At 64.2% G+C, this 115,343-nt stretch carries 96 protein-coding genes, 4 pseudogenes and 3 riboswitches (2 of these 103 only partly in view); of the genes and pseudogenes, 62 read left to right on the forward strand and 38 right to left on the reverse strand.

All coding sequences use genetic code 11. The features are described from left to right. From CJ177_RS12140 to CJ177_RS49375, 5 genes and pseudogenes are all read left to right on the forward strand, one after another. On the forward strand, positions 1 to 75 hold the end of the coding sequence (locus tag CJ177_RS12140) for a Zn-ribbon domain-containing OB-fold protein (protein WP_061045540.1). The gene continues 369 nt to the left of window position 1, outside the view; only the last 75 of its 444 coding nucleotides appear in the window; its start codon lies beyond the left edge, outside the window; it ends in the stop codon at positions 73 to 75. A gap of 3 nt (positions 76 to 78) precedes the next feature. Further along, entirely contained in the window at positions 79 to 294 is a 216-nt protein-coding gene (locus tag CJ177_RS12145; protein WP_061045539.1) for a hypothetical protein, read from the forward strand. Between the two features lie 179 nt (positions 295 to 473). Then, positions 474 to 1,142 (forward strand): PaaI family thioesterase, encoded by a 669-nt coding sequence (locus tag CJ177_RS12150; RefSeq protein ID WP_257014492.1) that lies wholly within the window; start codon positions 474 to 476, stop codon positions 1,140 to 1,142. 149 nt (positions 1,143 to 1,291) lie between these two features. Then, positions 1,292 to 2,527 carry an NAD(P)/FAD-dependent oxidoreductase gene (locus CJ177_RS12155; protein WP_231913753.1) on the forward strand — a complete coding sequence of 412 codons (1,236 nt, stop codon included), beginning with the start codon at positions 1,292 to 1,294 and terminating at the stop codon, positions 2,525 to 2,527. A 112-nt stretch (positions 2,528 to 2,639) separates the two neighbouring features. Then, positions 2,640 to 3,223, forward strand: a pseudogene (locus tag CJ177_RS49375) (hypothetical protein); the annotation flags it as partial. Between the two features lie 176 nt (positions 3,224 to 3,399). Here the strand turns inward: CJ177_RS49375 and CJ177_RS12170 are convergent. From CJ177_RS12170 to CJ177_RS12215, 9 genes and pseudogenes are all read right to left on the reverse strand, one after another. Beyond that, a pseudogene (locus tag CJ177_RS12170) lies at positions 3,400 to 3,730 on the reverse strand (transposase); the annotation flags it as partial. 584 nt (positions 3,731 to 4,314) lie between these two features. Further along, positions 4,315 to 4,992 carry an MspA family porin gene (locus CJ177_RS12180; protein WP_061045536.1) on the reverse strand — a complete coding sequence of 226 codons (678 nt, stop codon included), beginning with the start codon at positions 4,990 to 4,992 and terminating at the stop codon, positions 4,315 to 4,317. A 70-nt stretch (positions 4,993 to 5,062) separates the two neighbouring features. Next, positions 5,063 to 5,746 carry an MspA family porin gene (locus tag CJ177_RS12185; protein ID WP_095867836.1) on the reverse strand — a complete coding sequence of 228 codons (684 nt, stop codon included), beginning with the start codon at positions 5,744 to 5,746 and terminating at the stop codon, positions 5,063 to 5,065. A gap of 281 nt (positions 5,747 to 6,027) precedes the next feature. Beyond that, positions 6,028 to 7,008 carry an ABC transporter ATP-binding protein gene (locus CJ177_RS12190; RefSeq protein WP_095867837.1) on the reverse strand — a complete coding sequence of 327 codons (981 nt, stop codon included), beginning with the start codon at positions 7,006 to 7,008 and terminating at the stop codon, positions 6,028 to 6,030. Continuing rightward, entirely contained in the window at positions 6,998 to 8,053 is a 1,056-nt protein-coding gene (locus tag CJ177_RS12195; RefSeq protein ID WP_257014493.1) for an ABC transporter ATP-binding protein, read from the reverse strand. Before CJ177_RS12195 ends, CJ177_RS12190 begins: the two co-directional genes overlap by 11 nt. A gap of 13 nt (positions 8,054 to 8,066) precedes the next feature. Continuing rightward, complete coding sequence (locus CJ177_RS12200; protein WP_257014494.1) at positions 8,067 to 9,629, reverse strand: ABC transporter substrate-binding protein; 1,563 nt, start codon at positions 9,627 to 9,629, stop codon at positions 8,067 to 8,069. 106 nt (positions 9,630 to 9,735) lie between these two features. Further along, positions 9,736 to 11,304, reverse strand: coding sequence for an ABC transporter substrate-binding protein (locus CJ177_RS12205; protein ID WP_218835103.1), 1,569 nt, complete (start codon positions 11,302 to 11,304; stop codon positions 9,736 to 9,738). A 55-nt stretch (positions 11,305 to 11,359) separates the two neighbouring features. Next, complete coding sequence (locus tag CJ177_RS12210) at positions 11,360 to 12,253, reverse strand: ABC transporter permease (protein ID WP_061041217.1); 894 nt, start codon at positions 12,251 to 12,253, stop codon at positions 11,360 to 11,362. Next, positions 12,250 to 13,269 carry an ABC transporter permease gene (locus CJ177_RS12215; RefSeq protein WP_257014495.1) on the reverse strand — a complete coding sequence of 340 codons (1,020 nt, stop codon included), beginning with the start codon at positions 13,267 to 13,269 and terminating at the stop codon, positions 12,250 to 12,252. The genes CJ177_RS12210 and CJ177_RS12215 overlap by 4 nt, the downstream gene beginning before the upstream one ends. Before the next feature lie 726 nt (positions 13,270 to 13,995). Between CJ177_RS12215 and CJ177_RS49380 the strand changes: the two genes are divergently transcribed. The 11 genes from CJ177_RS49380 to CJ177_RS12265 all read left to right on the forward strand — a co-directional run bounded on the left by CJ177_RS49380 (position 13,996) and on the right by CJ177_RS12265 (position 25,543). Then, positions 13,996 to 14,235: an MBL fold metallo-hydrolase gene (locus CJ177_RS49380; protein WP_373560050.1), complete on the forward strand. Its 240-nt coding sequence runs from the start codon at positions 13,996 to 13,998 to the stop codon at positions 14,233 to 14,235. After that, entirely contained in the window at positions 14,121 to 14,579 is a 459-nt protein-coding gene (locus tag CJ177_RS48300; protein ID WP_257014496.1) for a hypothetical protein, read from the forward strand. The genes CJ177_RS49380 and CJ177_RS48300 overlap by 115 nt, the downstream gene beginning before the upstream one ends. A gap of 881 nt (positions 14,580 to 15,460) precedes the next feature. Further along, on the forward strand, positions 15,461 to 15,634 hold the full coding sequence (locus CJ177_RS47385; protein ID WP_179443214.1) for a hypothetical protein: 174 nt from the start codon (positions 15,461 to 15,463) through the stop codon (positions 15,632 to 15,634). A gap of 54 nt (positions 15,635 to 15,688) precedes the next feature. Beyond that, on the forward strand, positions 15,689 to 17,251 hold the full coding sequence (locus CJ177_RS12230; RefSeq protein WP_257014497.1) for an ABC transporter substrate-binding protein: 1,563 nt from the start codon (positions 15,689 to 15,691) through the stop codon (positions 17,249 to 17,251). Between the two features lie 748 nt (positions 17,252 to 17,999). Then, on the forward strand, positions 18,000 to 18,194 hold the full coding sequence (locus tag CJ177_RS12235) for a ferredoxin (RefSeq protein ID WP_061041861.1): 195 nt from the start codon (positions 18,000 to 18,002) through the stop codon (positions 18,192 to 18,194). Between the two features lie 51 nt (positions 18,195 to 18,245). Beyond that, positions 18,246 to 19,475 (forward strand): cytochrome P450, encoded by a 1,230-nt coding sequence (locus tag CJ177_RS12240; protein ID WP_061699478.1) that lies wholly within the window; start codon positions 18,246 to 18,248, stop codon positions 19,473 to 19,475. Between the two features lie 432 nt (positions 19,476 to 19,907). Continuing rightward, the gene (locus tag CJ177_RS12245; protein ID WP_061040522.1) at positions 19,908 to 20,852 is read left to right on the forward strand and encodes a cyclase family protein; all 945 of its coding nucleotides are present in this window, start codon (positions 19,908 to 19,910) and stop codon (positions 20,850 to 20,852) included. 79 nt (positions 20,853 to 20,931) lie between these two features. Beyond that, on the forward strand, positions 20,932 to 21,681 hold the full coding sequence (locus tag CJ177_RS12250; protein WP_061040553.1) for an enoyl-CoA hydratase-related protein: 750 nt from the start codon (positions 20,932 to 20,934) through the stop codon (positions 21,679 to 21,681). Positions 21,682 to 21,740: 59 nt separating this feature from the next. Further along, complete coding sequence (locus tag CJ177_RS12255) at positions 21,741 to 22,172, forward strand: pyridoxamine 5'-phosphate oxidase family protein (RefSeq protein WP_082764339.1); 432 nt, start codon at positions 21,741 to 21,743, stop codon at positions 22,170 to 22,172. Beyond that, complete coding sequence (locus CJ177_RS12260; RefSeq protein WP_095867841.1) at positions 22,169 to 23,383, forward strand: acetyl-CoA C-acetyltransferase; 1,215 nt, start codon at positions 22,169 to 22,171, stop codon at positions 23,381 to 23,383. The genes CJ177_RS12255 and CJ177_RS12260 overlap by 4 nt, the downstream gene beginning before the upstream one ends. A 60-nt stretch (positions 23,384 to 23,443) precedes the next feature. Next, entirely contained in the window at positions 23,444 to 25,543 is a 2,100-nt protein-coding gene (locus CJ177_RS12265) for a 3-hydroxyacyl-CoA dehydrogenase NAD-binding domain-containing protein (protein ID WP_179443241.1), read from the forward strand. Between the two features lie 24 nt (positions 25,544 to 25,567). Here the strand turns inward: CJ177_RS12265 and CJ177_RS12270 are convergent, their stop codons facing one another. From CJ177_RS12270 to CJ177_RS12290, 5 genes are all read right to left on the reverse strand, one after another. Then, complete coding sequence (locus CJ177_RS12270) at positions 25,568 to 26,278, reverse strand: TetR/AcrR family transcriptional regulator (RefSeq protein WP_061040558.1); 711 nt, start codon at positions 26,276 to 26,278, stop codon at positions 25,568 to 25,570. 421 nt (positions 26,279 to 26,699) lie between these two features. After that, the gene (locus CJ177_RS12275; RefSeq protein ID WP_061040549.1) at positions 26,700 to 27,452 is read right to left on the reverse strand and encodes an SDR family NAD(P)-dependent oxidoreductase; all 753 of its coding nucleotides are present in this window, start codon (positions 27,450 to 27,452) and stop codon (positions 26,700 to 26,702) included. Positions 27,453 to 27,560: 108 nt separating this feature from the next. Further along, entirely contained in the window at positions 27,561 to 29,084 is a 1,524-nt protein-coding gene (locus tag CJ177_RS12280; RefSeq protein ID WP_061040548.1) for a long-chain fatty acid--CoA ligase, read from the reverse strand. Positions 29,085 to 29,226: 142 nt separating this feature from the next. After that, on the reverse strand, positions 29,227 to 29,979 hold the full coding sequence (locus CJ177_RS12285) for an SDR family NAD(P)-dependent oxidoreductase (protein WP_095867843.1): 753 nt from the start codon (positions 29,977 to 29,979) through the stop codon (positions 29,227 to 29,229). Between the two features lie 114 nt (positions 29,980 to 30,093). After that, a complete protein-coding gene (locus CJ177_RS12290; protein ID WP_197436014.1) occupies positions 30,094 to 32,187 on the reverse strand; it encodes a pyruvate dehydrogenase complex E1 component subunit beta in 2,094 nt (697 codons plus the stop codon). Between the two features lie 39 nt (positions 32,188 to 32,226). Between CJ177_RS12290 and CJ177_RS12295 the strand changes: the two genes are divergently transcribed. From CJ177_RS12295 to CJ177_RS12320, 7 genes and pseudogenes are all read left to right on the forward strand, one after another. Next, positions 32,227 to 33,387 carry an acyl-CoA dehydrogenase family protein gene (locus tag CJ177_RS12295; protein ID WP_095867844.1) on the forward strand — a complete coding sequence of 387 codons (1,161 nt, stop codon included), beginning with the start codon at positions 32,227 to 32,229 and terminating at the stop codon, positions 33,385 to 33,387. Between the two features lie 688 nt (positions 33,388 to 34,075). Beyond that, a pseudogene (locus tag CJ177_RS48305) lies at positions 34,076 to 34,369 on the forward strand (ABC transporter permease); the annotation flags it as partial. 15 nt (positions 34,370 to 34,384) lie between these two features. Continuing rightward, positions 34,385 to 35,029 carry an ABC transporter permease gene (locus tag CJ177_RS12300; protein ID WP_257014579.1) on the forward strand — a complete coding sequence of 215 codons (645 nt, stop codon included), beginning with the start codon at positions 34,385 to 34,387 and terminating at the stop codon, positions 35,027 to 35,029. Then, on the forward strand, positions 35,026 to 35,919 hold the full coding sequence (locus CJ177_RS12305) for an ABC transporter permease (protein WP_095867845.1): 894 nt from the start codon (positions 35,026 to 35,028) through the stop codon (positions 35,917 to 35,919). Before CJ177_RS12300 ends, CJ177_RS12305 begins: the two co-directional genes overlap by 4 nt. A gap of 56 nt (positions 35,920 to 35,975) precedes the next feature. Then, positions 35,976 to 37,514, forward strand: a complete 1,539-nt coding sequence (locus CJ177_RS12310) for an ABC transporter substrate-binding protein (protein ID WP_257014498.1) — start codon at positions 35,976 to 35,978, stop codon at positions 37,512 to 37,514. 55 nt (positions 37,515 to 37,569) lie between these two features. After that, positions 37,570 to 38,583 (forward strand): ABC transporter ATP-binding protein, encoded by a 1,014-nt coding sequence (locus CJ177_RS12315; protein WP_061040540.1) that lies wholly within the window; start codon positions 37,570 to 37,572, stop codon positions 38,581 to 38,583. After that, positions 38,573 to 39,553, forward strand: coding sequence for an ABC transporter ATP-binding protein (locus CJ177_RS12320; RefSeq protein ID WP_061040557.1), 981 nt, complete (start codon positions 38,573 to 38,575; stop codon positions 39,551 to 39,553). Before CJ177_RS12315 ends, CJ177_RS12320 begins: the two co-directional genes overlap by 11 nt. Before the next feature lie 165 nt (positions 39,554 to 39,718). Here the strand turns inward: CJ177_RS12320 and CJ177_RS12325 are convergent, their stop codons facing one another. From CJ177_RS12325 to CJ177_RS12335, 3 genes are read right to left on the reverse strand one after another with little or no spacing between them, the layout of a single operon-like run. After that, positions 39,719 to 40,495, reverse strand: a complete 777-nt coding sequence (locus tag CJ177_RS12325; protein WP_061040539.1) for a crotonase/enoyl-CoA hydratase family protein — start codon at positions 40,493 to 40,495, stop codon at positions 39,719 to 39,721. Beyond that, positions 40,492 to 41,259 carry an SDR family NAD(P)-dependent oxidoreductase gene (locus CJ177_RS12330; protein WP_061040538.1) on the reverse strand — a complete coding sequence of 256 codons (768 nt, stop codon included), beginning with the start codon at positions 41,257 to 41,259 and terminating at the stop codon, positions 40,492 to 40,494. The genes CJ177_RS12325 and CJ177_RS12330 overlap by 4 nt, the downstream gene beginning before the upstream one ends. A 45-nt stretch (positions 41,260 to 41,304) precedes the next feature. Then, the gene (locus tag CJ177_RS12335; RefSeq protein WP_095867847.1) at positions 41,305 to 42,465 is read right to left on the reverse strand and encodes an acyl-CoA dehydrogenase family protein; all 1,161 of its coding nucleotides are present in this window, start codon (positions 42,463 to 42,465) and stop codon (positions 41,305 to 41,307) included. Between the two features lie 115 nt (positions 42,466 to 42,580). On the opposite strand from CJ177_RS12335, the gene CJ177_RS12340 reads away from it, so the two are divergent. Then, the gene (locus tag CJ177_RS12340) at positions 42,581 to 43,663 is read left to right on the forward strand and encodes a CaiB/BaiF CoA-transferase family protein (protein WP_231913865.1); all 1,083 of its coding nucleotides are present in this window, start codon (positions 42,581 to 42,583) and stop codon (positions 43,661 to 43,663) included. 76 nt (positions 43,664 to 43,739) lie between these two features. Here CJ177_RS12340 and CJ177_RS12345 read toward each other — a convergent pair whose 3' ends face one another. From CJ177_RS12345 to CJ177_RS12360, 4 genes are all read right to left on the reverse strand, one after another. Further along, positions 43,740 to 44,891 (reverse strand): thiolase family protein, encoded by a 1,152-nt coding sequence (locus tag CJ177_RS12345; protein ID WP_061040556.1) that lies wholly within the window; start codon positions 44,889 to 44,891, stop codon positions 43,740 to 43,742. Positions 44,892 to 45,900: 1,009 nt separating this feature from the next. Next, positions 45,901 to 46,770: an IclR family transcriptional regulator gene (locus CJ177_RS12350; protein ID WP_061040536.1), complete on the reverse strand. Its 870-nt coding sequence runs from the start codon at positions 46,768 to 46,770 to the stop codon at positions 45,901 to 45,903. A gap of 372 nt (positions 46,771 to 47,142) precedes the next feature. Further along, entirely contained in the window at positions 47,143 to 48,558 is a 1,416-nt protein-coding gene (locus CJ177_RS12355; RefSeq protein ID WP_061040535.1) for an amidohydrolase family protein, read from the reverse strand. Next, entirely contained in the window at positions 48,555 to 49,604 is a 1,050-nt protein-coding gene (locus tag CJ177_RS12360; protein WP_231913864.1) for a CoA transferase, read from the reverse strand. The genes CJ177_RS12355 and CJ177_RS12360 overlap by 4 nt, the downstream gene beginning before the upstream one ends. A gap of 238 nt (positions 49,605 to 49,842) precedes the next feature. Between CJ177_RS12360 and CJ177_RS12365 the strand changes: the two genes are divergently transcribed. Then, positions 49,843 to 50,943 (forward strand): enoyl-CoA hydratase/isomerase family protein, encoded by a 1,101-nt coding sequence (locus tag CJ177_RS12365; protein ID WP_061040533.1) that lies wholly within the window; start codon positions 49,843 to 49,845, stop codon positions 50,941 to 50,943. 91 nt (positions 50,944 to 51,034) lie between these two features. On the opposite strand, the gene CJ177_RS12370 is transcribed toward CJ177_RS12365, so the two are convergent. Beyond that, positions 51,035 to 51,763 carry an IclR family transcriptional regulator gene (locus tag CJ177_RS12370; RefSeq protein ID WP_061040555.1) on the reverse strand — a complete coding sequence of 243 codons (729 nt, stop codon included), beginning with the start codon at positions 51,761 to 51,763 and terminating at the stop codon, positions 51,035 to 51,037. 113 nt (positions 51,764 to 51,876) lie between these two features. Between CJ177_RS12370 and CJ177_RS12375 the strand changes: the two genes are divergently transcribed. From CJ177_RS12375 to dmpG, 3 genes are read left to right on the forward strand one after another with little or no spacing between them, the layout of a single operon-like run. After that, on the forward strand, positions 51,877 to 52,680 hold the full coding sequence (locus tag CJ177_RS12375) for a 2-keto-4-pentenoate hydratase (protein WP_061040532.1): 804 nt from the start codon (positions 51,877 to 51,879) through the stop codon (positions 52,678 to 52,680). A 2-nt stretch (positions 52,681 to 52,682) separates the two neighbouring features. After that, positions 52,683 to 53,669 (forward strand): acetaldehyde dehydrogenase (acetylating), encoded by a 987-nt coding sequence (locus CJ177_RS12380; RefSeq protein WP_095867848.1) that lies wholly within the window; start codon positions 52,683 to 52,685, stop codon positions 53,667 to 53,669. Beyond that, complete coding sequence (dmpG, locus tag CJ177_RS12385; protein WP_061040530.1) at positions 53,666 to 54,688, forward strand: 4-hydroxy-2-oxovalerate aldolase; 1,023 nt, start codon at positions 53,666 to 53,668, stop codon at positions 54,686 to 54,688. Before CJ177_RS12380 ends, dmpG begins: the two co-directional genes overlap by 4 nt. Positions 54,689 to 55,095: 407 nt before the next feature. On the opposite strand, the gene CJ177_RS12390 is transcribed toward dmpG, so the two are convergent. Both CJ177_RS12390 and CJ177_RS12395 read right to left on the reverse strand, forming a co-directional pair. Beyond that, positions 55,096 to 55,905 carry a TetR/AcrR family transcriptional regulator gene (locus CJ177_RS12390; protein ID WP_095867849.1) on the reverse strand — a complete coding sequence of 270 codons (810 nt, stop codon included), beginning with the start codon at positions 55,903 to 55,905 and terminating at the stop codon, positions 55,096 to 55,098. A gap of 93 nt (positions 55,906 to 55,998) precedes the next feature. Further along, complete coding sequence (locus tag CJ177_RS12395; RefSeq protein ID WP_061040529.1) at positions 55,999 to 56,424, reverse strand: nuclear transport factor 2 family protein; 426 nt, start codon at positions 56,422 to 56,424, stop codon at positions 55,999 to 56,001. Between the two features lie 462 nt (positions 56,425 to 56,886). On the opposite strand from CJ177_RS12395, the gene CJ177_RS12400 reads away from it, so the two are divergent. The 11 genes from CJ177_RS12400 to CJ177_RS12455 all read left to right on the forward strand — a co-directional run bounded on the left by CJ177_RS12400 (position 56,887) and on the right by CJ177_RS12455 (position 67,830). Continuing rightward, positions 56,887 to 57,285 carry a carboxymuconolactone decarboxylase family protein gene (locus tag CJ177_RS12400; RefSeq protein WP_061040528.1) on the forward strand — a complete coding sequence of 133 codons (399 nt, stop codon included), beginning with the start codon at positions 56,887 to 56,889 and terminating at the stop codon, positions 57,283 to 57,285. A gap of 33 nt (positions 57,286 to 57,318) precedes the next feature. After that, a complete protein-coding gene (locus CJ177_RS12405) occupies positions 57,319 to 58,059 on the forward strand; it encodes an SDR family NAD(P)-dependent oxidoreductase (RefSeq protein ID WP_231913862.1) in 741 nt (246 codons plus the stop codon). A gap of 298 nt (positions 58,060 to 58,357) precedes the next feature. Next, positions 58,358 to 58,552, forward strand: coding sequence for a ferredoxin (locus CJ177_RS12410; RefSeq protein ID WP_061040526.1), 195 nt, complete (start codon positions 58,358 to 58,360; stop codon positions 58,550 to 58,552). A 52-nt stretch (positions 58,553 to 58,604) separates the two neighbouring features. Further along, a complete protein-coding gene (locus tag CJ177_RS12415) occupies positions 58,605 to 59,834 on the forward strand; it encodes a cytochrome P450 (protein ID WP_061040525.1) in 1,230 nt (409 codons plus the stop codon). Positions 59,835 to 60,091: 257 nt separating this feature from the next. Then, positions 60,092 to 61,048, forward strand: coding sequence for a hypothetical protein (locus CJ177_RS12420; protein WP_218835106.1), 957 nt, complete (start codon positions 60,092 to 60,094; stop codon positions 61,046 to 61,048). A gap of 28 nt (positions 61,049 to 61,076) precedes the next feature. Next, a complete protein-coding gene (locus tag CJ177_RS12425) occupies positions 61,077 to 62,690 on the forward strand; it encodes an NAD(P)/FAD-dependent oxidoreductase (protein ID WP_095868215.1) in 1,614 nt (537 codons plus the stop codon). Between the two features lie 29 nt (positions 62,691 to 62,719). Beyond that, on the forward strand, positions 62,720 to 63,646 hold the full coding sequence (locus CJ177_RS12430; protein ID WP_095867850.1) for an SDR family NAD(P)-dependent oxidoreductase: 927 nt from the start codon (positions 62,720 to 62,722) through the stop codon (positions 63,644 to 63,646). 13 nt (positions 63,647 to 63,659) lie between these two features. Then, complete coding sequence (locus CJ177_RS12435; RefSeq protein ID WP_061040522.1) at positions 63,660 to 64,604, forward strand: cyclase family protein; 945 nt, start codon at positions 63,660 to 63,662, stop codon at positions 64,602 to 64,604. 11 nt (positions 64,605 to 64,615) lie between these two features. Continuing rightward, positions 64,616 to 65,029, forward strand: coding sequence for a nuclear transport factor 2 family protein (locus CJ177_RS12440; protein WP_061045988.1), 414 nt, complete (start codon positions 64,616 to 64,618; stop codon positions 65,027 to 65,029). 298 nt (positions 65,030 to 65,327) lie between these two features. After that, complete coding sequence (locus CJ177_RS12445; protein WP_095867851.1) at positions 65,328 to 65,795, forward strand: hypothetical protein; 468 nt, start codon at positions 65,328 to 65,330, stop codon at positions 65,793 to 65,795. 832 nt (positions 65,796 to 66,627) lie between these two features. Continuing rightward, positions 66,628 to 67,830 carry an NAD(P)/FAD-dependent oxidoreductase gene (locus CJ177_RS12455; RefSeq protein WP_095867853.1) on the forward strand — a complete coding sequence of 401 codons (1,203 nt, stop codon included), beginning with the start codon at positions 66,628 to 66,630 and terminating at the stop codon, positions 67,828 to 67,830. 750 nt (positions 67,831 to 68,580) lie between these two features. Here the strand turns inward: CJ177_RS12455 and CJ177_RS12465 are convergent. Then, positions 68,581 to 70,023: an MFS transporter gene (locus CJ177_RS12465; RefSeq protein ID WP_061697069.1), complete on the reverse strand. Its 1,443-nt coding sequence runs from the start codon at positions 70,021 to 70,023 to the stop codon at positions 68,581 to 68,583. A gap of 159 nt (positions 70,024 to 70,182) precedes the next feature. Between CJ177_RS12465 and CJ177_RS12470 the strand changes: the two genes are divergently transcribed. Both CJ177_RS12470 and CJ177_RS12475 read left to right on the forward strand, forming a co-directional pair. Continuing rightward, a complete protein-coding gene (locus CJ177_RS12470) occupies positions 70,183 to 70,653 on the forward strand; it encodes a MarR family winged helix-turn-helix transcriptional regulator (RefSeq protein ID WP_306453391.1) in 471 nt (156 codons plus the stop codon). 108 nt (positions 70,654 to 70,761) lie between these two features. Continuing rightward, entirely contained in the window at positions 70,762 to 74,040 is a 3,279-nt protein-coding gene (locus CJ177_RS12475; protein WP_095867854.1) for a protein kinase, read from the forward strand. A 195-nt stretch (positions 74,041 to 74,235) separates the two neighbouring features. On the opposite strand, the gene CJ177_RS12480 is transcribed toward CJ177_RS12475, so the two are convergent. Both CJ177_RS12480 and CJ177_RS12485 read right to left on the reverse strand, forming a co-directional pair. After that, the gene (locus tag CJ177_RS12480; RefSeq protein ID WP_061697067.1) at positions 74,236 to 74,799 is read right to left on the reverse strand and encodes a hypothetical protein; all 564 of its coding nucleotides are present in this window, start codon (positions 74,797 to 74,799) and stop codon (positions 74,236 to 74,238) included. Positions 74,800 to 74,955: 156 nt separating this feature from the next. Beyond that, positions 74,956 to 75,723 (reverse strand): FadR/GntR family transcriptional regulator, encoded by a 768-nt coding sequence (locus tag CJ177_RS12485; RefSeq protein WP_218835107.1) that lies wholly within the window; start codon positions 75,721 to 75,723, stop codon positions 74,956 to 74,958. A 487-nt stretch (positions 75,724 to 76,210) separates the two neighbouring features. On the opposite strand from CJ177_RS12485, the gene CJ177_RS12490 reads away from it, so the two are divergent. Next, the gene (locus CJ177_RS12490; RefSeq protein ID WP_095867856.1) at positions 76,211 to 77,329 is read left to right on the forward strand and encodes a 3-isopropylmalate dehydrogenase; all 1,119 of its coding nucleotides are present in this window, start codon (positions 76,211 to 76,213) and stop codon (positions 77,327 to 77,329) included. Between the two features lie 46 nt (positions 77,330 to 77,375). On the opposite strand, the gene CJ177_RS12495 is transcribed toward CJ177_RS12490, so the two are convergent. Continuing rightward, on the reverse strand, positions 77,376 to 78,113 hold the full coding sequence (locus CJ177_RS12495) for a GntR family transcriptional regulator (protein WP_197436404.1): 738 nt from the start codon (positions 78,111 to 78,113) through the stop codon (positions 77,376 to 77,378). A gap of 213 nt (positions 78,114 to 78,326) precedes the next feature. Here CJ177_RS12495 and CJ177_RS12500 point away from each other — a divergent pair, with 213 nt between their 5' ends. Next, positions 78,327 to 79,469: a helix-turn-helix domain-containing protein gene (locus CJ177_RS12500; RefSeq protein WP_179443215.1), complete on the forward strand. Its 1,143-nt coding sequence runs from the start codon at positions 78,327 to 78,329 to the stop codon at positions 79,467 to 79,469. Between the two features lie 219 nt (positions 79,470 to 79,688). Next, on the forward strand, positions 79,689 to 80,600 hold the full coding sequence (locus CJ177_RS12505; RefSeq protein ID WP_218835108.1) for an alpha/beta hydrolase: 912 nt from the start codon (positions 79,689 to 79,691) through the stop codon (positions 80,598 to 80,600). An 83-nt stretch (positions 80,601 to 80,683) separates the two neighbouring features. Here CJ177_RS12505 and CJ177_RS12510 read toward each other — a convergent pair whose 3' ends face one another. Then, on the reverse strand, positions 80,684 to 81,331 hold the full coding sequence (locus CJ177_RS12510) for a TetR/AcrR family transcriptional regulator (protein ID WP_061697064.1): 648 nt from the start codon (positions 81,329 to 81,331) through the stop codon (positions 80,684 to 80,686). Positions 81,332 to 81,449: 118 nt separating this feature from the next. Between CJ177_RS12510 and CJ177_RS12515 the strand changes: the two genes are divergently transcribed. The 4 genes from CJ177_RS12515 to CJ177_RS12530 all read left to right on the forward strand — a co-directional run bounded on the left by CJ177_RS12515 (position 81,450) and on the right by CJ177_RS12530 (position 85,380). After that, the gene (locus tag CJ177_RS12515) at positions 81,450 to 82,400 is read left to right on the forward strand and encodes an SDR family oxidoreductase (RefSeq protein WP_257014499.1); all 951 of its coding nucleotides are present in this window, start codon (positions 81,450 to 81,452) and stop codon (positions 82,398 to 82,400) included. Positions 82,401 to 82,656: 256 nt separating this feature from the next. Then, entirely contained in the window at positions 82,657 to 84,045 is a 1,389-nt protein-coding gene (locus tag CJ177_RS12520) for an aldehyde dehydrogenase family protein (protein ID WP_257014500.1), read from the forward strand. Between the two features lie 50 nt (positions 84,046 to 84,095). Then, a complete protein-coding gene (locus tag CJ177_RS12525; protein ID WP_061045975.1) occupies positions 84,096 to 84,491 on the forward strand; it encodes a carboxymuconolactone decarboxylase family protein in 396 nt (131 codons plus the stop codon). Further along, complete coding sequence (locus CJ177_RS12530) at positions 84,484 to 85,380, forward strand: NAD(P)-dependent oxidoreductase (RefSeq protein ID WP_061045974.1); 897 nt, start codon at positions 84,484 to 84,486, stop codon at positions 85,378 to 85,380. The genes CJ177_RS12525 and CJ177_RS12530 overlap by 8 nt, the downstream gene beginning before the upstream one ends. Before the next feature lie 266 nt (positions 85,381 to 85,646). Here CJ177_RS12530 and CJ177_RS12535 read toward each other — a convergent pair whose 3' ends face one another. Further along, the gene (locus CJ177_RS12535) at positions 85,647 to 86,621 is read right to left on the reverse strand and encodes an SDR family NAD(P)-dependent oxidoreductase (protein ID WP_231913856.1); all 975 of its coding nucleotides are present in this window, start codon (positions 86,619 to 86,621) and stop codon (positions 85,647 to 85,649) included. Positions 86,622 to 86,851: 230 nt separating this feature from the next. On the opposite strand from CJ177_RS12535, the gene CJ177_RS12545 reads away from it, so the two are divergent. Together CJ177_RS12545 and CJ177_RS12550 are read left to right on the forward strand one after the other, a co-directional pair. Then, positions 86,852 to 88,201 carry a hypothetical protein gene (locus CJ177_RS12545; RefSeq protein ID WP_061045972.1) on the forward strand — a complete coding sequence of 450 codons (1,350 nt, stop codon included), beginning with the start codon at positions 86,852 to 86,854 and terminating at the stop codon, positions 88,199 to 88,201. Next, positions 88,198 to 89,601, forward strand: a complete 1,404-nt coding sequence (locus CJ177_RS12550) for an acyl-CoA reductase (RefSeq protein ID WP_061045971.1) — start codon at positions 88,198 to 88,200, stop codon at positions 89,599 to 89,601. Before CJ177_RS12545 ends, CJ177_RS12550 begins: the two co-directional genes overlap by 4 nt. Positions 89,602 to 89,718: 117 nt before the next feature. On the opposite strand, the gene CJ177_RS12555 is transcribed toward CJ177_RS12550, so the two are convergent. Next, positions 89,719 to 90,621, reverse strand: a complete 903-nt coding sequence (locus CJ177_RS12555) for a LysR family transcriptional regulator (protein ID WP_095867860.1) — start codon at positions 90,619 to 90,621, stop codon at positions 89,719 to 89,721. Positions 90,622 to 90,762: 141 nt separating this feature from the next. Between CJ177_RS12555 and CJ177_RS12560 the strand changes: the two genes are divergently transcribed. From CJ177_RS12560 to CJ177_RS12570, 3 genes are read left to right on the forward strand one after another with little or no spacing between them, the layout of a single operon-like run. Continuing rightward, positions 90,763 to 92,130, forward strand: coding sequence for an MFS transporter (locus CJ177_RS12560; RefSeq protein WP_095867861.1), 1,368 nt, complete (start codon positions 90,763 to 90,765; stop codon positions 92,128 to 92,130). After that, a complete protein-coding gene (locus CJ177_RS12565) occupies positions 92,127 to 93,842 on the forward strand; it encodes an acyl-CoA dehydrogenase family protein (RefSeq protein ID WP_061697341.1) in 1,716 nt (571 codons plus the stop codon). The genes CJ177_RS12560 and CJ177_RS12565 overlap by 4 nt, the downstream gene beginning before the upstream one ends. Then, a complete protein-coding gene (locus CJ177_RS12570; RefSeq protein WP_061697340.1) occupies positions 93,839 to 95,020 on the forward strand; it encodes a CaiB/BaiF CoA-transferase family protein in 1,182 nt (393 codons plus the stop codon). The genes CJ177_RS12565 and CJ177_RS12570 overlap by 4 nt, the downstream gene beginning before the upstream one ends. Before the next feature lie 6 nt (positions 95,021 to 95,026). Here the strand turns inward: CJ177_RS12570 and CJ177_RS12575 are convergent, their stop codons facing one another. Further along, positions 95,027 to 95,722: a FadR/GntR family transcriptional regulator gene (locus CJ177_RS12575; protein ID WP_025433397.1), complete on the reverse strand. Its 696-nt coding sequence runs from the start codon at positions 95,720 to 95,722 to the stop codon at positions 95,027 to 95,029. Positions 95,723 to 95,918: 196 nt separating this feature from the next. On the opposite strand from CJ177_RS12575, the gene CJ177_RS12580 reads away from it, so the two are divergent. The 3 genes from CJ177_RS12580 to CJ177_RS12590 all read left to right on the forward strand — a co-directional run bounded on the left by CJ177_RS12580 (position 95,919) and on the right by CJ177_RS12590 (position 100,153). Next, positions 95,919 to 97,280 (forward strand): SLC13 family permease, encoded by a 1,362-nt coding sequence (locus CJ177_RS12580; protein WP_005250541.1) that lies wholly within the window; start codon positions 95,919 to 95,921, stop codon positions 97,278 to 97,280. Between the two features lie 168 nt (positions 97,281 to 97,448). Continuing rightward, positions 97,449 to 98,645, forward strand: a complete 1,197-nt coding sequence (locus tag CJ177_RS12585; RefSeq protein ID WP_005250543.1) for a CaiB/BaiF CoA-transferase family protein — start codon at positions 97,449 to 97,451, stop codon at positions 98,643 to 98,645. Next, positions 98,645 to 100,153, forward strand: a complete 1,509-nt coding sequence (locus CJ177_RS12590) for a carboxyl transferase domain-containing protein (protein WP_005250545.1) — start codon at positions 98,645 to 98,647, stop codon at positions 100,151 to 100,153. The genes CJ177_RS12585 and CJ177_RS12590 overlap by 1 nt, the downstream gene beginning before the upstream one ends. 68 nt (positions 100,154 to 100,221) lie before the next feature. Here CJ177_RS12590 and CJ177_RS12595 read toward each other — a convergent pair whose 3' ends face one another. The 5 genes from CJ177_RS12595 to gcvP form a co-directional block, all read right to left on the reverse strand. Continuing rightward, positions 100,222 to 101,604: an L-serine ammonia-lyase gene (locus CJ177_RS12595; RefSeq protein WP_179443216.1), complete on the reverse strand. Its 1,383-nt coding sequence runs from the start codon at positions 101,602 to 101,604 to the stop codon at positions 100,222 to 100,224. A 99-nt stretch (positions 101,605 to 101,703) separates the two neighbouring features. Then, a complete protein-coding gene (gene glyA, locus CJ177_RS12600; RefSeq protein WP_095867862.1) occupies positions 101,704 to 102,972 on the reverse strand; it encodes a serine hydroxymethyltransferase in 1,269 nt (422 codons plus the stop codon). After that, positions 102,969 to 103,373 (reverse strand): glycine cleavage system protein GcvH, encoded by a 405-nt coding sequence (gene gcvH, locus CJ177_RS12605; RefSeq protein WP_005250549.1) that lies wholly within the window; start codon positions 103,371 to 103,373, stop codon positions 102,969 to 102,971. Before gcvH ends, glyA begins: the two co-directional genes overlap by 4 nt. Positions 103,374 to 103,410: 37 nt before the next feature. Further along, entirely contained in the window at positions 103,411 to 104,526 is a 1,116-nt protein-coding gene (gene gcvT / locus CJ177_RS12610; protein ID WP_095867863.1) for a glycine cleavage system aminomethyltransferase GcvT, read from the reverse strand. Beyond that, positions 104,523 to 107,477, reverse strand: coding sequence for an aminomethyl-transferring glycine dehydrogenase (gene gcvP, locus CJ177_RS12615; RefSeq protein ID WP_095867864.1), 2,955 nt, complete (start codon positions 107,475 to 107,477; stop codon positions 104,523 to 104,525). The genes gcvT and gcvP overlap by 4 nt, the downstream gene beginning before the upstream one ends. 122 nt (positions 107,478 to 107,599) lie before the next feature. After that, positions 107,600 to 107,691, reverse strand: a riboswitch (glycine riboswitch). 280 nt (positions 107,692 to 107,971) lie between these two features. Here gcvP and lipA point away from each other — a divergent pair. From lipA to CJ177_RS12640, 5 genes and pseudogenes are all read left to right on the forward strand, one after another. Further along, positions 107,972 to 108,931 (forward strand): lipoyl synthase, encoded by a 960-nt coding sequence (lipA, locus tag CJ177_RS12620; protein ID WP_095867865.1) that lies wholly within the window; start codon positions 107,972 to 107,974, stop codon positions 108,929 to 108,931. A 34-nt stretch (positions 108,932 to 108,965) separates the two neighbouring features. Next, positions 108,966 to 110,339 (forward strand): dihydrolipoyl dehydrogenase, encoded by a 1,374-nt coding sequence (lpdA, locus tag CJ177_RS12625; protein WP_095867866.1) that lies wholly within the window; start codon positions 108,966 to 108,968, stop codon positions 110,337 to 110,339. 201 nt (positions 110,340 to 110,540) lie between these two features. Then, a riboswitch (glycine riboswitch) is annotated at positions 110,541 to 110,632 on the forward strand. Positions 110,633 to 110,635: 3 nt separating this feature from the next. Beyond that, a riboswitch (glycine riboswitch) is annotated at positions 110,636 to 110,736 on the forward strand. 87 nt (positions 110,737 to 110,823) lie between these two features. Beyond that, positions 110,824 to 111,552: a DUF5058 family protein gene (locus tag CJ177_RS12630; protein ID WP_025433394.1), complete on the forward strand. Its 729-nt coding sequence runs from the start codon at positions 110,824 to 110,826 to the stop codon at positions 111,550 to 111,552. Positions 111,553 to 111,581: 29 nt separating this feature from the next. Continuing rightward, complete coding sequence (locus tag CJ177_RS12635) at positions 111,582 to 112,319, forward strand: hypothetical protein (RefSeq protein ID WP_095867867.1); 738 nt, start codon at positions 111,582 to 111,584, stop codon at positions 112,317 to 112,319. Positions 112,320 to 112,370: 51 nt separating this feature from the next. Continuing rightward, positions 112,371 to 113,597: pseudogene (locus CJ177_RS12640) on the forward strand (amidohydrolase). Positions 113,598 to 113,666: 69 nt separating this feature from the next. Here the strand turns inward: CJ177_RS12640 and CJ177_RS12645 are convergent. Further along, positions 113,667 to 115,022: an MFS transporter gene (locus tag CJ177_RS12645; RefSeq protein WP_061045959.1), complete on the reverse strand. Its 1,356-nt coding sequence runs from the start codon at positions 115,020 to 115,022 to the stop codon at positions 113,667 to 113,669. Positions 115,023 to 115,219: 197 nt separating this feature from the next. On the opposite strand from CJ177_RS12645, the gene CJ177_RS12650 reads away from it, so the two are divergent. After that, positions 115,220 to 115,343, forward strand: the 5' portion of a protein-coding gene (locus tag CJ177_RS12650; RefSeq protein WP_095867868.1) for a response regulator. 2,315 nt of this gene lie beyond the right edge of the window; only the first 124 of its 2,439 coding nucleotides appear in the window; its start codon is at positions 115,220 to 115,222; its stop codon lies off the right edge, out of view.

Genomic DNA, 115,343 nt, shown 5'->3' on the forward strand with positions numbered 1-115,343 from the left:
ACGGTCGACTTCCATCCCATTTCAGATGGTTGGCAGTTGCCCGTGTTCCGGGTTGATTCCGAAAGCGAGGTCTGACATATGGACGCCGACTACGACAGCGCACTCGAGGAAAAGCCACTCGAGTTCATGGCGAGCATCGCGAACACTGGTGGATCCTGCGATGGTCAGGGAATCATTCCCGACGGGGATCACTACACGTGCTGGTGCTCGTGCGGTGAGTGGAACGTCGAGGCGCCTGACCAGCATGAAGGTCTGCGTCTCGCGCGGCTTCACACGGGCAGCATTGCGGAGTGACGGCGACCGGCGTGGTCTGTTCGTCTTCGTCCTGAACTCGATTCGACCGGAGGGCAACGTCGTCACAATGCCGCTCGCCCGTGTGCTGGGACGCTGTTCCCCGCACACGGGCGAGCGGCCTGGGTTGGGAAAGGGAGTACGTGGTGGCACTTCAGGATTACACGCGAGATGTCGCTGAGATGAGCACAGCGATTCGTGATGACAGCGCGGGGCTCGGAATCGACATGCCCGAGCCGGAAAGTGTGCCGGTGCCCGACTCGTGGGCAGTGCTGGTGGCGCCCGGCGATGTGAACAACACCGCGTACGGCGAAATGGTCGGGCGATTGCGCGACTTCTTGGACTACGTCACTGCCGCTCGGCCGGACGCCGACACCGTGGCCGCACTGCGCGACGATCTGGAGCGGTGGGGCCAGCGGCTCGCGCCGATGGCCGTTCGGGAGCGGGATCAGGTGTTCGGTCACCTCCGGGATCTGCAGGGGCGGGGCCAGACGATGTCGCCGACCTTTGTCGTCAGGGAGGCCGACCGCGACAATGTTCGGGGCACGGTCCGATTCGGCCGCTATTTTCTCGGCGGCAACGGGGCGGTACACGGCGGTGCGATCCCGCTGTTCTTCGATGAGGTCCTGGGTCGGTTGGCAAACTCGGCGGGCCGACGACACTCCCGGACCGCATATCTGCACACCGACTACCGGTCGGTTACCCCGGTCGGTACCGAACTCACCGTGCACGGATGGTTCGTCAGTGAGGAAGGGCGCAAGCGAGTTCTGCGTGCCCAACTGCGCCACGGAGACGTGGTGTGCGCAGAGGCGGAAGGGCTGTTCGTCAGACTCAATCCCGGCCAGCCGTAGGACGTTCAACGCTCGTCGGCCAGTGCCCGCGGATTCGTAGCGAGCGTGGGTGTTGTAACAGCCTTCGCTGCCTCGGCTTTAATTGTTTGTAACGCTTGGTCTAATTTATCTGGTGATACACGCTATAGAGAGTTGATTGGGAGTCACGCATGAGGAATGGCGACAGTACACCGGGCGTCGGCACTCGTATGACGTCTCCGGATTCGGTGTTGGTGGTGGGCGGGTCAGCGGCAGGCCTCTCTACCGCGGAAGCGCTGCGGCGCAAGAATTACACCGGCAGAATCACTGTCCTGGGGGACGAGGCGCATGCGCCCTATGATCGTCCGCCCCTGTCCAAGCAGGTCCTCTCCGGGGCTTGGGAACCCGGCCGCGCAGCGTTGCGCACGGAAGAAGCCTTGAGTTCCCTGGGTGTTGACTTCATCCTTGGCGATTCGGCGGTCGGACTGGACACGGCCACCCTAACGGTGCGAACGGCAGCGGACCGAGATTTGCAGGCGGATGCGATCGTCATCGCCACGGGAGTGCGACCCCGAGCCTTGCCGGGGACGGAGGGGCTGGGCGGGGTACATGTGCTGCGCTCGCTCGAAGATACAATCGCCTTGCGCTCCGACCTGTTGACGGCTACTCGGCTGGTTGTCGTCGGCGAGGGCGTTCTCGGGTCCGAAATTGCCGCAACAGCGCGGGCACTGGGCATCGACGTGGTAATGACCGGGCCGCAGCCGGCGCCGATGGCGCTCCAGGTCGGTCCGATGGTGTCGGAACTGCTTACGGAATTGCACCAGGACCATGGGGTCCGACTACGCCTGGGCGTCAGCGTCGTCGGACTGACGGAAGCCAACGGACGTGTCACCGGCGTCCGACTGGGGACGGACGAGGTTCTACCAGCCGATGTGGTTGTGGTGGCGATCGGTGCGATCCCGACGACGGACTGGCTGACCGACAGCGGTTTGCGGCTGGACAACGGCGTGGTGTGCGACTCTCGCTGCCGCGCGGCAGACGGCATCTACGCCGTCGGTGACGTAGCCCGATGGCATCATGAGCGGCTCGGTGGACTTGTCCGCCTGGAGAACCGAACCAATGCCACTGAACAGGGCTTCGCAGTAGCCGGTTCCATCGTCGGGGAAGACGAACCCTACGTGCCCGTGCCGTACTTCTGGTCTGATCAGTTCGACGTGAAGATTCAGGTACACGGCTCACTCCCCGTAGATGCCGAGGTGGACATCGTCGACGGCGATCTGTCGGCTCGCCGGTTTGTCGCACGGTATCGCAAGGAGGGAATTGTCACCGGTATCCTCGGCTGGAACATGCCGAAGCAATCTCGCCTGCGCCGACAAGAAGTGGTCGAGGGCCTGGCTGCCGCCGTCCGCGTCGCGTCGATGATCTGATCTTCGATCGTGTTCAGTGAATCCCTATATGCAGCAACGATGTTGTCGCATATAGGGAGTTTCGGCCTCGGGACTGGTTAATGCTGCTGGCACTGTGCTCGACAGGTGGACGATACTTGTCGGATGGTCGTGTGATGTTGTCGCCTCTGAGTTGGAAGCGTTGTATGCGTGGATCTCCGGTCGGTTCGTCCGGTCGGAGCCGCGGACCCGGGTTCGGGATATGTTGCGGGATTGGTGGCGGGTCTGGAACGCAAGAACGGGTGGACCCTGGCCGAACGCGCCGGCGAGTTGAGCCCGGACGGATGTCGTCGACGATCAACACTGCGGTCACCGAGCCGTTCGAGCACTAGTCCCGGACCCATCGACGTCCAAGTCCGCCCGCCACAGCAACGTTGCGATTTCCTGAACAAGCGCACCCGCTCGAGCCTGGGTGCAACACCAGTACTCCGGCACCGCTTCCACGCCGCGGGGATCGGTGACGATGTGGAGTTCGGACCAAACTCGTGCTGGCACCGGGTCGTGTGGCGGGTCGAGGAAGGCTTCCAGCAGGCAACAACGAGGCCGGGCTCGATCAGTACCAGGTGCGCACCTACCGCGCCTGGGACGCCCACGCCACCCCGTCGATACTCGCCCTCGCCTGGCGGTCCAGGCACGAAAATCGAAGCGGTAAAGGGGGAATCGGAAACTCCGACAAGACATGATCGGATACTGGATGCCCGAGATCCGACGCCTACTCGTGCACCTCATCCTCCGACACGCCCCCCCGACGACCACGTCTGGTGCTGGTCACGCTGGCCACGATGCCGACAGTGTGAACGGGAGACCGATCGTGCCACTACCGAACCTTCGGACACGTCCCATGAGAGGTTGTCTCATGTGGGGAGTTTCTTGAAGCAAGTGAGTGCCGCGGGGAGGTGGAGGAATCCGGCGAAGTGCTCGGCGCGGCGTTCGTAGCGGATGGTCAGGCGTCGGTAGCCGGTGAGCCAGGCGATGGTGCGTTCGATCTTCCACCGGTACCGGCCCAGCCGGTCGTTGCTCTCGATTCCGCGGCGGGCGATGCGTGGGACAATTCCCTCTTCGCGCAGCCACCGGCGGTGCTTGTCGTAGTCGTAACCCTTGTCGGCGCGTGGCTTTCCTGGTTCTGCGGTGGCGCGGCCCACGTGGGGACTTCACCGCCGGGATCGCGGTGAACACCGGAATCAACGGTTCGACGATCTCCCACAAAGCATCCGGCACCAATCGCAGTGGCAACCAATCTAACACGCGTCACATAAGTCCCTCACGCCACTTCATCCACATGAGACACGCTCTGAACAGCTCTCGCCGCGTGTGACATGGGTGACAACGGGGACTGGGGAGCGACCGACCCTGTGGGCGTGCTGGAGTACGGGGCCCGATGCCTCTCTCCGGTCTGCAGTTCGGCGCGGGTCTGTCATGAACTTGGACGTCATGTGGATGTCGATGGTGTACGGAACGCTGCTGCGACAGTCGGAGGACGGCACACTCGAACCTTGGATGGCTGAGAGCGCCGAGGTACTGGATCCGCGCAGAGTGAGGACCACACTCCGTCGCGGAGTGATGTTCGCGAACGGGTCACTGGACTGGGCCTGGATTGATCTGTGTAGGAAGAACGCTTCCACGACTCGCGACGTACTTCCCAGGCGCTGACATCCCGGGGTTCAGATGGCGAACCCAGTTGGACGACACATAGCTCCTGATGAGGGGACAAACTATGTGTCGACCGGCTGGGTCCGCCATCCGTGGAATGCAAAGCTCGATCGGCAGACTTATCCGATACTGAAGGGCTGGCCCCAGAGGGTGATGCTGCTGGTCACGTTGTCGGTGTTGACGGCAACCTTGACGTAGCTGCGGGCCTGCGCGTAGCCGGCGCAACCGCTCACCCCGAGAGCGGAGTCGGTCCACCTGACGGATCCGGACTTGCCCTTGAACGAATTGGCGCCCGAGTGTACCTCAGCGCCATAAGCATCCTTCTTCTCGAGGTCGAGAAGGGTGACGTTCTTCGCCTGGCCGGGGCCGAGAGTGATTCCGGCACCGGTGGTTCCAGTGACCGGAATGGAGACGGTGCCGTCGTCGGCGACGGAAGGCGTCGAGCCCGCTTTTCCATTGGCGCTGGCGCCGAAGTCGACCTGGCAAGCCAGGATGTACCCCGGGGTGATGGTGGCACCCTTAGCTCCGGCACCGTCCAAGGTGACGGCGGCCTTGCCGTTTACCCAGACGTTGCGGTGCAATGGAGTCGACCCCAATGACGCCGAAATGTTCGCGCTCTCGTCCGTCAAGTTCACCGTCACCACGGTGCCGTCCGTCAGCGTCTTTGCTATCGAACCACCCGGCAGCGGGATGAACGTGTCGGCACTCGCGGCACCGACGGAGAAGAAGCCCATGGTCGCGACAGCAGCGGTTCCGACCGCGGCCAGACGCACACCGTTCTTAAGGTTGATGATCATTGTTCCCCTCTAAGGGTATATCTCGCGCACACGAGAAAGTGGGTGGGAAGATCTGCGTAAGAGACCGGAATCAGCCGATGCTGAACGGCGCACCGTACAGGCTGGTCTTCGAGTAGTCGTTGCCCACGATCTCTACGACGGTGTACGACCGAGCCTGCGCGAAACCGCCGCACTTCTGAACCTGCAGCTCCGCATCCTGGTACTCCAGCGTGTACACGCCGTCCTTCTTGATGTCCTTGGCCGCGAGCGGCACGTATTTGACCTCACCAGAGTTCAACGGAACCGTCAAGCCCGCACTCGTCGACAACGAATCCAAACCCAGACTGAACGACGGATTCGCAGACAGGCCGGTGATGTCCACCTGGCAACCCACGATGTACCCGGTCGACACCCGTGAAACACCATGCGTTGTCGACGCATTCGTACCGTTATAGCTTCCCTCGGTTTTGGCCGTACTGTTGGCGGCCGGAACGTCGGTCACCTCCTCGATGCCCTTGACATCAGCAGTCGCAGTTCCCGACACCCAGGCCACACGTCCTGCGCCATTGGCGGCCAACGACGTCGAGGACAGAGCGCTCTCCGCAGTGCGCGTCAACGTCACATTCGGCCCAACCTTCGAACCGTCAGGCAGCGGGATAAAGGTATCCGCAGCCGCCGCACCAGTAGACATCAAACCGAGTGCAACAGCCGCAGCAGCACCCAGGCCTGCAATACGGGCGCCACGGCGCAGGCCGGACTTGGGGGTCTTCATCATTCGTTCCCTCAGAACTTTCTCAAAGTCGTGATATCACACGAAGTTTCGGTGGTGTACTGATTCCGTTACCAACCGCGATGGCTAGCTTAAACTACGCCTGCGGGTGGCGATAGTCTAGACGGGACGTCGCCGCGTATCGGGTCGAAGTGGCTGTAGGTCAACTGTTTTGACGTGTGAATAACAACCGTCAGCGTTACTGCAACCAGGACTGCGGCTTCCATGCAGCTTCCTGGCTGGACGTGATGTGAAGGGATCATGCCGTATTGGGTGGCGTTGCCGTGCTAACTCGATGGGAAGTGGCAGGCCGCGTACTGGCCCGGACGGATCTCGCTCATCACGGGCTCCTCCTCTGCGCACTTTGCTTGTGCAGAGGGGCAACGTGACCTGAATCGGCAACCGGCCGGCGGGCGCAGGGGAGACGGGATGTCGCCTTGGAGGGCGGGACCTGCAAACCCCTTGTCGGGATCGGTCAACGGCACGGAATCGAGCAATGCTCGGGTATAGGGGTGTGCCGGCTTTTCGTAGACCTCGACGGCGTCGCCGAATTCACACACCTTACCGAGGTACATCACCAGTACGTTGTCGCTGACCGTTCGCACCACGCCCAGATCGTGGGCGATGAAGATGATCGTGAGATCGAACTCCTTCTTGAGATCCTCGAGGAGGTTCAGAATCTGAGCTTGCACCGATACGTCCAGGGCTGAGACCGGCTCGTCGCAAATCAGTAGGCGAGGATTGAGCGCGAGGGCCCGGCCGATGGCCAAGCGCTGGGCCTGCCCACCACTGAGTTGACGTGGCAGCATCGAGGAGAAGCGCTCGCTGGACAAGCCCACCTGCTCGAGCACCGTCTGCGATGCCTCGGACTGCTCCTCGGCGGAGGCACCCGCTATCGCGAGGCCCTCGGTGACGATGTCCTTGACAGCTCGACGTGGATTGAGTGATGCAACAGGATCCTGGAAGATCATCTGCATCTCTCGGCGTAGATCGCGCATACGCTTCTCGGGGAGCTCTTCGATCCATTTGTCGTCGTAGCGGATTCGTCCACCCGCTATGGGATCGAGGCGAAGTACGGCCCGGCCTGTCGTGGATTTGCCACACCCGGATTCACCGACGATGCCGAGTGTCTCGCCCTTCTTGACGTCGAAGCTGATACCTGCGACAGCTTTGAACGATCCGCCTTTCGTTCTGTATTCGACTGCAAGGTCCTGAACGCTGAGAAGAGTGTCTTCTCCGCGCAGATGCGCGGTTCCGCTACCGGCCACCGGGTGTACCTCCGACTGCTGAAAGAGATTGTGTTGATGCTGGATTCATGCAGGCGAACTGATGGTCCCTACCGACAGAGGTCATTGTCGGGCCCAGCTCCGTACATTCCGTGTCCGCCGCCTCGCAGCGGGGGGCGAACCGGCAACCTGCTGGTGGCTCGGTGGGGGACGGCAGTGAACCTGCAATCAAGTTCAACGGTGCATGGCGTTCGTGCTCGATCGTCGGCGTTGCACCGAGCAGTGCATGGGTGTACCGATGTCGGGGCGCGTTGAACACCTCCCTCGTCGATCCGACCTCGGCCAGTTTGCCTGCATACATGACCGCCACGCGGTCGGTGCGTCCTGCAACCACAGCAAGGTCGTGGCTGATGAGCATCAGCGACATTCCACGCTCGGTTTGCACCTTCCTCAAGAGATCCAGGATCTGCCGTTGGATCGTCACGTCGAGTGCGGTCGTCGGCTCGTCAGCGATGAGCAGGTCAGGCTCACATGCAAGTGCAATCGCAATCATCACGCGCTGGCGCATGCCGCCGGAGAGTTCGTGCGGATAGTTGCGCAGTCGTTGCTCGGGATCGGGAACTCCCACTTCTTGGAGGAGGGTGAGCGCGCGACCGTGCGCTTCGGAACGCGAAATACCGAGATGTCGCCGAATTCCCTCGGTGAGTTGGCGTTCGATACGGACCACGGGATTGAGGGACCGACCGGGGTCCTGAAACACCATCGCAATCTGTTTCCCCCAAACCTCCTCCCTGTCTTTCTGACCGAGTGTCAGGAGGTTGCGTCCCTGGAAGTACACCTCGCCGGTGAGGGAGGCCTGACTCGGCATCAATCCCATGATGGCGCGCGCCATCACCGACTTTCCCGAGCCGGACTCGCCCACGACTCCGAACGCCTCGGACGGCGCCACGTCGAAGGACACTCCGTCAACCGCCTGTACGACGCCGCGCGGCGAACCGATGTACGTATGAAGGTTGCGCACCTGAAGGACAGGGGTTTCAACCATCTTCTCACTGCCTTTCGGTGGGCAGAGCTGAGGCGCACTCATTGTCGTCTCCTCGTCACTTCTGGGTCCAGAGCGTCTCGGGGAGTACCGACCCCATTCCGTACTGCACGATTCCGCCGACATTGCCGTTTGCCATTACACCCGGTGCAGCACGGGTGTAAAAGATGAGCGGGTTCAACTCGGCAAGACGCTGCTGGACCACCTCGTACGCAGCCTTGCGCTCCGACTCGTCTTGGGAGGACAGACCCTTGTCCAGTGCCTCGTCCAGTTGCGGATCGGCGATGCCGCTGTAGTTTCCGGTAGAGGTGCTGTGGAGACCGAACCACAGGCGCGGCTCGGGATCACTGAACATCAGGCCCGCAACCAGGGCGTCGTAGTCCTTGTGCGCCATGATCTGCCCCAGCTGGGCAAGATCGATGGTGCGCACGTTGACCTTGATGTTGTTCAACGTGCTCAGCTGAGTCTGAATCGCCTCGCCCAGAGCCCTGTTCGACGGGTACAGCGAGATCGTGAATTCCAGCGGCTTGCCCTCTGCTGCCAGCTCGTCGAGGAGGCGCTGCGCCTCGGCCCGATCCTCGTCGGCGAGCGGGATGTCCTGGTAGAACGGCGAGGACTCGTCGAACAGGGTGCGCGGCAACTCCGCCGTGCCCTCGAACACCGCATTGTTGATTCCGTCGAGATCGAGTGCGAGCGCGAACGCCTTGCGGGCCCGCACGTCGTCGAACGGCGCCTTGGTGGTGTTCAAGGCCAGATCCGTACCGCCGCCGAGCGGAACGACCGCGTTCTGCAGTCCGGCGTCCTTCGCCTTCGCGATGTTCGACCAGATGCCCTCGAGGGCGAGATCGGCCCCACCGCTGACGAGGGTGTTGTACCGCTGATCGGCATCACCGATCGCACGGATCTCGAGCTTGTCCAGATACGGGCGCGGCGCATCGTAGTACTTGTCATTGCGGGTCAGCTTGATGACGTCCTGACGCGACCACTGCTCGAGCGTGTACGGTCCCGCACCGATCGGATTGGAGTCGATGGCCTGCTGGCCGGCCTGCAACGAGGCCGGGGAGGCAATCCAATTCATCGACGTTTCCACAATGGCGTTGGCGAAGTTCGGGACCGGGTCGACCAGGGTCACCTCGAGGGTGCGGTCGTCGACGACGCGGCTGCTCTCGATCAGCTTCGCCTGCGGGATGTCCGGTGAGGCGGTGGCGGGATCCTTGACGTGCTCCCAGCCGAACTTGACGGCTGCGGCGTTGAAGGGGGTGCCGTCGGAGAACTGGACGCCGTCACGGAGGGTGAGGGTGAATGTCTTGCCCGCGTCGTCGGTCGTGAGGCTCTCCGCCAGTTTGAAGTCGATCTCTCCGGTTTCGAGATCGTTGGTCATCAGGGTGCCGTATAGGGCATTGCCCAGAACTGGGGAGTTCGCCCACCAGTTCGTGATCTGCGCGGGGTCGAGGGTGCGCGGCTCCCACTGCTCGATGATCCGGCCGGTTCCGCCGCTGACCGGGTCCCCGGAAGGGCCGCCGGCGCTTGCCGAGTCGGTTGAGTTTCCGCTGCTACACGCGCTCAGCATGAGCATGGCGGCGGCAGCGCCGGCCAGAAGCGCACGTCTTTTCGAGATCACGGGGGGCCTTTCATTGGCTGAGGAGGTGAAAGAATCTGACACGGAGGGGTATCGGTCAGATCAGTCCAGCACGATGCGGTCGAACCGCACCCGAAGGAATGGGGGGTCAATCATGGGCCTGGATCCAGAGCATCTCGGGAAGTACCGACCCCATCCCGTACTGCTGAATTCCACCGACGTTGCCGTTGGCGATGACACCGGGCGCAGAACGGACATAGAAGATGACGGGATTCAATTCGACAAGACGCTGTTGGACCACCTCATACGCCGCTGTCCGTTCCGCTTCGTCCTGGGAAACCCGTGCTTCGTCCAGTGCCGCATCCATCTGCGCGTCCTTGACGCCGCTGTAGTTTCCTGCGGAGGCACCGTGAAGCCCGAACCACAGGCGTGGTTCCGGATCACCGAAAACGACAGCGTTCGTGATCACGTCGTAGTCCATCTGCCCGAGGATCTGCCCCACCTGGGCGAAATCGATGGTGCGCACGTTGACCTTGATGTTGTTCAACGTGCTCAGCTGCGTCTGTATCGCCTCACCCAAAGCCTTGCCCGACGGGTACAGCGACATCGTGAAATTCAGCGGCTTGCCCTCTGCTGCCAGCTCGTCGAGGAGGCGCTGCGCCTCGGCCCGATCCTCGTCGGCGAGCGGGATGTCCTGGTAGAACGGCGAGGACTCGTCGAACAGGGTGTGCGGCAACTTGGCGGTGCCGTCGTAGACCGCGTTGTTGATGCCGTCGAGATCGAGTGCGAGCGCGAACGCCTTTCGGGCCCGCGCGTCGTCGAACGGTGCCTTCGTGCTGTTCAGCACCAAGGTGGTGCCGCCGCCGGTCGGAACGACCGCGTTCTGCAGTCCGGCGTTCTTCGCCTTGTCGATGTTCGACCAGTTGCCTTCGAGGGTGAGGTCGGCGCCGCCGCTGACGAGGGTGTTGTATCGCTGATCGGCATCACCGATCGCACGGATCTCGAGCTTGTCCAGATACGGGCGCGGCGCATCGTAGTACTTGTCGTTGCGGGTGAGCTTGATGACGTCCTGACGTGACCACTGCTCCAGCGTGAACGGTCCGGCACCGATCGGATTGGAGTCGATGGCCTGCTGGCCGGCCTGCAACGACGCCGGGGAGGCAATCCAGTTCATCGACGTTTGCAGGATGGCGTTGGCGAAGTTCGGGACGGGTTCGACCAGGGTTACCTCGAGGGTGCGGTCGTCGAGGACGCGGCTGCTGTCGATCAACGATGCCTGGGGGATGTCCGGTGAGGCGGTTGCGCGGTCCTTGATGTGGTCCCAGCCGAACTTCACAGCTGCTGCGTTGAACGGGCTGCCGTCGGAGAACTGGACACCGTCACGGAGGGTGAGCGTGAAGGTCTTGCCGGCATCGGTGGACGAGAAATCCTGCGCCAGCTTGAAGTCGATGTCACCGGTTTCCGGATTGTCGATCATCAAGGTGCCGTACAGCGCGTTGCCCAACACCGGGGAGTTGGCCCAGGAGTTGGAGATGAGCGCCGGATCGAGGCTGCGGGGTTCGGCCTGTTCGATGATCAGGCCGGTTCCGCCGCTGACCGGGTCCCCGGAGGGGCCGCCGGCGCTTGCCGAGTCGGTTGAGTTTCCGCTGCTACACGCGCTCAGCATGAGCATGGCGGCGGCAGCGCCGGCCACGAGCGCACGTCTTTTCGAGATCACGGGGGACCTTTCGTGGTCCGGGGTGAAGAACATGACAAGAGGGATATCGGTCAGATCAGTCCTGCATAGTGCGGTCGAACCGCAGGCGCAGGTGATCGCCGACCTGGTTGAGGGCGAAGACGGTGAGGAAGATGACCATCGAAGGGACGAACACAATGTGCGGTGACGTTGCAATGGAGGACTTGCCATCGCTGATCATTCCGCCCCAACTGGGCTGCGGCGGCGGAAGACCCAGACCGAGGAAACTCAGTGATCCTTCGGCCACGATCAGCGCTGCAATCACGATGGGGAAGAATGCGCCCAGAGCGGGAAGCACGTTCGGCAGAATTTCCTTGAGCAGAATCCTGGAGTTACTTGCACCGAGATTCTTTGCTGCACGTACAAATTCGCGTGACGACCAGGAGATCGTCGTGGCGCGTGCCAGACGGATGAAGGACGGAACGGTGACGAGCGTCAGACCCACGAGAATCGTCTTGACGCTCGGGGTGAGGATCGAGGACAGGGCGAGCAACAGGATCAGGGGAGGGAAGGCCAGCATCGCGTCTGCGAGAAGTGAGATACCGGAATCCACCTTCCGGCCGAAGAAGCCGGCGATCATGCCGAGAGTCGTGCCGATCGCCAGCCCCGTAATGCCGGCCACCGTACCGACCACGAGTGACACCCGTGCTCCGTAGATGCAGCGCGAGAGAATGGACCGGCCGAAACTGTCGGTGCCGAGCAACAGGTCGATCGAGCCGAAGCTGGGAGAGAGTCGCGATTCACCAACGGGGGCAGCGTAATCGGCTATGGGTAGGAAGTTCGCAGTGAGGGCGAGGACGAGGACCATGGCCAACCAGAAGTAGGCTGACCAGACAATGACCGAACGTTTCTTCTTCTTGACACGAACGACCGGTTTGTGGACTTGTGCTTCGATGTCGGGGATGTGGTCCAGGGACGGGCTGATGGTCATGCGCGAACCGCCTTGCGAACTCGTGGATCAAGGAATCCGTAGCTGAAATCGACGATCATGTTGACGACGACATAGACGAGGGCAACGAAGACCACAATGCCTTGGACGGTGATCACGTCACGAAGCGTGATGGACGACGAAACCAACTGCCCGAGACCAGGAAGCCCGAAGAGGATCTCGACCACCACCGTTCCGCCGATGAGGCGGCCGAGACTGATGCCTGCAAGTGTTATCAACGAGAACGAGGAGGGGCGAAGCGCGTGCCGGAACATGACGTACGTCCGCGACATTCCCTTCGCACGGGCAGCGGACACGTAGTCCTCTCTCAGTGTGCTGACGAGGTCGGTGCGCAGAAGGCGTTGAAAGGTGGCGATCTCGACGAAGGCAATTGCGAGTGCGGGGAGGAACGCGCTTCGGAGGTTGTCGCCGAGTCCGTCTTCGATGCGAGACCAGCCGGATACGGGGAACCACCCCAGCTTCAATGCGAGGAAGTAGATCAGCACAGGGCCTGCGATGAAAGCGGGGATCGCGAGGAACACAGACGTGACGGCGCTGATGCCTCGGTCGGTCGAACTTCCCGCAGTAGCAGCGGCGACCACCGCCAGAACGATTGCGACCGCCAGGGCAATGAGCAACCCCAGGATCGCAAGCTCGAGGGTGACGGGAAGGCGATCCAGAATCGCCTGAGTGACGTCCTGGCCCGTCAACGGCGACGTGCCGAGATTGCCTTGCAGCGCCGAACCGAGCCAGTCGATGTATTGCCGCCACAGTGGCTGATCGAGGCCGAGCTTTGCGTTCAGTTCGGCGACTGCCTGCGGAGTGGAGTTTTCGCCTAGGATCACTTGTGCAGCGGATCCGGGAGCCAAACTGAGCAATGAGACGGCGGCTACCGTCACCAGTAAGAGGACGAGCAGACTTCGTCCGGCTCGTTTCGAAAGTGTGAGCACCATAGCGTTCGCCTTAGGCCCTTTCCATAGTGGTGCATGGAATGTCGTGTGATGTGCAGATGCGCGCACTGACCGTAGGTTTCGGCTGCGGTACGCGTGTTGTGGGTGCGTGTGGCCTCTCCGAGTCGCTCCGGATGGATGACTGCAGACCGTCAGGTGTTCCGCTTGCCGATGCGCGTGCGATCGAGGTGCAGCGCACGCGCATGTGCGTGCGCTGGTCTGTCGTTGCGCCAGGTCCTTCCTGAGGATCTCCGTTCACTAAGTATACTAAGTCTTAGAAGACAACTTGCAACCATCAATTTTTCGATGCGGGCGAGCCCGGGTGCCGATCGTGATCGGCAGGCCGGCGCCCGGTGTGGGTGAGGCGTTGCCTCGGTCCGCGGAGCCCGGCTGTTGCATGGTGTCGGAATCCGGTGTTTCGGGTTGTCTTTCGACAGGGCTTGTAGTTGATCGATCCTTGGCTGCAACAACATTGGCGCGGTAGTGTCCAACTGGCTCGCATCGAATGCTGCGGCCTGAGAAGCTCCTGGGCCCTCACCCTGCTGACAGGTGGAAACTATGTCGACGATCAGGGTGGGCAATGCTCTGATTGACCGTGTGGCGGAGCAGTCGCTACCGGTTTCACCCTGCCTGCTCACTGATGATCGCTCAATTGCCGCACGGCTTCCTGGGCGAGGAGTCGATGACCTTCCAGTGCCCGAGCCACAGTTGGGTGGTGAGAGTTGACGGTCTCACCGTGCTCGTCGATCCCGGTACCGGCAACAGCCGCGAGGGGCGGGGCCCTATTTCGATAGCCTGGACGGGCCGTTTCTGGAGCGACTTGCCCAGTCCGGGGTGTCGGTCGATGCCGTTGACGTCGTGTTCTGCACCCACCTTCATCACGATCATTGTGGCTGGAACACGGTGCAGATCGATGGTGCGTGGGTGCCGACAACGAGGTCAAGTCCAACACCTTTGACGAGTGCGTGCACCCGACCGTCGACGCGGTTCTGGCCACGGTGGTATCTGCACCGTATGCAATCTCGTCGAGTCTGACCATCGAACCTGCGCCGGGTCACACGATGGGTCACGCGTTGATGCATCTCGAGTCGGAAGGAATGTTCGCCTACTTCAGCGGAGATGCATTTCATCGTCCGGTCCAGCTGGCTCGACCGGAACTCCATCTGCCCGGATGCGGTGACTTGGCAACCACGATCGTCACCCGGCAGGATCTTGTGAGGCGGGCGCTGGACGAGGGCGCTTTCCTGTTCCCTGCCCATTTTCCCGCGCCGCACGACGGTCACCTGTCCGTCGACGGAGGCGAGGTGCGCTTGGTGCCCGGCGGTGCTCCGGACGCCGGCCACGAACAGGTCGCCGCCGGGTTCCGGAAGGCTGACTAGCCTGGGCCGCGGCTGACTGATCGCGTCAGGCTGGGTATTGCATCGCGGTCCGCCCGACGCTGTCGGGGAAGGCTGTCGCGAAGAGTCTTTCCGCCGTCATTCGACCGCGCGACCCCGATACGACCCGCTCCCGCGGGGCAGGCACCGGACAGATCGTCGGTGCCCGGGCAGCCGAGGAGGCGGAACCTCTGGAGCTGCCGAAGTCCACGGGCCACGCGGCATCGGCAGCGGCCGGGACGGCAAGGGCGACCGTGGCCGCAAGCGTGACGCCGATCCGGCGCCCCCGAGTGTTCTCGACGTGCCCGTGACGGTTCCAGGCGTTTCCTGACAGTTTTGGACACACGCGATCCCTTCTCGAGGTGAATTGGGCCATCCGCGGTGAAGGTGAATCCTGCGAGTTGGGTGATGCATGACATCCACCAATGGCCCCGCTGTGGCCTGGCCCAAAGCGAGCATAGGGACGCGGGATCAGGAAAGCGGCAGTGAAGGCAGTCAATATCTCGGGTGGCGCTTACCTATTCGGAACGTGTCAGCTCATCCTTGAAATCAAGAGGAGGGGGTGGGTGGCCTCGCGGCGCGGCTGCCCGATTTCGGCACTGCGTGGCGTCGACGTGCGCATGGCGGACTGTCTCGGAAGGTTAGCGATGATCGCCGGCCGTCGCGGGGTCGACAGGACTCGAGGCGTCGATCGAGCTGCCATTCCATACACCGGAATCGCCCGACGCGGCCTCGCGTCACAGTCTCTACGGTGAACTGCGAAAAGGTTAGTCTTGCCAACGCTGACCTAGCAAACTATGTTATCTAGGTAACAGAATGAAGGTACTCAAGCCGTCGTCTCGTTACGAGCGTGTGCCGGGATACCTCGGTCGCGAGGAGTGTTCATGCTGAAGGCGCGGTTCACTGCAGCAGTCGGCGTCGAGTTCCCCGTCGTGCGAGCCGGCGTGATGCCCCGGGGCCGCGTGCGACTCGCCGGCCGATTCCTCGCCGTCTTCGCCCTCAACCAGGTCGGCGATCACCTGCCTGCGGTTCGACCGCAGTATGCAGGTCTGATCTGACCGAAACCTCCTCTGTGTCAGATTCTTTCACCCTCGAACGACGAAAGGTCCCCCGTGATCTCGAAAAGACGTGCGCTCGTGGCCGGCGCTGCCGCCGCCATGCTCATGCTGAGCGCGTGTAGCAGCGGAAACTCAACCGACTCGGCAAGCGCCGGCGGCCCCTCCGGGGACCCGGTCAGCGGCGGAACCGGCCTGATCATCGAACAGGCCGAACCCCGCAGCCTCGATCCGGCGCTCATCTCCAACTCCTGGGCCAACTCCCCGGTGTTGGGCAACGCGCTGTACGGCACCTTGATGATCGACAATCCGGAAACCGGTGACATCGACTTCAAGCTGGCGGAGGATTTCTCGTCCACCGATGCCGGCAAGACCTTCACGCTCACCCTCCGTGACGGTGTCCAGTTCTCCGACGGCAGCCCGTTCAACGCAGCAGCTGTGAAGTTCGGCTGGGACCGCATCAAGGACCGCGCAACCGCCTCACCGGACATCACGCAGGCATCGTTGATCGACAGCAGCCGCGTCCTCGACGACCGCACCCTCGAGGTAACCCTGGTCGAACCCGTCCCGAACTTCGCCAACGCCATCCTTCAGACGGGGATGAACTGGATTGCCTCCCCGGCGTCGTTGCAGGCCGGCCAGCAGGCCATCGACTCCAATCCGATCGGTGCCGGACCGTTCACGCTCGAGCAGTGGTCACGTCAGGACGTCATCAAGCTCACCCGCAACGACAAGTACTACGATGCGCCGCGCCCGTATCTGGACAAGCTCGAGATCCGTGCGATCGGTGATGCCGATCAGCGATACAACACCCTCGTCAGCGGCGGCGCCGACCTCGCCCTCGAGGGCGTGTGGTCGAACATCGACAAGGCGAAGAACGCCGGGTTGCAGAATGCGGTCGTTCCGCTCGGCGGCGGCACCACCTTGGTGCTGAACAGCACGAAGGCACCGTTCGACGACGCGCGGGCCCGAAAGGCGTTCGCGCTCGCACTCGATCTCGACGGCATCAACAACGCGGTCTACGACGGCACCGCCAAGTTGCCGCACACCCTGTTCGACGAGTCCTCGCCGTTCTACCAGGACATCCCGCTCGCCGACGAGGATCGGGCCGAGGCGCAGCGCCTCCTCGACGAGCTGGCAGCAGAGGGCAAGCCGCTGAATTTCACGATGTCGCTGTACCCGTCGGGCAAGGCTTTGGGCGAGGCGATACAGACGCAGCTCAGTACGTTGAACAACGTCAAGGTTGATGTTCGGACGATCGATCTCGCCCAGGTGGGGCAAATCATGGCCAAGAAGGACTACGACACTTTGGTGAGCACAGTAGCCTTCTCTGATCCCGAACCGCGCCTGTGGTCCTCGCTCCACAGCGACTCCGCCGGCAACACCAGTGGCATCAAGGATCCCGAGATGGACGCAGCGTTGGAGGCGGGTCGCATGGCCACCGATCCGGCGGAACGTACAGCGGCGTACGAGACTGTTCAGAAGCGCCTCGTCGAACTCAACCCCGTCATCTTCTACACCCGCGCGGCCCCTGGTGTCATCGCCAACGGCAACGTCGGTGGAATTCGGCAGTACGGGATGGGGTCGGTGCTCCCCGAGGCGCTCTGGATTCAGAAGTAGGAAGAGGCAAATCGCGCACCGGTCCTGAATCCTCGCAAGACGTATGACGGATCGCCATCTTCGCGACCGACGGTCCGGGCCACTCGCCCGGACCGTCGGCTTCGGGCATTCCGAGTGCAATGACGGACAGTGAGCGCTGTTCGAAGCGCCACTGCAGACCATCGGTGCGGTCGAGAATCCTCGTACCGGTCAGACTGACGGTCTCGTCCGTGGGACCGTGGGTCCGTGGGCAGTGGAGAGGAGCATGTGGCTCCTTGGTCTTGTTCAGTCATGACGAGATGGCATGATTCGCTGGAATCTATTACTGCACTTGACTAGTCGGATTCGGTCCGGCGTGTGAAACTTTCCGTCCGCGCAGATCGGCGCGCCGGCGCTCGGCCGTTCTGCGGCGTCGAAGGGCGGTGTCATCGGCTGGACCAAGGCGCTTGCCGTCGAGTTCGCGGCGAGGGGATCACGGTGAACAACGTCGCGGCGTCAGCGGCGGTCGCTACCTCGTCTGAGATCAACCTTCGGTTACAGGTCCTGATCGAACCAAAAGCTCGGGCAACGGGCTGTTGATTTGAATGACCGGTCGAGATATGTTTGCAGTCACATTCCGTACGGCAAGGATGTCGGAGTTGAGTCGCTCTCGACTGCCGGAAGTCCACTTCCACAGGCAAGGCCACGCCTGTGGAAACAGTTGCGTATGGGATAGCGGAGATCGCCGCGCTCGCAACTCTCGATTGGCCGAAAGATCACGAGGAGAGACATGAAGATTGTCATTGACGAGGAGAAGTGCGTCGCTGCCGGACAGTGTGTCAGTGCAGCGGGGGAGGTGTTCGACCAGCGTGACGAGGACGGAATCGTCGTGCTGCTGAACCCGTCTCCGCCGGCAGAGTTAATGGATGACGTCCGCCGGGCAGCGGCGGTGTGTCCGGCTCTCGCCATTGTCATCGAGGAATAGCCCGCGACTCCGCGATCGCCATGCGTAGAAGACGACAGATAGAGGACGCACATGAATGAGACCGCCAAGGCTGCGGAGATTGTCGAATTTCCGATGGCCAGGTCGGGGGAGTGCCCGTTTGCGCCGCCTCCGGGGATGCTCGAGCTGCACAAGGAAGACAAGCCGATTCGTCGGGTCAGGACCTGGGACGGCAATACTCCCTGGCTCGTGACCGGTCATGCAGCGGCGCGCGAGATCTTGACCGACCCCCGGGTGAGCTCGAACGTATGGCGCCCGGGATACCCGCACACGACGGTGGCCATGCAGGCACATGCCGGCCAGTCGCTTCCGTCGATCAACAACACCGACGGCCCCGACCACGCCCACTGGCGGCGGATGCTGACGAGTTCGTTCACCCGTCGCCGGATGGAGAAGCTCAGGCCTGCGATTCAGCAGATCACCGACGACCTCATCGACCAGATGCTGGCCGGCCCCAACCCGACCGAACTGAACGAGGCACTGTCGCTGCCGCTGCCGTCACTGATGATCTGCGAACTCCTCGGGGTACCGTACGCGGACCACGACTTCTTCCAGGAGCACGCCGGTGTCACCAACGCACTGAACAAGACACCGGAACAATCCGCCGAGACTTCCGCAACACTTCGTCGATACATCGCGGGTCTCATCGATGCGAAGATGGCGAATCCGGTCGAGGACGTCCTGTCCGACCTGGGGACTCGCGTGAAGGACGGCGAGCTGACGCTCGACGAGGCCTCTCGCCTCGGACACATTCTGCTCGTCGCCGGCCATGACACCAGCGCCAACATGATCACCCTGGGCACGGGTTTGCTGTTGCAGAACGATGAGCAGCTCGCGTTGCTTCGTGAGCGGTCCGATGATTCGAAATTCGTGGCAAATGCTGTCGAGGAACTGTTGCGATACTTGACCATTCCGCACCTGATGGCGAAGCGAGCGGTGATCGACGACATCGAGTTCGAAGGCGAGACCATCCGGGCGGGCGAGGGGCTGATCGTCTCCCTTCCCGCAGGGAACTGGGATCCAGAGGCGTTCCCCCACCCCGAGAAGGTGGATCTGGCCCGTCCGGCGGCGCACCACATCACCTTTGGGTGGGGCCCGCACCAGTGCATCGGACAGCAGCTGGCACGCATCGAGCTGCACGTCGTCTTCAGCACGCTCTTCCGTCGCATTCCGACACTGCAGCTTGCCTGCGACTTCTCCGAGCTGAAGTTCAAGGAGGACTCGCAGGCCTACGGGATCTACGAGCTTCCGGTGGCCTGGTAGTTGTCGAAAGACATTTCGCCGCTGCGGGTGCGTACCGGTGAGGTCATCGTCACGGATCTGGTGTCGAGCTTGGGGATTCCGTGAATTTTGCCACTGCCCTGACGCCGGGTGATCCGCGGGATGTGGGATGACTGCGAGTAGCGACGAGAGGGCAATGTTGATGAGTGCGTTGGATGCTGTCACCTCCGTTGATGTGCAGAAGTGGAACCAGATGTTCGAGGAACTCGCCGTGCAGCTTTCTGCTCGACCCGGGTGGCCGGCCGATGCTGCGTGAGGCGATGAGCGAGGTCCTGGATTCGACGTACGCGCGGTTCCTGTCGTGAATCGTCGACGGTATGGCGCGGATGACGGATCGGTCCGATTTCTACATTCCCGGCAGTCTGATGGATTGCGTGACGCACTACATGGCACACCGATGAGGAGGACGACACCATGAGCGATGGCAGCGGTGACAAGGTTTGGCCGCATCATGAACTCGGTCGGAAGCTGAACAACTGGGGGCGGTGGGGCGACGACGACGAGATCGGCACGCTGAACTTCGTCACCCCCGAGAAACGGGTTTCCGCGGCGCAGTTGGTGCGGACCGGGAAGGCGTTCGATCTGGGGATGCCGTTCGACAAGGACGGCCCGTTCAAGGGTGGGGGGTTGCGGACCAATCCGATTCACGTCATGACGTTGCTGCCGTCGGATACGGCGAAGACCGCGGATGGGTTGATCTCGGCGGACGACATGATCATCACCGGGCTGCAGTCGGCGACGCAGTGGGATGGGCTCGCTCATGTGGGGTATGGCGGGAAGTTCTACAACGATGTGCCTGCGGGGGCGGTCAACAACTTTGTGGGTGCGTCTCGTAATTCGTTCCACAGGGCGGTCGATCGGTTGATCTCGCGGGGGGTTCTGCTCGACATTGCCGGGCTCAAGGGTGTGGATCGGCTCGCGGACTCGTATGAGATCACCGAGGCGGATCTGTTGGCGGCGGAGCAGCGTCAGGGGGTGCGGGTGGAGTCCGGTGATGTGGTGTTGTTGCGGACCGGATCCTACCGGTGGTTCCTCGAGGGTGACCGTGAGCATTTCCTGGGTAACGCTCCGGGTCCGTGTCTGGATACCTGTCAGTGGCTCTACGACCGGGAGGTGGCGGCGTTGGCGATCGACAATCATTCGGGTGAGGTGTGGCCCAGTCCGGTTCCTGGTGCCACGATTCCGTTCCATCAGGTCGTCATCCGTGACATGGGTCTGACGCTCGGTGAGATGTTCAATCTCGAGGAGTTGGCGGTGGACTGTGAGGCGGATGGGGTGTGGGAGTTCCTGTTCTGTGCTCCGGGGCTGAAGGTCACCAACTCCGCCGGATCCCCCGTCACCCCGATCGTGCTCAAGTAGGCGGCCGGCCGATGAGCACACACGCACAGGTGCAGAAGGCTGACCCCCGAGCGCACGCAGCTTTCACCACGGAGTAGGAATGCCCATCCGCCAGACGCTTCACGGCAAAGTTCTCGTCGTAACCTTGGACCGTGAACACAAGCGCAATGCGATAGATCCAGAGATGGCGACGGGGATCAGCACTGCGCTGGACCGACTCGACGATGACGACGACATCTGGGTTGGGGTGATCACCGGAAGTGACTCGGTCTTCTCCGCGGGGTCGGACCTCAAAGAGGGTGCACAGGCACGCACCGATCGCGGCGGTGAGTACGGGCTCATCCGGCGGCGCCGAATCAAGCCGTTGATTGCGGCCGTCGAAGGGCCTGCTCTGGGTGGCGGATTCGAGGTTGCACTGGCTTGTGACCTCATCGTGGCGTCCACCACTGCGCGATTCGCGCTACCCGAGACGCAACGAGGAGTCGTTGCCACGTCCGGAGCGCTGTTTCGGGCGATTCGCGCGCTGCCGATACATGTCGCGAAACAACTCCTCATCACCAACGCGGGACTCACCGCCGATCGCGCCTTCCAGCTCGGAATGGTCAACATCGTCACCGAGCCGGGTGACGCCCTTCGCCAAGCACGCGATCTCGCTGACGAGATCTGTCAATCAGCCCCGATCTCAGTCCGGCAGACGCTTGCCGCTATCGCATCCCAGTTCTCCGAGGCCGATGACCGAGGGTGGGAAGCAACAGCGCGAGCGATCGAGGCAGTCAAGGCCTCGGAAGACATGGGAGAAGGCATCAACGCCTTCTTCGAACGCAGGACCCCGCAATGGCGTGGGCGCTGACAGAATCGAGGGTCTGAATGGCAGAAGTAAGGCAGCAGCGTCGAGGCCGATCGATCGCAATGACACAGGACGAGATCGACAGCTTCCTCGCCGAGGAGCGGACTTGCCGTGTCGCAACGGTGGACGGCAACGGCACCCCGCACGTCGTGCCGTTGTGGTTCGTCTGGGACGGAACCTGCTTGTGGCTCAATTCGATTGTGCGAAGCCAACGCTGGAAGGACATCACGCGTGATCCCCGGGTGTCGATCGTCATCGATGCCGGACACGGATTCGAAGAATTGCGCGGAGTGGAGATCAGCGGGCAGGCGGAGAGTGTCGGAGACGTACCCCGGGGTTCGACCGTCGACAGTCGATTGACGGAGGTGGAACTTCGCTTCGCGCGAAAGTACATGGGTAGCGACATGTTCAAGGCCGACGGTCGCCACGGATGGTTGCGGGTGATGCCGAGCAAGATCGTGAGTTGGGACTTCCGGAAGGCGCCGAAACGGTGACCACGGAGGCATTCATCTATGAAGCCATCCGGACCCCACGCGGCTGCGGCAAGGCGTCCGGCTCACTGCATTCAGTGAAGCCGATCGACCTGGTCACCGGCCTGATCGACGAACTGAGGGTCCGGTTCCCGGATCTTGACGAGGACCGCATCTCCGACGTGATCCTGGGTGTCGTCTCGCCGCTCGGCGATCAGGGTGCCGACATCGCCCGGACCGCGGTGACGGTCGCGGGCCTGCCCGAAACGGTCGGCGGCGTGCAGATCAACCGGTTCTGCGCGTCCGGTCTGGAGGCCGTGAACATGGCCGCGCAGAAGGTCCGCTCCGGCTGGGACGAGCTGGTCATCGCCGGTGGTGTCGAGTCGATGTCCCGGGTGAAGGTGGGCTCCGATGGCGGCGCCTGGATGCTGGATCCGGCGACCAACTACGATACCTACTTCGTTCCCCAGGGTGTGGGCGCCGACCTGATCGCCACGATGGAGGGCTTCTCCCGCGAGGAGGTCGACGGATACGCGGCCCGCTCGCAGGACCTCGCGGCGAAGGCGTGGGCGGGCGGATACTTCGTCAAGTCCGTCGTCCCGGTCAAGGACATCAACGGTGTCGTGGTGCTCGACAACGACGAGCGCATGCGTCCGGGCACCACGGTCGAGGCGCTGGGCAAGCTGGCGCCGTCGTTCGCGGGCATCGGTGAGATGGGCGGCTTCGACGCCGTCGCGCTGCAGAAGTACCACTGGGTCGAGAAGATCGACCATGTCCACCACCGCGGCAACAGCTCCGGCATCGTCGACGGCGCCGCGCTGGTCCTCGTCGGCTCGGATCGGGCCGGCAAGGAGATGGGTCTGACCGCGCGCGCCCGCGTCGTCGCGACCGCCACCAGCGGTGCCGACTCGACGATCATGCTCACCGGCCCCACCCCGGCGGCGCACAAGGTTCTCGCGCAGGCCGGCCTCACCGTCGACGACATCGACCTGTTCGAGATCAACGAGGCGTTCGCGTCCGTGGCGCTCAAGTTCGCGAAGGATCTGAACATCCCGGACGAGAAGCTCAACGTCAATGGCGGCGCGATCGCGATGGGGCACCCGCTCGGCGCGACCGGAGCGATGATCACCGGAACCATGGTCGACGAGCTCGAGCGTCGCGGTGCGAAGCGGGCTCTGGTCACGCTGTGCACCGGCGGCAGTATGGGCGTGGCCACCATCATCGAGCGCGTCTAGGCGACCGGCCTTTCCTGCGCTCGGATTACCTGGAGACCGATCTACGTGACCGAGAAGAACATGATCGACTGGGAGCAGGACGCCGACGGCATCGTCGTGCTCACCATGGACGACCCGAACCAGAGCACCAACACGATGAACGACCTGTGCAAGCAGTCGTTCGTGGCCACAGTCGACCGCCTGTACGGGGAGAGGGAGTCCGTCACCGGCGTTGTGCTCACCTCCGCCAAGAAGACCTTCTTCGCGGGCGGTGACCTCAGGCGCACGATCACGATTGGCCCAGATCAGGCTCACGAGGTCCTCGCGAACGTCGAGATGTTCCGGGCGATGCTGCGTCGCCTCGAGACTCTCGGCAGGCCGGTGGTTGCCGCCATCAACGGCGCCGCGCTCGGTGGCGGTCTCGAGATCGCGCTTGCCACCCACCACCGCATCGCGGCGGACGTCGAGGGCGTCAAGATCGGCTTCCCCGAGTCGACTCTCGGCATGTTGCCCGGTGGTGGCGGCGTCGTCCGCACCGTTCGGATGCTCGGTCTGCAGGATGCGGTCCTCCGCGTCCTCGTCCCAGGAGGGACGCGCGGACCGGCGGAGGCGAAGGACATGGGACTAGTCGACCAGGTCGTATCTTCCATCGACGAACTGGTGCCTGCCGCGAAGGACTGGATCAAGGCCAATCCCGAAGGTGGTGTACAGCCTTGGGACAGGGCGGGTTATCGGATCCCCGGCGGAGCCCCCGCAACTCCTGCACTCGCCGCAATCCTTCCGGCGCTACCGGCGAACCTGCGCAAGCAGTTCAGGGGCGCTCCCATGCCGGCTCCTCGCGCGATCATGGCAGCTGCGGTCGAGGGCTCGCAGGTCGACTTCGACACCGCGATGATCATCGAGGCTCGCTATTTCACGTCGCTGGTCACCGGTCAAGTCGCGAAGAACATGATGCAGGCGTTCTTTTTCGATCAGCAGGCGATCAGGGCGGGCGCCTCACGTCCCACCGGTATCGCCAAGACCCCGATCACCAAGGTCGGCGTTCTCGGCGCAGGCCCCGTCGGCGCGGGCATCGCCTACCTCTCCGCAAAGGCGGGTTTCGAGGTCGTCCTCGGGGACGTCGCCATCGAGACTGCGATGAAGGGCAAGTCTCACGCCGAAGACTTTGAGAACAAGGCGCTTTCGGACGGTCGGAGCGCACAGGGCAGATCTGAGGCACTCCTTGCCAGGATCACCCCGACAGCTGATGCCGCCGACTTTGCGGGTGTCGACCTCGTCGTCGAGACCGCGTTCGAATCGGTTGAAAGCACGCACAGGGCATTCCAGGAGATCGAGGACATCGTCGAACCCAACGCACTGTTGTGCTCGAGCACCGCGACGCTTCCCGTTTCGGGTCGCGCGGCCGGGGTGAAGCGTCAAGAAGACTTCGTCGGCTTCCACTTCCTCTCACCGGTCGACGAGGTGCCGCTCGTGGAGATCATCCGTGGAGAGAAGACGTCCGACGAGGCATTGGCTCGGGCATTCGACTACGTCCAGTCCATTCGCCGGACACCGATCGTGGTCAACGACACGCCTGGCTTCTTCGTCTCGCGTCTCCTCGGTACGTACGTCAACGAGGCCATCACCATGCTCGCCGAGGGGGTCGAGCCGGCGAGTGTCGAGCAGGCCGGTTTGCAGGCCGGGTACTCCGCTGCACCGCTGCAGCTGGCGGATGAAGTCGGCCTCGCCCTGATTCAGGGGATCCGCGAGGACACCGAGGCGTTAGTCGGGGAACCAACGGTCGGCCCGGTCGTCGAATGTCTCGTCGACGGCGGCCGTACCGGCCGTCTGGGTGGGGCGGGCTTCTACGACTACGCTGACGGCAAGCGTGTCGGCCTGTGGCCGGGGCTGCGTGAGCGTTTCGACTCCGGATCGGCGACCCCGCCCCTTCGGGACCTGATCGACCGGGTGCTGTTCATCGTGGCCATCGAGGCGGTCACGTGCTTCGACGAGGGCGTAATCACCTCCACGGCCGACGCCAACATCGGTTCGATCATGGGCATCGGCTACCCGGCGTGGACCGGTGGTGTCCGCCAGTTCGTTACCGGCTACGAGGGCGGCAAGGGCGGTTTCGTGGCCCGCGCAGAGGAGTTGGCTGCCAAGTACGGTGAGCGGTTCCTACCTCCCACATCGCTGAGGTAGGGCGCTCGCGTTCACATCGCAGGACTATGTTTGCTGCTTGCGTCGCTTGCGGATGCGTGACGGCGATTCGGGGGGTGAGGTCTTTCTGCGGCCCACGTAGTCGTGCACGCGCTCGTCCAGATCGTCGATCTGGTAGCTCTCGCTGCGGAATCCCGAGATAAGGGTCATGCAGTACTCCCTGGACAACGTTTCCGCGTCCCACTCACCACCGGGCTTGATCCACTGATACGTGTGATTGTGCATGTTGAGGAACTGGAGCGTGGCCAGGCGAGGGTCGAGTTTCCGGAACGATCCCTTGTCCATGGCGGCGACGAGAATCTGCTCGACGAGGTCCTCGAACTCTCGCCGTTGCCCCAAGAGGCGCGAGCGGTTCGTTCCACGCAGACTCTTGTAGTCGTGTTCGTAGACCCAAACGTGGTCGAGCCGAGCAAGGATGTTTTCCAGTAGCGACTGGGACAGCATCCGGAGCTGCAGGACAGGGTCGATCTCGAGATCGGCAATTCGCCGGGCAGCGGTGAGGAGTGGTTCCATGACCCGGTTCTGGATCTCGACCAGAAGGTTCTCCTTCGATCCGATGTAGTAGTACAGCGCCCCGCGTGCCGTCCCGGTGGCCTCGCTGAGCTCGGCGATGCCGGTGCCCGCGTATCCCTTCTTCGCAAAGAGGGCGGCGGCGATGTCGATGATCTCCTGGCGCTTCACTTCATAAGCGGGGCCGTGCCCTGGTGGTCTTGCCATGACTTCGCAGCCCATCTCCGTCGTTCCGTCTACCTCTGCACACGCCACACGTTGACGCCGGCTTATTGAAGTCGAGTTTTGTTATTACAACTGGACAGTAACCTCATCAACCGACCATTCTTATCACATCGTCGGCGAGATGTGGGGGGAAGGCAGTACAGGCGACCCTCCTCGACCTCACCGGCGACGGGGGGCATCCGGTCACACTCCTTCGGGCGAATGGGCGACCCGCGGGCCGTATCATTCGCGGCGAAGGTCTGTCAGGCCTCGGATCATCGAATCCTTCAGTTTCGCTGACTCACAGAGCTATTCGGTTCCGTCCGGTCGCTGACGGCTACGCCGTCGAGGATTGGCCACCCGACAGTGACACTCCGCATTCGCTACTGCCGATTCGCAGTGCGGGCGTGTGGCACGAGGGGCGTCACATGAGTGAGTATCCGCCGTCGACCGTGATCGCGGACCCCGTGACATATGCCGATGCCTCGGAGGCAAGGAAGAGGTAAATTCCCGGAAGATCTTCCGGAGTTCCCCAACGTCCCAGTGCCGTGTGCCGAGCGATGTCGTTCTCGCGTTCGGTGTCACGGTGCCAGTGCGCGCCGAGTCCGGTGTCGAACCATCCGAGTGCAACAGCGTTGACGGTGATCTGCCGTGGCCCGAGTTCTTGTGCCATGGACTGCACGAGTGCATGAGAGCCGCTCTTGGAGGCCGCGTACGCCGCCAGTCCTCCGCGAGGGCGGATACCGACGACTGAACCCGTGACGATGATACGGCCCCCCGATCCCATGGCTGTGGCGGCCGCACGTGCGCCGAGGAACGTGCCGGTCAGATTGACGTCGATGATGTCGCGCCACACGGCAGGATCCGTTTGCTCCACGGCGGCGACCTCAGGTGATACGCCGGCATTGCAGATCCACACATCGATTCCACCGAAACGCTCGACCATCTGGTCGGCAACGGTCTCGTTGAATCCGTCGGCACGCACATCGCCCGCGCAGATCAGTGGGTCGCCGCTGAGGGTGGAGGCCACCTTCGTCAGTGCCTGCTCCGATCGGGCCACCAGACCGAGTTGAGCTCCTGCTGAATCGAATGCTGTCGCCAGAACTCTCCCGAGTCCTCGCCCGGCACCCGTGATGACTACTCGTCGTCCCGAGACGTCGGCGTTCGCGATGCCCATCCCTTTTTCCGTCCATTTCGATCGTGCACCGGTAGGCGCGAATCGGTGACGCTCGCTTTGCGAACGCCGTTGTGTCGATAGCGCTTGGAGTTGCGCCTTCCCTCGCGCTCAGGCGGGGGTTTCGCGCAGGACGCGCTTGAGTACCTTTCCCGAAGGCGTTCTGGGCAGGGACTCGAGGCACTCGATCTCCGCAGGAACCTTGTACTTGGCCAGCCGTGTGCGACAGAACTCTTTGAGCGTCTCGGAGTCGACGCCGCTGCCGGCACGCAGTACGACAAATGCCCGGGGAACCTCGCCCCAGCGTGCATGAGGCATACCCACGACTGCAGCTTCGACAACGTCCGGGTGCTCGTAGAGCACGCGTTCGACCTCCGGGGTGGCGATGTTCTCACCGCCGGAGACGATCATGTCCTTCTTGCGATCTTCGATGTAGAGGTATCCGTCGGCATCGAGGCGACCGATGTCTCCCGTGTGGAACCAGCCGTTGCGGAGGGCCTTGCGCGTAGCTTCCTCGTCCCGCCAGTACCCCGTCATGACCTTGGGGCCGCGAACCACGATCTCGCCGAGTTCTCCGGCCTCGACCGGTGTCCCGAGTTCGTCGACCACGGCCACCTGGACGTGGGGCACCGGCCGTCCGACCGAACCCACCTTCGATCGCATGTGTGCGGCATCGTTGACGGTATCGCCGGACACTGTTTCGGTGAGCCCGTATGCGTCGGCGAACCACGCGCCGGGAAAGGCCTCGGAGATACGGTTGAGCAACGGGATCGGCATCTTCTCTCCCCCGCCGGTGATGAAGCGGATCGACGAAGTGTCGCGATCGGAGATGTCCGGCAGTTGCAGCAGTGCATTCATCATCGAAGGCGCCAGCCAGATGTTGGTCGGACGTAGGGTCTCGATCGAGTTCGCGACGCCGGCCGCATCGAACTTGCGGAGCAGGCTCAGTCGTCCACCCACGTGGAACGTCGCCAAACCCGGCAGATCCATGCCTCCGACGTGGTACAGCGGTCCGCAAATGAGGGTGTTGTCTCCCGCGGTGAGGGAGAACTCGAGGATGTGGGCAAGATTCTTCCAGATGAGGTTTTCATGGGAGATGATCACGCCCTTCGGTCGCGATGTGGTCCCGGAGGTGTACATGAGTCGTTGCAGCGAGCCCGGGCTGACATCGACAATCTGCGTTGTCTGCCCATGGCCCTTGCTGATCAGCGTGTCGTACTCGCGCCACGTGGAATCCGTTGGAAGGTCCAGCGTCACCTTGTGGTGAAGGTTCGGCAGTGACCCTGCAATCGTGTCGACGGCCGTGACGAACTCTGCCTCAGTGACGATGGTGGCGGCATCCGAGTGCTCGAGAATGTACTGCCATTCGGAAGGAGACAGCCGATAGTTGAGCGGCAGGATGGCGGCGCCGATCCTGTTGGCTGCCAACATTGTTTCGATGAACTCGATCCGGTTGTACAACAGAACGGCGACGATGTCGCCCGGCGTCACTCCGAGGTCGCGCAAGGCGACGGAGGCGGACTGGACGCGCGACTGCAGGTCACGGTAGGTCAGCTCGCGATCGCCCTCCGAAACGGCAATTCTGTCGCCGAATCGGTGTGAGTTTCGTTCGAGCACGGAGGCAAAGTTGAACACGGTGAGGCTCTCGATCGGGTCGGTAGCTGCCGGTTGAACGTACTGGTCAGGCTACATAGCTGAATTTTCTTGATTCCGACGATTTGCACCATGGCCGTCCGGAAACCGGGTTTCCGCCTGCGCGTCCTCGGAGGTGAGCTCGTCAGGGTAGCGAGTACCCGCCGTCGACGACCAGTGAGTGTCCTGTCACCCAGCGTGATTCGTCACTTGCGAGGAAGGCGACTGCGCCGGTGAGGTCTGTGGGTGCGCCGAAACCCAGTGGATGCCTGTCTTCGATCGCAGTCAGCGCGTCAGCCGGCAAGCTGTCATGGAGTGCGGTGGGGAAGGTGCCGGGGCATACGGCGTTGACCCGGATTCCTTCCTTCGCGTACTCGAGAGCGGCAACTCGGGTCAGGTGGATCACGCCGGCTTTTGATGCGCAGTAGGGAGCGGCGTATGTCCACGCGGTCAGTCCACTGACCGATGCGATGTTCACAATCGATACGTTCGTCTTCTTCCTCGCGGTGCGTGCGACCGCTCGGATGCCGTGGAACGTACCGGTGAGATTGACCGACATCGACCGCTCCCAGTCCGCTGTGGAGAGGTTGTGAATGCGTGCATTCGGCGAGACGATGCCAGCGGTGTTCACCAGGGTGTCGATCGCTCCGAATCTTACTGCTGCATTGTGGATCAGCGCATCGAATTCGTCCCCGTCCGCGACGTCGAGATGTTCTGCGGCCACCTCGATGTCCTGTGCTCGCAGCGTTTCCGCCAGGGCGCCGACAGCGTCGAGATTTATGTCGGCGAGAACGATTGCCCGTATGCCTTCGGTGGCGAAGTGTGTGGCCACCGCTGCTCCCAGTGCACCAGCCGCTCCTGTGACAACAGCGGTCTTTCCCTCGAGTTTAGCGCTCATTGCGCACTCCTGTCCTTCGGTCCCAGACGAACAATTGGTGTGTCAGTGGTCCAGGACGCCCTTCGCGAGTCCGACGGTGTCATCGATCTCGGTTGTCCTGGTCGCAGCGGTACTTCAGGGGTGGGCATCGAGCGCTTCCCGGATTGCGTCCTCGATGCGGGCCTCGTCAGGCAACCACTTCTGCTCGAGGGGCGGCGAGTACGGTGCAGGCGTCGACCCTGCGGTCACCCGAATCACGGGGGCATCGAGGTGCCAGAACCCTTCTCGGACGGCCCGAGCTGCGAGTTCCGCTCCGACACCGAACTCGCCGACCGCCTGGTGGACGACGACGAGGCGGTTGGTCTTGCTGAGCGACGCGAGCACGGTGTCGAAGTCCAGCGGACTTATGGTGCGAAGGTCGATGACTTCGACGTCGATTCCGTCGTCGGCGAGGCGATCGGCGACTGCCAGGCAGTCGTACATCATCTTCGAATAGGACACCACAGTGACGTCGCGGCCGGGCCGACGCACGATTGCTTTGCCGAGCGGAACGACATGGTCCGCCGGCGGCGTTGGCCCCTTCTTGCCGTAGAGAAGACGGTTCTCGACGAAGATCACCGGGTTCGGATCCTGGATGGCGGCTCGCAGCAGTCCGTAAGTGTCGGCCGGCGTCGACGGCATGACGACCGTCAGGCCCGGAATATGTGCCAACAGGGCTTCGAGGCTCTGCGAGTGCTGGCTGCCGGAGGATTTTCCGGCACCGAATTGAGTACGGACAACGAGGGGCATCGATACGGCCCCGCCTGTCATGAAACGCAGTTTGGCGGCCTGGTTCATCAACTGATCAAGGCACACGCCGATGAAGTCGAAGTACATCAACTCGACCACTGGCTTGAAGCCTGCCATGGCCGCGCCGACCGCCGTTCCCATGATTGCACTCTCCGAGATGGGAGTATCCCGAACTCGTCCGGGAAACCTCTCGGTCAGACCGCGGGTCAAGCCGTAGACATTTCCGCCCTTGCCGACGTCGATCCCTGCCAGAAAGACCGTCGGGTCGTTCTCCAGCTCGTAGGTCAAGGCATTGGTGATCGCATGCATGACCTTCGTCGAACCTTCGGTGGGAACGGGAGGCTCGGGCACGACGAGGCGAGGGGTCGAAACATATTCCGCCACCGTCTCGTCCGCCGGATACGGGGCGTCCGACGCTTTCGCGATGGCGTGCTCGATCTCCGCTTCGACCTCAGCTTCGATCGCAGTGAGTTCCGAGGCCATCCCAAGGTGACGCATCGTGTCGCCGAGGACGATCAGCGGGTCCCTCTTCTTCCACTCCTCGAGTTCGGCTGCACTCCGATAGCTCTCCGGGTCACCCTCGTAGTGGCCGTGCCATCGGTAGGTTGTGGCTTCGACGATTGCCGGACCGCCGCCCGCCCGAAGCCGGTGCACGAGCTCTCGCTGAAGCCTGGCGACCTTCGTGACGTCGTTGCCATCGACTTGGTGGAACTCGACCCCGTAGCCGACTGCTCGCTCACGCAGCGTCGCGCGATGCTGGTCTACCGCGGGGGAGAACTCGGAGTACCCGTTGTTCTCGCAGAAGAAGATCACCGGAAGGTCCCACACCGCTGCAAGGTTGACCGACTCGTGGAACACCCCTTGGGCCACGGCACCGTCGCCGAAGAAGGCGACCACAACCCCGCCCGCGTCGCGTAGTTGGGCTGCGGTGCCGGCACCCACCGCGATCGGCATTCCGGCGCCGACGATGCCGTTGGCACCGAAGATCCCCTTTCTCGGGTCCGCGATGTGCATCGAGCCACCGCGGCCCTTGCAGGTGCCGGTCTCCTTTCCCATCAACTCCGCGAACATGCCGTCGACATCCAGGCCCTTGGCGATGCAATGCCCGTGTCCGCGATGTGTGGACGTGATGACGTCCCGGTCGTCGAGCGGCCAGCAGGCGCCAACGGCGGTGGCCTCCTGACCGATGGACAGATGCAGAAAGCCCGGTATCTGGGTTGCGCGATACAGTCGGGAGGCGTGCTCCTCGAATCGGCGGATCCTCAGCATCCGCCGGTACAACACGGCCAGAGTTGCGGGGTCATCGAAAAAGTTTGCTGTCGAACCTGTTTCAGCAAGCGTCATTATGTCTTCGCCGATCGGTGTGGAGACTCGCGCACGAGTCGACTCTTGACTGGGGCACAGTGTGGTCAATATTATACCGATTGTTCTAAAAAACAAGAGTCGCCGTCGGCGACCTATTCACAGGACGGACCCGACATGGATCTAGACCTGCCTGCCGAGGCGATCGAGCTTCAGAAACTGTGCCGTGACTTCGCCGAGAAGGAGATCGAGCCGTACGCCGAGTCCTGGTCGGAGGAGGAGCGTTTCCCTTCCGACGTGTTCCTGAAGATGGGAGAACTCGACCTTACCGGGCTGCTCATTCCGCACGAGTACGGTGGCACTGATGCAGGTTACGTCTCCTACGTGGCGGCGATGGAAGCGATCGGCGCTGCCGATCAATCGTTCGCAGCAGCCTGGAATGCACACTCGACGATTGCGTCGCTTCCGCTGGCTGTGTTCGGCACCGAAGAACAGAAGAAGAACTGGCTCACTCCCCTCGCCTCTGGCAAGAACATCGGGGCATTCGGACTGACGGAGCCCACTGCGGGATCCGATGCGTCGGGAATCAGGACGGCAGCGCGGCAGGATGCCGGCGGTTGGCTGGTCAATGGCGCAAAGATGTTCATTACCAATGCCGGAACCGAGGTGAGTCTCGGCGTGACGATACTCGCCGTCACTGGGACGAATGACGACGGATCCAAGCGATTCGGAACGTTCTTCGTTCCCACTGGAACCGACGGATACACAGTCGGACGCCCCCTGCGGAAGCTTGGTTGGCACGGGATGGACACGCGGGAACTCATCTTCGACAACTGCTGGATCCCGGCCGATAATCTGATCGGAGAAGAGGGCAGCGGGCTTCGGCAGTTCCTCGACGTACTGGACGGTGGCCGAATCAGTGTTGCTGCACTGGGGTTGTCGCTCGCTCAAGAGGCACTCGATCTCGCGTCTGTGCATGCGACGCAACGGGAACAGTTCGGCAGGCGTCTCGCCGACTTCCAGGCGGTGCAGCACAAGTTGGCCGACATGGCCACCGAAGTCGAAGCTGCACGGAGCCTAGTCTATCGCGCTGCGTGGCTCGCAGACAGCGGTCGTCCGTTCGGCAAGGAGGCTGCGATGGCCAAGCTGTACGCATCTGAGGTGGCCAACCGTGCCGCCAGCGCCAGCGTTCAGATCCACGGAGGCTACGGCTACATCCGAGAATCGAAGATCTCTCGATTCTACGCGGACGCGAAGGTTCTGGAGATCGGCGAGGGTACGAATGAGATCCAGCGCAACGTGATTGCCCGCACCGTGATCCGGTCTGTTCGCACCTGATCTGTTGCGCTCCGACAGGCTGCCGCGCTGATCGTGTGGTGCGAGTGGCTGCCGGTTCGTCCGGGGTCGACTGGCCCCCTTTTCCATCGCGCGTCGCCTCCGAGCGACCCCACTTGGCGATCTCCGCCATCACCCCTGTCGAGGACACCGACCGACAGTCCCCATCCACTCCTCGAGTGGAGGGTGCTCGCCGGCGCCGCGCCGTACCACCCCGTGCAGACCACTCGTGCACCTGGGGTCTGTGAGAGGCGCGCTGAGGCTGCGGCGCCCGGCGACGCCGCGCAGGCTTGCCGCTCGGCGGCACCTGTCTCGCTGCAGGTGAATGTCTGCCTCGTCGACCTGGGGTTCCCCTATTGCATTGTTTTGAGCAATTGGTCTATCTTTGCGTGACGCAGGTCATAGCCCTGGCCTTGTGGTGAAGAAACGGGAGGTGCCGATGCGGTGCCTATGCTGCTCGCGCACAGCGTGCGCCAGGAGTGGAGTCGAATCTCGTGGTCGGACAGATCACCCGGATCTCGACGCCAATGGCAGCTGCGCACAGTGCAGGCGCCGATGAAGCGGGACGGACTTTGCCCAAGTCGGGTTCTCTCAACGTGCAACAAAACGTCCGAGTCCACGGACCCGACGCCCGCGGCGCTCCATCCCTTGCTTTGTCGCGCGAATACGGAAAGGGTCGAAGGCGATCGCCATGGCGCTCATATTCTCCAAAAGAGTGGGTCGAAGCCTTCTCGTTCTATTCCTCGTAACGGTGGCCGTGGTGGGATTACTCGGCCTCGCGCCCGGATCTGTCGCTGATGTGGTTCTCGGCGAGAACGCCACCCCCGAGGCTGTCGCCCAGATGAATACTGAGCTCGGCCTGGATCGGCCGTTGTGGCGTCAGTACGTGGATTGGCTCGGATCTGCACTTCACGGCGACCTGGGTTCGTCGCCGATCACTGGTCAGGACGTCACCCAGGCGATCCTGGATCGTCTTCCCGTGACGATCGAACTGGCCGTGATGGGCCTGTTCCTCGGCGTTGCCATCGCCATCGTGCTGGCCGTCGTGGCCGCCGCGACTGAGGGAACCGCTGTGGATCGCGCTATCAGTGCTGTCTCGTCCGGGTTCTTGGCGGTTCCGGCGTTCATTGCGGGTCCGGTGTTGATCTATTTCCTGGGCGTGCAGCTCGGTTGGTTCCCGGTCTCGGGGTGGTCGCGAATCAGTGATGGCCTCGGAGCGAACCTCCAGCATGCCTTCCTGCCTGCGGTGGCCATCGCGTTGGTCGAGGTTGCGACGTTCCAGCGGTTGCTTCGGACGGATCTGGTCAGCACGCTGCGGGAGGACTTCGTGTCGGCGGCGCGGGCGAAGGGGATGCCGCGGACATACGTGTTGTTCCGGCATGCGCTGCGGCCCTCGTCCTTCTCGTTGATCACCATGGCCGGCATCAGTTTGGGGCGGTTGATCGGCGGCACCGTGGTTGTCGAGATTCTCTTCGGTCTACCCGGGCTGGGCCAGCTCGTCTCGTCGTCGATCACTGTTCGTGACGTGATCACGGTCCAGGGCATTGTCGTCTTCATCGCGTTGGTCTATGTGGTCGTCAACATGCTCGTTGATACCAGTTACGGCTTCCTTGATCCGAGGGTCCGAAAGGCGGTTCGCGCGTGACACTCACCAGCCCGGTGGTCAAGGCCTCCGCAGTCGGCGCGGCGCCAAGACGGCCAGTTGTTGCGCCACCCACGAAGAAGCGTTCGGTTGTCGTCTGGGCATGCTACTTCTGGCTCGGAGCGGTGATTCTTCTGGCGTTGTGTGCGAACCTGCTTCCGATTGCGGAATACTCCGTCCCCGTCGGGGGTTCACGTGTTCCACCACAATGGGGTTCACTCGACTTGCTGCTGGGCACGGACAGTTACGGGAGGTCCATCCTGTCCCGGTGCATCCATGGCGCGCGAGTGTCGTTGGTGGTGGGTGTCGTGGCCGGCTTCACGGGTCTGGCTATCGGCGCCAGTCTGGGAATGCTCGCCGGCTACTTCCGCGGGCGCACGGACTGGTGCCTGTCACTTGTCGCGGACGCGATGTTGGCATTCCCGCCTCTGATTCTTCTCCTCGCGTTGGCCTCGATCCTGACTCCGAGTGTCACGACGATTCTCATCGGTCTGACACTCGTCACGATCCCGGCGTTTCTACGTTTGGCGAGGGCCACCACCATCTCCTGGTCGTCGCGCGAATTCGTACGTGCTGCGAAGAATCTCGGTGCCGGCGATGGCAGGATCCTCCTCGAGGAGATCTTCCCGAATGTCGTGCCGTCGTTGGGAGCGTTCTTCCCGATCGTGATCGCGGCGCTGATCGTCGCTGAGGGGTCGCTCAGCTTTCTGGGGATGGGTATCCCTTCGCCACAGCCGAGTTGGGGCGGAATGATCAGCGACGGCAAGGCTGCGATTGCCACTGCGCCGCATATGGTGTTCGTCCCGGCGGCAGTCATCTTCTTCACTGTTTTCGCTCTGAATCAGATCGGTGATCACCTGCGCCTGCGGTTCGACCGCTCCATGCAGGACTGACTTACTGCTCGGAAGTCAATGAAAGGTCGGACATGTTCCTCAGAAGGCACGCGCTCGTGGCAGTGAGTGCTGTGGCGATGCTCGCGTCGAGCGCCTGCGGCAGTGGTCATTCAGTGGGCGCGATCGCGGTCGCGGGACCTTCGGGCGACCCCGTTGCTGGTGGAACCGGGCGAATCGTCGAAATGGCGGAGCCGCGCAGTCTCGATCCGGCCCTGATTTCCAACTCGTGGGCGAATTCCCCGCTTCTGGGTAATGCCCTGTACGGCACTCTCATGATCAACAACATCGAGTCTGGTGCCATCGAATACAGGATGGCGGAGAATTTCTTCTCCACCGACGGCGGGAAGACGTTCACCCTTGTCCTTCGAGACGGGTTGAGGTTTTCCGATGGAAGCCCCCTTACCGCTCACTCGGTGAAGACTGCGTGGGAACACGTGAAGGATCCGGCTACTGCGTCTCCGGATATTCCGCAGGCGCGACTCATCGACAGCAGCGACGTCGTCGATGAACGCACGCTGAGGGTGAACCTGGTGACCCCGGTTCCGAATTTCGCGAATGCGATCCTCCAGACCTCGCTGAACTGGATTGCCTCACCGGAGACTCTCGCAGCCGATCAGGCGCACAAGGACTCCAACCCCGTCGGTGCCGGGCCGTACACGCTCGAGCACTGGTCGCGACAGGACGTCATCAGCCTCACCCGCAACGCGAATTACTACGACGCCCCACGTCCGTACCTCGACAGACTCGAGATCCGAGCGATTTCCGACGCGGAACAGCGCTACAACACCGTGCTCAGTGGTGGAGCTGATTTCGCCCTGGAGGGCATCTGGCAGAATCTGGACAAGGCGACGAACACCGGGCTGCAAAGCTCCGTCGCGCCGCTCGGTGGTGGAACGTCCCTGGTGTTGAACAGCACCAAGGCACCGTTCGACGATCCGCGGGCACGAAAGGTGCTGGCCACCGCGTTGAACCTCGATACGCTCAACACCGCGGTATACGAGGGAACGGGGAAGATTCCAGCGCACTTGTTCGACGAGTCCTCGCCGTTCTACAAGGATATTTCGCTGTCGCGGCCGGACCACGACGAAGCACAGCGACTTCTCGACGAACTCGCCAGTGAGGGGGAGCCGTTGGAGTTCACCCTCTCCCTGTACCCCACAGGAAAATCCCTCGGCGAAGCTGTGCAGACCCAAATGAGTGTGTTCGACAACGTCAAGGTCAACGTTCGCACCATCGATCTCGCTCAGGTGGGTCGAATTCTGGGCAAAAAGGACTACGACGTCATCTCGAGTACGGTCGTCTTCAGTGACCCGGAGCCGCGGTTGTGGTTCGGATTCCACAGCACCTCCAGCGGCAATTACAGCGGAATCAAGGACACTCAACTCGACGAGGCCCTCGACAGAGGCCGCGTTGCCGGAAACGAAACAGAACGCACGGCGGCGTACGAGGCCGTCCAGAAGCGCCTCGTCGAACTGAACCCCGTCATCTTCTACTCCCGCGCTGCACCGGGAGTCATCGCCGGCACCGAGGTCGGTGGGATCGTGCAGTACGGGATGGGGTCGGTGCTTCCGGAGACTCTCTGGATACAGAAGTAGGCACTGGTATGACTGAAGACGATGTTCGCCTTCGCCGACGAAAGGCTAGGAAACGATGAGTGAAACCCCCCTCCTCGAGGTGAAGAATCTGCATTCCTATATCGGCTCGCCGCGAGGTGTGGTGCGGGCAGTCGATGATGTGTCGTTCGGAGTGGCTGCGTCGGAGGCGCTGGGCATTGTGGGTGAGTCGGGATCCGGAAAGTCGGTGATGGCGCGAGCCATCATGGGACTGATGCCGGCGCAGGCGGCTCAAACCGGCGAAGTCTATTTCCAGGGCCGTGATCTTCTGGCGTTGAATCAGAAACAACGCGAAGGGATTTGGGGCAAGCAGATCGCGATGGTGTTCCAGGACCCGGGTCGATCTCTCAACCCTGTAGTGCGTATCGATCGGCAGTTGGTGGAAGGGATGCGGCGTCATCTCGGCGTCTCCCGCTCCGAGGCCCGCCATCGTGCATTGAATCTGCTTGGGGAGGTTGGTGTTCCCGATCCTGAGCGTCGGTTGCGAAACTATCCGCACGAGTTGTCGGGTGGAATGCGTCAGCGTGTGATGATCGCGATCGCATTGGCCTGCGAGCCTGATCTTCTCATCGCCGATGAACCGACGACCGCGCTCGATGTGACGATTCAGCGGCAGATCCTCGACTTGCTGCGCAAGGTACAGATGGAGCGGGGAATGGCGTTGATGTTGATCAGCCATGACCTTGCGGTTGTTGCCGGCCGGACCGACCGCGTCGCAGTGATGTACGCGGGTAAACTGGCCGAGATCGGTTCCACCCGGCAAGTTTTCGATGCTCCACGGCACCGGTATACCCATGCGCTGCTCGGCGCGACCCCCACGATCGACCATGAACGTCATGCCCCGTTGAACCTGATTCCTGGTTCGCTACCGACACCGACGAATCCGCCGCCGGGCTGCCGTTTCGCTCCACGGTGTGCGTATGTGGAGTCGGCATGCATCGACCCCGGACCCGCTATGGTCTCGGTCGGATCGGACCACGCAGTTGCGTGTACCAATACCGCACCCGCGGTGAGAGAAACAGCTTTCGGAGGTGAACTCGTTGGCCGGTAGCGGAACCGCGCACCTGCGCGGAGATGACACGCTTTTGAGCGTGCAAGATCTCGAGGTGGAATACAGCACGAAGGGCGGTTCGTTCAAGGCGGTCGGTGGAATCAGTTTCGATGTCCGCAAGGGGGAGACGCTCGGCATCGTCGGTGAGTCCGGGTGTGGCAAGTCGACGACCGGACGGGCTGTTCTGCGTCTCGATCCCATCGCCGGCGGTCGAATTCGGTACGGGGACGAGTGGATAGAAGCAGTTCCGGAGCGGCGCATGCGGCGGCTGCGTCGTGAGATGCAGATGATCTTTCAGGATCCGGTGGCATCGCTCAATCCCCGTCGGGCGGTCAAGGAGATCGTCGTCGAGGGTCTGGCGATCGACGGGGCGACGGCCGCAGACCAGGCGGCCGCGTCCCAGCGGGTGCTCGACCAAGTGGGTCTCCCCGGTGATCGATTCGCTGACATGGTGCCTCGTCAACTGTCGGGCGGGCAGGCGCAGCGGCTCGCGATCGGACGCGCTCTGGCGCTCAATCCGCGGCTTCTCATCTGTGACGAGCCGGTCTCGGCATTGGACGTGTCGGTGCAGGCACAGATCCTGAATCTGCTCGAGGAACTCAAGCAGGAGTTCGATCTGACGATCGTGTTCATCGCTCACGACCTGGGCGTGGTGCGTACGGTCAGCGACAACGTGTTGGTGATGTATCTCGGGAAGGTGTGCGAGTTCGGCGACTCGGTCGAGGTGTATGACCGGCCGGCACATCCCTACACCAGGGCCTTGCTGGATTCGGTGCCCCTGACCGACCCCGACAACGGCTTTGCGGGTCCGGCTCTCCAGGGGGATATCCCGTCACCGCTGCGGCCACCGCGAGGATGCCGATTTCGGACGCGCTGCCCGATGGCGCAGGACCACTGTGCTGTCGAGGAGCCCGTGATGCGTGAAGTCCGGCCCGGTCAGTACGCAGCCTGCCACTACCCCCTCGACTGATGGATGGTGCCAGGTCCGCCGGCGTCGGCAGACCTGGCACCTGGCGGCGCATCGCACCAACTGTCGACGCTCGTGCCGCGGGTGTGAAGGGTGCATATCGCGTGCGAAACCACTCTCGGGTGGTCGGATCCGGATATTCCGTCGTTACTGCATGCGAAACATGGCCTAGCGGCCCTGCCAGCGGGGTGCGCGACGTTCGGCGAAGGCGGTGGCACCCTCCTCTGCGTCCGCGGATGCGAACACCGGGTCCGTGTAGGTGGATTGCCACCCGAACGATTCCTCGTCGGTCCACGTCCTGGAATCGAGGGCCAGCGCCTTGCTCGCGCGAACCGCGAGGGGAGCGTTCGCCGTGATCGATGCGGCCAGGGCGCGCGCGGTCGCGACGGCGGCACCGTCTTCGACCACTCTATTGACGAGTCCGTGAGTCTGCGCATCCTGGGCGGTGATCGGCTCCCCGGTCAGGAGCATTTCGAGTGCAACGGCGCGGGGCAGGACCCGAGGCGCGCGGAAGATGCCTCCGGCGCGGGCGGCGAGCCCCCGCTTGACCTCCGGAAGTCCGAACCGGGCACCGGTACCGGCAACGACCAGGTCGCATGCGAGGACCATCTCGAAGCCGCCGCCCAGCGCCCACCCTTCGACTGCGGCGATCAGTGGCTTCGCCGGCGGCGCCTCGACGAGTCCGCCGAAGCCGCGGCCCTTGACGATCGGGCGTTCACCCAGCCGAAATCGTTTCAAATCCATCCCGGCGCAGAATGTTCCGGAGCTTCCGGTGAGGATCGCCACGGACAGTTCCGGATCGTCGTCGAGGCGTGTCAGGGCTTCCGCGATGACGGTGGCCGCAGACAGGCTCATCGCATTGCGCTGTTCGGGTCGATTGATGGTGATGGTGAGGATTCCGGAATCGGCCTCCACAAGAACCTCACTGGCAGCGGTTGTGGTCATCGCGGAGGCATCCGGATCGCACCGTCGAGACGGATCGTCTCACCGTTCGCGTAGCCGTTCTCCAAGAGGGCAAGTGCCATGCCGGCATAGTCCTCGGGACGGCCGAGACGCTTCGGGAAGGGAACTCCTGCCGCGAGGCCCTCGCGGATGTCCGAGCGCAGGCGCGCGAGCATCGGCGTGTCGAACGTGCCGGGGGCGATCGTGTTGACGCGGATCCCCACACTTGCGAGATCGCGTGCGGCAACGAGGGTGATGCCGTGGACAGCCGCCTTGGAGGCGGTGTAGGCGGTCTGACCGATCTGGCCGTCGAACGCCGCGACGGAGGCGGTGAGGACGATGCTGCCGCGCTCGCCGTCGACGGGCTCGTTGCGTGCTATCCGTGCCGCGGCGGCACGCAACACGTTGTAGGTGCCGATGAGGTTGATCTCCAGGATGTTGCGGAAGCTGTCCAGGTCGCTCGGATTGCCTTCCTTGTCCAGGATGCGGAGGCGGTCGCCGCCTCGGCCGGCGCAGTGCACCACGCCGCGTAGGGGACCGAACGACTCCGCTGTATCGAGGGCGGGGGAGAACGAGGCCTCGTTGGTGATGTCGATCGGGGCGAACGTGGCCCTGTCGCCGAGACGGTCCGCGGTCGCCGCACCGTCGGAGGTGGCGAGATCGGCGATGACGACGCGAGCGCCCGCGGCGACGAGCGCGGCGGAGGTCGCTTCACCGAGCCCGGAAGCGGCACCGGTCACCAGGAAAGTGTTGTCTTTCAGTTGCATGAGTCAGGCTTTCTGTGGATGTGCGATATCAGTAGGGGCGGCCGGCTATGCGGGGTACCGACCGGCAATCTCACGGCCGATGATCTCCTTCATGATCTCGGTCGTTCCGCCGACGATCGTCTGCACGCGGGCGTCGGCGTAGGCCCGCGAGATCGGGTACTCGTCCATGTACCCGTATCCACCGTGTAGCTGCAGGCACCCATTGACGATTCGGTTTTGCAATTCGGTGGCCCACCACTTCGCCTTCGCGCCCTGCGTGACGTCGAAGGTGCCGTCGTTGTAGGCAAGAATGGACTGCTCCAGAAACGTTCTCGTGATGTCGACCTCGGTCGTCATCTCCGCAAGTCGGAAACGTGTGTTCTGGAAGTCGATGATGCGTTCACCGAAAGCCTTTCGCTCGCTGGTGTACTTGACGGTCCAGCTCAGTGCGGCCTCTGCGGCGCACAGTGCACGCCAGGCTATCGAGAGGCGTTCGAGCGGAAGCTGAGCGGTGAGGTGGTGGAATCCGCGGCCCTCCTCGCCGACCAGGTTCGAGACCGGGACCCGGACGTGGTCGAAGGCGATCTCGGCAGTGTCCTGGGAATGCAGTCCGAGCTTACGCAGCTTGCGTCCGCGAACAAATCCCTCGGTGGTGGTGGGGACGAGAATCAGGGAAAGGCGGGGGCGTCCTTCGTGCTCGCCGGTGCGAGCGGCGGCGAGCACGACATCCGAGGAGAATCCACTCGTGATGAAAGTCTTGGCGCCGTTGATGACCCACTCGTCGCCGTCGCGGATCGCCGTGGTCTTCATGCCGCGGAGGTCGCTACCGGCGGCCGGCTCGGACATCGCGATAGATGCGACGATCGTGCCCTCGGCCATCCCGGGTAACCACTGGCGCTGTTGCTCCGCGGTGCCGAACGTCGTCAGGTAAGAGGCGACGATGTCCTCGTTGATCGAGAAGCCGGAGGCAAGGGAAGCCGCGCCGACCGCTGCGAGCTCCTCCTGAACCACGCATCGGAAACGGTAGTCTCGCATCCCACCTCCGCCGAGCTCCTCGGCTACTCGGATGCCGAGAACGCCGTGTGCGCCCGCGGACTTCCAGACCTCACGGCCGGTGCTGCGATCCTCCTCCCATTGGTCGAGGTTGGGGACGACGTCTCGCTTGACGAATTCACGGACCACCTCACGGAAGCCTTCGTGATCTTCGTTGTAGAAAGTCTGAGGCACTTGGATTCTCCTTGGATCATTCGGTTTCTGCTTGTTGGGTGTCCAGCTTGTCGACGTGTCGGGCTTGATGTTCAATCCTTTTGGCAGGCGAATTCGATTCCAAGGATTGGAAACCATGAAATATCAAGCACCACTCGAGGGTTTGAGAGTTGTCGAGTTCCTCGGTCTGGGTCCTGCGCCGTTCGGTTGCATGATGCTCGCCGACCTCGGAGCGGAAGTGCTGACGCTGCGTCGACCCGGGTCGGAACTTCCTGCACTGGTACGTAACCGCTCGACTCTGGAGGTGGATCTCAAGGACGCGGATACCCTTCGCCTGGTCCGGAAGATGGTCGAAGCCGCGGACGTCCTCGTCGAGGGATTCCGGCCCGGAGTGATGGAGCGACTCGGGCTTGGACCGACCGACCTGTCGGCTGCGAACGAGCGACTCGTGTACGCCCGAATGACCGGATGGGGGCAGTCCGGACCGCTGGCATCCACCGCCGGTCACGACATCAACTACATCGCACTGTCGGGTGCATTGCACTCCGCGACGCGACGAGGCGGTACGCCGATGCCGCCTGCCAATCTCCTCGGCGATTTCGGCGGTGGTGCACTGTATCTCGTCACTGCGATTCTCTCGGCTGTGTACGAGCGTGACCGCACCGGTCGAGGGACCGTGCTCGACATCGGTATTCTCGACGGGACGACCTATCTGACGTCGATGCTTCACGAGTACCGCTCCACTGGGCGGTGGTCCGACGAACCAGGCACCAACAGGCTCGACACAGGTGCCCCTTACTACGATGTGTATCCCTGCGCCGACGGAAAGTTCGTTGCCATCGGCGCGCTGGAGGATCCGTTCTTCGCGGTACTGCTCGAGGTTCTCGGACTCGAACCCGAACTGGCGGACGGCCGGCACGACCCGGCGTCGTGGCCCGCTCTCCGCGAGCGCATCGCTGCGGCGGTACTGACTCGGACGCGGGACGAGTGGGCCGAGCTGGCCGGCCCCACCGATGCTTGCCTCACACCGGTTCTCGGCCTGGCGGAGGCGCCGGAGCATCCGCAGGTTCGTGATCGTGACATCCTCGCCACGGATGGCAGGGGCGGGTGGACGCCACGTCTTCCGATCGGATATCGCGACGATGCCTCCTCTGCGCACGATCTGCTCCGTTCGTGGCTGGCGCCGGGAGACCAGGTAGGTCGGTCGATCACCTCGTGATCGCCGGGGCCGTTCCGATGGTCGAGCGTGGACACCGGAACGGCCCCGGCGGATCAGTTGCGTCGCTTCGACCGGTTCACTCGACGAGTTCGTAGATTGTCGCGTTGGCGGTTCCCCCGCCTTCGCAGATGGTCTGCAGCCCATACCTGATTCCTTGATCCCGCATGTGGTGAATAAGTCGAGTCGTGAGGATGGCCCCGGACGCGCCCAGCGGGTGGCCGACGGCAATGGCGCCACCGAGTGGGTTGACGCGTTCGGGATCGGCTTCGAGTTCGATTTGCCAGGCAAGCGGAACGGGTGCGAAGGCCTCGTTGATCTCGATCGCGCCGATGTCGTCGATGACGAGGCCAGCTCGCGCGAGGACTTTCTGCGTCGCGGGAATCGGGGCGGTCAACATCATCACCGGATCGGCGCCGACAACCGAGCCCGCGAGCAGGCGGACGATGGGCGTGAGACCGAGTGCGGCCGCCTTCTCCGGCGTCGTGATCATCACCGCCGATGCGCCGTCCGAGATCTGTGAAGCGTTGCCCGCGTGGATCACACCGTCCGCACTGAACGACGGCTTCAGCTTGGCGAGAGTTTCGGGCGACGTGCCGCGTCGCAGGCCCTCGTCGACGTCGAGTTTCGCTTCGCCGATGGCGACCGGGACCAGTTGGGAATCGAAGGCGCCACGGTCGATTGCGTCTGCTGCGAGCTGATGCGACCGAGACGCGAACTCGTCGAGCATCTGCCGCGACAGGCCCCACTTCTCGGAGATCAACTCGGCGCCCGTGCCTTGGTCGAGGTGATCGGTCTCGTACCGGTCGAGCACGGTCTGACCGTAGGGGAACCCGCTGGCGCGTGCCGCCCCGAGGGGTACCCGGGACATCGTTTCGACACCACCTGCGACGGCGATGTCGTAGGCCCCCGACATCACGGCGTGCGCGGCGGACTCGATCGCCTGTTGACCCGAGCCACAGGCACGATTGATGGTGACCGCTGGAACACTCTCCGGCCAGCCGGCGGCCAGGGTGGCGAACCGTGCGACGTTGCTCGACTGATCACCGAGTTGGGTGACGCATCCCCACATGACGTCATCGATCGAACCTGGATCGACGCCGGTCCGTGTGACCAGTTCGTTCAGCACCAGCGCGGAAAGGTCCACCGGGTGGACGCTGCTCAGGGCGCCATTGCGTTTCCCGATGGGAGTGCGTACCGCTTCGACGATGACTGCTTCTCTGACTCGCATGTTCGCTCCTGTGATGCTGGTGGATGAGATGAGGCGACCCAGGACCACCACACCTCGACGAGTGTGGTTCCGGCTCTACCGCTGCCACCGTCGTCGGCATGAACCGAGCGAGGCTTGCCCCATCTCGATGATCCCGGGGCCGGCGTCGAGGATCTTCCTCGGGAACCGATCAGAGTCTCGGGTGCTCGATCTGATGATCGCCCGTGGCGATCAGGTGCATATGGTTTTGCAGCGGCACGAATCCTCCTGAACTGTCCGCATCACGCAGAGAGAAGACGGTTACTTGTCTAGCGATCTGGATATTAGCAGGAGCTACTGTGTGCGCCACTGCAGCTTTCCGTTCAGTGGATCGCCACTCGGCCGTCTCGTGTGTTGTATGCGCACTTCAGAAGGGTGCATCTCGGGATCGGAGCTCCTTGCGTTGCTCGCTGGGCGGGCCGCGCCCGTTCGAGTCGCGCACCGATGTGAGCGCTCCGTATCGACTGTTGTTTTAGCAAAGATGCTATATCTAGTTAACTAGGTGACGACCGTAGGTTTCGAGGTCGGTGGCGCGATGGTGCCGATAAGCACTGGAGAGGGCACCTAGGACAAGCCGCGGAGATTGTCGGCCACAACCGTGACCAGTCGGACCAACTCCGCACGATGCGACTGCGACAGCACTCTACGCAGGCCACGCGTTCAACAATTCGTCTTCGCGACCATCGGCACAGAGTTCGACGCGACACGGAGGCACTCGTCGGACCGCACAACCGCGATGCGGTGATCAATCTGTTCCATTGAGTAGCACCGCTATTCGCTTGAAAACGCGATCTCCGGTGCGCGGCTGGGTGTAGAGACGGCAGGAGGCGACGCAGGCCGCCGGGGACGCGGTTGGCGGTTTCGCTCCGAAAAGGGCCTACCGTCTGTCGGTGAACTCGGTCCAACCGCAGCGGTGCCGACGCGGTCCTGCGAGCCCACGGAGGAGCCCAACGGTCGGCATCGGGGTCCGGGTTCGAGCCGGAGGTCCAGGCTACAGTCGAGTTCCGACGTTTCTGCACCTGTAGGTCGCGTTCGAGATGGCGGAGGCTGTGCTCAGGACGGCCTCGGCAGCGAGGCCCCAGCGCATTCGGCCGGCAACTCCAGTCAGCGAGACGGCGCCGAGCGTGTCGCCGGACTGGCCGATCGGAGCCGCAACGCACACGATCTTGTCGTGAAGTTCACCCCGGTCGAATGCGACTCCGCTCTTGCGGATCTGGCTGAGTTCGGTGCGGAGAGTGAAGGGCTCGGTGATGGTGTTCGCGGTCCGGCGTGGCATCGGCGACGCCAGGATGGTGCGGAGGGCATCGTCGTCGTACGCCGCGATTGCCTTGCCGAGTGCAGTGCAGTAGGCGGGCGCGCGGCTTCCTCGGCGCGCCGTGAGGCGAGGTGGTCCGGCGGTGACCTTCTCGAGGTGGACGACCTCGGCCCGATCGAGAATGCCGAGGTGCACCGACATCCCGGTCTTGGCGGCGAGGGTCTGAAGGTGCGGCAGTGCGGCCTCATGGAGCGTGTTCTCTTCGATGGCGAGGCTCCCCATTTCGAACATTCGAATGCCGAGTCGGTACCCGCCGGAATCCCGTGCCATCCATCCGACTTGGCACAGCTGGTCTGCCAGCCGGTGCAGTGTCGACTTCGGGAGGCCGGTGCGCTCGCTCAGGTCGCCGAGGCCGAGCACCTGTCGGCTGCCGTCGAAGGCCTCCATGATCGACGCGATCCGTCCGAGGACAGTGCGCTCCGGATTTCGTTGCCCGTTGCCCGTTGCGGCGTGGCTGCCGGTGATCGAGCCGCCGGGTCCGTCCAGTGGCCCCTCGGTTGGTTCGACCTCGAGTCCGGAGGTAACCAGTTTCAAGTTTAACGACATTGCCGCCACCTTCCATCGAGGTCACTTATTTCAGCGAACATCAGCAGCACCTGGCCAACGGGACTGGCAAACCGGGAGCTGATCTTGAATTAGTGCACTTTTTTGCTTGTAAGCAGGATCACATCCCTACGTCGGCATGTCAAGCCCGCGCGGTGACCCGTCAGATATCTGCGCGTAGATGAGGTCGCTGCGCCTATGAGAGTGGGCGTGCGGTGCGCCTCGACGGTCGGACCGCGCCGGGCGGTAGGCCCAGACGATGGGGCCTGCCGACGGGTCCACCGTAAGGCCGTGAGCGAGACGACCGCGATAAGGCCGGGATGCGTGGTGACATGGCCGACTGCTGCAGCACTGAGCTTGTTGCGCGTGCGGACCCTAAGCGCAAGTGGTGGCGGGATGGACGACCGTCCCACCGATCACTGTGGTGCGAACTGCGTCGGCCGAAGGCGCGGCGAGGACGTCGGCGAGCGGGGCGCGAAGGAGAACCACGTCGGCAATCGCACCCGTCCGGATGCGGCGTGGAGCCCCGCCGGGGTCCTCGGCGGCCGCTAGGTATCCGGCCAATGCCTGTGTGCTCGTAATGCGTTCAGTGGGTCCGACTATCTCGTTCGTCGGGGCACGCCGCACCACCGCGGCGGTTATCACGCTCCATGGATCCGCCGGTCCGTATGGGGCGTCGCTCGACAACGAAACTCGGACACCTCCGTCCAGTAGCGACCGGCAGCGATACAGGTCCGGTTGGTCTCTTTGGTCGACTCGGCGTAGATAATCGTCGCCGCGGTCGGCGAGGAATCCGGGTTGGGTGACGACCCGGAGGTCACGCCGGCGGAGGTCGTCGATCGTTTCGCGAGGGATGAGGGCCCCGTGCTCGATCCGGTCTCCGGGCAGGGTTCCGACTTCGTCGAGCGCCGCCAGCAGGATCAGCAGTGCCTCGCGGGTGACACAGTGCGCGGCGACCGCTCTGCCTCGGCTGTGGACGTCCCTGATCCGGTCAGTCAGATTCTCGAGGTCAGGCAGTCCCGAGTCTGCCAGCACAATCTTGTAGGGGCCGAACGAGATACGTTCAACCGAAGAAATCGATCCGTCGAGTGGTGTCCCGAGCAGGTGCATTCGTTGAGGAAATTCACCGCTCGCGCCGGCCGCGATGAGCGCTGCCTGGGACAACGGGCTGAGGTCCGGACTTGCGTCGGTCACTCCGGTGATGCCGAATCGGGCCAGTGCAGTGCCGATCGCTTCCAGACGCGGCGGCTGCGACCGGGGGAGTCGGTCGCGCAGCCAGGTGTCGGCGCGCCATACGCGCCCGGTCGGTCGGCCATCCGGGGTGCGTTCGACGCCGCGATGGGATGCCCCGTCGAGGTGCGCAGCGGCGATGGCTGCACTATTGAGAACCCACATCGCGCCGCTGCGATGTTGTATCCGGACCGGTCGGACGGAGTGGAGGCGGTCGAGACCGTCCGCGTCGAGATCGCCGGCGACAGTCTCGCTGTATCCCACGCCGCGGACCCAGCCGTTTTGGTCGCCCGGCGTGTGTGCGAGAACGTCCGCGAGGGTGGCAGCGTCACGAACGTCCGGCGGCCCACAGCGCACAGAGGCGGCGTCGGCGGCCATTGCGTGGAGATGCAGGTGGTGGTCGTGGAGACCCGGGATCAGAGCGCCGCCATCGGCGTCTATAGCCTCACCGAGCCGGGCGGACAGGTTCGGGCCGACGGTCCTGATCCGTCCGCCGGAGATCACGACGTCGATGCCGGGAACACCGGCGACCTCCGCATTCCGGATCACAAGGTCGGTCACGGCGCCGCGATTTTCAGTGTGCGCAGCACGGAGGCGGTGTCGGCGCCGGAGACGGCGACGCGTCCTGCGGGTGCCCGCTCCCGCGGCTCGGCGACAGGGACGACGCCCGAGGCTGTCTCGACGATCCACTCGCGGCCTGACCATCGAGGCGTCGGCGCGGAGTGGTCGGTCAAGGTCGACGCGACGAGGTCGGACATGGACAAGTTCCAGAGGTGTCCGGAACTTTCTGTGGGGGCGGACATCGCCAGTGCCGCGGCGGTAAGTCCAGTGAGCGGATCGGCGATGGCGTCGCCGACGAAGAGAGGGCTGCCGTCGCGATCGGTTGCGACGAGTCCAGCTGCGGCGGCAAGGTCGTCGCCGAAACCGATTCGGTCGGAGGCTCGTCCAGCTGCTGTGATCGACACCCACGTAGCACCCCGGGCGACCGCGGCGTCGGCATCGAGTCCGAATCTGGCGAGAGCGCGTGGGCGGGAGGCCTCGATCACGATGTCGGCGGCGTCGACGAGTGCGGAAAGGGCCCTGCGCCCCTCGGATCTACTGGGATCGAGGACAACTGACTCGTGACCACCATGCAATAGGTGGTAAAACTGCGAGTTTCCGCGGCGGGCACCGTCCGGCCGATCGGGTGTCTCGACCTTCACCACACGGGCGCCCGCGAGTCCGAGAAGATGCGCGCATAATGGGCCTGCCCACAGGGCGCTGAAGTCGACGACGAGTAATCCGTCGACGGGGCGGGGTTGTAATGGCTCGGGGGCAGGTGGGGGCGTGGTTGCCCGCGAGATCGGGGCTGCCGCGATGCTGAGGAGTGTGGCCCGCTCGGCCAAGTCGGCACCGCGGTGATGCGCGAGCCAGTCGGCGACGATCGGCCAGGGGTTGTACTCGTCGACTACTTCGCGGACCAACGCTCCCAGTAGTGCGGCGTCGTCGGTGCGGGCGCACGACACGGCCGCCCACCCGTCGGCGGTGGGCAGCAGGCGACAGCTGCCGCCCACAGACACGTTCCCGCGCCGCCGGAAACCCGTGAAGGCTGCACGCTCCGAGAGCATCTTGGCACCGTCGATATCGATGCGTCGACCACTGATGGCACTGGTGTCTGCAATCCACGATGACATTTCTCTTGCGAATGTCGCAGCCCGACCCGGTGGGATCACCGGTGGCCCGTTCGGTTGGCCCGTAAGGGCTACGACGCCGCTTTGGGCCCAGTCCCGTACCGGATCCTGCGCCGAGTGCGTGAGCGACGGAGTAGGTGACACTGCTCGATCCTATGCTGGCAAGCTGTTCCGTATGGATACTGCGCAGGCTTCAGTCTCTCCTCGCGATCTCGCGGACGGTGCCGCCGATGCCGCGTTGCTCGCCGAAGAAGCGGCCGTTGTCACTCCGATGATGATCGTGGATCTCGACGCAGCAGTCGATGCGGGTACCGCTGCCCGTGCGACTGAACGAGCACTGAGTACCGACCGCCTGCTTGTCGGGGTGCGCCGTCAGCCGGGCCCATTGCCGGAGGTGGTCGAAGGCCTCGTCTCCGCTCTCGACACCACGATCGTCGGTGAGGTCATGCCGAGCGACCGTCGGCTCGTCGGAGCGATCGATCCAGACGCTGCGATCGCCGAACTATTCGAGGTAGTGGCCGCCAACGTGCACGCTGCGATGCTGCTCGGTCAGGTTCTGCGCTTGTCCGAGGGACTTCCCGTGCGACAGGCAATCGACGTCGAATCGCTGGCCTATTCCACCCTTCTCGGCACCCCGGGATTTCGGCGCTGGCTCGAACGTCGAGGCCCGCGTCCGTTGCCGCCGCCATCGCCGCAGGAACCTGTGCTGCTCCGGCGGGAGGACAATCTGTTGTCGATCACTCTCAACCGGCCGGAGCGCCGCAACGCCTATGGTGCCGAGGTCCGAGACGGGCTGGTCGAAGCGCTGAGGCTGGCGATCACGGACGACACTATCTCTGAGATCATTCTCGCCGGGTCTGGGCCGTCGTTCTCGGCGGGTGGGGATCTCGACGAGTTCGGCACCACCCCCGATCTGGCGACTGCTCACCTCATCCGCACTCGCGCCGGCGCCGGACGGCTGATGGCGCAAATAGCCGGCCGAATCGAGGTCCGGGTGCATGGTAGTTGTGTTGGAGCCGGAATAGAGGTTCCGGCATTCGCCGGCAGAATCGTGGCTTCTCCGGACGCTGTTTTCCGGCTGCCGGAGGTGTCGATGGGGCTGATCCCCGGAGCAGGGGGAACGGTGAGCGTGCCACGCCGAATCGGTCGATGGCGTGCGTTTTGGCTGAGTTCGACCGGGGCTCCTCTCGATGCCCATACTGCGCTCGCGTGGGGTCTCGTTGACGAGATCGCTCACCGGTCTGTCGTGTCGACCTTGACGCCGCCATCGGCTTAGCCGGGAGCGGGACATTCGGGTCATCTGGGTCGGGATTTTGCTCGTGCCGAGGCACCGCCCGGTGGTCTGGAATTACTCGAACGGCTCACGGTCAGTATCCTTCTGACATCTCGGCGCGTCGTTTCAGCGTGGCAGCGATGCCGGCGGCAGCGGCCAGAACGGGTGCGACGTGATCGGAGGGGCGAAACCGGGTCGCCTGGCCGGCGATGCTGATTGCGGCCACCGGTCGGCCGTCGGGTCCGAGTATCGGCGCGCCCACACAGAGCACACCGACCGTCGCTTCCTCGTGTTCGAACGCGACCCCGGTCTCGAGTACGCGGTCGAGTTGCTGCCGCAACAGATCAGGGGAAGTGATGGTGCGCGGGGTTCGCCGCGGCAGCGGCGCCGAAAGCACCTCGATTCGCTCGGCTTCGGGTGCGTGGGCGAGAAGTGCTTTGCCCAATGCCGTGGCATACACCGGCATCCGGCCTCCCACCCGAGACGGTGCCCGTGGGCCACGATGGCCGGTCACCTTGGCGAGGTAGAGCACATCGGCGCCGTTGCGGACCCCGAGATGAACGATCTCGTGGGTGCGCTCGTACAGATCCTCCATGAACGGTGTCGCCACTTCGACGAGAGTGCGCTCGACGGATGCGCGCATCCCCAGTTCGAACAGGTGTGAGCCCAGGTGGAAGACGCCGTCCACCCGGTCCAGCAACCCCGCGGCGACCAGATCGCCGGCCGTTCGGTGCAGCGTCGCCTTGGGCAGGCCCGTGCGACGCTGCAACTCCGCGAAACCGACTCCATGGTCTTCCGGTGCGAAGGCGTGCAAGATCACCATGACCTTTCCGAGCACCGATGACGGATCCAAATCCACGGACACACAAACAATTTTATGCGCGCGTTCCACTGAGAGGAACTTATTGGTGGCGCGAGATCGGTGCAACATCCAGCATGGGCTCCATGCAAACTCGCTCGTATGAGATCGACACGGCCTCGGACCGCCTGCTGGCGGCATCCGCAACCGGGGTCCCCTGTCAGCCCGTCCGTGATCTGATCGGATCTACGGACATGGCCGCGGCCTACGCTGTGCAGGCCCGCGGAACAGCGGTCAGGCTCGCCACCGGCGCGAAGGTCGTCGGCCGGAAAGTCGGTCTCACCTCACGCGCCGTACAGGCACAGATCGGTGTGGATCAGCCCGACCTCGGCTACCTGTTCGACGACATGGCCTACGGTGACGGCCACACCATCCCGATGAGCCGACTCCTGCAACCGAAGGTCGAAGCCGAGGTCGCATTCGTCCTCAAAGGCGACCTCGACACCGGACCGCTGGACGAGCAGCAGATCCGCGCGGCGGTCGACTACGTGACAGCTGCCATCGAGATCGTCGACTCACGAATCCAGAACTGGGACATCACGTTCGGCGACACGGTTGCCGACAACGGGTCGAGCGCACTCTACGTCCTCGGCGCGACGCGCAAAACACTCGACGAGATCGAACCAGTGAACGTCGAGATGACCATGACCGTCAACGGAGCACAGGTGTCCGAGGGCAACGGCGCCGCGTGTCTCGACGATCCGATCAATGCCGTCGTGTGGTTGGCACGCCAAGCAAGCACCTTCGGGGATCCGCTACGCGCCGGCCAGGTCATCCTTTCCGGGGCACTCGGCCCAATGGCGACAGTCCGGCCCGGTGACTTCGTGACCGCGACGGTCAGCGGTCTCGGCTCTGTGACCACAAACTTCTCCAAGGAGTAGATATGAGAACTGGAAGCTCAGGGACGACCAAGGTCGCCATTATCGGTTCCGGCAACATCGGCACCGACCTGATGATCAAGGTCATCCGGATTTCGGAATCACTCGAGGTGGCCGCGATGGTGGGCATCGATGCGGCGTCGGACGGACTCGCCCGCGCCGCCCGATTGGGAGTTCCGATCACCGCCGAGGGAGTCGACGGCTTGATCGCCATGGACGGGTTCGCCGGCATCGACATCATCTTCGATGCCACCTCGGCGGGCGCCCATCGCGCCAACGCCGCCAAACTCGCCCCGTTCGGCAAGAAACTCGTCGACCTCACCCCGGCAGCGATCGGCCCGTTCGTCGTGCCACCGGTCAACGGCGAGGTGTCCATCGACGAAGACAACGTCAACATGGTGACATGCGGTGGTCAGGCGACGATCCCGATCGTGTACGCCGTCTCCCGCATCACCGACGTCCCCTACGCGGAGATCATCGCCTCGGTTTCGAGCAAGTCCGCCGGTCCCGGTACCCGCGCCAACATCGACGAGTTCACCGAAACCACCGCCAACGCGATCGAAGCTGTGGGCGGTGCCTGGACAGGTAAAGCGATCATCATCCTCAATCCGGCCGAGCCGCCCCTGATCATGCGGGATACGGTGTTCTGCCTCATCGACGACCCCCACGAAACCACACTCGACCAGATCCGCGCGTCGATCGAGGAGATGGTCGCGGCCGTCGCCGAATACGTGCCCGGCTACCGCCTCAAGCAAGCCGTCCAATTCACCCGAATTCCTGACGGCGAACCTATCCACACCCTGATCGGCAAAGGCGTCGGCGAGGTCCGCGCAAGCCACCGCGTCGGTGTCTTCCTCGAAGTCGAGGGTGCCGCGCACTACCTGCCGGCCTATGCGGGCAACCTCGACATCATGACGTCCGCGGCGCTCCGTACCGGCGAAAGGATCGCCGAGCGGCTGAACGCCAACCACACAGAAAGTGCCAGGGCATGACTGATCTCTACATCCAGGACGTCACTCTCCGCGACGGTATGCACGCCATCCGGCACCGCATAGATCCCACCGACGTAACCCGCATCGTCACGGCGCTCGACGACGCCGGTGTCGATGCCATCGAAGTTACGCACGGTGACGGCCTCGGCGGCGGATCGATCAACTACGGCCCGGGATCGCACACCGACTGGGAATGGATCGAGGCTGCGGCCGCGGCCATCAAGAATGCAAAACTGACCTCCCTGCTCGTCCCTGGCATCGGCACCGCGGAGTCGCTCCGAACCGCCTACTCCCTCGGAGTGCGTTCGGTTCGTATCGCCACCCACTGCACCGAAGCCGACGTCGCGCGACAGCACATCGAAACCGCCCGTGACATCGGGATGGACGTGTCCGGCTTCCTCATGATGTCGCACATGGCACCACCGGCAGAGCTGGCCGAACAAGCCAAACTCATGGAGTCCTACGGAGCGCACTGCGTGTATGTCACCGACTCCGGCGGGCGACTGACCATGAATGGTGTCCGCGACCGCATCCGCGCATACCGTGATGTGCTCGACCCGACGACCCAATTGGGCATCCACGCACACGAGAACCTGTCACTGTCGGTCGCCAACTCGGTCGTCGCCGTCGAAGAAGGCGCCTACCGGGTCGATGCGTCGCTGGCGGGACAGGGTGCGGGAGCGGGCAACTGCCCCATCGAGGCCTTCATCGCGGTCGCGGACCTCACCGGGTGGGACCACCGCTGTGACGTGTTCAAACTCCAGGACGCGGCGGACGACCTGGTCCGCCCATTGCAGGATCGGCCGGTCCGAGTCGACCGGGAGACCCTCACACTCGGATATGCCGGCGTCTACTCGTCGTTCCTGCGGCACGCCGAAAACGCCTCGAACGAGTACGGGGTAGACACCCGCGATCTGCTCGTCGAGGTAGGTCGCCGCCGCCTCGTCGGTGGACAGGAGGACATGCTGATCGACATCGCCTTGGACCTGATCGCTCAGCGGGAACTGCAAGCGAACTGAGCTGAAACGCTCAGGACCGATCTCTTCGGTCTGCGGAAGGTCGTACTCGGCAGCGAACTGGACCGCCGGGTCTCGGCGTCTCCAGCCAGACTGGCATCACCGAGGACCCCGCGCTGAACGCGTCCGTGAGGCGCGGGGTCGATGAACTCGGCCGGCTCGACGTCGTTGTGTGCGACCGCCGGAATCATGTTGGCGCTCGAGCTCGCATCCGGACAGACGCAATGGACCCCTCACGGAATGATCGGGGCCACAACGTCGCTCGCGCACCGCCGAATCTTGGGCGCAGAGTCCGAGTCGCGTGCGATGCAAGGCCACTGTGGGAGAACGAGTTTGCCCCCTGCGCGATACGTGGCCCGGGGAGAGTTCGGCTACTTCACGGTGCGGCCGAGGAACCGCAGACGGCAGCGTCAGGCCGGACCAGCGCGTCGGGCGCGACCTCCCGAACGGGGAGCACCTGCTTGCCCGCGCTTCTTGCTCCGCGCGCCGTGCTCTCCTCGCTGCTCGACGTGAGCACCTGCGCTGGTGGGCTCATCTTTTGAGGCGACCGGTTGCGGGACGGCGGTCTGTCGTTTGGCGTTGTATTCGCGGATGCGGTCGTCGAGGTGCTCGTTGTGGTAGTCCGGGCTGCGGAATCCGAAGAAGAGGGTCGCGCAGTATTCCCGGGACAGCATTTCCGCATCCCAATCGCCGCCGGGCTCTACCCATTGGTACGTATGGTTGTGCATGTTGAGGAACTGTCGTGTAGCCAGGCGAGGGTCCATCTTGCGGAAGGATCCGGCTTCCATCGCGGCGACGAGAAGTTCCTCGACGAGGTCTTCGAATTCGCGGCGCTGCCGAAGCATCCGTGACAGGTTGGCTCCCCGCAGGTTGCGGTAGTCGTGTTCGTAGACCCAGACGTGGTCGAGCCTGGCGAGGATGTTTTCCAGGAGGGTCTGGGACAGCATTCGGAGACACAGGACGGGGTCTTCGTCGAGGGCGACAATGCGGCGTACCGAGACCAGCAGGGGCTTCATCACCCGGTTCTGGATCTCGACGAGAAGGTTTTCTTTGGACCCGATGTAGTAGTACAGGGCGCCCCTGGCCAGACCGGTTACTTCGATGATCTCAGCGATGCCGGTGGAGGCGTAGCCGTTCTTGGCGAACAGCGCGGCGGCCTGATCGATGATGTCCTGGCGCTTGATCTCGTAACCTGGTCCGTGCCCTGGTGGTCTTGGCATGGCTTATGAGCTTATGCGGTCTCCGCCGGCATGGCGAACCCTCTCGGTTTCATCTGGCGGCGTGTCGCAGGAGGGAGTCGGCCACCCAGACCGTCAGGGTGCGGTGAACGCCAGCGCGCGATGCTCGAAACGCCAGTGCCTCCCCTCACGGCGGAGGAGGTCGTCGTACCGGCCGACCAGGGTGATCGTCCAGCCGGATTCGCTCTTGCTCAGGAATACGAGGTCGCTGAGAGCGCCGATTCGCCCGTCATCCTGATGGCTGATGACGGTGTTGAAGACGAGATGTCGTTGGGGAACCTGCGGCACCAGTGCTCGATACAGTGCCCGCAGCGCATCGTGTCCTTCGGCCATGTCCATGCCCGGCAACGCGGACTTGCCGTCGGAAGTGAAGAGCGCGACGAGATCGTCGACTCGGCCGTCGTCGAGGGCGTGGCAGTACGCCGCGATTGCGCGACGAACCCCCTCGGCGACCTCGGCGTCGGTCTGGCCTTCGGGTCCATGCGCAGTTGTGAGGGTCATGGGGCTCCTGGGTGTCGTCGGGCCGGCGCCGGAAGTGGCGCAAGTCGGGGCGGATGTCGCCGGACGTCGGCACGCGCACCGGCCCGGTCGGCCGCTGGGGAGACCCCGAGCGGTGCTCACCGAGCACGATCATCCGTCAGCAGCGGACACGCGAGGCGCACAACGTGGCATCGGTGATCATAGATTCATTGGTCGATACAATCAATGGCCTATGGCTGACTCGCCGGACAGGTTCACGATTCCTCGTCCGCTTCAACTGTGCCTCAACAAATTTGCCCTACCGCGGGCATTGCAAGTACCCGCCACGCTCCCGTAAGGTCGGATCGATAATAAATTCGACCGATCGGTATAAGAGTCATTCGGGCTATGCGTCGCCAAGCTTCACGGCGGCCTTCAATCGGCTGGAAGCACCCCGCGTGAACGTGCCGCACCGGAAACACTGCGCGACAGGAGACTTGAGCAATGACTGAGAGCATCTCTGAGAGCGCCCAGTCGACCGACTTGCGTGCCTTGGGGCTCGAGACGATGCGCTCGATCGTGCCCGGGGCATCATCGATGGGGGACGGCGACCTGCGCGATGGACGTCTCGGTGAGGACATCGTCGAGATCGGCTTGATCAGTGTGTGGTCGGCTCTCTGGGCCCGCGAAGGGCTTGGGCGACGCGACCGCAGCTTGGTCACACTGGGCATTCTCATCGCCCTGGGCGCAAGCGACGAGCTCGAGAGCCACGTGCGGATCGCGTTGAACAACGGTCTGACCAGGGATGAAATAGCTGAGGTCATCTACCACGCGGGCGGCTATGCCGGATTCCCTCGGTCGATGGCTGCCAGGAAGGCTGCGCGTGAGGCGCTCGGCGAATAACCGGCGCGGCGGCTCAATCACAGGAGAGGAACCATGATGACGCTGGATGGAAGAAATGCGGTCGTGACCGGCGGTGGCCGGGGGCTGGGGCGTGCCATCGCTACGGTGCTGGCAGGTCGAGGTGCGACGGTGGCGGTGTGGGATATCAACGCCGCCGGCGCGGAGGAAACGGTCAGCGCTATTCGCGAGGCCGGCGGAAAGGCGATCTCCGTTGCCGGTGACGCGGCCGATGCCTCCGCGGTGGCGGAGGCGGCGGCCCGCACCCGCGAGGAGCTCGGTGCGATCACTATTCTCGTCAACAATGCCGGTATCACCAATTACGTGCCCTTCACGGACCTCACCGAGGAGTCCTGGGATCACATGATGCGGATCAACCTCAAGGGGCCGTTCCTTGTCACCCGGGAGTTCGTTCCCGACATGTTGGAGACCGGGTGGGGGCGGATCGTGAACATTTCGTCGTCGTCCGCACAGACCGGCGCGCCGGCGCTCGGCCATTATGCGGCGTCGAAGGGCGGTGTCATCGGCTTGACCAAGGCGCTGGCCATCGAGTTCGCCGGACGGGGGATCACGGTGAACAACGTCCCGCCGGGCTTCGTCGACACGCCTCTGCTCCGTGAGGGTTTCGATCTGGACGAGGTGGCGGCGAAGATGCCGATGAAGCGCCCCGGGAAGCCGGAGGACATCGCGCACGCGGTGTCCTACCTGGTGTCGGAGGAGGCTGCGTACGTGACCGGGCAGACGCTCAGCGTCAACGGCGGCCGCTACCTCGTCTGAGGACATCGGCAGCTGAAATTCTGATCGAGTCGGAGGCTCCATGCATCTCCTATTGATTAGACCGACCGGTCGAGATATGATCGCGATCACGTTTTGAATCGCAACGATGTCGGAGGGAAGTCGATGATGACTACCTGGGCCAGAGATGCTTCGCGCACCCCCGGGATCTCTCTCCGTTGGACAGTTCGTCGATCGGTATCGCAATGACTGTGCCAAAGCAGACGCGTCAAAGACGGGTGGAGATTGCTGCGCTCGTGACCCTCACCCCCCATTTCACCGAACGATCACGAGGAGCACCATGAAGGTTGTCATTGACGAGGAGAAGTGCGTCGCTGCCGGACAGTGTGTGAGCGCTGCGGCGGACGTATTCGACCAGCGCGACGAGGACGGAATCGTCGTGCTCCTGAATCCCTCTCCTCCAGCCGAATTGGCCGACGACGTCCGGCAGGCAGCGGCGGTGTGTCCGGCTCTCGCCATCAGTATCGAGGAATAGCCCGGCTCCGCGATCGCCATTCGGACAAGACGACAAAGATTAAGGGACAAACATGACGGAGACCGCTCTCGCTGCGGAGATCCCGGAATACCCGATGCCCAGGTCGGGCGAATGCCCGTTTGCGCCACCCCCGGGCTTGCTCGAGCTGCACGAGGACGAAAAATCCATTCGTCGCGTGAGGTCGTGGGACGGCAGCACACCGTGGCTTGTCACCAGTCACGCAGCTCAGCGTCAGATACTGACTGACCCGAGGGTGAGTGCGAACATCTGGCGCCCGGGGTACCCGCACACTACCCCTGCCATGAAGGCGCATGCCGGCGAGATGCAACCGTCGATCAACAACACCGACGGAGAGGAGCATAGTCGTTGGCGGCGGATGCTGACGAGTTCGTTCACCCGTCGTCGGATGGAGAAGCTCAGGCCTGCGATTCAGCAGATCACCGACGACCTCATCGACCAGATGCTGGCCGGCCCCAACCCGACCGAACTGAACGAGGCATTGTCGCTGCCGCTGCCGTCACTGATGATCTGTGAGCTTCTCGGAGTGCCTTACGAGGATCACGAGTTCTTCCATAGGCATGCCGGCGTCACAAATTCGGTGAACAAGACCCCGGAGGAAGCGGCCGAAACGGTTGCCGAACTTCGCCGCTACATAGCGCGGCTGATCGACGCCAAGATGGGCGAACCCGCCGAGGACCTCCTGTCCGACCTGGGGATGCGCGTGAAGGACGGCGAGCTGACGCTCGACGAGGCCTCTCGCCTCGGGCTTATCCTGCTCGTCGCCGGTCACGACACCAGCGCCAACATGATCACCCTGGGCACCGCACTGATGCTGCAGAATGAAGAGCAGCTCGCAGTCCTGCGTGAGCGATCCGACGACTCGAAATTCGTGACCAACGCCGTCGAGGAACTGTTGCGCTACTTGACCCTTCCCCATCTGCTGGCGCGCCGGGCGGCAATCGACGACATCGAGTTCGAAGGCGAGACCATCCGGGCGGGCGAGGGCGTGATCGTCTCGCTTCCGGCAGCGAACTGGGACGCCGAGGCGTTTCCCGAACCCGGGAAGCTGGATCTGACCCGTACCTCGTCGCATCATCTCGCCTTCGGGTGGGGCCCGCATCAGTGCGTCGGACAGCAGCTGGCTCGTATCGAGCTGCACGTCGTCTTCAGCACGCTCTTCCGTCGTATCCCCACGCTGCGGCTCGACGCCGACATCTCCGAGTTGAAATTCAAGGAGGATTCGCAGGCGTACGGGATCTACGAGCTACCGGTCGCCTGGTAGAACCCGCTTCCGTCCTGTGTCCGTCTGGTGCAGAGAATATCTCGGGTCGCATGGGTCGCGAAGTTCGCTGATCGGCACACTCGGTTTCGGTGCCAATTCGCACCGAGCTGCATTGGCCACACACCAACGGCCATGAGGAGACCTGAGACCTCGGTGGCGATCGACTGACCGGTCTCGGTCACAAGGGATCACACCCGTTTGATCACGAAATGCTACCGGGCGGCCATACGCCCGAAGCGAAGTGGAGGAGGACGTCCATGTCGGACGCTGACAAGCAACAGTTTCATCTGACGCGGTTGTATCATCCGAGTCACCATGTGACCGATCTCCGCGAGGCGGAGGTGTGGTTCGGGCGGGTCTTCGGTCGTCCGAGCCGACCCATCTCCGAGATGACCCGCAATGCTCCCGCGAGCGAGGGTTATCCTACGGACTATTCGACGTTCACTCCGATCAGTGATGTGCTGTTCGACACGATTGATCCGAAACGGTATGTGCTCGATGGTGTTCAGCAGTACGCGAGTGTCGACGGTCCGCATCTGAAGGGGTTCGGGTGGTATGTCGACGGGATCGCCGATGCCTATCGCCGACTCAAGGCACTCGGCATCGCCATGGTGGGGCAGCGGGGGGAGGTTGCCGACGGCGACAATCCGCCGTCGGCGCCGGGTTCGCCGATGCCGATCTTTTTCACGGTGCCCGAGAGTGCGGGTCTGCGGTACGAGTTCTTGCCGCAGATTCCGTTTCCGTTGGATCATCGGCTGGTGCCGGGCTGGGAGGTGCCGGCCGTGTCCGATGATGATCCGTTGGGCATCGAGCGGTGTTCGCATCACACGGTTTTGACCGATCGCCCGGAGCGAGCGTTGCGGGTTGTGGTGGACGGTTTGGGGGGCACCGTGATTCACCGGGGCCGCAACGAGGTGCTCGGTGCGAGCAGCACGTATGTGCATCTCGCGGATGCGGTGTTCGAGTATGCGGTTCCGGATGCGGGGACCGCGGCGTATGTGGACTGGGCGGGGGCGGCGCCGAACGATACCTACCATGCGATCACCTGGAAGGTCGTGGATCTGGATCGGGTGGAGCGGCATTTGAAAGAGCAGGGTGTGGACCTGCGGGTGCGTACCGATGAGGTCATCGTTACGGATCCGGTTTCGAGCCTGGGGATTCCGTGGGTTTTCACCACTGCCCTGACGCCGGGCGATCCGCGGGATGTGGGATGACTGCGAGTAGCGACGAGAGGCAATGTTGATGAGTGCGTTCGATGCTGTCACCTCCGGTGATGTGGTGACCGTGGATGTGTTGGTGGTCGGTGCGGGGGTGACCGGGATCCATCAGTTGTACCGGGCCCGTGAGGCGGGTTTTTCGACGCTGGCGTTGGAGGCCGGTGACGGGGTCGGTGGAGTGTGGTATTGGAACCGGTACCCGGGTGCGCGGCTGGATTCGGAGAGTTACACCTACGGATACCTGTTCTCGAAGGAGTTGTTCGAGGGGTGGGAGTGGACCGAGCGGTTCGCCGGTCAGCCGGAGAACGAGCGGTACTTCAATTATGTGGTCGACGCATTGGATCTGCGTCGGCACATCCGGTTCGGTGCCCGGGTCACCTCCGCTGTTTTCGAGGAGGGCACGGCCACTTGGCTGGTGCGCGCCAGTGACGGGACGGTGGTGCGGGCGCGGTTCCTCGTCGCCGCGACGGGTGTGTTGTCGGTCCCGGCGTTCCCGGGGGTGCCGGGCCGGGAGAGCTTCCGGGGGATTGCGCATCACACCGGGTTGTGGCCGGACGAGCCGGTCGATTTCACCGGTAAGCGGGTCGCGGTGATCGGGACCGGGGCCAGTGGTGTGCAGGTCATTCCGGTCATCGCCGACGAGGTGGAGTCGTTGACGGTGTATCAGCGGACCCCGAACTGGTGCACGCCGTTGTCGAACGAGCCGATCTCGGCGGAGCAGTATGCGCAGCTGCGGGCCGACTTCGAGCAGATGCGCGAGATTCTGAACGCGTCGGTCAGTGGGTTCCTGCATCAGCGTGATACCCGCAAGGCGTTCGAGGACGGCAAGCAGCAGCGGTGGGCGCGTTACGAGAAGATGTGGACCAGCCCGGGTTTTTCGAAGGTGATCAGCAACTATGCCGACACGATGACCGACTCCGCCGCCAACGAGGACTGGTGCCGGTTCATGGCGGAGAAGATCCGGGGCATCGTCACCGATCCCGAAACTGCGGAGAAACTGATCCCCCGCGACCACGGCTGGGCGGCGAAGCGGCCGCCGTTCACGACGGATTACTTCGAGGCCTACAACAACCCGAAGGTCTCGCTGGTCGACCTGTCGGAGACTCCGATCCTTCGGGTGACGGAGACCGGGATCGACACCGCGGACGGGCCGCGGGAGTTCGACATCATCGTGTGGGCGTCCGGGTTCGACTTCGGCACCGGGGCGCTGACGAGGATGGGTATTCGTGGGCGTGGTGGTCTGGCGTTGGAGGACTACTGGGCGGGTGGTCCGCGCACGTTCGCCGGCACCATGTGCCGGGAGTTCCCGAACTTTTTCTTCCCGGGTGGGCCGCACGGTGCGGCCGGGAACAATCCCCGGTATGCGGAGGATCAGGTGAACTTCGTTGCCGATGCGCTCGAGTACATGCGCGAGCGGGGGCACACGGTGATGGAGGTGCCCGCCGATCTGGAACAGAAGTGGAACCAGATGGTCGAGGAACTCGCCGTGCATTCGTCGTTCGGGGAGGCCAGTTATTTCTACGGCACCAACATTGCGGGTAAGCCCCGCAGCTTTCTGCTCAACCCGGGTGGCCGGCCGAAGCTGCGTGAGGCGATGAGCGAGGTTCTGGATTCGAAGTACGCGCGGTTCCTGTCGTGAATCGGCAACCAACACAGAAGGTATTGGCGATGGAGAAGTACAGGTTCGACGGCCGGGTTGCGGTCGTGACCGGTGCCGGTCGCGGGATCGGGCGGGCCTATGCGCACCTACTCGGCGGGCTGGGCGCGAAGGTCGTGGTGAACGACCTCGGGGGCACGATCGACGGGTCCGGTGCCGATGGCAGTCCGGCGGAGACCGTGGTCCGGGAGATCGTCGACGCCGGCGGCATCGCGGTCGCCGACGTCAGCGACATCTCGACCGTCGCGGGTGGCAAGCAGGCCATCGACACGGCATTGGAGAATTTCGGGCGGATCGATGTTGTCGTGAACAATGCGGGCAATGTCCGGTTCGGGGGTCTGCCCGGGGTGGATGCGGACAACATCGACAGTCACCTGGCCGTCCACGTCAGGGGCGCCTTCCACACCTCCCACGCGGCGTGGCCGCACATGCTCGAGCAGAACTACGGGCGCATCGTCATCACCACCTCGATCGGGATGTTCGGGCTGCCGGACAACCTCGGGTATGCCACCGCCAAGGCGGCGGTGATCGGGATGGCGAACAGCATGACCCTCTCGGCCGGGGAGCACGACATCAAGATCAACGTGATCGCACCGAATGCGATGACGCGGATGGGTGGCGCCCCGTCGGACGGCATGGACCAGATGCGCAAGGGGCGGGACGAGCCGAAGTCGGACATGGACCCTGCGCTCGTCGCCCCGATGGTGGGTTACCTCGCGCACGAGGCGTGTGAGGTCAGCGGGCAGACCTACCTTGCGGGGGCCGGGCGGTTCGCGCACCTGTTCGTGGGGGTGACGGAGGGGTACCTGCATCCCGATCCGCACAGCGTGACCATCTCGGACGTCGTCGACGGAATGGCGCGGATCACGGATCGGTCCGATTTCTACATTCCCGGCAGTCTGATGGATTGCGTGACGCACTACATGGCACACCGATGAGGAGGACGACACCATGAGCGATGGCAGCGGTGACAAGGTTTGGCCGCATCATGAACTCGGTCGGAAGCTGAACAACTGGGGGCGGTGGGGCGACGACGACGAGATCGGCACGCTGAACTTCGTCACCCCCGAGAAACGGGTTTCCGCGGCGCAGTTGGTGCGGACCGGGAAGGCGTTCGATCTGGGGATGCCGTTCGACAAGGACGGCCCGTTCAAGGGTGGGGGGTTGCGGACCAATCCGATTCACGTCATGACGTTGCTGCCGTCGGATACGGCGAAGACCGCGGATGGGTTGATCTCGGCGGACGACATGATCATCACCGGGCTGCAGTCGGCGACGCAGTGGGATGGGCTCGCTCATGTGGGGTATGGCGGGAAGTTCTACAACGATGTGCCTGCGGGGGCGGTCAACAACTTTGTGGGTGCGTCTCGTAATTCGTTCCACAGGGCGGTCGATCGGTTGATCTCGCGGGGGGTTCTGCTCGACATTGCCGGGCTCAAGGGTGTGGATCGGCTCGCGGACTCGTATGAGATCACCGAGGCGGATCTGTTGGCGGCGGAGCAGCGTCAGGGGGTGCGGGTGGAGTCCGGTGATGTGGTGTTGTTGCGGACCGGATCCTACCGGTGGTTCCTCGAGGGTGACCGTGAGCATTTCCTGGGTAACGCTCCGGGTCCGTGTCTGGATACCTGTCAGTGGCTCTACGACCGGGAGGTGGCGGCGTTGGCGATCGACAATCATTCGGGTGAGGTGTGGCCCAGTCCGGTTCCTGGTGCCACGATTCCGTTCCATCAGGTCGTCATCCGTGACATGGGTCTGACGCTCGGTGAGATGTTCAATCTCGAGGAGTTGGCGGTGGACTGTGAGGCGGATGGGGTGTGGGAGTTCCTGTTCTGTGCTCCGGGGCTGAAGGTCACCAACTCCGCCGGATCCCCCGTCACCCCGATCGTGCTCAAGTAGGCGGCCGGCCGATGAGCACATACGCACAGGTGCACTCGGGGATTCAGGCGACGATCGCCGCGCATGCCCAGGCACAGGACGACGGCCGGGTCGACGACATGGTCGCGTTGTACTGGCCGGACGGGGTGGTCGAGATACCCGGATTCCCGACGCTCGAGGGCGCCGATGCCATCCGGGCGGCGTTCTCACAACCGGGCTGGCGCCCGGATCCCGCAAAACCGCAGCGCCACGTGGTCACCAACACGGTCCTCACCGAATGGAACGACCGTGAGGCGAAGGCAACGAGTGACGTCGTGATGCTCAAGAATGACGGTGTCGGGTGGTCGGTGGCGATCGTCGCGCGCTACCACGATCAGTTCGAGGTGTCCGGAGAACACTGGCTTCTCCGCCGCCGGTCCGACGAGTACATCGGTTTCCGGCCCTGACTGGGATGTACCGCACATCAGGTGCCCCCGGCGGGGATGCTCTCGCCGGGGCCACCCGGCGGCTGTGCTCGTTCGTACGGAGTGCACACCGTTCGGATGACAGGTCATGCTGGAGCGCAGATACTCTGTGCGAGAACGATTGTTGCGGGAGTCGGGCTGGCGATGTGTGCGCTCAACGGGGTGTCCCTTGTGTGAGCCGCGTCCGCATATCGCTGCCACCACACAATCAACTCCTAGCCGACTGAAGGGCCGCGCGACGTCAAGCCTTTCCGACAGATCCGCAATCGAGATGGGTGCCATGCAGATGAAGACCGAGCCAGTGGTGTACATGACGCACCGAGACGAAGTTCAGATTGTCTGGGACCCGAGCAAAGGCGTGAGCCCATCCAACACTCGGCTGACAGCAGCCGACCTCGGTGACGCGAAACGGCAATCCAGCTCGATTCCGATCGAGGACCGGGAGGCCAGCCCTCTACTGCTCGAGATCGAGGTGCTCATCGACACGACAGCCCGCGAGGCGCGTCGCGCGCTTGCCCGCCTCGAAGATGCCGGACAAATTCCCCCCACGGATTTGCATGCCTGCGACCGGCGTCGCCGCCCCATGAGATACATAGGTACCGTCCAGGGGTTGAGCGTCCTGATGCAGGACATCTGTGCGGTGGGGATCGCAGACGGGGTCGTTCTGATACCGCTGGCACCGAACCCTACCGAAGAACTCATCGCTGACGAGTTCGCAGAGCTGATCGTCAGTGAAGTTGCGCCCTGACGGTTCGTGATGTGCGGTGGTCCAACATCTTTGCCGGCACCGCGCGACCGGCGGGGGAGTGCTGCTGAGGGCGAGAGCTCTTCTGGGGCCAAGCCGATTCCCTTGTGGGAATCGGCGGAGGTCGGGCTATGGCTCAGTGGGATGCCGGCCTAGCGGGTCGCGGACCTTGGCTCGGCCGGTTCGCTTTGAAAAGAAGAATGGCTGGCGAATGTCTCTTCCGGTGTGCTCGCGACCATAGCCAACCACCTTGCATTGGCTCGTGCGACCGCGATATCCGTGAGGATTCGTTCTATTGACACGGCTGTTCGGCGAGGCGCGATCAGGGTGGCGCACGCAATCGCAGCGTCCATGATGAGCAAGCGCATTGGGAAGACCTCCTAGGTCTGCGGCAATGAATCGGACAGTCTTCTGAAGCCGGGAAAGATTGCTTCAGGGGAGGTCGGCAGGGGTCTCCGGCATGTCCGTGTGTCCACGATCATTCCTATCCCACCGTCCATTTCGGCGTCGGGGCCGTTGTGAGGAGACCTCTTGCCGAGCGGGTCTCACGCGATCAGTCGATAATTCGACCGATCGGTACATCTTATGTAGGCTAGCACACGGCACTCCGCGTAACGGATGATTTCGCCATCATTGATTGTACTGACCGATTAGTCTAAATTACTCAACTGATGCGCTGCACACCAAAGTGGAAGCGGGAGTTGCACATGAGGCTTGACGAACGCAGGAAAGAAGCGGGTGCCTGTCATACGGCGCTGCCCTTAGGGGCTTCCTCGAGGGAGATTCGAACTTTGCCACAACAGTGCCTGTCGTCTGCGGCGGTCGGAGGCATGGCATGACCGCCACAACACCCGAACGGGTGTTGGTGGTCGGCGCATCGGCCTCCGGGTTGTGCACGGCAGAGACCCTACGTCGCCAGGGATTCACGGGTGACATCTCCGTTGTCGGTGACGAGTTGCACACCCCGTACGACCGACCGCCGCTGTCCAAGCAAGTCCTGTCGGGGGTATGGGCGCCTGAACGGTCTGCACTGCGGACCGCGGAGGCCCTCTCGGAGCTGACCGCCGATTTCATCCTCGGCGACCGAGCAGTTGCCCTCGACCCACGTGCCCGGACTGTCCTCACGCAGTCCGGACGTCGGCTCGAGGCAGACGCCGTCGTGATTGCCACCGGCGTGCGTGCACGGGTGCTGCCCGAGCACAACGGACTATCCGGGGTGCACGTTCTGCGCACTCTCGAAGATGCCCTGGCTCTGCGGTCCGACATGCTTGCCGGGTCGCGGCTGGTAGTGGTCGGGGAAGGCGTCCTCGGCGCCGAAATTGCAGCCACTGGCCGTGCGCTTGGACTGGACGTGACCATGACCGGACCGCAGCCGGCGCCGATGGCGTTGCAGGTCGGCCCCTTCGTCTCGGGTCTACTGGCGGAGCTACACACCGAACGTGGGGTAGAGCTGCGCCTCGGAACCACGGTCACCAGCCTGACTGCCGACAACGGACGCGTGAGCGGGGTGCAACTCGGTACCGGGGAGGTGCTGCCCGCCGATGTGGTGGTCGTCGCGATCGGTGCTGTCCCCGCGACAGATTGGCTCCACGAGAGCGGACTGACCCTGGACGACGGGGTGGTGTGCGATTCGCGCTGCCGGGCCGCCGAAGGCATCTACGCGGTCGGCGACGTCGCCCGGTGGCATCACGAGCACCTCGGCAAATTGGTCCGGCTCGAGAACCGAACCAATGCCACCGAACAAGCTGCCGCCGTTGCGTTCACAATCCTTGGTGCAGATCAGCCGTACGTGCCGGTGCCCTATTTCTGGACCGACCAGTTCGACGTCAAGCTCCAGGTCTACGGGTCTCTGCCTATCGACGCAGAGGTCGACATCGTCGACGGTGAGGTCTCGAGCCGTCGATTCGTCGCCCGCTATCGCAGCAATGGCAGGGTCACCGGTGTCCTCGGGTGGAACATGCCCAAGCAAGTCCGTCTCCACCGGCAGGAGATTCTCGATTCACTCGACGCTGTAGGTGCGTCCGGCCCGAGTCGCTGAACATCAGGACAGAAACTCGCGATCGAGTCGGGCGGCTGCTCCTCGAGCTTCCGAGAGAAACGGACGCCTGGAACGCCCACTCGACGGTCGCCTCGCTTCCTCAATCGTCAGCCCACCATCTCGATTGTCGTATCCGAACTCACAACCTTGGGGAATCTCATGGACACCTCGGCACCGGGCAGCGCACGTACTGCAGGCCTCCAGCTGTCGTCTCGAACTGGGAATGGGAAACGGCAGGGGCCCACACCTGGGACCACGCGTGCCGCCGAGATGGTTGATTTTGCGATTCGCTGGGGCCCGTTCGGCGGTGACGAGTACATTTTCCCGGACTTCGGGATCTCTGTGGCCACCTTCTACCGGCGAGTGCTGACCATACTTCTGCAGGGGGCCGGACCCAGGATTGATCCCGAAACTCAGAGTGCGTTGATTACGCTGTGCCAGAGAAGGATCAATACGTCGATGACCCCTCGAACCCTTGGGTGATGATGTCTTCATACGGTTCACCATCGGCCACGCCACTCGACTTCTGCTGCCTGCGAAGGATTGTGTTGCAGATCTGTTCGTCGACTGTGGGATGACTGCTGCGTTCGAGTTCGCTCGGGTTTCAGCACTTGGTATTCGGTGCTGCTCGCGGAAGTGAGAAGTCCCCAGAGTGGAAGTGCTTCCACGGCTCTCGATCTGTGTATTCACGCCACCGGTCGGGCCGCCCTCGGCGGCGGGCAGCCCGACTGGTGCCGTCCGTCGTGTCCCTCAGGCCTCGGCCATCGGAGAGTGGTTGCGTTGAGGGGCGGGAATCGCCAGTGTGATCGCGGCTGCGACGAGCGCAACGCCACAGCCGATGAGCATGCCCGTACGGAATCCGGCCTCCGAGGGCACACTGTGTTCACCGAACTGCATGCTCATCTGAGACAGGACCAGACCGACAACGGCTGCGGCCACCGATGTTCCGACCGAACGCATCAAGGTATTGACGCTGTTGGCCGAGGCCGTCTCGGACTGTGGTACTGCGCTCATGATCAGCGCGGGCATCGCGCCGTACGCGAAGCCGACTCCTGCTGTACCGATGCACGTTACGATCACCAGCCCCCATGTCGACCCCATGAGTAGCATCGAAGAGCCGTAGCCGACGGCAATGATGAGGCAGCCGATGAACAGAGTGATCTTCGGCCCGCGGGCGGAGGAGAGCTTGCCGCCGATCGGGGATACCGCCATCATCACCAGTCCCGCGGGCGCCATCCATAGACCCATGGCGAGCATCGACTGCCCGAGTCCGTAGCCGGTTTGAGCGGGCAGCTGAAGGAGCTGCGGCACGATCAGTGACTGGGCGTACATCGCGAATCCCACCACGATCGAGGCCGCATTGGTCAGAAGCACCGGCCGGCGTGCAGTTACCCGTAGGTCTACGAGCGGGTCGGGCCGTCGCAGTTCCCACCATCCCCAGAGGAGCAGCACGATGACCGCGGCGGCGAACAGGTCGAGTGTCATCGTGCTCGTCCATCCCCAGGTACCGCCCTTGGATACGGCGAGCAGCAGGCATACCAGCGCCGTACCCAAGCCGATTGCACCAACAACGTCGAATCGGCCGGAATTGCCGTAAATGGGGATCGCGGGAACGACTCGCCATAACAGACCGAAGATCACGACGCCAAGCACGGCGACGACCCAGAACAGCACTCGCCAGTTCGCGTTCTGAGCGACAATGGCGGCGAGTGGGAGGCCGAGGAGGCCTCCGATTCCCAACGAAGCGCTCATCAGCGCAATCGAGGAGTTCAGGCGCTCCGGCGGAAGTAGATCCTTCATTGCACTGATTCCCAGGGGGATCAGGCCGGCGCCCAGACCCTGAATCGCGCGGCCGGCGATCATCGGCACCAGCGACGAGGACAGCGCGCACACCACTGAACCCAGAATGAGCGGCAGGGTGCAGAGCAGCAGCATCCGTCGCTTCCCGTACATGTCGCCGAGCCGTCCGGTAACCGGGGTGGCGACAGCGGCTGCCAGCAGCGTCGCAGTAATCACCCATGATGCGTTCGCCGAGGTCGTGTTCAGGATCGACGGAAGGTCTGCGATGAGCGGAACGACCAGGGTTTGGGTCAAAGCGGACGTAATGCCGGTGAAGGCCAGAACGGCGACCAGGGCGCCTGGCCGTACGCCGGGTGGTGCCGAGCGGGCCTCGGCTGTCACCGCATTGCTCATTATCAGACTCCACTCTCGAATCGGGCGAGGTGCCCTATGCATACAATGTGTATTGCGCATAGAATATGCATAGTGCACATTGATGTGCCATACGGCCGCTGGTTGAAGTGACGGAAGAGACACATGCACAAGCCCACACACCTGATCGAGTTCGAGACGATGCTGCTCGGCCGACACCTCCACTTTCTTGGTCCGGCGAGGCGCGATACTCCCGAGCGATTGGACCGCAGTGCATACACGGTGCTCAGCCGTCTGAGCGTGCAGGGGCCGATGTCCATCAGCCAGCTCAGCGAGGCATTCGCGTTGGACACTTCGACGCTCAACCGGCAGACCGCCGCACTCCTCAAGGCCGATTTCGTCGAGCGCATCCCTGATCCGGAGGGCGGGATCGCTCGCAAGTTTCGGATCACAGAGAAAGGCAGCAGCCATCTCGAGGCCGACCGCGAGTGGGCCATTGCGGGCCTGGAACGCGTACTGGTTGATTGGGATCCCGGCGAGGTCGCCGAGTTCGCCCGTTGGCTCGAGCGATTCAATACCGACATCGAGCGCCTTACCGGGCACCCGTGGCCCCGCCCGGTTCTCCCCTCGGGTTCTTCCGACCGAGGAGACCGCAAGGAACGGCACTCCTGACCAGCGCTCGAGCGATACCCTGAAGGGTAGGTGTCGAGAGGTTTTGTATGTCGTATCTCGTTAGGTCGTCACGTTCACCGATGTTCGACGGCGCGGGTAAGTGATCCGATGCGTGACGGGGATCCACTGGGCACCCAGCGATACGGGTCACCCGACGTCGTTGCAGAGCTGCAGGGTGCGGGGTTCGATGCGGCACATGAGATCGGTCGAGGCGGATTCGGCGTGGTTTATCGCTGTACGCAAAGTGCCCTCGACCGCACTGTTGCCGTCAAGGTGCTCACCGTAGATCTCGACGAGGAGAACCGAGCGCGGTTCTTTCGCGAACAACGCGCGATGGGCCGACTCACCGGGCATCCGAACATCGTCAACATCTTGCAGGTCGGCGAGACCGGGACCGGCCTTCCATACATTGTGATGCAGTACTACCCGCAGGACTCTCTCGACCAGCGACTTCGCCGAGGTGGGCCGCTGTCGCTGCCGGAAGCCTTACGTTTGGGGATCAGGGTGGCAGGAGCAGTCGAGACTGCGCATCGGCTCGGAGTACTTCATCGCGATATCAAACCCGCGAACATCCTGCTCGACGACTACGGTGAGCCAGTGCTGACCGATTTCGGTATCGCGCATGTGGCGGGCGGATTCGAGACCGCAACCGGAACAGTCACAGGCACGCCGGCGTACACCGCGCCCGAGGTATTGGCCGGCGATCCACCGACACCGGCCACTGACATCTACGGCATTGGCGCCACCGTCTTCAGCGCAGTCACCGGGCACGCCGCGTTCGAACGACAGAGCGGAGAACAGGTTGTAGCGCAGTTCCTGAGGATTACCACGGAACCTGTGCCCGACCTGCGCGAACAGGGGATCCCCGACGATGTTGCCGAATCGGTCGCACGCGCCATGGCTCGAGCACCGGGCCAGCGCCATGCCACCGCCGCAAGCTTCGGTGAAGACCTGCAACGACTGCAACATCACCATGGATTCACTGTCGACGACATGGCCCTGCATGCTGGTAGCGAAGAACAACACCGTGGCCCCCCGCCTGCAATCGGGGGACGCCGATCGCACGATCGCCGCCCGCGCATAGCGGGAAATCTGCCTCTCGAATTGACGAGTTTCGTGGGACGTCGCCGGGAGTTGACCGAAGCGAAGAAGATGTTGACGTCTTCACCTTTGGTGACGCTGACCGGACCCGGTGGCGTCGGCAAGACGCGACTGGCATTGCGAATCGCAGCAAGCATGCAACGGGAGTTCGAGCACGGTGTATGGCTGGTCGAGTTCGGCGAACTTCATGACGAATCCTTGCTGATCGACACGGTGGCCGGCGCATTGGGGCTGTGCTATATCTCCGCGAGGCCGTTAGGTGAGGTACTCGAAGAGTTCCTCGAGACGCGGAACCTCTTGCTCGTCTTCGACAACTGTGAACAGGTCGTCGGCGGTGTAGCCGAGCTGTCCGCGACGCTGATGCAGGTCTGTCCTTCGCTGAAGATTCTCAGCACGAGCCGGGAGTCTCTCGGTATACCCGGAGAGGCCGTACTGCGAGTAGCACCACTGACAGTCCCATCCACTGACCGTCAGCCGGCCTTGAAAGGATTGCCGAGGTACGACGCGGTGACGCTGTTCGCTGAACGCGCTGCCACGGCGGTTCCCGATTTCGAACTCACCGAGGACAACAAAGATGCAGTGGCGAAGATCTGTCATCGGCTCGACGGTCTGCCGCTGGCGATCGAGTTGGCAGCGGCCCGCTTGCGCGCACTGTCGCCCGAACAAATCCTCCAGCGCCTGTCCGACCGCTATGCGCTGCTGACGCGCGGAACACGCGGCGCCCCTACGCGACAACAGACTCTTCGACTGTGCTTCGACTGGAGTTTCGACCTGTGCGAGGAACAGGAACAGCACCTCTGGACGCGGTTATCGGTCTTTGCAGGGAGTTTCGGGCTCGACGCGGCGGCGCACGTCGGTGGTCCGGGTATCCCTCCGGACGAGTTGCTTGACGCGGTGACCTCACTGGTGGAGAAGTCGATCCTCCTCAGAGAGGAATCCGGTGCCGAGGTGAGGTTTAGAATGCTCGAGACAGTGCGGGAGTACGGCCGCGAGATCCTCGCACTGATCGACGACGACACCGCTCACCGTCGGCATCTGGAGTGGTACGAATCGCTGGTTCTCGAAGCAGCGTCCAATTGGATGAGTGCACGACAGCTCGACTGGATTGAACGCACGGGGCTGGAACTACCGAACATTCGAGAAACCCTGAAGTTCTGTGTGTCCAATGATCCGGCTGCCGGGCTCCGCATCGCGGGCGCGCTATTCGGCTTGTGGAGTTCCCAGGGATACTACAGCGAGGGTAGAAGTTGGCTCGACAGACTCCTGGCCGCATACGCAGGCCCACCCACCGTCGAGCTCGTAAAGGCGCTGTTCGGCGGTGCCTTCTTCGATGCGGCGCAAACCGGCAGTCAGACGAGCGAGATGACGGTACAGAGGGGGCACACACTTGCAGCATCCATCAACGACCCTGGACTACACGCCTTCATCGCACATGTCGACGGGCTCCTAGCCCTGCTCCGCGGTGATCTCACCCAAGCCTGCGCGTACCTCGAGAAAGCGGTAGCGGAGCCCGACGCCCGGAGAGAACCCATCTACCGCGTCGGCCCACTAGGCATGCTGGGGATGGCACACGAGTTACGTGAGGACATGGTACGGGCGATCGAATGCCATGAACAAGTCCTGGAACTCACCGAACAGTACGGCGAAACCTTGTGTAGATCGTTTTCTTTGTGGGGAATGGGCCTTGCCGTGTGGCAGGAGGGAAACCCCAGTCGTGGAAGGGAACTACTCGAACAATCGTTGCAGTTGACGTGGCCCGCACGGTTTGTCCGAATTGCCATATCATGTCTCGAGTCCATCGCCTGGATCTCTGCGGAGGTCCGAGATACGCAACGTGCAGCAGTGCTTCTTGGAGCTGCAGAAGAACTGGGGCGGTCGGTCGGTGGCGCCGTCCAGTTTCCCGACCTGATGACCTACCACGACGAATGTGAGAGAATCGCTCGCTCGGCACTAGGACAGAGGGCATTCGAATCTGCCCACCGCCAAGGGCGTCTCATGGATTTCGACGCGGCTGCAGCATTCGCGCTCGGTGAACAAGCTCCCTCCGGCGCTGAACCCGTCAGTCCCACAGTACGTCTGACCAAGCGAGAGCGTCAGGTCGCGGACCTAGTCGCAGAAGGCATGACGAACAGGGCGATTGCGGCGAAACTGGTGCTGTCGGATCGAACTGTCCAAGGACATGTGGAGCACATCCTGGCGAAACTTGGCTTCACATCGAGGGCTCAGGTCGCGGCATGGGTCGTCGAGCAAGCCCACAGTGCGCCTGACAGTGGTCGTCGACCGTAGCCCTCGCCGCTGCCGCACTATCGTGCAACCTGGTGCGGGACAACCGTGTTGTTCCACGACAACGACTGCTGCATCACGCTCCTCCACGACCCGTCGGATCGCTGGGAGCAGCGATTCAACGATGGCAAGCAACCGAGCAATGCCTTGAACGCCGGTAAGAAGGACCGGGCAACAACGCAAGAAGGAGCTATTGCTTCAGTCGAAACTCAAACTGCCACTGGGGTGCATGGGAGACACTCTGATGTCCCCGCGGGACCGGATTCGGCCGAGTTGCCGAAGGCGGTCGTGAAACGCGCCGACAATATCGCGGGTGTCGTTGAGACGCAGGATGATCCTGTGTGGGCTATGATCCACCACGCCGGCGCCGAATTGATAGCCCACCAGTGCCACCTTCTCGACGAATGGCCCGGTCGCAACTACCTCCAGTGAGGAGACATCCCGGTAAACATCATCTTCCCTGGTATCGAGGCGGATCTTCACAACATCGACGAAGCGATTCATCTTCTTCACCAGCAATTCCGTCTGTACCCCAGGCGGAAGGGCGGCCGATACCGTTATTCCATGGCGGTCAGCTCGCAACGAGCACCACGAAGACAAGGCGATCAGTTCGACACCGTGGCGGTGGAAGAGTCCACCTAGTTGGCGCACAAGACCGCGCGAATCGATGCACTCGATGGAGAAGGTCACGGCGTCGGTCGTCGATTGCTCTTCTGGGAGCGAATTCGATGTGCGGAATTCAAGATTCGCGGAGGCGGTCATTGTCAGCTCCGAGTCGTAGGTGGGTCGATATTTTCGGCGGGATCAAGCGTCCATAGAGGCGACCTATCTCTCAGTCGAGTGTCGATCAGTACCGAAGGACAGTTGGCGCGAACTCCGGTGAAGCCCGTATATGTCGGGCTGACCCGGACGATCCGTTTACTCACGTGGGCGTACCTCGTCGGCGAGGCCGCGGAGGCTTGGAAGGTCTGCGGGATCTACGTAATCGACGTAATACCAATATAAGCCGTCACGCAAGAGCCATGAGGCGAGAGGGCCGTTCTTGTTCCTGATAGCTTCGAGGAGGTCCTCGTGGTGGCGAACAGACAGCAGCATTTGTGCTCGACTGTCGCCGGAGTCAGTGATCCGTTGTTGTGTGAGGCGGAGGACTGATTCACGGACCGCCTCGCCGGAGAACTCCAGCAGGGGATTGCTGCAGGTGCGCGCAACCGTTCGGTGGAAGTCGAGGTCAGCGGCACTGAACTCTGCGTATCCGAGATCGATGCCGGCGCGCATCCGGGCATTTGCACGTTCGAGTTCTACCAAGTCCGATTCACTACGATTGCTGGCGGCCAGGAGAACAGCAGCGCTCTCGATGATCATGCGAAACTGCAGCAGCGAGGCCAACCCGACAACCTCGCCTGCAGTGAGGCGGGTAAGTGACTTCTGTAGAAGGTGCGAGCTTGCAGACAGTACGATGGGCCCACGTCGGTCTCCAAGTCGCGACTTCACAAGGTGATTGCTTTCGAGGACCCGCAGCGCCTCCCGAATTGTCGGACGGCTGACGCCATATCGTTCGACGAGTTCCCGCTCGCTGGGAAGGTGATCGCCGGGGTTCAACTCGCCAGACAAGATCGCGTTCTCGATCGCGTCTGCAATCTGCTGATAGACACGCGCCGGCTGTGCCGACTCGGACCTGGCCGCCACTTGCAACTCCTCACGCCGTCCCTGACCCGTTCGTATCCAATCATTCTGCACTCGCGTTCGTCCAGTGGTAAGGCCGGTGGAGAGGGACTGGCATCTTCCCGGGGCCCCGGTCACACCACGGCGGATTCTGCCTCGGAAGCAGTCGTCGGCAATCACACGCATTCATAAGGGTATTCATCCCGCTGGGTAGTTGAATAGCATTGACGTGATGTCGTAGTTGAGCCATGATCTGTTCTTGGATCCACGAGAAGCCTCGAACGCTGCCTCGGGGGCTGAACGGCGAGCGGCAGCAGTGGATCGAAGTCGCGCAGACGGTGCTTTCGGAGAGGAGCGGACCGACGTCAACCATTGATGCCTCGTGTGAGGCTCGCACCGGGCGGATCGTGGTCGACAACGCCAAGTCACGGCTGAACGCCAACAGGAGATTCTCACGCCGAGGTCGAACTGCCGCAATTTTCATTCTCTTTGCCGAAAGGGGCATTCCACATTGACTACGTACGACCTGGCCGTCATCGACGGGGACGGAATCGGGCCGGAGGTTAACCAGCAAGCACTCTCGGCGATGAAAGCTGCCGCCGCTCGATTCGGGTTCGGTCTCGAAACAACCGACTACGCGCTGGGTGCGCAAAACTATCTCGATACTGGGCGCTTGATCGACGACGAAATCATCGGCCGTCTACAAGCCCACGACGCCATACTGTTCGGCGCCATGGGTGATCCTGGAGTCGCGCCGGGGATCCTCGAGCGCGGCGTGATTCTGCGCATTCGTCGAGCCTTCCGGCAGAAGGTGAACCTTCGGCCAGTGCGTCTCTATCCCGGTGTCCACACGCCGATCCGGGACCTCGATCCCGAGCGGTGCGACTTCGTTGTCGTCCGCGAAAACACCGAGGGTTTGTATGTCGGCGGTGGTTCAACTGTCCATGAGGGTACGCAGAATGCCGTGGCGCTCCAGGAATCGGTCAACACAGCCCGGGCCATCGCGGACGTAGTGGACTATTCTTTCCGACTCGCGCAGCAACGTCGCCGGAAACTTACCCTGTGCCACAAGAAGAATATTCTTGTGCACGCGGGTGAACTGTGGCAGAACATTGTCGACGAGCACTCATCTCGCTACCCCGAGGTCGAGGTCGATTACGTTCACGCCGACGCAATGTGCCAGCACATGCCAATGGCTCCGGAGCGGTTCGACGTTATCGTGACCGACAATCTTTTCGGCGACATCATCTCGGATCTAGGCGCGACCATCCAGGGAGGGCTGGGCGTAGCCGCGAGTGCCAATCTGAATCTGGACGGTCGGGCGCCCAGCATGTTCGAGCCTGTCCACGGGTCGGCTCCAGATATTGCGGGGCGCGGTTGGGCGAATCCAGCTGCCGCCGTGCTCTCTGCCGCCCTATGTCTTGCATCGTTCGGGCAGGGGATGGCTGCGCTGGCTCTGGAAACCGCCACAGCTTCGGTGCTCGGCGAACTGTCGGCATTGGCGGGCCCCGGAATGGGCGCGAGTACGGAAGAGATCGGCGACCGGATCGTCGACCGGATCGTGACGGGCTCGGTCGAAGAACACGGTAGGCGGGAAGGCTCGATCATGACCGCGATGGCGGCGATCTGAACGCACCTTCCACGCCCGCCCAACCGGCCTGTATACGACGCTTCCGTTATCGGATACTGTCGGTGCGCGCGGCCCCAAATCTGAGCTGCGTGATGGTCTTCTCAATGTGTCTTCTGGCGACGATCTCCGCGGTGACACCGTCTCCCGCTTCAATCGCGTCGGCGATTGTTGCGTGCTCTTCGATGGCACGCAGAGCGCTACTCGGTTCGATCATCGCGACGGGGGCGAACACCTGCGCTGTCATGCGAATAATCGAGGTCTGCGCAATGACAAACTCGTTATTGGTCATGTGCACGATGAGCTCGTGAAAATCGACATTGAGTTTGGAGTACCCGCGCGGATTCCACGGATCGACTGCTTTGCGCTGCGCGTCGATGAGTTGCCGCATCTCCCGCACGCGTGCCGGAGACGGGTTCGCGGATGCCAACCGCGCTGCCAGACCATCCACGACAGCGCGCAGTTCGTAGGCCGACAGCAGCGTGTGCACATCCCCGGAGATGACGCGGGCACCCTTGCCGGCTTCGGAACGAACCAGGCCCTCCTGCTCGAGTCGCCGCAGCGCCTCACGCAGCGGTGTGCGACTGACCCCGAGTTCGTCGGATAGCTGCTCCTGCTTCAGCCATACGCCGGTTGCGTAGTGCTGTGCATAGATACGCTCTCGTAGGAGAGCGGTGATCTCGTCCACGATCGGCACCCTGCGTCGGCGGGTGGAGTCGACGCCGTTGTTTTCGGCATTGCCGGCAGAAGTCGAGTCATTCTTCGGCTGGGACGCGGATCGAACCACGGCACCTCACCTTCCCGCGTGGTATTGACCCCCGGGATCTAGAGTAGTGGACTGACCGGTGGGTGTTCGAGTGCCCATGCCCGGGAAGGGCCCCGCGCGACCACTATCGCTGACCAGTGTTCCCGTCGCGAGGATCAGCACATAAGTGTTGAACAGCTGAAACAGGCAGTACAACTTACTACAGACAATCGGATGAGAGCGGAGATTGGACCCATGTTCGGATTGCTCGCGCGATTGTCCGAGATCGACTCACGAGCCGAAGCAGCCGTTCGAGTCATCGCGGCGTTCGACGCTCTGGTCGAAGGCCGGGTTTCGGCATCGACCCTGACCAGAGCGACTGCAGCCCTTGCCGAATGCACTGCCGGGATGCATCTGCTCGATGGGACTGCATTGCGCGTCGCTCACAACGGGACCGTCGATTCTTCGGATCGAGATGTTCCACGCAGTCGTATCGACTTGGGCGATGGCCGGGCAGTCTGGATTGAACGCGAAGGTGATGCGGAGGCCCTGGACGACCTCATACTCGAGCGCTTTGCTCTGGCGACTCGGGTGCTGGTTACTCCGCCCCGCGTGATTTCTGCCGCAACTATTGCTGATCCAGCACTGACCGAACTGCTGATTTCGGAGTCCGCCGGAACGGAGGAACGGGCGCGCGCAATTCAACTTCTCGGCCTCGTGCCGAACCTCCCGATACGCATCGTTGCCGTCTCTACATCGGAGGACCGGGACCCAGGAACGGAAGCAGTAGCGCTTGTAGCCAGAACCCGCACTCCGGTGCGCCCACTGCGGGTGGCCACGGTTGGGCGGACCGCCGGATTGATCCTGCAGCCACGTCAGAACGCCGACCTCGTCGTCTCAGACCTCCAAGGCAGCGTCCGAGATCGCCTTCAAGAGCGAGATCCTGGATCAGGGCGGAGCTTGGACCTGCGGGTGGGCATTGGCAACCTGGTCTCGCCGCAGGATGCTCGTACCTCGTGGTTGCAAGCACTCTTGGCGTTGAGATTCACGGTTCAAGGCGAGAACTCGGCGGTCGTCGACCATGCATTACTCGGGTCCCTCACATTGCTTGCCGATGTTCCGATAAGTCAGATCGCGGCAAACGTGGACGTGGTCGCACTCCAGGCCATTTCGGAGACAGAGAGTGGGAAACTCGACTTACGTGCGTTGGACGCTCTCTGCCGCACTGGATCGCTCCGCCTGGCCGCGAACTCCCTGCATATGCACCACAGTTCAATTGCGGCTCGGGTTACACGAGCGGAGGAGCGACTGGGGTGGGATCTTGGCACACCGGACGGAATACTTCGAGCCCGAATCGCACTGCAGTCCCTACATTTTCTGAATAATGGCGAATCGTAGTAGCGGACCGGCGCCTCGGAGAGCTCGCACCGACAGTCGTCTGACGCATCGCGGCCAGGAACAGACGATCGGCGGTAGCGTCGGCGGCGATGAAACCCGATAGTGGGAGGACATCGCAAATTCTGAGGAGACACGATGACTCTCGATAACGCCATCCGTACAAGTACCCCTCCGCCGCTAGACCCGGAACTCGCAGCAGGGCTCGCACGAATCCCATTCATGTCCTCCACGCTCCACCCCCACGAAATCCTCGAAGCTCGAGAACGCCGCCTGAATCAGCTGCCCGATCGTGATGTCCAACTCGAGCGCTTGCGTCGCGATGGCAGCATCGAGGTCACCGAACGAGAAGTTCCTGGCCCCCTCGGCGGACCCGATATCACCGTGTTGATCATGGCGCCGACGAACCCGCGGACTGTCCCTTCCCCGACGATCTACTACATCCACGGTGGGGGGATGGTCATGGGAACCAGGTTCACTGGAGTAGATGGCCTGGCCGATTTGGTGGACGAACTTGGCGTAGTGGCAGTTTCAGTTGAATACCGGCTCGCCCCGGAGAACCCGTACCCCGCACCCGTGGAAGACTGCTACGCGGGTTTGGTATGGATAACAGAGAACGCGGAAGACCTGGGCATAGACTCCTCGCGAATCATCGTCATGGGCGCTAGCGCAGGAGGCGGACTGGCTGCGGCAATCGCCTTGTTTGCCCGCGACCACAACGGCCCGGCAATCTCCCACTTGGTGCTGGGGTGTCCGATGCTCGACGATCGGGGAATTACGCCATCGAGTCAGGAACTCGATGGTATCGGAGTGTTCGACCGTACCTCGAACAAGACAGGCTGGGGGGCTCTCCTCGGAGATGCAGCAGGCGGACCCGACGTGTCCTACTATGCTGCGCCGGCGCGCGCCACCGACCTCTCCGGACTACCTCCGACATTCCTCGATGTCGGCCAGGTCGAGACCTTCCGCGATGAGGTCATCAACTTCGCGGCCCGCCTATCCCAGTCCGGTGTCCTCGCTGAACTGCACGTGTGGCCCGGTGCGTTTCACGGATTCGAAGTAGTCGTCACGTCAGACATCTCCAAGATTGCGGGGCAAACCCGCAGAGCCTATATCGCACGCGCATTGAGCTGACTCGAGTATTCCAGCGCGCGCGCCGAGATTCGCTGGCGTCTCGAGCACGACTATCGCAAGCTGAATCCGGCACTACCAGGTGTTCAGCGCGGCCTGAGGCCGTCGAGTAGCAGATGAACGGTGAAGTGCACCCTCTGATCGACTTCGTCGCGGGTGGGTGTTTGGCCGCTCACGATCGAGCGCACGGAGCCGCCGACCGCCATGTTCATGAACGCGATGGCGGCGAGTTCGGTTGTGGTGGGTGCGATGTCGCCTGCGGCGATGGCCCGGTCGAGCAGGCCGGCGACGAAGTCGAGCACCGGTTTGGAGCGCTGTTCGTAGTTTTCGGCGAATATGCTCGGGAATCGGTAGCTTTCGGTGTTGATGATCCGCTGCAGGCGCAGACCGTCGGGCGTCATAACCTGGCCGATGTGCAGCCGGGCGATCGCTTCCAGTGTTTGGGTGAGATTACCTCGATCGAAGTCTTCGAGGACATGGTGGGGCACGATCTGCCGGTTGATGGCCCGCCGCACCGCGGTGAGAAACAGCGACGCCTTGTCGGGGTGGTGGGCGTAGACCGTGCGCTTGGTCATGCCGACGTGGGTGGCGATCATCTCGATCGTCGTTATTTCGAAGCCGTGCTCGAGGAACAGCTGGAGTGCGGTATCGAGCAGTTCGTCCTGGCGTGCCTCGGCCTGCTCGCGGGTGGGGCGTCCGGCGCCGCGGCGCGGGAGCGGCGTCGCTCTGGTCACGTCGGCCTCGCTGAGATTCGCTCTTGCATAACACCCTTGCCTTCGTCATGATGAGGTTACCGAACTAATGATACGCACGAGTTGCTATTTGTGGCAACGTTTACCGAAGGGACGCCCCGTGAACGCACCCACGGAGCAATCCACACTCCACAGCACGACCGTGGGTGTCGTCACCGGCGCTGGCTACGGACTGGGAGCTGCCTGCGCGCGGCAGCTCGTCGATCATGTGGAAACACTACTGCTCACCGACCGGGACCCGCACGCCGCTGCGGCCGTGGCCCGCGAACTCGTGAACGATGCGGGTGTGGACGCCGTGCCGTTCACTCTCGACTTCACCGACCGCAAGGATCTCGCGCACCTGGTGGCGCGAATCGGGGACCTGGGCACGCTGCGGGCAGTCGCGCATGCCGACGCCTGCTCGCCCACCTCGGCCGACTGGCGGCAGATTCTCACCGTGGACCTCGTCGCCACTGCCCGGCTCGCGGCTGCTCTCCGGCCGCTGGCCGACAACGGCAGCGCCATGGTGGTGTTGGCGGGTATGTCGTCGATGCCGAGCCCGGATACTTCCGACGCGGCTGAGCCGACCGTCCTCGACGACCCGCTGGCCCAGCAGTTCCTACACCGGCTGCGCGAGGCGCTCGGACCGGACATCGAGGATCCGGCCACGGCCCGCACCTGGGCCAAGCGTGGCTTGGAACGCTTAGTTCGGCGGGAGTCGGTGCGGCTCGGGTCCGTGGGCGCGCGCATCTGTTCCGTGTCCACGGACAACATCGACAGGTCGCCGGTGCGGTCGGAGACTGCCGAACACTCGTGCATCGATCGGATCGTGCAGCGCAGGGGGCATGACGCGGAGATCGCCGCCGTGGTGGCATTCGCGCTGTCGGAACAGGCGAGCTTCCTCAACGGTATCGACCTGCTGGTCGACGGTGGGGCCAGCGCCGCCGCCGCCGCCCGCGCGGCCGGAGATTTCGGGCCGCTGCGGGCTGCCGCGACGACGGTGGCTGCGAATCGTGCGACAGCGGCCTATGCAACCTGTGCCGCGAATCAGGTATCGGCATTCTCGGCATGACGGGCCGGGCAGCCTGTCGGAGTACTTCACGGCGCCGCCGGCGATGCTGGTTCCACCACCCGACTGCTTGTGCCTCGAGGACGCCTCCGTCGTCGAGCCCGGCGGGATCGCCGGATGTCGCCGGGGCATTGACAACCCAACGGTTCGAAGCCGACGAGTCTGAACGTGTCTTCGAGGCCGTCGTGCATCCATGAAAGTGAAGAGTGAGGAGTGTTGAGTGGTGGAGACAGTTGCGGCCTTCATTGATGGACGTCGGGTGCTCACGTCGGGTACTTACGACAACATCGATCCGTCGACCGGTGTGTCGCTGGGGGCTGTGGTCAGGTGCGGGCCTGACGAAGTGGATCGGGCGGTGTGTGCGGCCCGGGCCGCACAGCGGTCGTGGCGGGAGACGTCGCCGGAGACCCGTGCCAAGTTGTTGACCCGGCTGGCGGATCTGATCGAACGTGACGCGGCAGGGTTGGCGTTGTTGGAGAGTGAGGATTCGGGTAAACCGTTGGGGCAGGCGCGAGCCGATGCGGTCGTGTGCGCTCGCTACTTCCGCTTCTATGGTCACGCGATCGATTCCTACTACGGGATCACGATCCCGTTGGGTCCTGATATACATGCCTATACGCGCCGCGAGCCGTACGGTGTGACGGGTCATATCGTTGCCTGGAACTATCCGATGCAGCTTCTCGCGCGTGCGGTGGCTCCGGCGATTGCTACCGGCAACTGCTGTGTGGCGAAGCCCGCAGATGAAACGCCACGTACCGCGGTCGCCATCGCCGAGTTGGCGATCGAGGCGGGGATCCCGGCGGGTGTGTTGAATGTCGTGCCGGGTCTCGGAGTCGAGGCGGGTGCCGCGTTGAGCGCCCATGACGGGGTCGACCATATCGGGTTTGTCGGGTCCACCCAGATCGGGTCGGTGATCGCGCACGCGGCCGCAGATCGGGTGGTGCCGGTCGTTCTCGAGCTTGGCGGCAAGTCAGCTCAGATCGTTTTCCCCGACGCCGACCTTGACCTGGCGGCCATGTTCGTGGCGAAGGCGGTTCTGCAGAACGCTGGGCAGACGTGTTCGGCGGGCTCGCGTCTGTTGGTGCATGCCTCGGTCCATGACGAGGTTCTGGATTTGGTGGCCGAGCGGTTCGGCGCGGTGAGTATCGGACCCGGTTCGGCCGACATGGACCTCGGACCATTGGTGTCGTTCAAACAGCAGGCCCGGGTCCAGGGATTCCTGAGCGATCTGAGCACGGGAGAGGTCGTCGCCGGCGGTTCGATTCCCGACGAACCCGGTCTTGCGGGTGGCGCCTATTTCGCTCCGACGCTGGTCGATGGTGTCGATCCGCGGTCCGACATCGCTCAGCAGGAGGTATTCGGTCCGGTGTTGGTCTGCAACACTTTCGACACCGAAGAGGAGGCACTCGCGTTGGCGAACGGGACCCAATATGCCTTGCTCGGGTCGGTCTGGACGCGGGATCTTTCGCGCGCGCATCGGTTGGCTGCCGGTATTCAGGCCGGGCAGGTCTATGTCAACACGTATGGGGCGGGTGGTGGGGTGGAGTTCCCCTTCGGCGGTTTCAAGAAGTCCGGCTACGGCCGTGGGAAGGGGTACGAGGCGTTGGACGCGTTTACCGAGACCAAGACCGTGATCGTCAAACTCTGACCTCAACCCGGCCCCGGACCTGTTCCTCGACTGATCGAAGGATTCACAACATGCACACTGATCGCACACACCGCGAGACCTACGAGGCGGGTCTGCAAGTCCGCCGCGAGGTCGTCGGAGCCGAGTACGTCACCCGCGCCCTGGTCGATGCCAGCGAATTCTCTTCTTCTATACAGGATCTCGTCACCGAGTACTGCTGGGGTGCCATCTGGACCCGGCCGGGCCTCGACCGCCGCACCCGATCTCTGATCAACCTGGCGATGCTCACTGCTCTCAACCGGCCCAAGGAGTTCGCTACCCACGTGCGCGGCGCATTGACCAATGGGGCGACGGACGAAGAGATCCGTGAGGTCCTCCTCCAGACCGCCGTCTACGCCGGCGTCCCCGCCGCCATCGAATCCTTCCGCATTGCTGACGAAATCCTGTCGGAGCGCACTGATGCCTGAAACAAGCAACGGACACATCGCCTTCATCGGCCTGGGCAACATGGGCGCGCACATGTCACGCCGACTGGTCGAATCCGGCTTCCAGATAATAGGATTCGACCTACAGGAGGCCGCCCGCCGATCACTTGCCGAGACGGGGGGAACTGTGGCCCCAACTCCAGCGCAGGCCGTGGCCGGAGCAGGCATTGTCATCCTCATGCTGCCGAATTCCACTGTGGTGGAGTCCGTGCTCGACGACGTCGACGTGCTCGACGAGTTGCGCTCCGGCACCATCATCATCGATATGGGGTCGTCTGAGCCCACATCGACCCGCCGTCTTGCTCTCGAACTGGCTGAACGAGGCGTCACATTGATCGACGCACCGGTATCCGGCGGCATCAGCGGCGCCGCGGCCGGCACACTGACAATCATGGCTGCGGGGAACGAAGCCGCTGTGGCGCAAATTAGTTCGATGCTGGCTCCACTGGGCACTTGGCTCCGAGTGGGCGATACCGGTGCGGGGCACGCTCTCAAGGCCATCAACAATCTACTCGCGGCGGTTCAACTGTTGGCTACTGCCGAAGGCTTCGCGATCGGCCGCCGCTTCGGCCTCGACCCGGAGGTAATCGTATCGACGATCAACGCGGCGAGTGGGCGCAGTGCGGCGAGTGAATCCAAGTTCCCAAGCTTCGTCCTCCCCGAGACCTACAACTCCGGTTTCGCACTGCGCCTCATGCTCAAAGACATGCGTATTGCCACGGGCCTGGCAGCTGAACTCGGGATCGGCACAGCACTCGGTGACCGGGCGGTACAGGTTTGGTCGCAGGCCGACGCCGACCTGGGGGCGAGTGCGGACCAGATGGAGATCGCCCGGTGGGCTCTGGCCGGAACCGAAGCCAAGGATGTGTGAAGCTCCCATTGGTTGTGATCGCGCTGTGCAAGGGGCTGACGAAGGACCGGATTTGGCATCGGATGAGGCCGGTTACGTGACTGGGCAGTCGCTCGGCGTCAATGGCGTACTATATCTCGTCTGAGTTGGCATGCCGACGGTTTGAGCCGAGCAAGCCGAGATGGACGATCCCGGCGAGGACGTGCTGTCCGATCTGGGAGCAGGGCCCGCCGGGTCTGCGAGGACGAGCCGGAAGCTTCGGGTCGCCGACGTTGCCCTGAGAACTGCTACTTCTGTCCTGACTCGGCAGTATCCGCGATCCGGAAGCCGAGTTCGGCCAAAACTTTTTCGCTCTCGTTCCAGAGACGAGTGGCGGCGGCATCGTCCTGTGCGGCCGCAGTGGGTGTCGCCTCGGCCTTACGGTGAAAGTAGCGGCCGCCGTCGCGGCCAGGCGCGGGGGCGGTGGCCAGCCAGACCAGCGTTTCAGCCGGTTCGTCCGCCGAGACCGTGTCGGCGGTGGCCATGTGCGCTTGCAGTGCCTCGGTCCCGTGGGATGCGAAGTTGCTGGCCACCACGCCGGGATGCATGGCCTGGGCGATAATCCCGGTTGCGTCTCCACGCCGGGCGAGCTCGCGGGTGAAGAGGATATTGGCGAGCTTCGCCCGGCCGTAGGCGACGATGGGATCGAACTCGTGCAGGCTCTGTAAATCGTCCCAGTCGAATTCCTGGATCATGCGGTGCGCGTTCGACGACACGGCGATCACGCGGACGGAGCGGCCCGGCCGAGCTGCCGCGTATTCCCCGTGCAGCGGAATCAGCCTCCGCGTCAGCAGGAATGGGGCGAGGTGATTGACGGCAAACGTCGCCTCGGTGCCCTCGTCGGTGACGATCCGCTGATCGCTCACACCGCCGGCGTTGTTGACGAGGACGTCGAGGCGAGGGGTGAGTGCCCCTATCTCACCCGCGACCCGCTCGACTTCCGACATCAGGGTGAAGTCGCCACGCAGCATGGTGAAGGTGCCGCCATCGCGGGCTGCGACAGCAATACGCGCGGTGGCGGCGGCACTGCGCTCCCGGTCGCGGCCGACGCCGATCACCTGCCAGCCGAGTTCCACGAGTTGGCGGGCGGTCGATTCGCCGATGCCCGAGCTGGCTCCGGTGACGACCGCGACCGGTCTGTTCGTATCGATATGCAAGGAATTCTCCCTAGGTGTTGAGCGCGGCCTGAGGCCGTCGAGTAGTGGATGAACGGCGAGGTGCACCCCTGGTCCACGTCGTCGCGTGTGGGTATCGAGCAGATCGTCCTGGCGTGCCTCGGCCTGCTCGGGGGTGGGGCGCCCGACGCCGCGGCGCGGGCGGCGTCACTTTCGACAAGTCGGCCTCGCCGAAAATCGCTCTTGCATAACACCCTTGCCTTCGTCATTATGAGGTTACCGAATTAATGATACGCATGAGTTGCTATTTATGGCAACGTATACCGAAGGGAAGCCCCGTGAACTCACCCCCCGAGCAATTGACTCGGCTGGTCGACGCAGAGGACCGTTTCCGGTACTCCCACTCCGAACTCCGCGAGACGCAGGTCGCGGCGTTGAACGAAAAGTTCCAGGAGCGCAGGGACCGCATCAAGCTGCTTGGACATCGAGCACGAGAAGGCGGCATCACCGAGGTCCGCGACCGCGCCGACATGGTGCCGTTGCTGTTCCCTCACACGGCCTATAAGAGCTACCCCGAAGGCTTCCTGACCGAGCAACGCTGGGATCGGCTCGGCGTGTGGCTCGGCACCGTCTCGCCCTATCCGATCAGCCCCATCGAGACGTCGGACATTGCCGATATCGATGAGTGGATCGCACGTCTGCAGGCCAAGGGGCACTTCCTTTCCTGTTCCAGCGGCACGACCGGCAAGTCGGCGATGCTGCTGGCCTCGGACAAGGACATGGACTGGTCGCGTAAGGACACGGTCAACGTCTTCGCCTGGGGTTCGGGCGTCGCGCCGGCGCAAGACCGGCGCAGGATCGGTGTCGCGCCCATCGCTGCGGTGCCGAAGAACGTCCTCATCGGCGACGCGCAGGCGGCGGCGTTTGGGGATCCCGACAAACCGGCGTTCCGCCTGCCGATTCCGCCGATCACCGTGGGCTCGCTGACCACGATGGTCGTACTTCGCAAGAAGATCACCGACGGCACAGCGCGGCCCGAGGAACTAGCCGAGTTCGAGCGGACCTCGGCCGAGCGGCAGGAGGCCCTCGACAAGGCGATGATCGTGGCCGCCGAGCAACTCATCGAGTACCGCGCCGACAAGCTGTTCGTCTCGGGCATGTGGAATGCGCTCTACCAGGTCGCCAAGATCGTTCGTGAGCGTGGGTTCTCGGCGAAAGACTTCCACCCGGACAACTGCATATACGTCGGCGGCGGACTCAAGCGCGCGCAACTGCCGCCGGACTACCGGGAATTCGTCCACGAGACCTTCAATATCCCGGACAACCGTAACTTCCAGAACTACTCCATGCAGGAGCTCAACTCGGGTATGCCCAAATGTCAAGTGGGCGATCGCTATCACGTTCCTCCGTGGATCGTGCCCTTCATTCTCGACGAGAAGGGCGAGACATTGCTGCCGCACGAGTCAGGTGAGATCGAGGGCCGCGCGGCGTTTTTCGACCTCTCCCTCGACGGACGGTGGGGCGGCGTCATCACTGGCGACAAGATTTCGCTCGATTTCGACCCCTGTGCCTGCGGCTGCGCGGGACCGTCGATCCGCAACAACATTGTTCGCTATTCGGATGTCAAAGACGACGACAAAATCGGCTGCGCCGGAACCGTCGACGCGTACGTGAGGGGCCTATCATGACCATGACCGAACCTGTTGTCGCCGCACCGTTCTTCCTGCGTGGCGAGTTGATGGAAGACCAGTCGGTCACCCACCGCTCGCGTGACCTGGGAGTCGTCTTCGCGACGCCGGCGATCGACCTGGACCGTGTGGTGCATCCACGGACCGAGGTGCCGCCGCTGCTCAACGTTCCGCTTTCGGAGATCATCGATTTCTTGGTCGAGACCGGCGAGCGGATCCGTGATCCGCAGAATCCTTTCGTGCAAGAGTGCATCGACCGCATGGCGGCCACCCACGTACTGCCGCGTGGGGTGCTGAGAGACCAGGTTTACGGCGCGACGGCATATCTCGACAAACGGCTTCTGCATACCGTGGTCGAGCAGAACTTCCCCGACCCGAGGGCCCTGGATGAATGGGTTCCCAAGCAGGACTTCAAGGGTCGCAAGAGCTTCGTCCGCGCCTTCGCGCCGCGGCTGATCCATGTGCTGCCGGGCAATTCTCCCGGGGTGGCGGTGAAGTCCATCGCCCAGGGTGCACTGGTGAAGGCCGTCAATCTGTTCAAGATGGCGTCGAGTGATCCCTTCACGACGGTCGCGATCCTGCGGACCATGGCCGGTATCGATCCGGACCATCCCATCGTGCGGTCGATGTCGGCCGTCTATTGGCGCGGCGGCGACGATGCGGTGGAGCAGGTGCTGTATCGGCCCCAGTATTTCGACAAGATCGTCGCATGGGGCGGCGGCGACGCGATCGACAACGTCGTCAAGTACCTCGGTCCGGGCTTCCAGTTGGTGTCGTTCGATCCCAAGACGTCGATCTCCATGGTCGGTAGAGAAGCGTTCGCCTCCGGCGCGGCGCTGGAGGCGGTCGCCGAGCTGGCGGCCACTGATGTCATGGTTCTGAATCAGGAGGCGTGCGTCGCAAGCCGTTTCATTTTTGTCGAGGCGAATTACGAAGATGCCGACCGCTTCTGTGAACGGCTGCACACACGCATAGCCGAGAAGGCGGCCGCCTCGGGCGACTCGCGGCCGATGGACCTGGACCTGCGTGAGCAGGTCGACACGCTGGCGATGATGAGTGACGAGTTCCACGTCTGGGGCAGGACCGACGGGAAGGGTCTGGTGATCCGGTCGGACGAACCCGTTGACTTCCACCCGATCAACAAGACCGCCAACGTAGTTCGTGTCAACTCGCTCGACGACGTGGTGAAATATGTCAACGTAGCGACGCAGACCGTCGGCTGCTACCCGTTCGAGCGGATGCCGGACTATCGCGACCGGCTGGCAAGCGCCGGCGCGCAGCGCATCGTCCGGCTGGGCGAGGCGGGACCCAGCACGATCGGCAACCCTCACGATGCCATGTATCCGCTGCATCGCTTCGTGCACTGGATGGCGCACGAGGATGGGGTGCAGACCGGTTAGTGATCGTGCTGCGAGCTGTGGAAGGGTGGCGCGACCTCGGTGACTCCGAGGTCGCGCCGCCCAGGAAATCGTGCGCAACGCCCGTAGCGGCAGCGGGTTGACACAAGAGTAATTCGGTCAGGCGTCTGAAGGGTCGACATCCCCGATCACGTCGCGCAGTACCCGGGTGACCGTCTGCACCGCAGGTGAGGGATTGGAGTCCTGCCAGGCCATGGCGATGGGGAGGGTGGGGGCGTCGCCGGCGATGGGCAGGTATTCGACGCCGTCCATCGTGAGGCGTGCGGTCGAATCCACCACGACGGCCACGCCGACACCGGCGCCGACCATTGCGAGCAGGCTGTACGGGTCGGGCGCCTCGTGCGCGACGACGGGGGCGAATCCTGCCGCAGCACACAGGGCGAGCGTGGCGTCGCGGACCACGGAACCGTGTTCGGCGGGGTAGATCACGAACCGTTCGCTCGCCAGTTCCTGCGGCACGACGGCGCCCGCGTCGACGAGACGGTGCCCGGCCGGGACCGCCACCATCAGTGCCTCCTCGAGCACGGTGTGGGTGGCGAAGCCCCGCGGGACCGGCAACCCCACGATGCCCATGTCGAGGGTTCCGCGGGTGAGGGCGTCGAGCACCTCACCCGAGTACATCTGCGGGCGTAAGTCGAGTTCGATGCCGGGGTAGGCGTCGGCGAGGGAGCGGGCGAGAACGGACAGCACCGTGTATCCGCCTGCACCGCCGAAGCCGACGGTCACGCGGCCGGTCTCCCCGGCGGCCGCCGCCTGCGCGATTCCCCGCACGATCCCGACCTGCGCCTCGATGGTCCGGGCCGGACCCACCAGCGCCTCGCCCGCGGCAGTGAGCCGCACGGAGCGGGTGGTGCGGACGAACAGGTCGGTGCCGAGCTCCCGTTCGAGGGCCCGCACGGTCTGGCTGAGCGGCGATTGCGCCACATGGAGACGCTCGGCGGCCCGCCCGAAATGCAGTTCTTCCGCGACGGCAAGAAAGGCGTGCAGGTGACGGAGTTCCACGACCCCTCCTCGAAACTATGTGTCTGAATCACCTAAATAAGCTGAATTAAGTCTTGGACTCTACACGGAATCCCGACCATAGTGATGCACACCACCCCTACCTCGGTGTGACGCCCAAGAGCACGAAAGTCAGGGAGAACCGTGAACCCGAATCCCGGCCGCGACGCGGCACCACCCGAATACAGCACCAAGCAGGCCCGCAAGGCCGGTGTCACCGCGTTCGTCGGCACCACCATCGAGTGGTTCGACTTCTACATCTACGGCACCGCCTCCGCACTCGTGCTGGGCCGGTTGTTCTTCCCCGACGCCTCGCCCGCGGTGGGCACCCTCGCCGCATTCGCGACGTTCGCGATCGGTTTCGTGGCCCGCCCACTCGGCGGGATCGTGTTCGGCCACTTCGGCGACAAGTTCGGACGCAAGAACGCCGTCATCATCACGCTGATCCTGATGGGGATCGGAACGGTCGGCGTCGGCTGCCTCCCCACCTACTCGCAGATCGGGATCTGGGCGCCCATCCTCCTCGTCGCGCTCCGCGTGGTCCAGGGCATCGCGATGGGCGGTGAGTGGGGTGGCGCCGTGCTCATCGCCACCGAATTCGCGCCACCGAACAAGAAGGTGCTGTACGGCGCATTCGCGCAGCAGGGATCGCCCGTCGGCAATCTGCTCGCGACCCTCGCGTTCCTGGCGCTGACGCTGTTGTCGGACAGCATGTTCGAGTCCTGGGGCTGGCGTCTGCCGTTCCTCGCGTCCGCCGCGCTCGTCGTCGTCGCGCTGTACATCCGGCTGCGGATCTCGGAGACGCCGGAGATGAAGAAGGCCGTCGTCGCCCAGGAGCGCACCCGGACGCCGCTCGTCGAGGTACTGCGCTCGCACCCGGTCGAACTCGCCCTCGGCGTGGGGGCCGTGGTCGCGGGTGTCGCCATCACCTACGTGAAGACCACGTTCGCACTCGCCTGGGCCACCGCCGACCTCGGATTCGACCGCGGGGACTTCCTCCTCGTGATCACGATCGCGCTCGTCGCGCAGGTACTCGTGCAGCCGTTCGGCGCCGTGCTGGCCACGAAAATCGATCCGTCGCGGGCGATCCGGTGGATGCTGCTGCCCGAACTCGTGTTGCTGCCGTTGATGTTCCTTCTCGTCCAGACCGGGTCGGTGCCCCTGGCCATGCTCGGCATGGTGCTGGCCACCGCCCCGCACGCGATGTACTACGCCGCCCTTGCCGGCATCCTCGCTCAGGTCTTCCCGACCAACGTTCGTTACACCGGAATCTCGCTGTCGTATCAGCTGTCGACGGCTATCTTCGCCGGAACCGCCCCGATGCTCTGCCAGTTCCTGCTCACCCACACCGACTCGATCTGGCCGGTGGTCGCCCTCGGACTCGGCTACGTCGTGCTCTCGCTCGCCTGCATGACCCTGCTGCTCCGCCGTGGGAAAGCCCGCTCGGGCGGGACCGACGCCGAATCTCGTCCCGAACAGTCCTCGACCCGGAAAGATGTTGCTCACTCATGAATTTCGCTCACACCGATCCCGCCCTACGCGCCGTCGTCGACCGGTGGACCGCACCGTCCGACCGCGACAAGCTGAACACCCTGCTCGACCGGCTGGGCGCCGACGCCGGGGGGCGACTCGACGCCCTCGCTGCCACCGCCGACAAGAATCCGCCGGTGCTGCAGCAGTTCGACCGTGACGGCGAACGCATCGACCGGATCGCGTACCACCCCTCCTACCAGGAACTGTGCCGCGCCGCATACAGCGAATACGGACTGTCGGCACTGTCGCACCGCGGCGGCCTGCACGGCTGGGACGACGTCCCGCCGCACCTGGTGAAGTACCTCGCGTCGTACGTCTTCGTGCAGGCGGAGTTCGGGTTGGCGTGCCCGGTGTCGATGACGGATGCCGCCGCCCGCACGCTGCGCATGTTCGGCGACCCGGACGTGTTCGGACCGTGGATCGACGCACTGACCTCGACAGACCCCGACGGCGCGATGACCGGCGCGATGTTCATGACCGAACCGCAGGCCGGCACCGATATCGCCCGCACGGAGACCCGGGCCGAGCGTGACGGCGACGCGTGGCGGCTGACCGGGAAGAAGTGGTTCGCGTCCAATCCCGACGCCGACGTCATCGTGACCCTGGCCCGGTTCCCCGGCGGCGACGACCAGTCCACCCGCGGCGTCGGAATGTTCATGGTGCCCAAGGTTCTGGCGAACGGCGAACGCAACAGTTACACGATCGACAGGCTGAAGGACAAGCTCGGCACCCGCTCGATGCCCAGCGGTGAGGTGTCGCTGACCGGTGCGTACGCCCTTCAGGTGGGCGAACTCGACCGCGGGTTCCGGCAGATGGCCGAGATGGTGAACACGTCGCGGTTGTCGAACGCGATGCGGTCGAGCGCGCTGATGCGACGAGCCGTGCGCGACGCCGTCGACCACACCCGGGAGCGGGTCGTGTTCGGCAAGGCCCTGTTCGACCAGCCCCTGATGCGCGCAACCCTGCTGCCACTCGCGCTGGACGCCGAGGCGGCGCTCGCCCTGGTGGCGTACAGCGCGCAGTGCCTGCAGGCGGCGGACGCCGGCGACGACTCCGCACGTGCCCTGATCCGGGTCCTCACCCCGCTGGCGAAGCATTACATCTGCAAACGGTCGCGCGTGGTCACCGGCGAGGCCATGGAGGTCCGGGGCGGCAACGGCTACATCGAGGAATGGGCCCACGCCCGTCTGGTCCGCGACGCCCACCTGGGGTCGATCTGGGAAGGCTCGAGCAACGTCATCGCCCTGGACGTGCTGCGGTGCATGCGCAAGCTCGGTGCGCATCACCGGCTGGCGGACACGATGCGCCGCATCCTCGCCGGACTCGGACCCGACTGCGGCCCTGGCGCCGACGTTCTCGGCAGACGCTGGGACGACCTGGTCGCGGAAGGCGACCTGCTGGTTGCCGGAGACGACGACACCGCGCAGGCCGGGTGCGCGCGCTACGCGAACGAACTGGCCCGCGCGGCGATGGCCACCCTGCTCTACGACCTCGCCGATTTCGCGATCACCTCGGGCAGCGGCTACCGGGCGCTGCTCGTCGCCAACGCCTACCTGTCCGGCGACGCCGGCCACCTCCCTGGGGCCGCCCTCGACCACCTGGCGGCCGTCGTCGACGGTACCGCCGTCGCGGCGGACGCCGCGCAGGCCGCCGCACCCCGATCCGACTCTGCGACAGGAGTTCTCCTGTGACCACGACCCACACCGGACCGGCGCCCCTCGCGGGGGTGCGGGTGTTGGACCTCTCCAAGATCCTCGCCGGACCGTACGCCACCATGTCGCTCGCGGACCTCGGCGCCGACGTCACGAAGGTCGAACATCCCGACGGCGGCGACCCGACACGGTCGTGGGGTCCGCCGTTCGTCGGCCCCGACGCCACGTACTACCTCGCGATCAACCGGGGCAAGAAGTCGGTGACCGTCGACCTCAAATCGGAAGAGGGACAGGACGTCATCCACCGGATTCTGGAGGAGACCGACGTCGTCGTCGAGAACTTCAAGCCCGGCAGCGGGCTGCAGCGGATCTTCGACTACCGGACGCTGTCCGATCGGTACCCGCATCTGGTCGTGCTGCACATCTCCGCGTTCGGGGAGGCGGGGCCGCTGCGCGACGAACCGGGCTACGACATGATCGCGCAGGCCGCGGGCGGACTGATGTCGCTGACCGGCGAGCCGGGTGGGGCGCCGATGAAGGCCGGATTCGCGATGGGGGATCTGGGGGCGGCGCTCTTCGGTCTGATCGGCGTGCTCGCTGCCCTCGTGGAGCGGTCGCGGACCGGCCGAGGGCAGTACGTGACGACGTCGCTGTTCGAGTGCCAGCTCGCCCTGCACGTGAACTGGGCGACCAACTATTTCGCGACCGGCGAGCGTCCCGGCCCGCTGGGCTCCGGTCATCCCAATCTCGCTCCGTATCAAGCATTTCCCGCGAGCGACGGATACTTCGTCGTCGCGGTGGGCAACGACAGCCAGTGGGGGAGCCTGTGCTCGGCGATCGCACGCGAAGACCTGACGACAGACCCGCGTTTCGAGCGCAACCGTGACCGCGTCGCGAATCGCGGCGATCTCGAGCGGGAACTGTCGACGGCCTTCGCGTCGGGCACCGTGGAGCACTGGTGCGACACGCTCACCGCGCACGCCGTGCCCGTGTCACCGATCCGGCATCTCGACGAGATCTATGCCGACCCGCACACTGCGGCACTGGGAATGATCGGCATGGTCGACCACCCGACGCTGGGCAGCCTGCAGCAGATCGCGTTCCCGGTCAGTTTCTCCGGCGAACGCCCGCATCTGACGTCCGCGCCGCCGGTACTCGGCGCCGACACCGACGAGATCCTCGGTGCCCACCGGCCGCAGTCGGTGGTCGGCGGGTAGACCCGGTTACCCGCCCTCGCGCAGCAACGCGACGTCGGACACCATCCGGATGTGATCGGCCATCGCACGGGAAGCGCCCGCGGAGTCCTGGTCTCGAATCGCCGTCGCAATGCGGCGGTGCCCTTCGAGCGAGGCCCGCGGGCGTTCGGCTTGTGACAGGGATTCGATCCGGGTCTCCCGGATCAGCCCGGAAATCTCGTGCATCAGCTTGGCCAGCAGTGACGAGTGCGCCGCGACGGTGATGGCCTCGTGGAACTGCTCGTCGCCGACGACGCCGCGATCGCCCGCGGCGACCTCGGCTTCCATCGTCGCGAGGGCGGAATCGATCGCCGCCATCTCCGCGTCGGTCCGGCGCTCGGCGGCGAGCCCGGCGAGTTTCACCTCGAGCGCCTCACGGGCCTCGATCACCTCGGGGAGGCGATCGGCGTGCTCCCGCAGCGCCTTGACCGCTCGTTCCTCGATGGGGCGGCGGACGAGCACGGCACCGTCCCCGTGCCGCACCGACACCACGCCCTGCACCTCGAGGGCGACGAGCGCCTGACTCAGGGAAGCGCGACTCACACCGAGTTGAGCGGCGAGTTCACGCTCGGCGGGGAGGCGGTCGCCCGGCGTCATCTCGTGGTCGGCGATATGGGCGCAGAGCTGTTCGACGATTACCTCGTACAGCCGCGGTCGTGCTACCGGACGCAGTTGCTCAGCCACTGGGCCACCCACTCTCCATTCCACTGAAACTACTCCACGGTATCTCGCATATGCATGTAACCGCACCCACAGTTCCTATTGACAGTGATCCACGACACTGCTTTTATGAAGTGGCTAGGCCAATCTGCCACTGAGTCAATTTGCTCGCCGGCGGCGGTCGAGACCAGATGCCACTGCCACAGAACCGGAGACTTTCATGTCGACCGAGTTGATCCCCATACTTGCGCTCGCTGTCATGTTCCTGGCGGCGACCGTGCTGCCCGTGAACATGGGCGCTCTCGGCTTCGTTGCCGCCTTCTTCGTCGGAACACTGTCACTGCACATGAGCAGCGACGACATTATTGCCGGATTCCCCAGCAGCCTGTTCCTGACGCTGGTCGGCATCACCTACCTCTTCGCGATCGCCCAGAACAACGGGACCGTCGACCTCATGGTCCGCGGGGCGGTCCGGCTGGTCCGCGGTCGTGTCGCGCTGATCCCCTGGGTGATGTTCGGGATCACGGCGGTACTCACCTCGATCGGCGCGCTCGGCCCTGCCGCCGTCGCGATCGTCGCGCCGATCGCTCTCGGCTTCGCCGCCCGCTACAAGATCAACGCCCTCCTGATGGGCATGATGGTCGTCCACGGAGCGCAGGCAGGCGGCTTTTCGCCGATCAGCATCTACGGCGTCACGGTCAACGACATCGCGTCCAAGGCGGGATTGACCAACAGCCCGCTCACCCTGTTCCTCGGAAGCCTCCTGTTCAACGCCGCTATCGGGGTGCTCCTCTTCGTCTTCCTCGGCGGACGGGACCTGATCGGCCGCAGCGTGCACGACGACGGCCCGGAGGAAACGGCAGAAGCCGGCGGCGTCTCGGGTGGAGGAGTGCCCGCGACCGGAGGCGACTCGGGATCGGGAGGGGCCACCGCGACCAAGGTGCGCCCGACGGCGACCCTCGCCGGCGCACCCGCACGCTCCGGAGTCACATTCGATCAGGCCCTCACTCTGGTCGGTCTCGCCGCGCTCGCCGTGTTCTCGCTGATCCTCGACCTGGACGTGGGATTCATCTCGATGACGGTGGCCGTCGTCCTGGCACTCGCCTCGCCGAAGGCGCAGAAGGGTGCGATCGCTCAGATCAGCTGGTCGACGGTTCTGCTCATCGGCGGCGTGCTCACCTTCGTGGGAGTACTGCAGGAGGCGGGCACCGTCGAGTACGTCGGAAACGCGGTGGCCAGCCTCGGGATGCCTCTCCTCGTCGCCCTTCTCCTCTGCTACATCGGCGCCATCGTCTCCGCATTCGCGTCGTCCACGGCGATTCTGGGAGCGACCATTCCGCTCGCCGTCCCGTTCCTCCTCGCCGGCGAGGTGGGCGCGGTGGGCGTCATCGTCGCCCTCGCCATCTCCTCGACCATCGTGGACGTCAGTCCGTTCTCGACCAACGGGGCGCTGGTCCTCGCGAACGCGCAGAACGTCGATCGAGACCGCTTCTACAAGCAGATCCTGAAGTACAGCGCCCTCGTCGTCGCCATCGGGCCGCTCGTGGCCTGGGCGATTCTCGTGGTGCCCGGCTGGCTCTGACGGTCGGCGGGGAGGCGACCCGGCCCGCCTCCCTGCGTTGTTGAGTCGATTTTTCACCTCTTGACATCGGTCGGATCAGATGTTTCATTTAATTGGCTAGTCCACTAGGTCACTGCACCAACAGTCCAGCTCTCGCGGCTCTCGCCAGGAAGTAACGGGTGGTTTCACATGTCCACGAACACGATGGAGCGCACAGGTCCGCTGCAAGGAGTGGTCGTCGTCGATCTGACCCGCGCACTCGCGGGCCCCCACGCGGCGATGATGCTCGGCGACCTCGGCGCCGACGTCATCAAGATCGAGACCCCGCACGGCGGTGACGACACCCGCGGATGGGGGCCGCCCTTCGTGGAGCCGGCGGACGCCGAGCGGGAATCGACGTACTTCCTGTCCGCGAATCGGAACAAGAAGTCGATCACCCTCGACCTCAAGGCCGAAGACGGACGGGCCACCCTCGAATCCCTCGTCCGGCGCGCCGACGTCCTCATGGAGAACTTCCGCACCGGCGTCCTCGACCGGCTGGGATTCACCACCGAACGGCTCGCGGAGCTGAACCCGCGCCTGGTCGTCCTGTCCATCAGCGGATTCGGTCACGACGGACCCGAAGGCGGACGCGCGGGGTACGACCAGATCGCGCAGGGCGAGGCCGGACTGATGTCGCTGACCGGCCCCAATCCCGACGACGTCCAGCGCGTCGGCGTGCCCATCGCGGACCTGCTCGCCGGCATGTACGGGGCGTTCGGCGTCGTCGCCGCCCTGCAGGAACGTGAGCGCACCGGACGGGGCCGCGTCGTGCGAACGTCGTTGCTGGCCAGCGTCGTCGGCGTGCATGCCTTCCAGGGGACGAAGTGGACCGTCGCCGGCGAGGTCGGCGAGGCGCAGGGCAACCACCATCCCTCGATCTCGCCCTACGGGCTGTTCCGCACCGCCGACGGCGCCGTCCAGATCTCCGTCGGCAGCGAAGGACTGTGGAAGCGGTTCTGCGCGGGCTTCCACCTCGATCCGGACACCCCCGGAATGGCCACGAATCCCGAACGCGTCGAGAACCACAAGCAGGTCCTGGAACTGGTCGAGGATGCGTTCGGCGCGTACACCAGCGACGAACTTCTCAGCGAACTCGACCGCATCGGGGTGCCCGCCGGACGCGTCCGGACGATCTCCGAAGTCTACGAATGGGAGCAGACCAAGTCGCAGGGACTGCTCGTCGACGTCGACCACCGCACACTCGGCAACATCACGCTGCCGGGCCCGCCCCTGCGGTTCTTCGAACCGGACGGCACCGAGGTCACCGAGACCCGGCACACCGCACCACCGGTCCTCGGCGCGGACAACGACATCGTGATGTCGTGGCTGAAAGAGTGCAGCTGATGGCTCGCCTGACAGCTCCCGAACTGCTCGATCTCGTGGTCGACGCCGGCACCTGGGAGTCGTGGGACACGCCTCCGATCCAGGTCGCGGCGGACTCCGAGTACGCCGACGAACTTCTTCGCGCACAGGAGAAGACCGGCCTCGACGAGGCGGTGCTGACCGGGGTGGCCACCATCCGCGGCCGCCGAACGGCAATCCTCGTCTGCGAATTCGGCTTTCTGGGCGGCTCCATCGGCGTTGCCGCAGGCGAGCGTCTGGTCGCCGGGATCCGGCGCGCCACTCACGAACGCCTTCCCCTGCTCGCCCTGCCCACGTCGGGAGGCACGCGAATGCAGGAGGGGACGACCGCGTTCCTGCAGATGGTCAAGATCACGGCGGCGGTGATCAAGCACAAGGAGGCGCACCTGCCGTATCTCGTCTACCTCCGGAGCCCCACGACCGGTGGAGTATTCGCGTCCTGGGGATCGCTGGGCCACGTCACCATCGCGGAACCGGGAGCGCTCGTCGGCTTCCTCGGACCGCGGGTGTTCGAGGCCCTGTACGAGTCGCCGTTCCCGGCGGGCGTCCAGACCGCCGAGAACCTCCACGCGCACGGACTCATCGACGCGGTGCGGCCGCCGGACCAACTCGCCGAGATCGTCGACCGCGCGCTGCGCATCATCACCTCCGGCCGTGGTGGCCGGCCGTCGCTCGCGGACGCCCCCGTCCACGAGAGTCTGCCGGACGTCCCCGCCTGGGATTCGGTGGTCGCCTCACGCCGCGAGGACCGGCCGGGTGTGCGTGAGGTGATGTTCCACTCCGCGTCGGATGTTCTTCCGCTCAACGGAACCGGTCAGGGTGAGGTCGATCCGGGCTTGATCCTCGCTCTCGTCCGGTTCGGTGACATGCCGTGCGTCCTGCTCGGACAGGACCGTCGAGGGCAGACCACGCGGTCGCCGCTCGGCCCGGGCGCGCTACGGGAGGCCCGCCGGGGAATGCGGCTGGCGGCGGAACTGAACCTGCCGTTGGTGACGGTCATCGACACCGCGGGCGCGGCATTGTCGAAGGAGGCGGAGGAAGGCGGTCTGGCCGGTGAGATCGCGCGCTGCATCGCCGACATGGTCTCGCTCGACGTTCCCACCATCTCCCTGCTGCTCGGGCAGGGCACCGGCGGCGGCGCGCTCGCGTTGATCCCGGCCGATCGGGTGCTCGCGGCCCAGCACGGCTGGCTGTCGCCCCTGCCGCCCGAAGGTGCGAGCGCGATCCTGCATCACGACATCGCGCACGCTCCGGACATGGCCGCCCGGCAGGGAATCCGGTCGTCCGATCTCCTCGCGAGCGGCATCGTGGACGAGGTGATTCCCGAATTCCCCGATGCTGCAGAAGAATCCACGGCATTCTGCACCCGGGTGGGTGCGGTGCTCCACCGCGAGCTGTCGCTCCTCGATGCGGCAGACACCACCCAGCGACTCTCCGACCGTGCGGAGCGATTCGACCGGATCGGTCTGTTGCAGCCCGCACATGCGTGACCGCGGTGCCGGGGATCCCGATCGGATCCCCGGTACCGCGTCCATTCACTGGTCCTCGAGGACTTGCGTCAGCATTCGACGAGATTCACCGACACGTTCACGGCGAGCCCCCCGGTGGAGGTCTCCTTGTACTTCGAGCTCATGTCGGCGCCGGTGGCCCGCATCGTCTCGATCACCTGGTCCAGGCTGACTCGGTGGGTGCCGTCGCCGCGCAGCGCCATCCGGGCGGCGTTGATCGCCTTGCCCGCCGAAATGGCGTTGCGCTCGATGCACGGAATCTGCACCAGGCCGCCGATGGGATCACACGTCAGACCGAGACTGTGTTCCATCGCGATCTCCGCCGAGTTCTCCACCTGCTCCGGGCTGCCGCCGAGGATCTCGGCGAGCCCGGCGGCGGCCATGGACGCCGCGGAACCCACCTCACCCTGACAGCCCACCTCGGCCCCGGAGATCGAGGCCCGTTCCTTGTACAGGGATCCGATTGCGCCGGCCGCCAAAAGGAATCGCACCGTCGTTCCGTTCGGGTCGGCCTTCCCGGCGGGGGTGTAGTGCAGCGCGTAGTGCAACACCGCCGGGATGATGCCGGCCGCCCCGTTGGTGGGGGCGGTGACGATGCGTCCGCCGGACGCGTTCTCCTCGTTGACGGCGAGGGCCACCAGGTTCACCCAGTCCTCGGCGAACGCGGGATCACGACCCGGATCCTCCACGTTCAGCCGCTCGTACCAGCCGCGGGCGCGTCGGCGCACCCGTAGACTGCCGGGCAGATACCCGTCCCGGCCGATTCCGCGTCGCTGACACTCGACCATCACGTCGCGGATGTGCAGGAGCCGCGCCCGGACCTCCGGCTCGGGCCGGAGGGCACGTTCGTGCTCGAGCATGACCTCGCTGATCGTGAGCCCGTAGTGCTCGCTCAGGGCGAGCAGTTCGCGCGCCGACCCGAACGACAGCGAATTCGCGCCCGCGGCGACGGACAGCTCCGGTTCGTCGCCGGTGACGACGAACCCGCCGCCGATCGAGAAGTACGTCTGCGCGTGCAGTTTCTGGTCCTTGACGTCGGTGGCGGTGAGGGTCATGCCGTTGGGGTGAAAGTCCAGGACCGTCAACGGGTGCAGCACCATCTCGTCCTCGGCGAGCGGGATGTCGACCGTCGCGCCGAGGCGGATCCGCCGACTCGCCCGCACCGCTGCGAGCCGCGTCTCCATCTCCTCGGTGGCGATGGTCTCCGGTCGGTACCCCTCGAGACCGAGGAGGATCGCCGACATCGTGCCGTGGCCGGCGCCGGTGGCCGCGAGCGATCCGTACAGATCGACACGGACACCGGCGACGTCCCCGAGAACGCCGAGTGTGTCGAGGTCGTCGACGAACGTGCCCGCCGCCCGCATCGGGCCGACGGTATGCGAACTCGACGGTCCGATACCGACCGAGAACAGGTCGAACACACTGATCGTCACGCGAGGTCCTTCCGGAGCATCGCAACGAGTACCGCAGCGCAGCGAGGAACGGAGTGAGGAGCGGATGGAAGGGTCGAGGCGGGAAATATTGTCACCGAGTTACAAGCCCGGGTAGAGCGGGTACTTGTCCGCGAGCGCCCGGACCTGGGCGGCCAACCCGGACGTGTCCGCGTCGGCGGGCGCGACGAGGGCCCGGGCGATCAGGTCGGCGACCGTCACGAAGTCGTCCCTGCCGAAGCCGCGGGCGGCGAGTGCCGGTGTGCCGATGCGCAGACCGGACGTCACCATCGGCGGCCGCGGATCGAACGGGACGGCGTTGCGGTTGACGGTGATTCCGATCGCGTCCAGCCTGTCCTCGGCCTGCTGCCCGTCGATGGCGGCATCCCGCAGGTCGACGAGGACGAGGTGCACGTCCGTGCCGCCGGTGAGGACGCTGATTCCGGCTTCCTTGACGTCGGGTCGGCTGAGCCGTTCGGCGAGTACCTTCGCACCGTCCAGGCAGCGCTCCTGACGCTCCGCGAACTCGGGTTCGGCCGCCATCTTGAATGCCGTTGCCTTGCCCGCGATCACGTGTTCGAGTGGGCCGCCCTGCTGACCGGGGAATACCGCGGAATTGATCTTCTTCGCGATGGCCGCATCGCTGGTCAGGATGATGCCGCCGCGGGGTCCGCCGAGGGTCTTGTGCGTCGTCGACGTGACGACGTGCGCGTGCGGGACGGGGGACGGGTGGAACCCGGTGGCGACCAGGCCCGCGAAGTGGGCCATGTCGACCATCAGGTACGCGCCGACCTCGTCGGCGATCTCCCGGAAGCGGGCGAAGTCCAGGTGCCGGGGGTAGGCCGACCAGCCGGCGATGATCAGTTGCGGCCGGTGCTCGCGCGCCGCCTTCGCCACCTCGTCCATGTCGATGAGGTAGTCCTGCTCGGACACCCCGTACGCGGCGACGTTGTAGAGTTTGCCGGAGAAGTTGAGGCGCATGCCGTGCGTGAGGTGGCCGCCGTCGGCGAGGGAGAGTCCGAGGATCGTGTCGCCCGGTTTGATCAGCGCATGCATCACCGACGCGTTCGCGGTGGCACCCGAATGCGGTTGCACGTTGGCGTATTCGGCGGCGAACAGCGACTTGACGCGGTCGATGGCGAGCTGCTCGATCGTGTCCACGTGCTCGCAGCCGCCGTAGTAGCGCCGGCCCGGGTACCCCTCGGCGTACTTGTTGGTCAGCACGGAACCCTGCGCCTGCATCACCGAAAGGGGTGCGTGGTTCTCCGACGCGATCATCTCGAGGCCGGTGCGCTGACGCTCGAGCTCCTTGCCGATCAGTGCGGCGACGTCCGGATCGAAATCCGCGAGGTCGCGGTTCAGGACGCTCATGCCTGCACCCCGTTCTTCTCGGCGTACTCGGCCGCGGTGAGGAGCTCGCCGGCGGCGGACGGCTGGACGGCGAACAGCCAGCCCTCGCCGTAGGGGTCGGAGGTGACCAGTCCCGGATCGTCGACGGCGGCGGTGTTGATCAGGGTGACCCGGCCGCTCACCGGCGGATACAGCTCGGACACGGTCTTCGTGGACTCGACCTCGCCGCACGATTCGCCGGCGACGATGGTCGCACCGACCTCCGGCAGGTCGACGAAGACGAGTTCGCCGAGCGAGTTGACGGCGACGGACGTGATGCCGACGCGGACCGGTTCGTCGGGGAGCGTGGCGCCGGGCTCGATCAGGACCCACTCGTGGTCGTCGGTGTAGCTGCGGTCGTCAGGGAAGGCGTGCGAAGACATGTGTGACCCTTTCGGGGCTGAAGTGGGTGGGAACGGCTCAGGAGCGGCGGTAGAACGGCGACGGGGTGACCACGAACGGTTCCTTCTTGCCGCGGATGTCCACGGTGAGTTGGGTGCCCGGTTCGCGGAACGCGACGTCCACGAACGCGAGCGCGATCGGATGCCCGAGCGTCGGAGACAGCGCCCCGGACGTGATGGTGCCGACCGGCGACTCGCCGGACGCGTCCAACACGGTGTACTCGGCACGCGCGGCCCGGCGGCCGGTTCCCGCGAGTCCGACGAGCACCCGCTGCGGGGCCTGATCCGACAACGTCTGCAGGGCATCGTGGCCGACGAAGTCCTTGTTGAGCCGGACCACCTTGCCGAGCCCGGCCTCGTACGGATTCGTGTCGAGGTTCAGTTCGTGGCCGTACAGTGCCATTCCGGCCTCGAGGCGGAGGGTGTCGCGGCACGCGAGGCCGGCGGGGACGCCGCCGCGGGTCGTGGTGGCGTCGAGCAGTGCGCGCCACAACGGCGCGGACAGCTCGTTCGGCACGTACAGCTCGAAGCCGTCCTCCCCGGTGTACCCGGTGCGGGCGAGGAGGACGTCGATGCCGGCGACGACCGCGCGCGTGACGGCGTAGTACTTCAACTCCGCCACCGTCTCGACCTGCTCGGCGGGAACGAGGGACTGCACGATGTCCTGGGCGGCCGGTCCCTGCACCGCGATCAGCGCGGTCTCCGAGGACTGATCGTCGACCTTGGCGGAGAAGCCCTCGACGCGTGCCGCCAGTTCGCGGTACACCGTCGGCGCGTTGGCCGCATTGGCCACCACGAGGAAATGCTCGTTGGCGAGACGGTAGACGACCAGATCGTCGATGACCCCGCCGTCCGCATTGCACAGGAGGGAGTACTTGGCCCGGCCGACGCCGATCTTCGAGAGTTCGCCGGCCAGAGCGTAATCCAGTACCGCTCCGGACTCGGGCCCGGTGACCGCGATCTCGCCCATGTGCGAGAGGTCGAACAACCCTGCCGCGGTCCGGACGGCGTGGTGTTCGGCGAGTTCGCTGTCGTACTTCAGCGGCATCTGCCAGCCGGCGAAGTCGGTGAAATGGGCTCCGAGCGCGCCGTGCTCGCCGAGCAGCGGGGACGCGGGCGTGGTGGTGAGGGTCATGCGAAGGCCTCCTCGGGGGTCTCGGCGATGGCCGAAGCGTCGATGTCGGTGGTGTTCTCGAAGGCCTCGGGCGCCGGGCACGAGCAGACGAGATTGCGGTCGCCGTGGACGCCGTCGATGCGGCGCACCGGGGGCCAGTACTTGGCGGTGCGAAGCGACGCGACGGGGTAGGCGGCCAGGTGGCGCGGGTAGGGCAGATTCCACTCGTCCGCGGTCACCTGTTCGGCGGTGTGCGGGGCCTGACGCAGTGGGCTGCGCTCGAGCGGCCACACGCCGTCACCGACCAGGTCGATCTCGCGGCGGATCGAGATCATCGCCTCGATGAAGCGGTCGAGTTCGGCGAGGTCCTCGGACTCGGTCGGTTCCACCATCAGTGTGCCGTTGACGGGGAACGACAGGGTGGGTGCGTGGAATCCGTAGTCGATCAACCGTTTTGCCACATCCTCGGCGGTCACGCCGGTCGCCTTGGTGACCGGCCGGAGGTCGAGGATGCACTCGTGCGCCACCAGACCGGAAGGGCCCGTGTACAGGACGGGGAAGTGCTGATCCAGTGACCTGGCGACGTAATTAGCGGCGAGCACCGCGGTTTCGGTGGCACTCGTCAACCCGTCCGGACCCATCAGCGCGATGTACGCCCAGGTGATGGGCAGGATGCCCGCCGATCCGTAGTTGGCGGCCGACACCGGGGTGCCGAGGTCGTCACCGCCCAGCGGATTGCCGGGCAGGAACGGCGCCAGATGCTCGCGCACCGCGACAGGCCCGACACCGGGACCGCCGCCGCCGTGCGGGATGCAGAACGTCTTGTGCAGGTTCAGGTGTGACACGTCGCCGCCGAACTTGCCGGGCTGCGCGAGACCGACCAGCGCATTGAGGTTCGCGCCGTCGACGTACACCTGCCCGCCGGCCTCGTGAACCAGATCGCAGACCGTCCGCACGTCGTTCTCGTACACGCCGTGCGTGGACGGGTAGGTCAACATGATCGCGGCCACCGCGCCCTCGTGCGCCGCGATCTTCGCGCGCAGATCGCCCACGTCGATGTTGCCGTTCTCCGCGGTCGCGACGACGACGACCTTCATGCCCGCGAGTACCGCGGATGCGGCATTCGTTCCGTGCGCGGACTGGGGGATGAGGCAGACGTTGCGTCCGAAGTCGGCCCGGGATTCGTGATAGCCGTGGATCGCGAGCAGCCCGGCCAGCTCGCCCTGGGATCCGGCGTTGGGCTGCAACGACACCCGGTCGTAGCCGGTGATCTCGCCGAGCCAGCGTTCCAGGTCGGCGACGAGTTCGAGGTAGCCGGCCGTCTGCGCGACCGGGGCGTACGGGTGGATGGACGCGAACCCGGGCCAGCTGATCGGTTCCATCTCGACAGCGGAGTTGAGTTTCATCGTGCACGATCCGAGCGGGATCATGGTGCGGTCGAGGGCGAGGTCCTTGTCCGACAGCGTGCGCAGGAAGCGGAGCATCGCGGTTTCCGAGCGGTGATCGTGGAACACCCTGTGCTGCAGGTAACTCGACGTCCTGGCGAGTGCCGACGGCAGTTCGAGCACCGCGACGGTCGTCGGCTGCGCACCGAACACGGTAACCACCCGCCGGACGATGTCGTCGGTGGTGCACTCGTCGCAGGCGATCGCGACGTGATCGGCGTCGACGAGACGGAGGTTGATGCCGTCCCGGTCGGCCGACTCCACGATCGCCCCGGCGCCCGCCGGGACCCGGACGAGAACCGTGTCGAAGAACCTGTCGTGGACGATCGTGTGACCGGCGGCGCGCAGGCTTCCGGCGATGGTCGTCGCGTGGGCGTGCACCCGGTTCGCGATGGCGCGCAACCCTTCCGGCCCGTGGTAGGCGGCGTACATCGCGGCGACGTTGGCGAGCAGTGCCTGCGCCGTGCAGATGTTGCTGGTCGCCTTGTCACGCCGGATGTGCTGTTCGCGGGTCTGCAGAGCCAGCCGGTAGGCCGTCTTCCCGTCGACGTCGACGGACACTCCGACGAGGCGGCCGGGCAGCATGCGCTCGAGTCCGCCGCGCACGGCCATGTAGCCGGCGTGCGGTCCGCCGAAGAACAACGGCACACCGAAACGCTGCGCCGACCCGACGGCGATGTCGGCACCCTGCTCGCCGGGCGGCGTCAGGATCGTCAGCGACAGCAGGTCCGCCGCGACGGTGGTCAGCGCGCCGCGCGCCTTCGCGGCGGCGATCATCGGAGCGAGGTCGCGCACAGCGCCGCTCGCACCGGGCGCCTGGAAGACCACCCCGAACATGTCACCGTCCGGCAGTTCCCCGGACAGTTCCGCGACCACCACCTCGATGCCCAGCGCCTTCGCTCGTCCCCGAACGACGGCCAGTGTCTGCGGCAGGCAGTCCGCGTCGAGGACGACGCGGTTTTTGGCGGCCTTCGACTTGTTCGCGCGCCGCATCAGCAGCACCGCCTCCATCACGGCGGTGGCCTCGTCGAGCAGCGATGCCCCGGCCAGCGGAAGGGCGGTGAGATCCTCGATGACGGTCTGGAACGTCAGCAGTGCCTCCAGCCGGCCCTGGGAGATCTCCGGCTGGTACGGGGTGTAGGCGGTGTACCAGGCGGCGGACTCGAGCATATTCCGCCGCAACACCGCAGGCGTGATGGTGTCGGAGTATCCGAGGCCGATCATCTGGACGCGGGTCTCGTTGCGCTCCGACAGTGTGCGCAGGTCGGCGAGAACCTGCTGCTCGGACCTCGCCGTCGGCAGATTCAAGGGCTGTGAACTGCGGATCTGCTCGGGCACCGCGCTGTCGATCAGGTTCGCGAGGCTGTCATAACCGAGGGCGTCGAGCATGCGCCGGGACGCGGCGGCATCAGGACCGATGTGGCGGGACGGAAAGTCGCTGGTGAGGGGCGCGCCGTGAGTGGCGGTGCGGGGTTCTGCTGGCACGAGGTGACTCCGGTTTCGTTGAGTCCGGACCGCACCGGACATCGACAAGGGGGCACCTCCCCGCTCTGTCCTGAAACCTGAGAGTTTGGGCGCACCGCAACTGCGGCGTGCTCTTCACCTTCGGTAAGTTCCGGCCGTGCGGCCGATACTTTCTCCAGAGTTGCCTCTGCGCTGCGGTACTGGGGCCTGAGAGATTCCCGGGGAGGAAGTTGCTCCTACGGCGCCTCCGAAACGGAGGTTCTCCCGCTGCGCGTCAACGGCGTCTTCAGTTGTGATTTGCCAAACAGTACACAGGCGCCGCGGGTTTGTCTCCTCGGACCGACGGTGTTGCCAAAAGTCCTCGTCGTTTGGCATCCTCGATGGATCTTCGCTCGGACGTGACCGCACACGCCGAGAGATGAGAGCCCAGATGCCCGCAGCCGCAACGGTTGTCGATGTGTGCTCGCCCTCCCGCTCACCTTCCCCGGTGCCGCGCTGTCCACCGCGCGCCCCGACGTCACATACCGACCGGTTTCGACCGGTCGTAGGAGTCACCCATGACTACAGTCCCTGAGTCACCCCCCGTCGCTCCGCTCGCCCCTCCCGGCCGCCGACTGCTCCGCCTCGAAGTCCGCAATGCCCAGACCCCGGTCGAACGCAAACCGTCGTGGATGAAGGTGCAGATGCGGACGGGCGCCGAATACCGGGACCTCGCCGCCCTCGTCGATCGCGAGAACCTGCACACCGTGTGTCAGGAAGCGGGATGTCCCAACATCTTCGACTGCTGGGAGGACCGTGAGGCGACGTTCCTCATCGGCGGAAGCCAGTGCACCCGGCGGTGCGACTTCTGCCAGATCGACACCGGCCGTCCCGCCGCACTCGATCGGGGCGAACCCAGGAGGGTCGCGGAGTCGGTGCGGACCATGGGCCTTCGGTACGCCACTGTCACCGGCGTGGCCCGCGACGATCTGCCGGACGGCGGCGCCTGGCTGTACGCAGAGACGGTCCGGCAGATTCACGAACTGTGCCCGGGCGCCGGCGTCGAACTGCTGATCCCCGATTTCAATGCCGACGCCGCGCAACTACGCGAGGTGTTCGACACCCGCCCGGAAGTACTCGCGCACAATGTGGAGACCGTTCCCCGGATCTTCCGTCGTATCCGGCCCGCCTTCACGTACGAGCGGTCCCTCGCGGTGATCACGCGGGCTCGGGAGGACGGTCTTATCACCAAGTCGAACCTGATCCTCGGGATGGGGGAGACCACGGACGAGGTGATCCAGGCCCTCCGGGACCTGCATACCGCCGGCTGCCAGTTGATCACGATCACGCAGTATCTCCGGCCGTCGGCCCGGCATCACCCGGTGGCGCGGTGGGCGAAACCGGAGGAGTTCGTCATGCTCGACGGTATCGCCCGCGAGATCGGATTCCTCGGCGTCCTGTCCGGTCCGCTCGTGCGCTCCTCCTACCGTGCCGGTCGCTTGCACGCGGAGGCCGTCGCCGCGTCCGCAGTTCACTGAACCCCATTCTCTTCCGTTCCAGCAAGGAGTTCCCATGTCCCACCGATCTGCAGATGTCGTCGTCCTCGGCGGCGGTTCCGGCGGCTACGCGGCCGCCATCCGCTCGGCCGAACTGGGCCGTTCGGTCATTCTCATCGAGGAGAACGAACTCGGCGGCACGTGCCTGCATCAGGGGTGCATTCCGACGAAGGCGCTGCTGCACTCCGCCGAAGTCGCCGACAGTGCGCGCACGGCCTCGCAGTTCGGTGTCGACGTCACGTTCGACGGTGTCGACCTCGAGAAGGTGCTGAGCTACCAGAATACGATCGTCACCCGCCTGCACAAGGGACTGCAGGGCCTCGTCGACTCGTACGGCATCACTGTTGTCAACGGCCGCGGACGGTTGGTCGGACCCAACGGAGTGGAGGTCGACGACGAGTTGATCACGGGCGGCGCCGTCGTCCTGGCAACGGGGTCGTCGCCGAAAACGCTGCCCGGCATCGGCATCGGTGGCCGGGTCGTCACCAGCGACCAGGCGCTCGTGTTGCCGTCGGTCCCGAAGAAGGCGATCATCCTGGGCGGCGGCGTCATCGGCGTCGAATTCGCCAGTGTCTGGGCGTCGTTCGGTGCGTCGGTGACGATCGTCGAGGCGATGCCGCGGCTGGTGCCGAACGAGGACGAGACGATCTCCAAGTACCTCGAGCGGGCATTCCGTCGTCGCAAGATCGCCGCGAAGACCGGTGTGCGGGTGGCGGAGGTGACGCAGGACGAGGACGCGGTGTCCGTCACCCTCGACTCCGGCGACGTACTCGACGCCGACGTCCTGCTGGTCGCGGTGGGGCGCGGACCCAACACCGCGTCCATGGGATATGAGGAGACCGGAGTGATGCTCGACAAGGGCTTCGTGGTGACCAGTGATCGACTGCGCACCACGGTGCCGAACGTCTTCGCGGTCGGCGACATCGTCCCCGGGCTCCAGCTGGCCCACCGCGGGTTCCCACAGGGCATTTTCGTGGCCGAGGAAATCGCCGGGCTCCGTCCGGACGTCATCGACGAGACCGGCATCCCTCGTGTCACCTACTCCCACCCCGAGGTCGCGTCCGTCGGGTTGACCGAGACCGCGGCCCGGGAGAAGTTCGGCGAGAACGTCGAGACTGTCACCTACGACCTCGCCGGCAACGGCAAGAGTCAGATCCTGAAGACGTCGGGGGCGGTCAAACTCGTGGTGGCGCCGACCGGGGTCGTGGTCGGTGTGCACATGGTCGGCGACCGAGTCGGTGAGCTGATCGGTGAGGCGCAGCTGCTCTACAACTTCGAGGTCGACGCCGCGCAGGCGGCGAAGTTCGTGCACGCCCACCCCACCCAGGGCGAGGCGCTCGGTGAGGCGCTGATGGCAGTGGCCGGCAAACCACTCCACGTCCACGCCTGACCCCCATGTGAGTGGCAAAGTGTGCCGGCGCACGCTTTGCCACTCACATGGGGTGTTCGGTATGCGAACGCGCACTGGTGATTTCCGCCCGGGAGTGCGAGTTAACACACCGGAACGGTGAAGTCATGCTTTCGTAATACGTCTGCGGAACAGTACGTCCCGAGTCAGTTCGATTCGGAACCATCTCGATGGTTTCTCCCTATGAACCTGGCTGGAGAGTCCCGGGACCGTGTCCCGGGCGCCGAAGGAGCAAGTACCCACAAACTCTCAGGCACCAGGACAATCAGGGTCGGGAACTCTGGAGAGCAGCGTGTCGGCTGTAACGGCACGTTCACCGACGGGGCACGATGACCACTCGCACGAGTGTGTCTCCAAACTCTCAGGTTACGGAACAGAGCGGGTGTCGGCCGAGGTGATCCACCGGATCACCCTCACATCGCTCGAGTGATCGGTTCGCCGGTTGCTCACTCTTCCTGGGAGATCCATGAATGTGACTGCTAGTGGGGCATCCACGGACATCATGGCTGTCGCCAACTCGCCGGTTCTCTGGGTGGCCGTTGCCGGCATCTTCGTCGTCATCGTCGTGCAGTCGGCGATCTACATGACCGCGGTCCGCAAGGTGGCACCCGTCGCGGACATGTCACCCGAAGACATGAAGGTATCGTTCCGCTCCGGTGCCGTGTCGGCGATCGGACCGTCCCTGGCGGTCTGCCTCGTGGCGATTGCCCTCCTCGCCCTCTTCGGCACGCCCGCTGTCCTGGCCCGCATCGGCCTGATCGGTTCCGCCGCGTACGACGTGTCCGCGGCCAGCATCGCCGCCGACTCCATGGGTGCGAAACTCGGCGCCGACACGTACACCCAGAACGTCTTCGTCGTCGCCTTCTTCGCGATGAGCATCGGCGGCGTGATGTGGATGCTGTCCGCGCTCATCCTCACCCCGCTGCTCGAGCGGGGTGACGCGAAGATCCGCACGGTGAATCCGGCGTTGATGGCGGTCGTTCCGTCCGCGGCCCTGATCGGCGCGTTTGCGTCGCTGGGATTCCAGGAATTGACGAAGTCCAGCTATCACATCGTCGCGTTCGCCGCCTCCGCGGTCGCGATGGGTATCTGCCTCTTCGTGGCCCGGACATTCGGCAAGAGCTGGCTCCGCGAATGGGGGCTGGGCATTTCGATCCTCGTGGCCCTCACCGTCACCTACCTGGTCACCTCCTGATTCACGACTCGCACGGAAAGGACTTTTCGATGACTACCGACGAAGCCGTAACTGTGTCCACCGGCGCCCGTGAACTCGCCGAGTTCGACAAGACGACATCCCGCTGGGGTCGTATCACGATGATCGTCGGGTTGCTCCTGTCGATCGGTGCGCCCCTGTACCTGGTGTTCTCGGGTGAGGTGGACGTCACCGCAGGCAAGCTGTGGACCGCGTTCGCCGCGGTGGCCGGGACATTCTTCATCATCTGGCTGGTCGAACCCCTGACCTATTTCCCCATCCTCGGTCCGGCCGCGATGTACCAGGCGTTCATGATCGGCAACATCGCGAACAAGTTGTTGCCTGCCGCGCTGATCGCGCAGACGAACATCGGAGCCAAACCGGGAACCAAGCGGGCCGAACTCGCTGCGGTCCTGGCGATCTGCGGCGCCGCGATGGTGCACCTCGTGTCGCTGGCCGTGTTCGTCGGGCTGCTCGGCACCTGGCTGGTCAGCGTGATTCCCACCGACATCGTGACCGTCACCCGTTCCTACATCCTTCCCTCGGTCCTGGGGGCGGTCCTCGTGCAGGCGATCGTGTCGATGAAGCAGCCCCGGGCCACGGTGGTCGCGCTGCTGGTGGCCGCGATCATCACGTTCGTCGTGGTTCCGGCGATGCCGAGCCTCGCGCTGTCGTCCACCGCCATCGCGGTGATCGTCACGGCGGTCCTCGCCTGGTTCCTCCGGGACAAGAACGACCAGAGCCCGGCCGAGCTCGCGACCATCGAGTAAGAATCGATACGCGGAGACATCTCACCTTCACCTGATTCGAAAGAAGGCTTCATGACCGACCTGCCGATCGCGCTCACCGACGAGCTGCGGACGAAGATGCTCGACCTCTACCGCCACCTGCACGCGAACCCGGAACTGTCGATGCAGGAACACAAGACCGCCGAGCTGATCCAGAGTTCCCTCGTCGCCCTCGGGATCGACACGTTCGTGTGCGGCGGCACCGGAGTGGGTGGGTGTCCTGACCAACGGCGAAGGCCCTACGGTGGCCTTCCGCGCCGATTCGGACGGGCTGCCGATCGCGGAGGACACCGGCGTCGACTACGCCAGCGCGGCCACCGGGCGCCTCGACGACGGCACCGAGGTGCCCGTGATGCACGGCTGCGGCCACGACACGCACGTCGCCACCCTCCTTACCGTCGCCGAGCTGCTCGCCGGTGCGCGGGAGGCGTGGGCCGGAACGATCGTGTTCCTCTTCCAGCCGGGCGAGGAAACGGCGGCCGGGGCGAAGGCGATGGTCGAGGACGGTCTGTGGGACCGGGCACCCAAGCCGGAGATCGTCTTCGGGCAGCACGTCGGTCCGATGCTGGCCGGCACCGTGCACGTCACGAGTGGCGACGCGATGGCCATGGCCGATTCGCTGAAGGTCACCGTCTACGGCCAGGGGTCGCACGGCTCCCAGCCCCAGGATTCGATCGACCCGATCATCCAGGGCGTCAACATGATCAACCGCATCCAGACCATCGTGTCCCGCGAAGTGCACCCGATGAAGCCGGCGGTGGTCACGGTCGCCACGTTCCACGCGGGGCTGAAGGAAAACATCATCGCGGACCGGGCCGAGTTCACGATCAACGTGCGCACCCTCGACCCCGAGGTGCGCGAGCAGGTCAACGCCGCGCTGCGCCGCATCATCTACGCCGAGGCTGCCGCATCCGGGGCGCCGAAGCCGCTGATCGAGGAGCGCTGTACACGTTCCCGCGCAACTACAACGATCCCGATGCCACCGCCGAACTCGTCGCCGAACTCCAGAAGGTGCTGGGCGAGAACAACGTCAAGCCGTCGTCTCCGATGATGGGTTCGGAGGACTTCGGTCTGCTCGCCGAGGCGATCGGCGTGCCGTCGGTGTTCTGGATGTTCGGTGGCCACACCGCGGAGACCCTCGAGAGCGGAAAGCCTGTGCCGGTGAACCACTCACCGTTCTTCGCCCCCGTCGCGGAACCCACCCTGTCCACCGGCGTCCAGGCGGCGATGACCGCGATCCTGTCGAAGGTCGGGATCTAGGCCCTCCGGGCCCGTGAGTGGTTAACGAGTCTCTGCACTCGTCAACCACTCACGGGTGGCGGAGCCGCCTCAGTGGGTGGTCAGCGGTGCGTCCGCGGTGGCGTCCCCGGTGTCCACTCCGGTCTTCTCGAATCGCAGTCGCGACACGGCGAGTCCGGCGAGGACGAAGGACGCGGCGACGAGGATGTACAGCTGGGTGGGCGACCAGTCGCGGTCGAGGAGGGCGCCCGCGACGATCGGGGACGCAATGGCGCCGACGCGGCCGATGCCGATGCCCCAGCCGACGCCGGTGGCCCGGACGGCCGGCGAGTAGACCGACGGCGTGATCGCGTACAGCCCGGCGATGCAGCCGTTGGCGAAGACGCCGATCAGTGCGCCGAGTCCGAACGCGATGACGATGGACGCGGTGGCGGGGACGAAGACGACCAGCAGAACGCCCGCGGTCGCCATGTAGGCGATGAGCACACGCTTCAGGGCGAAACGTGCGGACAGCGCCCCGAGCAGGGTGGCGCCGAAGATGCCGCCGAGGTTGAGGAGCACTCCGCCGGTGACACCCTGGTTCGCGGACATGCCCGCCTCGACCAGCAGCTTCGGGGTCCAGCTGGTGACGAAGTAGAAACCGAACATCGCCATGAAGAACGCGAACCACACCAGGAGTGTGCTGCGGCGGCGCTGCGGGGACAGCAGGACGCGCATCGCGAATCCGGCGTCGGCGGTGGCGGCGGCACGCGGTGCGGGCAGCTCGTCGAGTCGCGGCTGACCGGCCCGCTGGGCGAAGGCGTTGATCCGGTCGAGGGCGTTGGCCGGTCGCCGGACGAGCAGGAAGTCGATCGATTCGGGAAGCCGGGCGTAGACGACGGGGATGATCGCCGCCGTGCACAGCCCGCCGAACAGGAACACCGAACGCCAGCCGAGCGAGTTCTGCAGGACGACGGCGATGATTCCGCCGAGGGTGGCGCCGACGGCGTAACCGGTGGAATTGAGACTCACCGCGAGCCCGCGCCAGCGGTTCGACGCGTACTCACTGGCGATGACGTTGCTGCTGGCGAGGATTCCGCCGATGCCGACGCCGGTGAGGGCGCGGAGCAGGCCGAGTTGCATCGCGTTCTGGCTGACCGCCGACAGCAGCATGCCCGTCGACGCGAGTGCCAGGCACAGCAGGATCATGGCGCGGCGGCCGATGGTGTCAGCCCACGGTGCCAGGAACAGCGATCCCGCGGCCATGCCGAACAGTCCGGCGCTGAGCAGGAGGCCGACGACCGAGCCGGACAGATCCCACTCCTGCGACACCGACTGTGCGGTGAACGCCATGACGAGGACGTCGAAGCCGTCGAGCACGTTGAGTAGACCGCAGATGGCGATGGCGCCCCATTGGTAGCGCGTCATAGGGCTGCTGTCGATGCGTTCGCGTAGGTCGAATTGCATGCGCGGGACCTGTTCTTCCTCGGAGGTGGGCTGTGATGTGGCTCACGACTCACCTACCGTGGCGGACAGGTCACTCGTTTCCAACTTCACTTCCGAATGTCGGAATACAGAAGTGGCGGTGGGATGCGGTGCTGGGTGATCATTTCAGTGATGACAACTGGATGGGGACCGGGCGACCGGCAGTGGGCGAAAGGTCCATGGATGTGACTGGCTCGGGTTTCGATAACTCCTGGTCGGCGGATCGGTTGTTCGCCGGTCCGGGCGAGACACGGGAGCGGCTACGCCGCACCGATTGGGCGGCCACGCCGCTGGGCCCGGTCG

Origin of the sequence: Rhodococcus sp. ACPA1, from assembly GCF_002300195.1 — a bacterium.
In the GTDB taxonomy this organism is placed as follows: Bacteria; Actinomycetota; Actinomycetes; order Mycobacteriales; family Mycobacteriaceae; genus Rhodococcus_F; species Rhodococcus_F opacus.

Excerpts from the sequence above, each read along its gene's own strand:
- CJ177_RS12145 (WP_061045539.1), top strand. The coding sequence starts at position 79 with ATGGACGCCGACTACGACAGCGCACTCGAGGAAAAGCCACTCGAGTTC.
- CJ177_RS12150 (WP_257014492.1), top strand. The coding sequence starts at position 474 with ATGAGCACAGCGATTCGTGATGACAGCGCGGGGCTCGGAATCGACATG.
- CJ177_RS12155 (WP_231913753.1), top strand. The coding sequence starts at position 1,292 with ATGAGGAATGGCGACAGTACACCGGGCGTCGGCACTCGTATGACGTCT.
- CJ177_RS12180 (WP_061045536.1), bottom strand. The coding sequence starts at position 4,992 with ATGATCATCAACCTTAAGAACGGTGTGCGTCTGGCCGCGGTCGGAACC.
- CJ177_RS12185 (WP_095867836.1), bottom strand. The coding sequence starts at position 5,746 with ATGATGAAGACCCCCAAGTCCGGCCTGCGCCGTGGCGCCCGTATTGCA.
- CJ177_RS12195 (WP_257014493.1), bottom strand. The coding sequence starts at position 8,053 with ATGAGTGCGCCTCAGCTCTGCCCACCGAAAGGCAGTGAGAAGATGGTT.
- CJ177_RS12210 (WP_061041217.1), bottom strand. The coding sequence starts at position 12,253 with ATGACCATCAGCCCGTCCCTGGACCACATCCCCGACATCGAAGCACAA.
- CJ177_RS47385 (WP_179443214.1), top strand. The coding sequence starts at position 15,461 with ATGCTGAAGGCGCGGTTCACTGCAGCAGTCGGCGTCGAGTTCCCCGTC.
- CJ177_RS12235 (WP_061041861.1), top strand. The coding sequence starts at position 18,000 with ATGAAGATTGTCATTGACGAGGAGAAGTGCGTCGCTGCCGGACAGTGT.
- CJ177_RS12240 (WP_061699478.1), top strand. The coding sequence starts at position 18,246 with ATGAATGAGACCGCCAAGGCTGCGGAGATTGTCGAATTTCCGATGGCC.
- CJ177_RS12245 (WP_061040522.1), top strand. The coding sequence starts at position 19,908 with ATGAGCGATGGCAGCGGTGACAAGGTTTGGCCGCATCATGAACTCGGT.
- CJ177_RS12250 (WP_061040553.1), top strand. The coding sequence starts at position 20,932 with ATGCCCATCCGCCAGACGCTTCACGGCAAAGTTCTCGTCGTAACCTTG.
- CJ177_RS12255 (WP_082764339.1), top strand. The coding sequence starts at position 21,741 with ATGACACAGGACGAGATCGACAGCTTCCTCGCCGAGGAGCGGACTTGC.
- CJ177_RS12265 (WP_179443241.1), top strand. The coding sequence starts at position 23,444 with ATGATCGACTGGGAGCAGGACGCCGACGGCATCGTCGTGCTCACCATG.
- CJ177_RS12270 (WP_061040558.1), bottom strand. The coding sequence starts at position 26,278 with ATGGCAAGACCACCAGGGCACGGCCCCGCTTATGAAGTGAAGCGCCAG.
- CJ177_RS12275 (WP_061040549.1), bottom strand. The coding sequence starts at position 27,452 with ATGGGCATCGCGAACGCCGACGTCTCGGGACGACGAGTAGTCATCACG.
- CJ177_RS12285 (WP_095867843.1), bottom strand. The coding sequence starts at position 29,979 with ATGAGCGCTAAACTCGAGGGAAAGACCGCTGTTGTCACAGGAGCGGCT.
- CJ177_RS12295 (WP_095867844.1), top strand. The coding sequence starts at position 32,227 with ATGGATCTAGACCTGCCTGCCGAGGCGATCGAGCTTCAGAAACTGTGC.
- CJ177_RS12300 (WP_257014579.1), top strand. The coding sequence starts at position 34,385 with ATGGGCCTGTTCCTCGGCGTTGCCATCGCCATCGTGCTGGCCGTCGTG.
- CJ177_RS12315 (WP_061040540.1), top strand. The coding sequence starts at position 37,570 with ATGAGTGAAACCCCCCTCCTCGAGGTGAAGAATCTGCATTCCTATATC.
- CJ177_RS12325 (WP_061040539.1), bottom strand. The coding sequence starts at position 40,495 with ATGACCACAACCGCTGCCAGTGAGGTTCTTGTGGAGGCCGATTCCGGA.
- CJ177_RS12330 (WP_061040538.1), bottom strand. The coding sequence starts at position 41,259 with ATGCAACTGAAAGACAACACTTTCCTGGTGACCGGTGCCGCTTCCGGG.
- CJ177_RS12340 (WP_231913865.1), top strand. The coding sequence starts at position 42,581 with ATGAAATATCAAGCACCACTCGAGGGTTTGAGAGTTGTCGAGTTCCTC.
- CJ177_RS12345 (WP_061040556.1), bottom strand. The coding sequence starts at position 44,891 with ATGCGAGTCAGAGAAGCAGTCATCGTCGAAGCGGTACGCACTCCCATC.
- CJ177_RS12350 (WP_061040536.1), bottom strand. The coding sequence starts at position 46,770 with ATGTCGTTAAACTTGAAACTGGTTACCTCCGGACTCGAGGTCGAACCA.
- CJ177_RS12360 (WP_231913864.1), bottom strand. The coding sequence starts at position 49,604 with ATGCTCTCGGAGCGTGCAGCCTTCACGGGTTTCCGGCGGCGCGGGAAC.
- CJ177_RS12365 (WP_061040533.1), top strand. The coding sequence starts at position 49,843 with ATGGATACTGCGCAGGCTTCAGTCTCTCCTCGCGATCTCGCGGACGGT.
- CJ177_RS12370 (WP_061040555.1), bottom strand. The coding sequence starts at position 51,763 with ATGGTGATCTTGCACGCCTTCGCACCGGAAGACCATGGAGTCGGTTTC.
- CJ177_RS12375 (WP_061040532.1), top strand. The coding sequence starts at position 51,877 with ATGGGCTCCATGCAAACTCGCTCGTATGAGATCGACACGGCCTCGGAC.
- CJ177_RS12380 (WP_095867848.1), top strand. The coding sequence starts at position 52,683 with ATGAGAACTGGAAGCTCAGGGACGACCAAGGTCGCCATTATCGGTTCC.
- dmpG (WP_061040530.1), top strand. The coding sequence starts at position 53,666 with ATGACTGATCTCTACATCCAGGACGTCACTCTCCGCGACGGTATGCAC.
- CJ177_RS12390 (WP_095867849.1), bottom strand. The coding sequence starts at position 55,905 with ATGCCAAGACCACCAGGGCACGGACCAGGTTACGAGATCAAGCGCCAG.
- CJ177_RS12395 (WP_061040529.1), bottom strand. The coding sequence starts at position 56,424 with ATGACCCTCACAACTGCGCATGGACCCGAAGGCCAGACCGACGCCGAG.
- CJ177_RS12400 (WP_061040528.1), top strand. The coding sequence starts at position 56,887 with ATGACTGAGAGCATCTCTGAGAGCGCCCAGTCGACCGACTTGCGTGCC.
- CJ177_RS12405 (WP_231913862.1), top strand. The coding sequence starts at position 57,319 with ATGATGACGCTGGATGGAAGAAATGCGGTCGTGACCGGCGGTGGCCGG.
- CJ177_RS12410 (WP_061040526.1), top strand. The coding sequence starts at position 58,358 with ATGAAGGTTGTCATTGACGAGGAGAAGTGCGTCGCTGCCGGACAGTGT.
- CJ177_RS12415 (WP_061040525.1), top strand. The coding sequence starts at position 58,605 with ATGACGGAGACCGCTCTCGCTGCGGAGATCCCGGAATACCCGATGCCC.
- CJ177_RS12420 (WP_218835106.1), top strand. The coding sequence starts at position 60,092 with ATGTCGGACGCTGACAAGCAACAGTTTCATCTGACGCGGTTGTATCAT.
- CJ177_RS12425 (WP_095868215.1), top strand. The coding sequence starts at position 61,077 with ATGAGTGCGTTCGATGCTGTCACCTCCGGTGATGTGGTGACCGTGGAT.
- CJ177_RS12430 (WP_095867850.1), top strand. The coding sequence starts at position 62,720 with ATGGAGAAGTACAGGTTCGACGGCCGGGTTGCGGTCGTGACCGGTGCC.
- CJ177_RS12435 (WP_061040522.1), top strand. The coding sequence starts at position 63,660 with ATGAGCGATGGCAGCGGTGACAAGGTTTGGCCGCATCATGAACTCGGT.
- CJ177_RS12440 (WP_061045988.1), top strand. The coding sequence starts at position 64,616 with ATGAGCACATACGCACAGGTGCACTCGGGGATTCAGGCGACGATCGCC.
- CJ177_RS12445 (WP_095867851.1), top strand. The coding sequence starts at position 65,328 with ATGCAGATGAAGACCGAGCCAGTGGTGTACATGACGCACCGAGACGAA.
- CJ177_RS12455 (WP_095867853.1), top strand. The coding sequence starts at position 66,628 with ATGACCGCCACAACACCCGAACGGGTGTTGGTGGTCGGCGCATCGGCC.
- CJ177_RS12465 (WP_061697069.1), bottom strand. The coding sequence starts at position 70,023 with ATGAGCAATGCGGTGACAGCCGAGGCCCGCTCGGCACCACCCGGCGTA.
- CJ177_RS12470 (WP_306453391.1), top strand. The coding sequence starts at position 70,183 with ATGCTGCTCGGCCGACACCTCCACTTTCTTGGTCCGGCGAGGCGCGAT.
- CJ177_RS12475 (WP_095867854.1), top strand. The coding sequence starts at position 70,762 with ATGCGTGACGGGGATCCACTGGGCACCCAGCGATACGGGTCACCCGAC.
- CJ177_RS12480 (WP_061697067.1), bottom strand. The coding sequence starts at position 74,799 with ATGACCGCCTCCGCGAATCTTGAATTCCGCACATCGAATTCGCTCCCA.
- CJ177_RS12500 (WP_179443215.1), top strand. The coding sequence starts at position 78,327 with ATGTTCGGATTGCTCGCGCGATTGTCCGAGATCGACTCACGAGCCGAA.
- CJ177_RS12505 (WP_218835108.1), top strand. The coding sequence starts at position 79,689 with ATGTCCTCCACGCTCCACCCCCACGAAATCCTCGAAGCTCGAGAACGC.
- CJ177_RS12525 (WP_061045975.1), top strand. The coding sequence starts at position 84,096 with ATGCACACTGATCGCACACACCGCGAGACCTACGAGGCGGGTCTGCAA.
- CJ177_RS12530 (WP_061045974.1), top strand. The coding sequence starts at position 84,484 with ATGCCTGAAACAAGCAACGGACACATCGCCTTCATCGGCCTGGGCAAC.
- CJ177_RS12550 (WP_061045971.1), top strand. The coding sequence starts at position 88,198 with ATGACCATGACCGAACCTGTTGTCGCCGCACCGTTCTTCCTGCGTGGC.
- CJ177_RS12565 (WP_061697341.1), top strand. The coding sequence starts at position 92,127 with ATGAATTTCGCTCACACCGATCCCGCCCTACGCGCCGTCGTCGACCGG.
- CJ177_RS12580 (WP_005250541.1), top strand. The coding sequence starts at position 95,919 with ATGTCGACCGAGTTGATCCCCATACTTGCGCTCGCTGTCATGTTCCTG.
- CJ177_RS12585 (WP_005250543.1), top strand. The coding sequence starts at position 97,449 with ATGTCCACGAACACGATGGAGCGCACAGGTCCGCTGCAAGGAGTGGTC.
- CJ177_RS12590 (WP_005250545.1), top strand. The coding sequence starts at position 98,645 with ATGGCTCGCCTGACAGCTCCCGAACTGCTCGATCTCGTGGTCGACGCC.
- glyA (WP_095867862.1), bottom strand. The coding sequence starts at position 102,972 with ATGAGCGTCCTGAACCGCGACCTCGCGGATTTCGATCCGGACGTCGCC.
- gcvH (WP_005250549.1), bottom strand. The coding sequence starts at position 103,373 with ATGTCTTCGCACGCCTTCCCTGACGACCGCAGCTACACCGACGACCAC.
- gcvT (WP_095867863.1), bottom strand. The coding sequence starts at position 104,526 with ATGACCCTCACCACCACGCCCGCGTCCCCGCTGCTCGGCGAGCACGGC.
- gcvP (WP_095867864.1), bottom strand. The coding sequence starts at position 107,477 with ATGTCCGGTGCGGTCCGGACTCAACGAAACCGGAGTCACCTCGTGCCA.
- lipA (WP_095867865.1), top strand. The coding sequence starts at position 107,972 with ATGACTACAGTCCCTGAGTCACCCCCCGTCGCTCCGCTCGCCCCTCCC.
- lpdA (WP_095867866.1), top strand. The coding sequence starts at position 108,966 with ATGTCCCACCGATCTGCAGATGTCGTCGTCCTCGGCGGCGGTTCCGGC.
- CJ177_RS12630 (WP_025433394.1), top strand. The coding sequence starts at position 110,824 with ATGAATGTGACTGCTAGTGGGGCATCCACGGACATCATGGCTGTCGCC.
- CJ177_RS12635 (WP_095867867.1), top strand. The coding sequence starts at position 111,582 with ATGACTACCGACGAAGCCGTAACTGTGTCCACCGGCGCCCGTGAACTC.
- CJ177_RS12645 (WP_061045959.1), bottom strand. The coding sequence starts at position 115,022 with ATGCAATTCGACCTACGCGAACGCATCGACAGCAGCCCTATGACGCGC.